At 61.1% G+C, this 83,685-nt stretch carries 63 protein-coding genes, 1 tRNA gene and 2 pseudogenes; 42 read left to right on the forward strand and 24 right to left on the reverse strand.

Annotated elements, in window-relative coordinates; translation table 11 throughout:
• From CIC12_RS10440 to CIC12_RS10470, 7 genes are all read right to left on the reverse strand, one after another.
• The coding region (locus CIC12_RS10440; protein WP_168664047.1) for a sensor histidine kinase at positions 1-843 on the reverse strand (843 nt) is incomplete at its 3' end.
• A gap of 441 nt (positions 844-1,284) precedes the next feature.
• Positions 1,285-2,055 carry a ferredoxin--NADP reductase gene (locus tag CIC12_RS10445; protein ID WP_168664048.1) on the reverse strand — a complete coding sequence of 257 codons (771 nt, stop codon included), beginning with the start codon at positions 2,053-2,055 and terminating at the stop codon, positions 1,285-1,287.
• 663 nt (positions 2,056-2,718) lie between these two features.
• Positions 2,719-3,678 (reverse strand): ABC transporter permease, encoded by a 960-nt coding sequence (locus CIC12_RS10450; RefSeq protein ID WP_168664049.1) that lies wholly within the window; start codon positions 3,676-3,678, stop codon positions 2,719-2,721.
• A gap of 38 nt (positions 3,679-3,716) precedes the next feature.
• A complete protein-coding gene (locus CIC12_RS10455) occupies positions 3,717-4,688 on the reverse strand; it encodes an ABC transporter permease (RefSeq protein WP_168664099.1) in 972 nt (323 codons plus the stop codon).
• Between the two features lie 58 nt (positions 4,689-4,746).
• Positions 4,747-6,312, reverse strand: a complete 1,566-nt coding sequence (locus CIC12_RS10460) for a sugar ABC transporter ATP-binding protein (RefSeq protein WP_168664100.1) — start codon at positions 6,310-6,312, stop codon at positions 4,747-4,749.
• Between the two features lie 314 nt (positions 6,313-6,626).
• Positions 6,627-7,646: an ABC transporter substrate-binding protein gene (locus CIC12_RS10465; RefSeq protein ID WP_168664050.1), complete on the reverse strand. Its 1,020-nt coding sequence runs from the start codon at positions 7,644-7,646 to the stop codon at positions 6,627-6,629.
• A 119-nt stretch (positions 7,647-7,765) separates the two neighbouring features.
• Positions 7,766-8,818 carry a LacI family DNA-binding transcriptional regulator gene (locus CIC12_RS10470; RefSeq protein ID WP_168664101.1) on the reverse strand — a complete coding sequence of 351 codons (1,053 nt, stop codon included), beginning with the start codon at positions 8,816-8,818 and terminating at the stop codon, positions 7,766-7,768.
• 339 nt (positions 8,819-9,157) lie between these two features.
• Here CIC12_RS10470 and CIC12_RS10475 point away from each other — a divergent pair, with 339 nt between their 5' ends.
• Positions 9,158-10,141 carry an aldose 1-epimerase gene (locus CIC12_RS10475; RefSeq protein ID WP_168664051.1) on the forward strand — a complete coding sequence of 328 codons (984 nt, stop codon included), beginning with the start codon at positions 9,158-9,160 and terminating at the stop codon, positions 10,139-10,141.
• Between the two features lie 97 nt (positions 10,142-10,238).
• Here CIC12_RS10475 and CIC12_RS10480 read toward each other — a convergent pair whose 3' ends face one another.
• Positions 10,239-11,036, reverse strand: a complete 798-nt coding sequence (locus CIC12_RS10480; RefSeq protein WP_168664052.1) for an endonuclease/exonuclease/phosphatase family protein — start codon at positions 11,034-11,036, stop codon at positions 10,239-10,241.
• Positions 11,037-11,092: 56 nt separating this feature from the next.
• Positions 11,093-11,596: a hypothetical protein gene (locus tag CIC12_RS10485; RefSeq protein WP_168664053.1), complete on the reverse strand. Its 504-nt coding sequence runs from the start codon at positions 11,594-11,596 to the stop codon at positions 11,093-11,095.
• A gap of 293 nt (positions 11,597-11,889) precedes the next feature.
• Between CIC12_RS10485 and CIC12_RS10490 the strand changes: the two genes are divergently transcribed.
• The 4 genes and pseudogenes from CIC12_RS10490 to CIC12_RS33035 all read left to right on the forward strand — a co-directional run.
• Positions 11,890-12,867 carry an AAA family ATPase gene (locus CIC12_RS10490; RefSeq protein WP_168664054.1) on the forward strand — a complete coding sequence of 326 codons (978 nt, stop codon included), beginning with the start codon at positions 11,890-11,892 and terminating at the stop codon, positions 12,865-12,867.
• A 990-nt stretch (positions 12,868-13,857) separates the two neighbouring features.
• A pseudogene (locus tag CIC12_RS10495) lies at positions 13,858-14,970 on the forward strand (NAD(P)/FAD-dependent oxidoreductase); the annotation flags it as partial.
• 217 nt (positions 14,971-15,187) lie between these two features.
• Positions 15,188-15,499 (forward strand): high-potential iron-sulfur protein, encoded by a 312-nt coding sequence (locus tag CIC12_RS10500; protein ID WP_168664056.1) that lies wholly within the window; start codon positions 15,188-15,190, stop codon positions 15,497-15,499.
• A 313-nt stretch (positions 15,500-15,812) separates the two neighbouring features.
• Positions 15,813-16,069 (forward strand): annotated as a pseudogene (locus tag CIC12_RS33035) (MFS transporter); the annotation flags it as partial.
• Here the strand turns inward: CIC12_RS33035 and CIC12_RS10510 are convergent.
• Positions 16,049-17,566, reverse strand: coding sequence for an amidase family protein (locus CIC12_RS10510; RefSeq protein WP_168664057.1), 1,518 nt, complete (start codon positions 17,564-17,566; stop codon positions 16,049-16,051). The pseudogene CIC12_RS33035 and the gene CIC12_RS10510 overlap by 21 nt on opposite strands.
• Before the next feature lie 247 nt (positions 17,567-17,813).
• Positions 17,814-18,515 carry a dienelactone hydrolase family protein gene (locus CIC12_RS10515; RefSeq protein WP_168664058.1) on the reverse strand — a complete coding sequence of 234 codons (702 nt, stop codon included), beginning with the start codon at positions 18,513-18,515 and terminating at the stop codon, positions 17,814-17,816.
• 272 nt (positions 18,516-18,787) lie between these two features.
• On the opposite strand from CIC12_RS10515, the gene CIC12_RS10520 reads away from it, so the two are divergent.
• From CIC12_RS10520 to CIC12_RS10530, 3 genes are all read left to right on the forward strand, one after another.
• The gene (locus CIC12_RS10520; RefSeq protein ID WP_168664059.1) at positions 18,788-19,888 is read left to right on the forward strand and encodes an NAD(P)H-dependent flavin oxidoreductase; all 1,101 of its coding nucleotides are present in this window, start codon (positions 18,788-18,790) and stop codon (positions 19,886-19,888) included.
• A gap of 439 nt (positions 19,889-20,327) precedes the next feature.
• Positions 20,328-21,473, forward strand: a complete 1,146-nt coding sequence (locus CIC12_RS10525) for a branched-chain amino acid ABC transporter substrate-binding protein (RefSeq protein ID WP_168664060.1) — start codon at positions 20,328-20,330, stop codon at positions 21,471-21,473.
• A 141-nt stretch (positions 21,474-21,614) separates the two neighbouring features.
• A complete protein-coding gene (locus CIC12_RS10530; protein WP_238812509.1) occupies positions 21,615-21,986 on the forward strand; it encodes a hypothetical protein in 372 nt (123 codons plus the stop codon).
• A gap of 88 nt (positions 21,987-22,074) precedes the next feature.
• Here the strand turns inward: CIC12_RS10530 and CIC12_RS10535 are convergent, their stop codons facing one another.
• Entirely contained in the window at positions 22,075-23,289 is a 1,215-nt protein-coding gene (locus CIC12_RS10535) for an MFS transporter (protein WP_168664061.1), read from the reverse strand.
• 232 nt (positions 23,290-23,521) lie between these two features.
• On the opposite strand from CIC12_RS10535, the gene CIC12_RS10540 reads away from it, so the two are divergent.
• The 3 genes from CIC12_RS10540 (at position 23,522) to CIC12_RS10550 (ending at position 26,375) form a co-directional block, all read left to right on the forward strand.
• Positions 23,522-24,184 carry a HugZ family pyridoxamine 5'-phosphate oxidase gene (locus tag CIC12_RS10540; protein ID WP_168664062.1) on the forward strand — a complete coding sequence of 221 codons (663 nt, stop codon included), beginning with the start codon at positions 23,522-23,524 and terminating at the stop codon, positions 24,182-24,184.
• Positions 24,185-24,574: 390 nt separating this feature from the next.
• Positions 24,575-24,877, forward strand: coding sequence for an H-NS histone family protein (locus CIC12_RS10545; RefSeq protein WP_007179626.1), 303 nt, complete (start codon positions 24,575-24,577; stop codon positions 24,875-24,877).
• A 295-nt stretch (positions 24,878-25,172) separates the two neighbouring features.
• Positions 25,173-26,375 carry a cation diffusion facilitator family transporter gene (locus CIC12_RS10550; protein ID WP_168664063.1) on the forward strand — a complete coding sequence of 401 codons (1,203 nt, stop codon included), beginning with the start codon at positions 25,173-25,175 and terminating at the stop codon, positions 26,373-26,375.
• A 97-nt stretch (positions 26,376-26,472) separates the two neighbouring features.
• Here CIC12_RS10550 and CIC12_RS10555 read toward each other — a convergent pair whose 3' ends face one another.
• The 3 genes from CIC12_RS10555 to CIC12_RS10565 all read right to left on the reverse strand — a co-directional run bounded on the left by CIC12_RS10555 (position 26,473) and on the right by CIC12_RS10565 (position 28,292).
• Positions 26,473-26,931 (reverse strand): Lrp/AsnC family transcriptional regulator, encoded by a 459-nt coding sequence (locus CIC12_RS10555; protein ID WP_012431468.1) that lies wholly within the window; start codon positions 26,929-26,931, stop codon positions 26,473-26,475.
• Between the two features lie 90 nt (positions 26,932-27,021).
• A complete protein-coding gene (locus CIC12_RS10560; protein WP_168664064.1) occupies positions 27,022-27,651 on the reverse strand; it encodes an exonuclease in 630 nt (209 codons plus the stop codon).
• Entirely contained in the window at positions 27,648-28,292 is a 645-nt protein-coding gene (locus tag CIC12_RS10565) for an MBL fold metallo-hydrolase (RefSeq protein WP_168664065.1), read from the reverse strand. The genes CIC12_RS10560 and CIC12_RS10565 overlap by 4 nt, the downstream gene beginning before the upstream one ends.
• A gap of 633 nt (positions 28,293-28,925) precedes the next feature.
• On the opposite strand from CIC12_RS10565, the gene CIC12_RS10570 reads away from it, so the two are divergent.
• Entirely contained in the window at positions 28,926-29,528 is a 603-nt protein-coding gene (locus CIC12_RS10570) for a septal ring lytic transglycosylase RlpA family protein (RefSeq protein ID WP_446727996.1), read from the forward strand.
• 129 nt (positions 29,529-29,657) lie between these two features.
• Here the strand turns inward: CIC12_RS10570 and rsmI are convergent, their stop codons facing one another.
• Complete coding sequence (rsmI, locus tag CIC12_RS10575) at positions 29,658-30,536, reverse strand: 16S rRNA (cytidine(1402)-2'-O)-methyltransferase (protein WP_168664067.1); 879 nt, start codon at positions 30,534-30,536, stop codon at positions 29,658-29,660.
• Positions 30,537-30,573: 37 nt separating this feature from the next.
• Here rsmI and CIC12_RS10580 point away from each other — a divergent pair, with 37 nt between their 5' ends.
• The 6 genes from CIC12_RS10580 (at position 30,574) to CIC12_RS10605 (ending at position 34,603) form a co-directional block, all read left to right on the forward strand.
• Entirely contained in the window at positions 30,574-31,131 is a 558-nt protein-coding gene (locus CIC12_RS10580; protein ID WP_446727997.1) for a YraN family protein, read from the forward strand.
• A 218-nt stretch (positions 31,132-31,349) separates the two neighbouring features.
• Positions 31,350-31,937 (forward strand): phosphoheptose isomerase, encoded by a 588-nt coding sequence (locus CIC12_RS10585; RefSeq protein ID WP_121316327.1) that lies wholly within the window; start codon positions 31,350-31,352, stop codon positions 31,935-31,937.
• A 26-nt stretch (positions 31,938-31,963) separates the two neighbouring features.
• The gene (locus tag CIC12_RS10590; protein ID WP_121316328.1) at positions 31,964-32,755 is read left to right on the forward strand and encodes a BON domain-containing protein; all 792 of its coding nucleotides are present in this window, start codon (positions 31,964-31,966) and stop codon (positions 32,753-32,755) included.
• Positions 32,752-33,105: a c-type cytochrome gene (locus tag CIC12_RS10595; RefSeq protein ID WP_168664069.1), complete on the forward strand. Its 354-nt coding sequence runs from the start codon at positions 32,752-32,754 to the stop codon at positions 33,103-33,105. The genes CIC12_RS10590 and CIC12_RS10595 overlap by 4 nt, the downstream gene beginning before the upstream one ends.
• Before the next feature lie 74 nt (positions 33,106-33,179).
• Positions 33,180-33,255 (forward strand) — tRNA-Ala (locus CIC12_RS10600).
• Positions 33,256-33,418: 163 nt separating this feature from the next.
• Positions 33,419-34,603, forward strand: coding sequence for a tyrosine-type recombinase/integrase (locus tag CIC12_RS10605; protein ID WP_168664070.1), 1,185 nt, complete (start codon positions 33,419-33,421; stop codon positions 34,601-34,603).
• A 331-nt stretch (positions 34,604-34,934) separates the two neighbouring features.
• Here CIC12_RS10605 and CIC12_RS10610 read toward each other — a convergent pair whose 3' ends face one another.
• Positions 34,935-35,792 (reverse strand): hypothetical protein, encoded by an 858-nt coding sequence (locus CIC12_RS10610; RefSeq protein WP_168664071.1) that lies wholly within the window; start codon positions 35,790-35,792, stop codon positions 34,935-34,937.
• Between the two features lie 95 nt (positions 35,793-35,887).
• On the opposite strand from CIC12_RS10610, the gene CIC12_RS10615 reads away from it, so the two are divergent.
• From CIC12_RS10615 to CIC12_RS10630, 4 genes are all read left to right on the forward strand, one after another.
• On the forward strand, positions 35,888-36,112 hold the full coding sequence (locus tag CIC12_RS10615) for a helix-turn-helix transcriptional regulator (RefSeq protein WP_168664072.1): 225 nt from the start codon (positions 35,888-35,890) through the stop codon (positions 36,110-36,112).
• A 12-nt stretch (positions 36,113-36,124) separates the two neighbouring features.
• Positions 36,125-37,876: a DUF3987 domain-containing protein gene (locus CIC12_RS10620; RefSeq protein ID WP_168664073.1), complete on the forward strand. Its 1,752-nt coding sequence runs from the start codon at positions 36,125-36,127 to the stop codon at positions 37,874-37,876.
• 155 nt (positions 37,877-38,031) lie between these two features.
• Positions 38,032-39,102 (forward strand): hypothetical protein, encoded by a 1,071-nt coding sequence (locus tag CIC12_RS10625; RefSeq protein WP_168664074.1) that lies wholly within the window; start codon positions 38,032-38,034, stop codon positions 39,100-39,102.
• Positions 39,102-40,301 (forward strand): YagK/YfjJ domain-containing protein, encoded by a 1,200-nt coding sequence (locus CIC12_RS10630; protein ID WP_238812511.1) that lies wholly within the window; start codon positions 39,102-39,104, stop codon positions 40,299-40,301. Before CIC12_RS10625 ends, CIC12_RS10630 begins: the two co-directional genes overlap by 1 nt.
• A 1,151-nt stretch (positions 40,302-41,452) precedes the next feature.
• On the opposite strand, the gene CIC12_RS10635 is transcribed toward CIC12_RS10630, so the two are convergent.
• A complete protein-coding gene (locus tag CIC12_RS10635; protein WP_168664075.1) occupies positions 41,453-45,256 on the reverse strand; it encodes an AAA family ATPase in 3,804 nt (1,267 codons plus the stop codon).
• 351 nt (positions 45,257-45,607) lie between these two features.
• On the opposite strand from CIC12_RS10635, the gene CIC12_RS10640 reads away from it, so the two are divergent.
• The 10 genes from CIC12_RS10640 (at position 45,608) to CIC12_RS10685 (ending at position 59,942) form a co-directional block, all read left to right on the forward strand.
• On the forward strand, positions 45,608-46,003 hold the full coding sequence (locus CIC12_RS10640; RefSeq protein WP_168664076.1) for a hypothetical protein: 396 nt from the start codon (positions 45,608-45,610) through the stop codon (positions 46,001-46,003).
• A gap of 194 nt (positions 46,004-46,197) precedes the next feature.
• Positions 46,198-47,562 (forward strand): sigma-54 interaction domain-containing protein, encoded by a 1,365-nt coding sequence (locus CIC12_RS10645; RefSeq protein WP_342030520.1) that lies wholly within the window; start codon positions 46,198-46,200, stop codon positions 47,560-47,562.
• Between the two features lie 43 nt (positions 47,563-47,605).
• The gene (locus tag CIC12_RS10650; protein ID WP_238812513.1) at positions 47,606-48,010 is read left to right on the forward strand and encodes a DUF4258 domain-containing protein; all 405 of its coding nucleotides are present in this window, start codon (positions 47,606-47,608) and stop codon (positions 48,008-48,010) included.
• A 27-nt stretch (positions 48,011-48,037) separates the two neighbouring features.
• Positions 48,038-48,859 carry a vWA domain-containing protein gene (locus CIC12_RS10655; RefSeq protein WP_238812516.1) on the forward strand — a complete coding sequence of 274 codons (822 nt, stop codon included), beginning with the start codon at positions 48,038-48,040 and terminating at the stop codon, positions 48,857-48,859.
• Entirely contained in the window at positions 48,860-49,558 is a 699-nt protein-coding gene (locus CIC12_RS10660) for a PP2C family serine/threonine-protein phosphatase (protein ID WP_168664079.1), read from the forward strand.
• A complete protein-coding gene (locus tag CIC12_RS10665) occupies positions 49,555-50,949 on the forward strand; it encodes a protein kinase domain-containing protein (protein ID WP_168664080.1) in 1,395 nt (464 codons plus the stop codon). The genes CIC12_RS10660 and CIC12_RS10665 overlap by 4 nt, the downstream gene beginning before the upstream one ends.
• Positions 50,950-50,956: 7 nt before the next feature.
• Positions 50,957-54,244 carry a DEAD/DEAH box helicase gene (locus CIC12_RS10670; protein WP_168664081.1) on the forward strand — a complete coding sequence of 1,096 codons (3,288 nt, stop codon included), beginning with the start codon at positions 50,957-50,959 and terminating at the stop codon, positions 54,242-54,244.
• On the forward strand, positions 54,234-55,700 hold the full coding sequence (locus CIC12_RS10675; RefSeq protein WP_168664082.1) for a hypothetical protein: 1,467 nt from the start codon (positions 54,234-54,236) through the stop codon (positions 55,698-55,700). Before CIC12_RS10670 ends, CIC12_RS10675 begins: the two co-directional genes overlap by 11 nt.
• Positions 55,636-58,101 (forward strand): AAA family ATPase, encoded by a 2,466-nt coding sequence (locus CIC12_RS10680; protein ID WP_168664083.1) that lies wholly within the window; start codon positions 55,636-55,638, stop codon positions 58,099-58,101. The genes CIC12_RS10675 and CIC12_RS10680 overlap by 65 nt, the downstream gene beginning before the upstream one ends.
• Positions 58,102-58,373: 272 nt before the next feature.
• Positions 58,374-59,942 carry a hypothetical protein gene (locus CIC12_RS10685; protein WP_168664084.1) on the forward strand — a complete coding sequence of 523 codons (1,569 nt, stop codon included), beginning with the start codon at positions 58,374-58,376 and terminating at the stop codon, positions 59,940-59,942.
• A 673-nt stretch (positions 59,943-60,615) separates the two neighbouring features.
• Here CIC12_RS10685 and CIC12_RS33040 read toward each other — a convergent pair.
• From CIC12_RS33040 to CIC12_RS10715, 6 genes are all read right to left on the reverse strand, one after another.
• Positions 60,616-61,119, reverse strand: coding sequence for a hypothetical protein (locus CIC12_RS33040; protein ID WP_238812518.1), 504 nt, complete (start codon positions 61,117-61,119; stop codon positions 60,616-60,618).
• 102 nt (positions 61,120-61,221) lie between these two features.
• Entirely contained in the window at positions 61,222-62,157 is a 936-nt protein-coding gene (locus tag CIC12_RS10695; RefSeq protein ID WP_168664085.1) for a hypothetical protein, read from the reverse strand.
• On the reverse strand, positions 62,154-63,080 hold the full coding sequence (locus CIC12_RS10700) for a recombination directionality factor (RefSeq protein WP_168664086.1): 927 nt from the start codon (positions 63,078-63,080) through the stop codon (positions 62,154-62,156). The genes CIC12_RS10695 and CIC12_RS10700 overlap by 4 nt, the downstream gene beginning before the upstream one ends.
• 68 nt (positions 63,081-63,148) lie before the next feature.
• Entirely contained in the window at positions 63,149-64,144 is a 996-nt protein-coding gene (locus CIC12_RS10705) for a YqaJ viral recombinase family nuclease (protein WP_168664087.1), read from the reverse strand.
• A 72-nt stretch (positions 64,145-64,216) separates the two neighbouring features.
• Positions 64,217-65,182, reverse strand: coding sequence for a DUF932 domain-containing protein (locus CIC12_RS10710; protein ID WP_168664088.1), 966 nt, complete (start codon positions 65,180-65,182; stop codon positions 64,217-64,219).
• Positions 65,183-65,286: 104 nt separating this feature from the next.
• Positions 65,287-65,820 (reverse strand): hypothetical protein, encoded by a 534-nt coding sequence (locus CIC12_RS10715; protein ID WP_342030521.1) that lies wholly within the window; start codon positions 65,818-65,820, stop codon positions 65,287-65,289.
• A gap of 349 nt (positions 65,821-66,169) precedes the next feature.
• Between CIC12_RS10715 and CIC12_RS10720 the strand changes: the two genes are divergently transcribed.
• The 10 genes from CIC12_RS10720 (at position 66,170) to CIC12_RS10765 (ending at position 83,321) form a co-directional block, all read left to right on the forward strand.
• A complete protein-coding gene (locus tag CIC12_RS10720; RefSeq protein ID WP_168664089.1) occupies positions 66,170-67,069 on the forward strand; it encodes a WYL domain-containing protein in 900 nt (299 codons plus the stop codon).
• The gene (locus tag CIC12_RS10725) at positions 67,066-68,367 is read left to right on the forward strand and encodes a toll/interleukin-1 receptor domain-containing protein (protein WP_168664090.1); all 1,302 of its coding nucleotides are present in this window, start codon (positions 67,066-67,068) and stop codon (positions 68,365-68,367) included. Before CIC12_RS10720 ends, CIC12_RS10725 begins: the two co-directional genes overlap by 4 nt.
• A 136-nt stretch (positions 68,368-68,503) precedes the next feature.
• The gene (locus CIC12_RS10730; RefSeq protein WP_168664091.1) at positions 68,504-71,230 is read left to right on the forward strand and encodes a DUF499 domain-containing protein; all 2,727 of its coding nucleotides are present in this window, start codon (positions 68,504-68,506) and stop codon (positions 71,228-71,230) included.
• A complete protein-coding gene (locus CIC12_RS10735) occupies positions 71,230-72,225 on the forward strand; it encodes an alkaline phosphatase (protein WP_168664092.1) in 996 nt (331 codons plus the stop codon). Before CIC12_RS10730 ends, CIC12_RS10735 begins: the two co-directional genes overlap by 1 nt.
• A gap of 8 nt (positions 72,226-72,233) precedes the next feature.
• Positions 72,234-75,485 carry a DUF1156 domain-containing protein gene (locus CIC12_RS10740; RefSeq protein WP_168664093.1) on the forward strand — a complete coding sequence of 1,084 codons (3,252 nt, stop codon included), beginning with the start codon at positions 72,234-72,236 and terminating at the stop codon, positions 75,483-75,485.
• Positions 75,482-76,006, forward strand: coding sequence for a hypothetical protein (locus CIC12_RS10745; protein WP_168664094.1), 525 nt, complete (start codon positions 75,482-75,484; stop codon positions 76,004-76,006). The genes CIC12_RS10740 and CIC12_RS10745 overlap by 4 nt, the downstream gene beginning before the upstream one ends.
• Complete coding sequence (locus tag CIC12_RS10750; protein WP_168664095.1) at positions 76,006-78,786, forward strand: DEAD/DEAH box helicase; 2,781 nt, start codon at positions 76,006-76,008, stop codon at positions 78,784-78,786. Before CIC12_RS10745 ends, CIC12_RS10750 begins: the two co-directional genes overlap by 1 nt.
• Positions 78,787-78,906: 120 nt before the next feature.
• Positions 78,907-81,564 (forward strand): TrlF family AAA-like ATPase, encoded by a 2,658-nt coding sequence (locus CIC12_RS10755; RefSeq protein ID WP_168664096.1) that lies wholly within the window; start codon positions 78,907-78,909, stop codon positions 81,562-81,564.
• Between the two features lie 11 nt (positions 81,565-81,575).
• Positions 81,576-82,826 (forward strand): RNA-binding domain-containing protein, encoded by a 1,251-nt coding sequence (locus CIC12_RS10760; RefSeq protein ID WP_168664097.1) that lies wholly within the window; start codon positions 81,576-81,578, stop codon positions 82,824-82,826.
• A 330-nt stretch (positions 82,827-83,156) separates the two neighbouring features.
• Positions 83,157-83,321 (forward strand): hypothetical protein, encoded by a 165-nt coding sequence (locus CIC12_RS10765; RefSeq protein WP_168664098.1) that lies wholly within the window; start codon positions 83,157-83,159, stop codon positions 83,319-83,321.
• Positions 83,322-83,685: the final 364 nt, after the last annotated feature.

Below are 83,685 nucleotides of genomic sequence, written 5' to 3' on the forward strand. Positions count from 1 at the left end.
CCCGGCGCTAGGCGTGGGCGCGAGCATCGCGTCCCACGCAAAACGCGCCTGCACCCGCGTGCCGCGCGGCGCGCTGGCGTCGGCGGCGCGGTGCGGGCCGCTGCGCCGGGCGCTGACGCGCAGCGTGCCGTCGAACGCGGCGCAACGCGCCTGCATGCCGCTTAGGCCGAAATGACCGCTAGGACCGGCACGGCCGCGGCGTTGCCGGGCGTTGCGCGTGAGCCCGATCCCGTCATCGCTGATGAGCAGCGTCAGGTGACGACGGCTCGTCTCGATGCGTACGTCGGCGGAATCGGCGCGGGCGTGCTTGACAATGTTGTTCAGGGCTTCCTGGGCGACGCGGAACACGGCCAGCGCCGCGTCGGCGGGCAGGCGCGCGAGACGCGCGTCGGCGGCGCACACGAAGCTCGTGCGCAGTTGCGTGCGGCTGGCGAAGTCGCTGGTCCAATGCGCGAGCGCCCCGACGATGCCGGCTTCCAGCGACGGCGCGTGCAACTCCGCGACGGCCTGGCGGCTCGCGGCGCACACCGCGTCGAGCGAACGGTTGACGACGGCGAGCGCGGCGGCGCATTGCGACGGCGCGTGGGCGGGCAGCCAGGTTTCGACGCCGGCCAGCGCAAAGCGCGCCGCGGTCAATTCGGCGCCCACGCCGTCGTGCAGTTCGCGCGCCACATGATGGCAGGCGGCTTCGTGTGCCTGAACCAGTTCGGCCGATAGTTCGCGCACCCGCGCTCGCAATTGCGCGAGCTCGCGCTCGACTGCCGTGGACGGCGCGACGAACCCGTCACGGGCCGCTGACGGGGAAAGCTGGGCGTTAAACGGGACGACAGTCGACGTATCCATGAGTTTCCTGCTCAGGAAGCCGTACGGACAGCGAAGCGAGTGCGCGTCGGCGCCGCGAAGACGAAAGAACGCATGCGAATCTCGAGCCTCCAGGTGTGGCCGTTACGCGTAGCATGTGACGGGCAAAACGCCATGGTGCTAAGTAACGAAAGTTACATTCAGTAACATCTAGATCGGATCACGAAAAGTCTGTGGAATTGACTCGTCGTGCGCCGGGATGATATCTCAAAAAAAGATAAAATGCAGTCCCAGCAAGGGTTAGCGCTTATATCTCATGCAGTGCTTGAGATTGGTCAAGCGTCGATCACGCATTTATGTAGGAATAATACCGACGCCAAATGTCAAATGTACGGCGTGAATTTGTAACTGGCAACAAAAAAGGAGCCCGAAGGCTCCTTTCTGTTGGATCTGCGGCGCAAGCCGCGAAAAGCACTGTGCGGCTTAGCCGACGAACGCCTTTTCGACCACGTAGTGACCCGGCGCGTTGTTGCTGCCTTCCTGGAAGCCCAGGTCGTCGAGCAGCTTGCGCGTGTCGCGCAACATGTGCGGGCTGCCGCACAGCATGATGCGGTCGTTTTCGAGCGAGAAGCCCGGCACGCCCAGGTCGGCGAACAGCTTTTCGGTTTCGATCAGCTCGGTGATGCGGCCGCGGTTCTGGAACGCTTCGCGCGTGACCGTCGGGTAGTACAGCAGCTTTTCCTGCACCAGTTCGCCCAGGTGCTCATGTGCCGGCAGATGGTCGGTGATGTATTCCTTGTACGCCAGTTCGTCGACGAAACGGCAGGTGTGCGTGAGCACGACGCGTTCGTAACGGTCGTAAATGTCCGGATCTTTAATGATCGACATGAATGGCGCGAGGCCCGTGCCGGTGGACAGCAGCCACAACGTCTTGCCCGGCAGCAGGTTGTCGGCCATCAGCGTGCCGACCGGCTTCTTGCCGATCAGCACTTCGTCGCCGACTTTCAGATGCTGCAAACGCGACGTGAGCGGGCCGTCCTGCACCTTGATGCTCAGGAATTCGAGATGTTCTTCGTAGTTCGCACTCGCGAGGCTATAGGCGCGGATCAGCGGCTTGCCATCGACTTCGAGGCCCACCATCGTGAACTGGCCGTTTTCGAAACGGAACGACGGATCGCGCGTGCAAGTGAAGCTGAAAAGCGTATCAGTCCAGTGATGGACGCTCAGGACGGTTTGTGGATTCAGGTTGCTCATGGCTTCTTGGATAGTGCGAAAACAAAGGCGGCCAGTCGTTTGAGCCGGCCGGCACGGCAAGGGCGATGCTGCGCTCACCCGTGGACGGGAGTCACGCGCAATCCGCTATTTTACCGCGCCCGCTGCTGAAGGGCGGCGGCGCGGCGGTTGAGCGTGGTGATGCGGGTTGCCGAACCTGGGAAGCGGCGGCGCCGGCTGTCGACACAATCGGGCGCCGCGAACGACGTGGGCATGAGTGCGGCCGCGCTTCAACTGGGGTACGGCGATGGGCGAAAAGTCGCGCTGGGCAACTGCCATCGGCTGTCCGGCATGCACCGGATAGGCGCGCCGCACGGGCAACATGGTCAGGATCATACCGAAACGTGACGTGCGCTGCAGCATTGACCCTGCTGAGAAAACTGGCAAATGGGGCGCCGGCAGGGGAAATCAGGTGGCCGGTGGATGGCAGGGCGGGAGTGCGGATACCTTTCAACCTGCATGGCCCGGTGCGCGATTTGTTGGTACACGAGCGCGGGGTCGGCGCGTCACGACTTGACTCAGACGTAGATCAGGTAGGGATCTGTTTATTTTCCAGTGCGATGACGCCGAGCAAGGTGAGCGTCCGGACCGAAGCGCGTGAAATCGCCCAAGGCCTCACCTTGAAGTTGCCAACTCACCGGGAGCCTACGCTGGCGCCGCCACCCGCTTTTTCCCGCGCTGTTTCAGCACTCGCGCCTGCAACACGATCACCAGCAACAGGAACACGCCACGAATCACCGACTGCCAGTAAGCCGACAAACTGATGAATCCCAGCCCGTTTTCAAAGTTCAGCAGGTTGAAGACGAGGCCGAGCAGCAGCACGCCGGCAATCGTCATCGCGACCGAGCCTTCGCCGCCGGTGAGTAGCGTGCCGCCGAGCACCACTGCCGAAATCGCGAACAGCTCCCAGCCGACGCCTTCGTTCGGCTGTCCCGCGCCGAACTGCGCGGCGAGGATCACGCCCGCCATGCCGGCGAGCAGCCCGCTCACCGCATAGGCCATCACCAGTGTGCGGTCGACGTTCAGCCCCATCAGCCGCGCGGCTTCCTCGCTGCCGCCGATCGCCAGCGAATGCCGCCCGAAGCGCGTGCTGCGCAACGCGAGCCAGCCGACCAAGGCGGCGACCGCCGCGACGATCCCCGGAATCGGCAAGCCGAACAGATCGCCTTGTCCGAAGTTGCCGAAGTTCGATTCGGACGCAATCGATACCGCATCGTTCCTGCCGAGCAGCAGCGCGACGCCATGTGCGCCGAGGCTCGTCGCGAGCGTCACGATGAAAGGCAGGATTTTCAGCCGCGTGATGATCAGTCCGTTCAGCACGCCGAGCGCGAGCCCCGCCGCGCAGCCCGCCAGCACCGCGACCCAGCCGCCGAACACGCTGGTCAGCGCGGCAACGACGCTCGCGAGCGCGGCCACCGTGCCCACCGACAAGTCGATGCCGCCGGTGATGATCACGAAGGCCATGCCGATCGAGATAAGCGCGAACATCGAGTTGTAGCGCCAGAACGACGTGATGTTGTACGCCGAGCCGAAATGCTCGTAGCGCACGAGGCCGAAGACGACGAGAGCGGCCAGCGCGAGCAGGATAGGGAGATTTTTTTTCATCGCATGAGTCCGGGAGTGTCCGTAAGCTGCGTCAGGCGTTAGCGCGAGCGCCGTTGCACATAAACGGCCGCGACGATAATACCGGCCTTCACCACCAGCGCCGCCGCGTCGGGAATGCCGTGCGCGAGCAGCGTATAGCGCAGCAACTGGATGATCAGCGCGCCGATCAGCGTGCCACCGATGTACGCCTTGCCACCCGTCAGCGCGGTGCCACCGACGGCGACCGCGGCGATCGCATCGAGCTCCACACCGAGCCCGACCACGTTCGCATCCGAAGATGAATTCACCGAGATCGAGATCAGCCCGGCGAGACCCGCGAGCGCCGCGCACAACGTGTAGGCGATCAGTTTGATGCTGGCGGTCGGCACGCCGCACAGGTACGCGGCTTTTTCGTTGCCGCCGGTGATCAGCAGGTACTGCCCGAACAGCGTCTTGCGCACGACCCACACGAACAGCGCGACCAGCGCCAGCATCAGCAGCACCTGGAACGGCACGCCCGCCACCTTGCCGAGCGCGATCCACTGGAAAGCCGGCGTGTTGAACGCCTGCAGACTGCCATCGGTGACGACCTGCGCGATGCCGCGTCCGGCGATGAACAGCACGAGCGTCGCGACAATTGGCTGTACGGATAGCCTCGTCACCAGCAAGCCGTTGAACACGCCGCACAACGCGGCGGCGAGCACCGGCAGCACGAACGCGAGCGCAATGCCGCCGGGCCCCGGTATGTTGAGGAACAGCATCGGCGCAAGCGCGCCGGAGATTGCCATCGACGCGCCCACCGACAGATCGATGCCCCCCGTCGCCACCACCAGCGTCATGCCGATGCCGACGATCACGATCGTGACCACTTGGGTCATGTTCACGTTGAAGGTTTGCAGCGACCAGAAGTGCGGCGTAAAGATCAGATTGAACAGCACCATCGCGAGCAGCACGATGACTTCGCGTTGCATCGCGAGATGCCGCCATTTCTGCACGGTGCTCGCCGGTTTGGCGCGTGGCGTGGCGGCCATGCTCGATGCGGCGTCGGCGGGTCGCGCCGGTTCGGCTTGCAATGATTCGGTGTGCAGCTTAAGTGCCATGACGGTCGCCCTCCAACGCGTCTTCGATATGGGCGGCGTGGGCCGCTTCCACCAGTTGCGAATGTCCTTCGCTGCCGTAGGCGATGGCGTCCATGATCGCGGTCTCGCTCATTTCGGCGCCGGTCAGCTCGGCGACCGTGCGGCCGTCGCGGATCACCACCGCGCGGTCGGCCACGGCGGTCAGCTCTTCCAGTTCCGATGCGGACAGCAGCACCGCCAGTCCCGCGTCGCGCAACTCGCGCACGACCTTCGCGACGTCGGCTTTGGCGCCGACGTCGATGCCGCGCGTCGGTTCGTCGAGCAGCAGCAGCGACGGCTCGGCGGCGAGCCAGCGCGCGAGCAGCACCTTCTGCTGATTGCCGCCGGACAGCTCGCGGATCGGCTGATCGGCTGAGCGCAGCTTGATGCCGAGCGACGCGATGAAGCGGTCCACGATCGCCTGCTGTTTCTTCACGTCGACCACGCCGTTCTTCGCGAGCGTGCGCAGGCAGACCAGCGTGAGGTTGTCGCGCACCGACAGTTCGGGGACGATGCCTTCGCCCTTGCGGTCTTCGGTGAGGTACGCGAGGCCGCGCGCGATCGCGTCCTGCGGCGACTTCAATGTAACCGCCGCGCCGCCGATCGACAGCGAGCCGCGCTCGAGCGGGTCGGCGCCGAACATCAGCCGCATGGTCTCGGTGCGGCCGGAGCCGAGCAGGCCCGCGAGACCCACCGCTTCGCCCGCATGCACTTCGAGCGACACGTCGCTCACCTTCGGATGCGCGCTCAACTGCGACGCGGCGATCGCCTGCTTGCCGCGCCGCGCGAGGTTCGCTTCGCGCGAGGCGGTGTCTTCCTGAACGACGGCGGCCAGTGTGCGGCCGAGCATCGTCGTGACGAGTTGCAGCTTGTCCATCTCGGCCATCGTGCTTTGCGCGACTGTCTGGCCATCGCGCATCACGGTGACGCGGTCGCACAGCGCATAAAGCTCGTCGAGCCGGTGCGACACGAAGATCACCGCGCGGCCGTCGTCGCGCAGTTTGCGCACCACGGTGAAGAGCAGTTCCACTTCGCGCTCGTCGAGCGACGAGGTGGATTCGTCCATGATCACCATCTTTGCGTCGGACGAAACCGCGCGCGCGAGCGCCACCATCTGCTGGATAGCGGTCGAATAGCGGCCGACCGGTTTCTTCACGTCGATCTGCAGGCCGAACGATTCGAGCAATGCGCTGGCGCGCTGCTGCACCGCGCGCCAGTCGATCAGACCGAAGCGGCGCGGCTCGCGGCCGAGGAAAATATTTTCCGCGACCGAGCGGAACGGCACCAGGTTGATCTCCTGATAGATCGTGCTGATGCCCGCTTCGCGCGCCTGCTTGGGCGTGCGGAAATCGACTTCGCGGCCTTCGAAGCGCACGCTGCCCGCAGCGCGCCGATAGGCGCCGGTCAGGATCTTGATCATCGTCGATTTGCCGGCGCCGTTCTGGCCGATCAGCGCATGCACTTCGCCCGCGGCGACGCTCAGATTCGCGCTTCGTAACGCGGGTACGCCGCCGAAGCTGATGCCGATGTCCTGCATCTCGAGCAGCGGCGCGGGGATAAGGGGGGCGTGGGGTGTCTCTTTGCCGGATTCCGTCACGGGGAGTCCTCCTGATGCGGGTGCTGCCTAGGCTGCACGGCGAAGCGCCGTGCGCGTGCGGACTTGATGCACAGGCGCGGTCGAATCGATGCGTCGAATCATGTTACGCCGCATAAAAGCGAAGCGACGGTCCGTGCAATCACGGGCGCGTCGCTTCGAACCCTTCCCGTCACCCGCCCACCGCGCAAGTATCTTGCATCGAGAGGAGACTTCTCAAAGGCGGGTGACTTGCTGCTGCAACGCTAGCTGCTCTGTCAATAGCCGTACTGCATGCTCTGCTGCACGTTGCTCTTGTCGTAGAAACGGTCGGAGACCTTGACCCACGTCGGGATCTTTTCGCCCTTTGCGTAACGCTGCGCGACGTCGCAGGCGAGCGGGCCGAAGAACGGGCTCGACTGCACGCTCGCGCCGAGTTCGCCGGCGGCGATCGCGTCGAGGCCACCCTTGGTGCCGTCGATCGTGACGATCTGGATGTCCTTGCCCGGCTGCTTGCCGGCGGCCTTGATCGCGGCGATCGCGCCAAGCGCCATTTCGTCGTTGTGCGCGTAGACCGCGGTGACGTCCGGATGCGCCTGCAACAGCGTTTCCATCACCTGGCGACCCTTGTCGCGGGCGAAGTCGCCGCTTTGCGACGCGATGATCGTCATGCCCGGATTCTTCGCGACGATTTCGTCGAAACCCTTCTTGCGATCGTTCGCGGCGGACGCGCCGGTCGTGCCTTCGAGTTCGATGATCTTTGCCTTGCCGCCCGTTGCCTTGACGAGCCAGTCGGCGGCGCGGTGACCCTGATCGATGAAGTCCGAGCCGATGAACGTGATGTAGTCGCGGCCCGCCTTGGCGACTGACTGATCGACGTCGCGGTCGACCAGGATCACCGGAATGCCGGCCTTCTTGGCCTGCAGCACGATCGGTGCGAGTGGCTTTTCCTCACGCGGTGGGAACACCAGCAGATCGACGTGCTGCGCGATCATGCCCTGGATGTCGGAGACCTGTTTGGAGTTGGAGCCGTTGGCGTCGGTCATCACGACCTGCCAGCCGCATTTCGCGGCGACGTCCTTAAAGCTCTTGGTTTCCGCGAGACGCCACGGGTTGTTGCTTTCGGTCTGCGCGAAACCGACCTTCAGCGGAGTCTTGGTGGACAACTTCGGCAATGCATCGTCGGCGTGCGCGGTGGCGAAGCCGAAACCGATTGCCAGTGCCAGCAGCGAACCTGCCAGCGGACGAATCTGCTGCTTGCGCGCGAGTTCGCGCGACTGCGTGTTGTGCGACGCCATGTCTTCCTCCAGTACCTGGTGAGGTAGGTTGTATTTGCTTTTTGTGTTGCTCTTGATCGCTCGGCGCTATTTTTGCCCCGACCGGTTGTGCCGATTATTCCACCTGGAATTATTATCGGTCAATCACTAATAATATTAATTATTGGCTTTTTTGCCTCGGTAATTACCCTGACCGAGGCGCGTTCGACGAGCGGCCCATCGAGCTTCACCATGCGATGCCGCACCGGTGCGCCGGCGGCGCGGTTGTGCTCTTCCTGCAGCAGCGTTTCGACGGCCCAGCGTCCCAGTTCGTAGTTCGGCAGCACCACGGTCGAGAGCGGCGGGTGAGTATGGCGGGCGATTTCCTGGTCGTCGTAGCCGAGCACCGAGACGTCTTCCGGCACGCGCAGACCGAGTTGCTTCAATGCTTCGATGGCGCCGATCGCGGTGAGGTCGTTCGCGCAGAAAATCGCGGACGGCGGATTGGCTTCGCGCATCAGTGAGAGCGTCAGTTCGAAGCCGAGGCCCGAGCTCCAGTCACCATCGCGCACGAGTTCCGGCGCGAACGGCAGGTCGGCGGTGGCGAGTGCGGTTCGGTAGCCCTTCAGGCGGTCTTTCGACGCGTCCTGCCACGGCTCGCCGTTGATATAGCCGATTCGCCGGTGGCCCGCTTGCAGCAGGTAGTCGGTAGCCAGATGGCCGCCCGCGACTTCCGCCGGCACCACCGACGAAAACCCGCCCTCGCTCGTGTAGCAGTTCAGCAGCACGGTCGGCACCTGCGAGAGCGCTGCCGGCGGCGTCACCTTGCGCGTGTAGACGGTCGCGTAGATGACGCCGAACACATGCGGGTTCGCGAGGACCGTGTCGAGCACCTGCTTTTCGATATCGGCGTTGCCGTGTGTCGAATAGACCGCCAGCATCTTGCCGCTCGCATAGGCCGCGTCGCGCGCGCCGTCTGCGTTGACGACCGGGTGCGGGCTGGTGGAGATTTCGTCGGCCAGATAAACGATCAGATTGCGCTCGTCGGTCGAGGCCGCGACCGGCTCGCGCAGCGACAGCCGGTAGCCGAGATCGTGGGCGGCCTTGAGCACCTTGTTGCGGGTGGCTTCGGAGAATTTCGCGCCGGTCGCGTTGTTCAGGACGAGCGAAACAGTCGATTGCGACACGCCAGTGAGCTTGGCGATGTCGGTCATGGTCGGACGGCGTTGAGTCGATTTTTTCATTGGGCGGGCCGCGCGGTTGCGGCGCAAAAGCTAAGGCATGCCGTGGGCATTGTGGTGCTGACGGTACCACTAATAATATGCGCACGGCAACGCGCGCTAACCCGCCATTTGGGAGCGCCGCATGAACGTCCGGCACGTATCCTTACGATAAATTTATTACTAATAATATTGACTGACGCGCTTTGTCGTGCGATTCTCGGTCGCGCGGGCTTCGACGGTCCGCCGGTCGCGCGCTGTGCGCGGCACGTCACAGGAGACATTGATGCGCGTTTTTGCCGTCATCCGCCCGAGGCCCTGCCTTTTCTGACCATGCGCGACGACGTTTCCCTGAATCCGATCCGGCCGCTTTCCACGGAGCTTGCATGGCTCGATGATCCCGCGCTTGCCGCTTCGCTGGTCACGTTGAGGGCAGGCACGCTGCGGGCGGTGATCGCGCCGGCCGTGGGCGGCGCCCTGGCGGCCTTCTACGAGGCTACGCCCGAGGGCCCGCTGCACTGGCTGCGGCCCGCTGTGTCCGCGGCGTTCGAACAACGCGATCCGCTTCGGATGGCAAGTTTCCCACTGTTGCCCTACTGCAACCGGATTCGCGACGCGCGTTTCGAATTTGACGGCGGCACCATCGATTTGTCCGGCAACGACGAGCGCTTCGCGCATGCGTTGCATGGCAACGCATGGCGGCGTCCGTGGCAAGTAAGAGCGCGCACGGACAGTTCGGTCGAGCTGCACTTCGAACATGAGCCCGACGCACAGGTGGCCGGCGACTGGCCGTTTCGCTATCGGGCGCAGCAACGCATCGAGTTGAGCGGGAGCGAACTGCGCATCACGCTGTCCGCGCAAAATCTGGCCGAGCGGCCGATGCCGTTCGGCATGGGCCATCACCCCTACTATCCGCGTACCGCGCAGACCCGTGTGTACGCCGATGTGCAGGCCATGTGGCATGCCGACGCCGACGTACTGCCGACGCATCTCGGCCCGCACCCCGCAGTCGACGCGCTGCGTGAGGGCATGTCGCCCGATGCGTTCGACCTCGACAACAACTTCGCCAACTGGACGCGCGAGGCGACCATCGCATGGCCCGACGAACAGCGCCGCCTGACGATGACCGCCGACGCGCCGTTCGATCACATGGTGGTGTTCGCACCGGCCAACGATGCGCAACTGTGCGTGGAGCCAGTGACCAACACCACCGACTGCTTCAACGCGGTCGGTATGCGTGAACAGGTGGGCGGGTGTGTGTTGCTGCCAGGTGAGGAGATTGCCGCGACGCTGAAGTGGACGCCGCTACGCGGGTAGTGTCGCGTCGCGTAGTGCGCGCGCCGGCAGGCAGGAGCGTTCAGCAAAACAGAAGGGCGGCCCGGACCGCCCTTTTTCACATGAGCCCGTCGCGCACTCATTCAACCCGCAAGCGAGCCATATACGGCAAGTGATCCGACAGCCACGCGGTTTCCTGCGTCGGCTGAATCCATTCGATCGGTTGCATGCCGCGCACGAACATCTTGTCGAGTGCGAGCGCCGGCGAGAAGGCCGGGAAGGTGCGGCCCGATTCGCCGAGCAGCGTCGCCACTTCGTGCAGTCCGTGTTCGCGAAACAGCGGCACCGAGTCGTTGCGCCAGTCGTTGAAGTCGCCGGCCAGCACCAGCGGACCATCGGGCGCTTCCTTCGCGATCCAGTGCGCGATCCAGTTCATCTGCCGCAAGCGCGCCGGGCGAGTGAGCGCGAGGTGCGCGCACAGCAGCGTAACCGAGTGCCCGCCGAAGGTCGCCCGCGCCACCAGCAAGCCCCGCTTTTCGAAGCGATGCGCGGAGATGTCCCAGCGTCCGCCGAGATCGAGCGGGTGCGGCGACAGGATTGCGTTGCCGTGCCGCCACGACGGCTTGAACACGTTCGGGCCGAGCGCCACTTCGAGTTCCAGCGCGCGCGCGATTTCAGTGGCCTGGCAATGCCAGACATCATTCAGAGGATCGCCGATCGGCGCGCCGAAACTGCTCGCGAGCACGGGCGACGGCATGCGCCGCGCCATCGCTTCCTGCAAAAAATAGGCGTCCGCGTGAGTCGACTGGACCCAGCGTTGCATCGCCTGCCAGGCCTGAAAGCCGAGCGGCGTGCGGCCCTTGTGCAGGTTCCAGCTCACCGCGATGAAATCGTTCGGCGCGAGGTTCTCGCGGATCAATTCTTCTGGGTTTCGCATGCCGCGTTATCCACGTGTTCTGATTGAAGGCGGGGTTTGGTTGCGCGTTGTCTGCATCACTTTCCATTGCTGGCGCTGTCCGCGAGACTTGCACGCACGCGGTACACCAGGTTCGGATTGGCGTTGACGATAGTCCAGCTCGCCCACTGACCCGGCGTCACCATCAGACCCGGATGGCTCGCGTTCACCTGGCGCGGCTGCGGCGGGAGCTTGCAGCCGATGTCGGTTTGCCGGGCGGTGGGATCTTCGAGCGTTTCCTGCGCGTCGATCGACAGCATGATCTCGTTCGCGTCCGCCCGTAACGGCGAGATAGTCAGCGTGCGCGACAGATCGAGGTTGCCGGCGGGCTGGTCTTTGCAGCCGACGTTATGCTGCACCATTCTGTGATGCGTGTCCGTGCGCGCCTGGCCGACCGTCGTGGTGCCGTCGAAGGCGTCGATCTGCTGACCGTCGCTCATCACCTGCAACTGCCATTGCACGACCTGCTGCGCGGGCGGTTGTTGTGCATTCGCAAGCAACGAAGTCCCAAGCAGCACGGCGACGATACTGGTTTTCCACATAGAAGGAATCTCCGGCTCAAGCTCGGCCTGTCTGGTCAGGGAGCCATCTTACCTCTGATAGCTGCAACGGTTTTCTGACACGTCAGCGGGAGGCGGGTTCAGCAACAATACATTGCGGACACCGTTGGCAATTGCAAGGGTGCCTTTGTCCGGGCCGTGGCCGGAGGAAGCGCATCGTTAGCAGCAGAGCAGCAGGACTGCTGGCTTGCACGCGAATATGTCGTCGTTACACTGGACTTGAAACGGTGCCCGCGAGGCACCGCCGCAGCAGGACCAGCCAGACGGGGTGAGCGATGACAACAGCAATGGTCAAACAGGAAATCGCCGTAGCGTCTTTCAGCCGGGTGTACGACCTCGATCAGGTCGAGACCGCGTTGAACGATCTCGGCGACGGCGCGAACGAGGCGCTGCGCGCAACGTACGAAAAGATGCTGAAGACCGGCAATCTGCGCTTCTGCGTCAAGCCGAACCGGATGCCGTCGATCGACGATCTGATCGCCGCGCTGCCCAATTTTTCGGCGCCGCTCGACGATATCCGCAAGCAGGTCGCGCTGTGTCTCGAAACCGAAGACCGGCTCGAACTGATGCCGATCTTGCTGCTCGGCGACCCCGGCATCGGCAAGACGCACTTTGCGAAACAGTTGGCGCGGCTGCTTGGCACCGCTTATCAGTACGTGGCGATGAGTTCGTTGACGGCGGGCTGGATTCTGTCGGGCGCGTCGTCGCAATGGAAGAACGCGAAGCCGGGCAAGGTGTTCGATGCACTCGTGAACGGCAGCTACGCGAACCCGGTGATCGCCGTCGACGAAATCGACAAGGCCACCGGCGATTCGCAATACGATCCGCTCGGCGCGCTTTACGCGCTGCTCGAACACGACACCGCGCAGAGTTTCATCGACGAGTTCGCGGAGATTCCGATCAACGCGGGCAACGTGATCTGGATCGCCACGGCTAACGACGAGCGCTCGATTCCCGAGCCGATCCTGAACCGGATGAACGTGTATGAGATTCCGCCGCCGGATCACGACGGCGCACGGCGCATCGCGCAAGCGATCTATGACGAGATCCGCTCGGCGCACAACTGGGGACTGCGTTTTCCCGAAGCACTGGGCGAAGGCGCGCTCGATGCACTGAAGCTCGCGTCGCCGCGTGAAATGCGCCGCGCGATTCTGAACGGCTTCGGCGCGGCGCGAATTGACGGGCGCGATCGGATCGAAGCGGGCGATATTCGTCTCGACTACGGAAACCGACGAAAACCGATCGGTTTTTGAGAATTTTGCCCTTTTGCCTGCTAAAGCTGCCTCCGGGCGGCTTTTTCTCGACACCAAAGGGAATATTTTCTCGAAACGGATGGAATGGTGCGGCAATTGTTGCTATTTTTGAGGTCCCAAGTTGAATTCAAACGGCCCGGTTTTGCGATGCTCAGGGAATACACAGAGGCCTAACGAGATGGCGCTGCGCAACGAATCCAGACGTCAGCGCGCAACGCACAGAATCCACCATCACGACTATGGGAAACCATCGTGAGAACCGCTTGTTCGCTTTGCTTTCTCTGCTGCTATCGCCGCACCTGCTTTCCCGAGCGGCTATGGTCCGGCGGCACGGTGTCGGTCGGAGCGCGCCACGTACGCGGAACCCGAGCGGCGTGACCCGTGCGCAGGGAAAGGCTGAAGTGGCGCGCGCGCTGCTGGCGAAGTGAACCAGAATCCGTACGCGCCGATGTCGGCCGGCAGCGTGAGCGCCACGCTCGGCAACGGTGGCCACAGCGTGCCGAAGCAAAGGCCGAGTTGGCTGAAGCACGCGCGAGCGGTCTGCTGAATCTGAATCCGAATGCGCCGGTCTACATGCAGCAAGCCGCACGACAGCTATACCGCACCGCGCGCGCAAGTGACGAGCGACCTCGTCGCTGCGTCGCATCGGCCGGTGAACGCACAGAACGGAGCGCTGTTGCGGCCTGCCGCTGTCCCGCGCATGGGTCGAGTTCATCGTGTTCGTCAGACACAAGAAGCGAGCGCCATGCGCTTCGACGGCGTACACTGAATCAGTCCGGCCGGTACGTTTGAGACGCGCTCAATACCGAATGCCCGCAGTCGCTCCGACTCGCGGGCATTTCTGTCTGTACGGCGTCGTACAATTTTGCGTAGCGGTTGCGAAAGGGCAGGTGCGTTCGACAGCGAGCGGTGAGCGGCGCGCGATCTTTGCATCCTGTCTTCCTCTCTATCGGATGAACGAGGCAGTGCGCGGCGAAGCCGGCCGCGTCAAGGGACATGGACCAAATCGAATGTGTAGTGATCGGCGCGGGCGTGATCGGTCTTGCCGTGGCGCGCGCGCTGGCAGCGCGCGGGTGCGAGGTAATCGTGCTGGAAGCGGCCGAGGCGATCGGGGTGGGCACCAGTTCGCGCAATAGCGAAGTGATTCATGCGGGCATCTACTATCCGCGCGGTTCGCTGAAAGCGGCGCTCTGCGTGCGCGGCCGCGAGATGCTCTACGACTATTGCGCCGAGCGCAACGTCCCGCATTCGCGCTGCGGCAAGTTGCTGGTCGCCACTTCGCGCAACCAGATTCCTCAGCTCGAAAGCATCATGGCGAAGGGGCGCGACAACGGCGTGCTCGATCTGTTGCGGATCAGCGGCGATCAGGCGCAAGCCCTCGAGCCGGCGCTCGAATGTGTCGAGGCGGTGTTCTCTCCGCAGACGGGTATCGTCGATAGTCATCAGTTGATGCTGGCGCTGCAGGGCGATGCCGAACGCGACGGCGCGGTGTGCGCGTTTCATGCGCCGGTGACCGCGATCGAGGCTAACAATGGGCGCTTCGTCATCACCGTCGGCGGCGACGCGCCGACCACGATCAGCGCCGGCTGTGTGATCAACAGCGCCGGCCTGCATGCGAATGCGCTGGCGCGCAAGATCCGCGGACTCGACGCGCGGCACGTGCCGCCGCTCTATCTGGCGCGCGGCAACTACTTCAGTATCTCGGGGCGCGCGCCGTTCAGCCGGCTCATTTATCCGATGCCGAACGAGGCCGGGCTGGGCGTGCATCTGACCATCGACCTCGGCGGCCAGGCGCGCTTCGGTCCCGACGTCGAATGGGTCGATACAATCAATTACGACGTCGATCCACGTCGCGCGGAATCGTTCTACGCGGCGATTCGCGCGTACTGGCCCGCGCTTCCCGACAATGCCTTGCAACCCGCGTACGCGGGTATTCGTCCGAAGCTCTCGGGCCCAGGCGAACCTGCTGCCGACTTCGTGATTCAGGGGCCCGCCGCCCACGGCGTGCGTGGACTCGTCAATCTGTTCGGCATCGAGTCGCCGGGATTAACGGCGTCGCTCGCGATTGCGCAGCGCGTGTGCGAGTTGAGCGGGCGCGCCTGAGCGGCTCGCGCTCACGCGATGTCGCGGCGCGCGGGCGTGGGTTTGCCCAAGCCATCTTTGTTCCTTGCCGCATCGCCTCGCCCGGTCATCGAGCGAGGCGTAGTAGCAATTCGGTTATCTCTATCATTTGGGCCATCACGCGCGACGGCTTCATTGCTATGCTTGGGGACCGCTGTCACTAGAACGGCGATCAGTTCATAAAACGGAGTAAGTCCCCATGAAATCTTCCCGTCGTACGTTTTTGATCACCAGCCTCGGTGTGGCCTCCACCTTCGCTTTGTCGCGCCAGGCTTTGGCGGATGCACCGAAGGTCGCCGAAACCGACCCGACCGCCCAGGCGCTCGGCTATAAAGAAGACGCGAGCAAAGTCGATAAGGCGAAGTTCGCCAAATATGCCGCGGGCCAGGACTGTGGCAACTGCAGTTTCTTCCAGGGCAAGGCCACCGATGCCTACGCCGGGTGCCCGATGTTCGCGGGCAAGCAGGTCGCGAGCAAGGGTTGGTGCAGCGCATACAACAAGAAAGCGTAGGCACGCCGGAACGTGGCACTGGGTCGGTGTCACGCAAGATGCGCCGCAACATCGCGGCGCTCGATCGCAGCCCGCTTGTCGAGGCGTCTTCCGTCATTGCGGCAGCCGCCTTTTTGCCGCTTGAAAACAGCGTGTGCGCTCTTGACACGCCAAGGCCATCACACCAAAGCAAGCGCGGTTTTTGCTCTCGCGCCTTGACGCGTCCTCACGCGCGACGGCGTTCGCCACGATCTAAGTCCAGCACTTTTCGCAGGCTGGAGATTCGCATGGCACGCGCGTCCAGAAGCCTCAATATACGTGCAGTCGTCGCAGCGGTCATGCGCTCGAATGGCAGGACTCAACCGTGTTCGAATTCCTCACGGTGAGCAACGCGACCTTCGGCGTCGCTTTCGCAATGCGGCCATCGGCGGCGTCGTGCTGGGACTTTACGCGGATCGCGCGGGACGCAGGGCGGCGTTGTCGCTCGTGATCGGGCTGATGATGCCCGGCATTCTGCTGCTCTCGATTGCGCCGCCATATTCGGCGATCAGCATCGGCGCGCTACTTTCTCTAACTCCGCGCCTTCATCAGCGGCGGTCGCTTGTCGAACCACGGCCTGGCTGCTTCGAGCTGTGCCGCGAGCCGCAACAGAGTTGCTTCGCCGCCAGTGCGCGCAGCGAATTGCACGCCCACCGGCAAGCCGCGCGCATTCCAGTAAAGCGGCACCGACATCGCCGGCTGGCCGCTCAGGTTGAACACCTCCGTGCACCCCGCCCACGCGAAGGCCTTGTTCGACGCTTCCTGCAGCAGCCGTTTCAGCAGCGCTTCGAGCGGCATCGCAGTGACGGCGCGCATCTGTATCCGTTCGGCGGGAGTCGGCTGCATTTCACCGATCTTGATCGGCGGCGCGGCAAGCGTCGCGCACAGGATCGCGTCGTAACGGTGCAGCAGATCGGTGAGGCGCTCGGTGATGCGGCGCTGTTCTTCGAGCGCGCCGGGCAAACCGCGCTCACCGAGCTTGCGGCCGACATGGGCCATTGCCCACGTCGAGATTTCGAACTCCGCGCGAAGCGGCTTGTGGCCGCTGATGCGCTCGGCGTTCAGCACGAGGTCTTCCGCCGTCACGGACCACAGCATGAGAAATGCATGACGGACCGTCGCGAAATCGATGCCGAGCGAAACCGGCTCGATGTTATGGCCGAGCGAGTGGGCCAGTTGCGCGGCGTCTTCGAGTGCGGCGCGCGAATCGGCGGACAGCGTCGGCGCCAGCATCGGGTCGGTGACGTAAGCGATGTTCAGCGGCTTGCACGGCTCGCGGCTTGCGCCCAGAAAGGTGCCCGGCGCGCCGAGCGGCCGGTCCGCGTTGCCCCCCAGCAGGTCGAGCAGCAACGCGCTGTCGCGCACGCTGCGCGAAATCCCGAGATCGATGCCGAGTTCGCCCGCGCCCGCAGGGGCTGCGCGCGGCACGCGTCCGCGCGAAGGCTTCAAGCCGAACAGTCCGCAGCACGAAGCCGGAATGCGGATCGAGCCACCACCGTCCGATGCATGCGCGAGCGGCACGATGCCGGCGGCAACCGCTGCTGCTGCGCCGCCGCTCGAACCGCCCGGCGTATGGTCGAGATTCCACGGATTGCGGCACGCGCCGAATAGTTCGGGCTCCGTATAAGGCATCTGGCCGAGTTCGGAGGTGCTGGTCTTGGCGAAGATGTTGAGGCCGGCCGCTTTCGCGAGCGCGACCACCGGTGCATCCTGCTCCGGAATGAAGTGCCGGTAATGGCGGCTGCCCATCGCCATGCGCAGTCCAGCGACCGGCGCGCCCAGGTCCTTGATCAGAAAGGGCACGCCGGCCAGTGCGATCTGCGCGTTCGTGCTCTCTGGAGCCTGCGCGCCGTTGGTTCTGTTCGCGTCGTCGCGTGACGCGCGTTGGCGGGCTGCATCGTAGTCTTTCAGGACGATCGCATTGATCGCGGGATTGACGGCTTCGGTGCGCGAAATCGCGATGTCGATCAATTCGCGCGCGCTGAGCTGGCGATTGCGCACCAGTTCGGCGAGGCCGATGGCGTCATGGGCGAGATAGTCTGATTGCACGGCGGATGGGTCCTCGCGATCGAGTATGAATTCTGCCGGTTGCCTATGTATGGGATGAATCCGTTTTGCTGGGCTTGCCGTTGCCCTGGTTGATCGTCACACATGAAAAAGACGGCGTGTCGCCGACACGCCGTCTTTCGGAGAGTACCCGAGTTCGAGTGACTCGCGAGCGTTTGTCACGCGGATTCGACAGCGCGCATCACGTGCGCGAATCCAATGCGCGATTCGGAATCGCGCGGTGCCGACATCAGTACAGACGCTCACCGAGGAACGTCAGCGTGCGGCCATGCGCCAACGCCGACGCGCGCTGGTTATACGACGCGCGCTCGGAACAGTTGAAGCCATGATCGGCGTTCGGATAAATGTAGAACTCGACGTCGCTGCGGCCGGCGAAGCGTTCCTGAATCTGGCCGACATCCGACAGCGGAATATGCGCGTCGAGTTCTCCGTAGTGGAACTGCATCGGCACCCTGATGTTCGGCACCTGGTCGAGCTGGTTCTGGATGCCGCCGCCGTAGTAGGCGACTGCGCCGTCAACCGAGCCTTGCGCCGCGGCGAGATACGCGAGGCGGCCGCCGAAGCAGTAGCCAATTGCCGCAACGTTGCCGGTGACTTCCGGCATCGCCCGCAATGCCGCTGCGGCTGCGCCGATGTCGGTCACGGCCTGGTCGAGGTTAGTCTTCTGCATCAGTTCGATGCCCTTCTCGCGGTCCGCGCCGTCATATGTCAATTCGACGCGCGGTTGCACGCGCCAGAACACGTCCGGCGCGAGCGCCACGTAGCCGTCCTGCGCGTACTGATCCGCGACCGAGCGGATATGGCCGTTCACGCCGAAGATTTCCTGAATGATGATGACGGCCGGACCTTTGCCGCCTTTAGGCAGCGCAAGGTAGCCGCCGAAACTGTCGTTGCCGGCGGGGATGTCGATCCATCGGGAAGTCGTGCTCATGCTGTTCTCCATTGGCCCGCGCGAGATTGCACGAGGCCCGTCTTAACGAAAATGCCAGAGGCCCGAATGCCTGAAGCGGCAGTTAGTGTGCCATCAAAAGAACGGCCTTGCAGCACGGCTTGGCGCGGGTTGACGAGCCGCGCCGCGCGGCGCTGTTCTCGAAAGGCGAATGAAACATTCTTGATAATTCATTTTTCCGTCGTGCTTCGCATCGGTAGAGTCGGCGTATCGGCTCGCCCGTCGCGAGCGTATTGCCGGAAAAGGAATAGATCATGAGTGAAGGCAGTTTGGTGAGCTCGTTTGCGCAGCGTTTTGAAATGCGGGTGCCGGTGGTGCAGGCGCCGATGGCCGGCGGCGCGACCACGCCGGCGATGGTGGCGGCCGTGTCCAACGCGGGCGGCCTCGGCTTTCTCGCGGGCGCGGCGTTGTCGCCCGAGAAGATCGCGAGCGAAGTCGCGGCGATTCGCGCGCTGACCGATCGTCCGTTCGGCGCAAATCTGTTCGTGCTTGAACCCGCCGCGCCCGACGATGCCACCGTGCGGCGCGCGCTCGCAGTGATCGATCCGTTGCGCGCCGATCTCGGCTTGCCGCCGGGCCAGCCGCTCGAACGCTACGCGCCGGACTTCCGCGCGCAACTGGACATGCTGATCGAATTGCGCGTGCCGGTGGCGAGTTTCACCTTCGGCCTGCTTTCCGCCGACGACGTCACACGACTGCATGCGAATGACCTCTATGTAATAGGCACTGCGACGCACGTTGCCGAAGGCGTGGCCTGGCGCGATGCCGGCGCGGACGCGATCGCCGCGCAAGGCGCGGAGGCCGGCGCGCATCGCGGCACCTTCATCGGCGCATTCGAGGATGCGCTGATCGGTACCATGGCGCTCGTGCCGCAACTCGTCGACGCGACCGCACTGCCGGTGCTGGCCGCGGGCGGCATCATGGACGGACGCGGCATCGTTGCCGCCCTCGCGCTCGGCGCGCAAGCCGCGATGATGGGCACCGCGTTCCTCACCTGTCACGAAAGCGCGATACCGCAGGCATGGAAAACCCGCGTACGCACGATGTCCGATACGTCGACGTCGGTCACGCGTGCGATCACCGGACGCCATGCGCGCGGCATACGCAATCCGTTGATGCAACGCTTGAGCGAAACGATCGAGAGGATCGCGCCGTATCCCGTGCAAAACGCTTTGACGCAGGAACTGCGTCAAAGCGCGGGCAGCGCGCAAAACGCCGATTATCTTTCGCTCTGGTCGGGCCAGGGTGCACCCTTGGTCAGGGCTCGCCGTGAAGACCTTGGCGCCGCCGAATTGGTAACACAACTCGAGCAGGAATGGCGTGCCGCGACGGCACGGATCGCCGCATTCAAATAATGATTTGGCTACAGTGCCGGTGCGCTTCGCAATCGATTGCGAAGCGCTTAATTTTTAAGCACAAAAGCGGTTCGAATCACTAACGGTTTTAGCCGCGGAAAGTGTCCAACCGCACCTTTTAGAATAAAGCCTCACCTGGCGGAAACCCGCACGGGTCGGCGCTCTCCAGCTAGTCAAGCCAGCCCGCACGGGCTTCTGTGGGATAAACGCTATTAGTGTTCATCCCACTTTCTCAAAAAAGCCCCACAAATTAATTTGATCACCTACACTTGCGCGCAAGTACGGTTTGCCGCCTGCCACAAACAGTCCGGCAAACGTGCTGGCCAAGTGCATGAACGATGCAACCGGCGTGATCGTCCACGGGACTGAGCGACACGTGTTGGGGAAGCGGGGGCACAGGGCGATTACGTTGTTTTTGGGACCGAAACTGGAGACTTACATGAACATCAAGATTCAAAAGCTGTTGCCGATCAGCGCTGCGGCGATGCTGTTCGCGACGTTGGCAACATCGGCTGCAGCCGACACGGTCGTCAAGATCGGTCACGTTGCGCCGTTGACCGGCGGTATCGCTCACCTGGGTAAAGACAACGAAAACGGCGCGCGCCTGGCAGTTGAGGAAATCAACGCCAAGGGCCTGACGATCGGTGGCCAGAAAATCACACTGCAACTCGATCCGCAAGACGATGCGGCCGACCCGCGCACGGCAACTCAAGTCGCACAGAAACTGGTCGACGATAAGGTCGTCGCAGTGGTCGGTCACTTGAACTCGGGCACGTCGATTCCTGCGTCGAAGATCTATAGCGATGCGGGCATCGTGCAGATTTCGCCGTCGGCCACCAACCCGGCCTACACACAACAAGGCTTCAAGACGACGTACCGCGTCGTCGCGACCGATGCGCAGCAAGGTCCGGCACTGGCCAACTACGCAGCGAAGGGTTTGAAGGTGAAGAGCGTCGCGATCGTCGACGACTCGACCGCTTACGGCCAGGGTCTCGCGAACGAATTCGAAAAGACCGCCAAGTCGCTCGGCCTGAACGTGATGTCGCATGACGCGACGAACGACAAGGCCGTCGACTTCCGCGCGATTCTGACGAAGATCAAGGGCGAAAACCCGGATGCGATCATGTACGGCGGCATGGACGCCACCGGCGGGCCGTTCGCGAAGCAAGCCAAGCAGCTCGGCCTGCGCGCGAAGGTGCTGGCAGGTGACGGCGTCTGTACCGACAAGCTGTCGGATCTGGCTGGCGACGCAACCGACAACATCGTCTGCTCGGAAGCCGGTATGGCGCTCGAAAAGATGGCTGGCGGACCGGCGTTCCTCGCCAAATATCAGAAGCGTTTCGGTCAGCCGATCCAGATCTACGCTCCGTTCACGTATGACGCGGTGTACATCATCGTCGACGCGATGAAGCGTGCGAACTCGACCGATCCGGCGAAGATCCTCGCAGCGATGCCGACCACCGACTACAAGGGTGTGATCGGTGAAACCACGTTCGACTCGAAGGGCGACCTTCAACACGGCGTGATCTCGCTGTACAACTACAAGTCGGGCAAGAAGACGTTGCTTGACGTCGTGAAGATGTAAATCCGCGCGACTGAGGACGGCTTATTGGCTGTCTTCGGTCAACTGGTTAAAAGGCACGCAGGCCGTCAGGCTTCGCGTGCCTTTTTTCTGGGGCGTTGGCATAAGAGACTCACGTTTGCGCACACCGTATGAGGAAAAGCCGTGACCACGGTGGCTACCGTGAGCGGTTTCGCACTGGCCGACGCCACGCGCGAAATCGACGCAGTGCTCGCGAGTCGTTATGTCCATGGGACCGCACGCTTGCGCAATCGTTTGCGCAAGCGCGAGTGGATGTGGTCGGTGTATGGTGCGCTCGACACCATGCACGCGGCAAGCGGCGTGATCGAGCGGCGCGAGCGTTTATCGAACGATAAATTCTTCGAGCGGCGCTGCTTTCAGAACCGGCCGGTCGTCATCACCGGCGCATTCTATTTTTGGCCCGCGTGCGGCCAGTGCGCCGGTATGTTCCCCGACACGTCGGCTGCCCAAGGCTGCATTGCACACTCGACCTGTCTCGTCGTGAGTCGAATATGACGGATGACGGTGTTTCGAAGCGAATGCCTGAACGCCGAAATGGGTGAGCGCATCGCCACCGACGAACGTGACGTGAGCCGCTTCGGCGTCAGACCTTCAGGCGCCGCAGCACCTTCGGACCGGCAACCGCGATCGCCGCGGAACACAGGGCGACGACCGCCAAGCCGATCGTCAGATTGGTCAGTTGCGTCACCGCGCCGATGATCACCGGCCCGAGCAGCAACCCGAAGTACGCGAGCCCCGCGACGTGCGCGAGCCCTTCGGCCGCGTGCACGCCCTTCACGTTTGCCGCCGCCGCGAACAGCACCGGCATCATGTTCGCGAGGCCAAGGCCGATCAGCGCGAAGCCGATGAGCGCCGCGATCGAATTCGGCAGCAGCAGCGCGTCGACCATGCCGGCGCAGGCGAGCGTCGCACTCAACATCACCAGTTGCGGCGCGCCGAAGCGGGCGCGCACCGCGTCGCCGGCAAATCGTGCTGCCGCCATGCCGCCCGAGAAAGCCGCGTACGCCGCGCTCGCGAGCGCGGGCGTAGCCAGCACGACGTCGCGCATATAGACGGTGGCCCAGTCGTACATCGCGCCTTCTGCGATGAGCGCGACCAGCGCAATCGCGCCGAGCGCCCACAGCGCCGGCGAGCGCCAGCGGCTCGCGCGCGGCGTGGCAGAGTCCGGGTGCTCGGCGTGCGGCACGTGCGGCAACACGGACGGACAGGCGCTCACGAGGACCAGCGCGCTGACCGCGGCGGCCAGCGCCAGATGCAGCGCCGGCGCCATGCCGCGCGACAGCAACGCGCCACCCACAGCCGCGCCGAACATCCCGCCGACACTGAACATGCCGTGCAGCGCCGACATGATCGGCTTGCCGAGCGCTTTCTCGACGGCACTGGCTTCGGCGTTCATCGCGACGTCGAGGGTCGCCATGCCCGCGCCGAAGATGGCCAGCACGGCCAGCAGCATCCAGTAAGCCGGTACGACCAGGATCAGCGCGGCGCATACCGCCATCACGAGGCCGCCGGCGAGGCAGGCGCGGCGCGTGCCGACCCGCGCGATCCACGAAGCATTCGCGGCCATCGCGCCGATCGAACCCCCGGCTACGCCCAGCAGCGCGAACGAGAGCAGTGCCGCGTTCAGATGGAAGCGGTCGCGCACCGTGGGCACATGCACCCCCCACGACGCGTACATCATGCCGGCGATGAAGAACACCGCCATCGTGGCGTAGCGGGCCCGTTGCCGGGCGGTGTCGGACAGGTCGCGGTGAGCGGCGGGGAGTGCGGCGAATTCGGCGGATTGGTGGTCGGGCACTGAGGTCTCGTGGAAGGCTGCCGCGTGCCGAAAAGCACGCGCGGGAAAGCGCGTTGAAAGCGGATTTCCGATTCTATCGAAGCGGGCTGTCTTATGCTTGGAAGGCAGGCGTCCGATACTCGCGATTATTCGGCGTCAACGTGACTGGCCGTGCGCGCGGTTCGTCCCCCTCGTTGCTTGGGTCCGTCCCGGCGATTCGCCATCCATCCACCCTCCACCGAGGTATGCGCTCTTGAACATCCCCGCTCATGCTCCGCTGCATCTGCTGCACACGGCCTCTGTTGGCACGCTCGCCACGCACGCGCGCCAGCCGCAAGGGTTTCCGTATCCGTCGGTGCTGCCGTTCGCTCCCGACGCGCGTCACCGTCCGACGATTCTGGTGAGCCGGCTCGCCGAGCATACTCACAACCTGCACGCCGACCCGCGCGCCGGGTTTCTGGTCATCGACGCCCCGGACGGCGACGTGCTGAGCGCACAGCGCGTGACGCTGCTTGGCACCTTCGAACCCGTCGATTCGACCCCGGAAGTCGTGCAGCGCTATTTGCGCTATCACCCGGATGCGGAGCGCTATCTCGTCCTTGGGGATTTCACCTTCTGGACGATGAAGCTCGAACGGCTGCGCTACATCGGCGGCTTCGGTGCGATGGGATGGCTGAGCGCCGCCGAACTCGACTCGCTGCCGCCACTCGGCTTCGATGAGGAGAATGCGCTCATCGAGGAATTCAACCAGGCTTATGGTGGCGTTGGAGCGTTTGAACTGCTCGGCGTCGACCGATACGGCGCGGATCTGAAACTCGCTGGCGCGCGCAAGCGCCTTGCCTTCGACGACGCCAGACTAAATCCCCAAACCTTGCATGCGGCGCTTGAGGCTTGCATTCAACGCCAAACAAACTAGTTGAGTGTATTTTTGGGAAACATTCATGCGTCATCGAGCGGTCCGACGTCTCAAAAAAATGCACTTCGGATGCTCATATCAAAGTTCTCATCGCATGAAATGTTGGCGCTGGAATCGCGATCTAAAATTTCATATTTTGATAAATAATCGCGTAAATACGATGGACGATTGCCGTTTCAGTGACGTCTGAAATCGTCTGTTAGAAGAAAGTGTAGGGAAACAGTGTTGCGCGGAAACTTTTTGAAACGAATTTGGATTAATTTTGCATGCCCGCTTTTGTGAGCTTTCTATTTTGTGTTAATCTCGCCAACAAATTCCGAGGCATGAACACTTTCAAAGGGCTAGCCGGCTTAAGACCGGCAGTCATTTATCCAAACTACAAGGGAACCTATGTCTTCCTACAAAGAACTACTCGCACAGCGCGAGAAGCTTGAAAAGCAGATCGAAGAAGCGAAGTCGCGTGAATACGCAGAAGTATTGAATGAGATCAAGCAGAAAATGGCCGACTACGGCATCTCGCTGACCGAACTCGGCGGTGGCCGCGCAGCGAAGGGCGCTAAAGCCGCTCGTCCGCGCGCGGGCGTCGCGCCGAAGTATCGCGACCCGGACAGCGGCAGCACGTGGTCCGGTCGTGGCAAGCCGCCGCGCTGGATCGCAGGTCTGGACCGTGAGAAATTCCTGATCCAGAAGTAATACCTTGGCGGACGAAGTACTGCCTGCGTCCTGCCGGTAATACGAACAGATTCAGACAGTTGCGCTTAGTGCGCGTTGATCTGGCCAAAGAAAGCCGCGTACCGTTCAGGGCGCGGTTTTTTGTTTTGCGCGGCGTATTTGTGTGGTTTTTGTCGCATGCACTTCGGACGTTGAACGCGAATGCTTTTCGTTTAGATAAGCATATGATTTAAAAGGAAATTTTGCGATTTTCACCGTGCGCTTCGAAGTACCGCGGGTAGAATAGGGGGAGCGTACGTTTTTTACCCATTCCACGATGCCTTCCGCCGCCACCGCCCAATCCACCGAGAAACATAGCGTTGCGCGCAAAAGCACGTTTGTGAGTATCGCGCTCAATGCGGTGTTGATGACACTGCAAATCGTCGTCGGGATGTTTGCGCATTCTCAGGCTCTCGTTGCCGATGGTGTCCATTCCCTCGCCGATCTCATTTCCGATTTTGTCGTGCTGTTTGCCAATCGGCACAGTGGCGCGAAGCCCGATGCCGATCACAATTACGGACATAGCCGTTATGAAACGGTGGCTTCATTATTTTTGGGCGCGTCATTGATAGCGGTGGGCGTCGGCATGTTATGGCGCGCCGGCACGCGTCTCGCCGATTTGCAAAGCATTCCCGCCGTGCACGCAAGCGCGCTTGCGGTGGCGGTGCTGGTACTGATTTCCAAAGAGAGCCTGTTTCGCTACATGCTGCGCGAAGCGCAGCGCGTGCGCTCGGCCATGTTGATCGCAAACGCATGGCATGCGCGCTCGGACGCGGCGTCGTCGCTGGTGGTCGCGCTCGGCATTGTTGGTAGCCTTGCCGGTGTGCGTTTGCTCGATCCGATCGCGGCGGCGATCGTCGGCTTCATGGTGGCGCGCATGGGCTGGATGTTCGGCTGGGACGCGCTTCAGGATCTGTCCGACCGGGCGCTCGACGAAGCCGCGTCCGCCGACGTCCGCGCGCTTCTGCTCGCGACGCCCGGCGTGCGCGAAGTGCACGAAATGCGCACACGCAAGATGGGCGACTTCGCGCTCGTCGATGCACACATCCTGGTCGATCCGCTGATCTCCGTCTCCGAGGGACATTACATTGCCGAATCGGCGCGCCTGCGCGTGCTCAGCGACAACCGGGTACTCGACGCACTGATCCACGTCGACCCGGAGAACGATGCGGTGACGCATCCGCCTGTCGATCTGCCGGCGCGGGAGCGGGTGATCGCGGAGGTCAACGCGGCGTTGGCAGTGGGCGGTATGCACGCCGCCGCAGTCAATATTCACTACCTGAGCACGGGGCTCGACGTGGAGGTGGTGCTGCCGGCGGCGCCGTCGCGCACTGCGGACGGTAGAAGCGGCGCGTCGACGCTCGGCCAGATCGACCTGGGAGAACTCAAGCGTCGTTTGGGCGCCCGTACGCTGGAGGTGTTCCAGGAGTTGGAAGTGCTCCCGGCAAAAACCGGCGGCGCGGCAGCCAATCATGTCTAAGCGGCGGAGTCACACCGCACCGTCTGGTTACCGGACCGACGAGCGTCGATAAAACAGCCGCCGCCCACGCGACTGGCAGCGTCCCCCGCTCGGGCGATCACAGCGGCAATTGCGTATCGAACTTGATTTCGCGCAGCACGACGCTCGTGCGCACTTGCGCAACGGCCGGAATCTTGAAGATGCGCTCGTGCAGAAAGCTGTCGTACGCTTTGATGTCGGGCGCGACGATCTTGAGGATGTAATCGGATTCGCCGGTCGTGCTGTAGCACTCGGTGACTTCTGGACAAGTGGCGATTTCCCGCTCGAACTGCTCGACGCCGCCTTCGGTATGTCGCGTCAGGTGGATATGCGCAAGAGCGCACACATGCAGTCCGAGCTTTTCCCGGTCGAGCAACGCCGTGTAGCGCTGGATGACACCCGATTGTTCCATGTCCTTGATGCGCCGCCAGCAAGGCGTGCTCGACAGGCCGACCTGGTCGGAAATCTCTTGCACCGAACGGCGGGCGTCCAGCTGCAGCAAGCGCAGGATTTTTTGTGAGAACGTATCGAGTGTCAACTGCGCCTCCGTTTGCGTCGCCGTATCAACGCATGGTAGAGGGCGCGAAAACGAAACGCAATGTAAAACGGCCGCGACGAGGGAGATCGTCTAATTTGCTGGTTCCTCAGCGGCGTTTTGTCCTGAGCCGTCCCCATCTTTAGCCGCACCGAGCAAGGCGGCCTGATTTGCACGCAGGTCTTTCAGCATGTTGCAGAAAAGCGCGCCCTGTTCGATCGCGTCGTCCAGCGCGACGTGCGTGTGCGGATGGTCGTCGAACCAGTGTTTCGGGAAGCGCGGCTTGATGTTCTTGCGATAGGGCAGGCCGGTCATCGCGAACGCGAGGGTCTTGATATCGAGCGCCGACCACGAAAACGGGCAGCGGCCGACGAACCGCATCATGTACCAGAACATGTAGGTGAAATCGAAGCCGGCCGGCATCGCCACGAACACCGGCTTGCCCGGCAACGCCTCGACCCAGTCCACGTAAGCCGTCAGCGCTGCCTCGGGCGTCTGCAGATTCTTGCGGCAGGCCGCCCAGGCGTCGGGCTGGGTCTTCCACCACGCTTCCTGCACAGGATGCGGCGCGGCGCCTTCGAGCAATTCGAGATTCGCCGAGAATGTGGTGATCAGTTGCTTGTCTTCCGTGTACGCGGCAGACGCGAAGCTGAGCATCGAATGCGGACCGGGGATCGGGCCGTCTGCTTCAACATCGGTGCTGACGTAGATTTCGCTGCTCATGCCTGCACCCCGTCGGCAACATACGGATTGGTGCGCCGTTCCGCGCCAAATGTGGAAGTGGGACCGTGGCCCGGCACGAAGGTGACGTCGTCGCCGAGCGGCCAGAGTTTTTCGCGGATCGAGCGCACCAGGTCCGCATGATTGCCGCGCGGAAAATCCGTGCGGCCGATCGAGCCGGCGAACAGCACGTCGCCTACCAGGGCAAGCCGGTGCGCGCGGCTGAAGAACACTACGTGGCCGGGCGTGTGCCCTTGGCAGTGATACACCTCGAGTGTCTCCTTGCCGAACTGCACGGTGTCGCCGTTGTCCAGCCAGCGGTCCGGTTCGAATGCGTCGGCGGCGGGGAAGCCGAACCGCGCGCTTTGATCCGGTAGCTTGTCGAGCCAGAAGCGCTCGTCGGAATGCGGGCCTTCGATCGGTACGCCGTAGTGCGCGGCGAGTGTTTTCGCGCCGGCGCAATGATCGATATGGCCGTGGGTCAGGAAAATTTTCTCGACCGTCACGTTCTGACGCGCGATTTCGCCCTGGATGACGTCGAGGTCGCCACCTGGATCGACGACGGCCGCGCGTCCGGTCGCCTCGCAAACGAGCAGCGAGCTGTTCTGCTGGAACGGCGTGACGGGGATCAGGGTGACTTTCATAAAGGACGGCGCCACTGGAAAAACGTTGATTGTACCGGCGTCTCGCTTGGGCTCGCCGAGCCGTCGAAGCCCACTGGGACGGACTTTTGTCTGCTCATTTTTGCGGCAACTGTGAAAATTCATCAAGGTTTTCAGGTGCTTGCCATCTCAAAATTTTGTTTTAGGTATAATGGACTTCATGCACAGGTCACTGTGTTGTCACACGGCGATGCGTCCCCATCAAAAATGGGCACGCGGATCGCCATTCAAGTATGGGCCGTCGCGTTTGTCGACGGCCATCAAGTATCGATGCGTTCGATGCACACGTCTTGCCCAGCCAGGCGCCACGCGCCTGCAACGGACTTAACTGCCGTGACGCTGGGTGGGGCCTACGCCGCCGTTCCTGCGCGCTGAGTTGCGCGCGCAAGAACGTGTTTGCCACGTTCGATGGCGGCATGTGGGGTCTGGTCAGGCTGCCGGGGACAGGTTGCGCCAGACGTGAAAATTAACCGTGCGGTAGCGGCTGAACGAGCCGCATCCGGGCTTTGACGTACTGCGCTCGTCTGCGCGGCGCGTTGTCGTCCTTTGCCGCCGGAGTCGCAGGCAACACGCACAACATTTCGCGTGATGCGGCTCGACAATTTGATACGTCTTATGAAAACTCGGTTAACCCGCAGTCTGGGGACTCTTTTTGCCTTTTTCGTGCTGGCCGGCTGTGCCACGCCGCCAGGCGCCAGTGACACGTCCGCAAACGACGTGCCGCGCAGCACGAAACATGCGCAATCAAGCACCTTTGGACCGCAATCCTACGGTAGCGCGCCCGCGTCCGGTACGGCTGTCCAAGGCACGCCGTTGGCCGACGCAAAGCCGCTGACGGACGACGGCACGAACGTGTCTGATTTCCATCAGACGGGTCGCGCGTCGTGGTACGGTCGTTTGTTTCACGGCCGCCGTACCGCTAACGGCGAACGTTACGACATGCACGCGCTGACGGCCGCCCATCGTACGCTGCCGCTCGGCTCGTATGTGCGCGTGACCAATCCGGCCACCTCGCGCTCGGTCATCGTGCGTATCAACGATCGTGGTCCGTACGCACGCGGTCGCGTGATCGACCTGTCGGCGGCCGCTGCCGCTGCACTCGACATGCGTCACGCAGGGACGGCGAGCGTGCGAATCGAAGGTTTGACGCAGCAGGAAGCTCGCGCCGAACTCAACGAAACGCTGGCGTCAACGTCGGGTTCGAACGCTGACAAATGATGGAGGCGCGTCCGACACGCCCGTAGCGTCGCGCAGCACGGCGGCCCTCCACGCAGTCGCCTTCTCCGCAGAAAAAACAAAGGGCCGCCAGCTCAGAACTGCGCGGCCCTTTTCTTTTGCCCGTTCGTTTTACTCGTCGTCGGCCTTCAGCGCCAACGCACGCGTGTACAGCGCGTTGCGCGACGCGCCGGTGATCGCAGCCGCCACCTTCGCCGCGCTGCTTACCGTCAACTCTTCCAGCAGGATGCGCAGGAGCGCCTCGTGATCGTGTTCGCCGGCGGCTTCCGGCGATGCGCCTTCCACCACCAGCACGAACTCGCCGCGTTGCCGATTCGGGTCGGCGGCGAGCCACGTTGGCCCTTCAGCCAGGGTGCCGCGATGCAGCGCTTCATGTAACTTCGTCAGTTCGCGCGCGATCAGCAGTTTGCGCTCGCCGCCGAACGCGTCCGCCAGTGCCTGCACCGTTTCGACAATCCGGTGCGGCGCTTCGTAAAACACCATCGCGTGCGGATGCTGCGCGAGCGTCTGCAACGTCGCGGCGCGGGCCTTCGCTTTCGGCGGCAGGAAGCCGAGGAACGAGAACGTCGCGACCCAGTCGCCGGCTGCGCTTAGCGCCGTCGCGAGCGCGTTTGCGCCCGGCAGGGGAATGACCGGAAAGCCGGCGTCACGGACCGCATCGACGAGTTTTGCGCCGGGGTCGGAAATGCCGGGCGTGCCTGCGTCGGACACGTAGGCCACTCGCTCGCCCGCTTGCAGATGCTCGATGAGACGCAGTGACGCGGCCCGTTCGTTGTGTTGATGCACGGCGACGAGCGGCTTCGAGATGCCGTAGCGCGCGAGCAGTTGGCCCGTGTTGCGGGTGTCTTCGGCGGCGATGCGGTCCACCAGTCCGAGCACATGCAACGCGCGCAGGGTGACGTCGGCGATGTTGCCGATCGGCGTGGCCACCACATACAGCGCAGCGGCGGGGTACTGCTGCGCTTGTGCAAGTTCGGAGAGAGGAGTCATGAGGCAGAAGACGCAAACAGACGGAATGAGGCCGCCATTGTGCCACGCGGGGTTGCGCGGCTTAGGTGGGGAAGGCGATCGGCGCGGCGGTCGGACGGCGAGTGGGCCGGCGAGTGCGGCGACAGGGGCCAAGGCGCAAAGGACCGAAGCGTCGGCGTCCGTGATGACCACTGTCACGCCGACAGCGACATCCCGCGCAGCACCTACGCCCTACAACTTTTCTAAACTCAGTGGGTCCAAGCTCGTCGGCGCGGCTTTCGAGGCGCGTGCGCGAGAATTCCTGCAACGGCAGCGCTTACGGTTCGTCGCACGCAACGTGTCATGCAGGAGCGGCGAGATCGATCTCGTGATGCGCGATCGCGACGGCGTGCTGGTGTTCGTCGAAGTCCGCGCGCGCGCGCAGCGTCGCTACGGCGGCGCGGTGGCCAGTATCGGTTGGCACAAGAAGCAGCGCATCGTGCGCGCGGCGCAGCACTACCTGGCGATGCGCAGTCACGGTTTGCAGGATCAGCCCGCCTGCCGTTTCGACGTGATTGCTTTCGACAGCGGCCGGCTCGTCTGGCTGCGCGATGCGTTTCGCGCCGACGAAGTCTGACGCCTTGCGCGGAGAACGCGTGTGAGTGCGATAAACTTGCGCTCGCGTGCGGGCGGTGAGGCTACGCCGGCAACACGGCAAACAGCACATTGCGCGATGCTTTTTGCGCTCACGTACGGTGTTGCCGGTGAGGTTCACCGGCGTGGCGCGACTTCGCAAGACGACTTCACAATACGGCCGCGCAGTGCGGTCCATTCGCGGTAGAAGATAGAGACTCGATGTCAGTCGAACGCATTCAACAACACTTCCGCGACAGCGCGGCAGTCAAGCTCGAAGCCCTCGAAACCCTGTCGATGCCGATCGCCGCTGCGATCGACACGATGTTCGGCGCGCTAGCCAATGGCAATCGCATTCTCGCGTGCGGCAACGGCGGCTCGGCGGCCGACGCGCAACATTTCGCAGCGGAACTGATCGGCCGGTTCGAGCGCGAGCGGCCTGGCTTGCCGGCGATCGCGCTGAGCACCGATACGTCGGTGCTGACCGCCATCGCCAACGACTATTCGTTCGAACAGATTTACTCGAAGCAGGTCTGGGCGCTTGGCCAACCGGGCGACGTGCTGCTCGCGATCACCACGTCCGGCAACTCGGCGAACGTGCTTGCCGCGATCGAAGCCGCGCACGAGCGCGAAATGATCGTGGTCGCGCTGACCGGCAAGGGCGGCGGGCGCATGCAGGAAGTTTTGAGCGATACGGACATTCATGTGTGCGTGCCGTCCGACCGGACCGCGCGCGTTCAGGAAGTGCACTTGCTGACCATCCATTGTCTATGCGACGGCATCGATGCCATGTTGCTGGGCGAAGACTGAGACTGATTCCGAAGGAGAGCTAGTTGATGAGCGTATTCCGCATCAAGAAGACACTGGTGAGAACCGTGCTGGTGGTTGGGTTCGCGGCGGGGCTGTCGGCAACCTTGCAGGGCTGCTTTCTCGCTGTCGCCGGCGCGGCGGGCGGCGGCGCTCTGGTGGCGACCGACCGGCGCACGCTCGGCGCGCAGACCGAAGATCGCGAGTTGCAGGTGAAGGCGCTGTCGCAGATCAGCCAGAATTTGCCTGATAGCGCGCACGTCAACGTGGCGGTGTTCAACCGCCGTGTGTTGCTGACCGGCGAGGTGGCGGGCGACGCGTCGAAGCAGCGCGCCGAGAGCATCGTGCGCGGCTTGAACAATGTCAATACGATCGTCAACGAACTGGCGATCATGCCGGCCAGCTCGTTCTCTTCGCGCACCAACGACACGTATCTTGAAACGCGCGTGAAGACCGCGCTGATCGCCGAGAAGAATATTTCGGCGAACAACTTCAAGGTGGTGGCCGAGCGCGGCTCGGTGTATCTGATGGGGCTCGTCACGATGGATGAAGGCAATCGCGGCGCCGACGTCGCGAGCCGCGTGCCGGGCGTCGTTCAGGTCGTGAAGGTGTTCCAGTACATTCAGCCGCAGGAAGCTGCCGCGGCGGCCACTGCGGCAGCCACGGCACCAGTTGCTGCTTCGCAGCCGGATGCGGGCGAGCCGACGGTCGGCGCGATTCCTGATTCGTCGGTGAGCGCGCGTCCGCTGGAACAGCAGGCGCCTGCGCCGGTCAGCAATTCGAACTCGGTCCGTCCGGGTAATCCGAAGGCTGCGCCATGAGGCGTGGTGTTGTTGTTGTCGTCACCGCGCTGATAGTCGGCGCGGCGGCGGGTCTCGTTGCGACGTCGGCATGGGCTGCTGCCGATGCGCAGCGCGGCCGGACGGTCGCCAATGCGAATGCCTGCATGGGTTGCCACGCGGTGGATCGCAAATTGGTTGGTCCGTCGTTTCAGCAGATCGCCGCGAAGTACAAGGGCGATGCGCAGGCGCCGGTGAAATTGACTCGCAAGGTGAAAGAGGGGGGCGCCGGCGTGTGGGGCATGATTCCGATGCCGGCACATCAATCAATGAGCGATGTGGATATACGTGCGGTGGTGGATTGGGTGCTGGCGGGGGCGCCGGAGAAGTGATTTGGAAGGGTTACATGCCAGTCGTTGGGGCTTGGTAAAAGACAAAATGGCTGTGCTAGAATTGTTCGCACGTTGGGGGGGTAGCTCAGCTGGGAGAGCGTCGCGTTCGCAATGCGAAGGTCGGGAGTTCGATCCTCCTCCTCTCCACCAACAACGTATGCAATAAAGTTCAAAGGAATCTTGGAACCCGCACCGCTGCAAGGCTGTGCGGGTTTTTTATTTCCATTGATGTCCAAGGGGATTCATTGACATCCGGGGGCAACAGGGGGCAAATTTCGGGGCAACACATGATGACAAAATGGAGTTGCCCCCGATGCCGCTTACCGACGTTGCAGTCCGTTCCGCCAAGCCCGCAGACAAGCCTATCAGGCTGTTTGATGCAGACGGCCTCTACGTGGAAGTTGCCCCGGCGGGGGGCAAGTGGTGGAGGTTCAAATACCGGTTCGGGGGCAAGGAAAAGCGCCTTTCTTTAGGCGTGTATCCCGATGTCGGGCTGAGGGATGCGCGTGAGCGTCGGGACCATGCTCGAAAGCTGCTCGCGAACGGTGTCGATCCCGGTGTCGAGCGGAAAGTACAGAAAGCCGCCACTGTTGAGCGCGCGGCGAATAGCTTCGAGACGGTTGCCAGGGAGTGGTTTGCGCGGTACGCGCCGGGCTGGGCGAAGTCGCATGCCGACAAAATCATGGCTCGCCTTGAAAAGGACGTGTTCCCGTGGCTAGGTTCACGTCCGATCGCGGAAATCAAGGCGCCTGAGCTTCTCGGTGCGTTGCGCCGGGTCGAAGGACGCGGCGCAGTCGATACGGCGCACCGAGTTCAGCAGAACTGCGGTCAGGTTTTTCGATATGCAGTTGCGACTGGACGGGCTGAACGCGACATCAGCGCGGATCTGAGAGGTGCGTTGCCGCCGGCACGCCATACGCACTTCGCGTCGGTGACGAACCCGGATGAAGTCGCCGCTTTGCTGCGTGCTCTGGATGGCTTCCAGGGGACGTTCGTCGTGCAATGTGCATTGCGGCTGGCTCCGCTATTTTTCGTTCGGCCAGGGGAGCTGCGTACCGCAGAATGGTCACATTTTGACCTTGATAAGGCAGAATGGCGTTACACCGTCAGCAAAACTCGGACGCAACATCTGGTGCCGCTCGCAAGCCAGGCGGTAACGATACTTCAAGAGCTCCATGCACTTACGGGGCACCGGCGGTACGTGTTTCCCGGGCGAGATGTCAAGAAGCCAATGAGCGGCGCGGCGATCAACGCTGCATTGCGGCGCCTCGGCTTTGATACTAAGACCGAAATTACGGGGCATGGCTTCCGGGCAATGGCTCGCACGATTTTGCACGAACAGCTGCGATTCCCTAGCGAGGTTATCGAGCATCAGCTAGCGCACAAGGTTTCTGATTCGCTCGGTACGGCATACAACCGGACGAAATTCATTGATGACCGCGTGGCGATGATGCAGAAGTGGGCGGATTATCTTGATGAGCTAAAAGCGGGGGCCTAGGTCATCCAACTCGAGCATGCGTAACCCGCATATTCAGGCGCTTTATAATCCTTGGGCGACGATTCGGGCAGGTGGACAGAAGCGGCTTATTATTTCTGCCCGGAGTTGTGGACTCGTTGGCGGGCGACACGTGTAGGGCCATCCGCGAGAGGCGAGAAGATTGCGTTCGGCGAGACTTTGCCTCCCTAATTTTGTCCAGACGACCGCATGTAAAAAAAGACCCGCCTTCCGCCGGGCTCTCCAACCTCGCGTTCTGCCACGATTGTCGTGAGTGTCGGTAACGGCCCTCGCGCTGAATCGCGGCTTAAGGTACGGTGCGCGAAATCTTGAGCTAGCTCACCGTTTTTTTGCTCTTCGGCCGACCGGTTTTGGCGGGCGGAAATAATTGGCCTCTATCCGGCATCTCTGCGAACCAATCCCTAAGTCGTCTTTCAATGGTTGCGGTTTTCGGGATCACGACAAGCTTTTTCGCCTGCCCTCTGGGAAGCGTTTTGTTTCTCTCCTCGCGTCTCGCATTCGCAGAGGCAACGGCTTCGACGAACTGCAGAAACGGTTTCCGGATAGTTTCTGCCGCGTGACGCACACTTTGCCAACCGCGTTGTTGAGGGCGCTTTTGCCTCACGAGACGCCACGCCATACGTCTGTAGATGTTGTAGGCACGGTTGCGCCCGTCATTGCCAAGTTTTGCGCTGTCTACGCGTGTGCTTGCGCGGGTTTGCTCGATAACCTCGCCAATTCCCTTATCCGCGATTGCAGCGCCGCTCCAGAACCGGGCGTCTGCCATATAGGACCAGGCGATTTCGACGTCGCCATGCCTTTGCGCCCGAGAAGCTCTAAGGGCATACGCGCATGACACGATGATGGTTCCTATTGGCGACGTCGCTATCCACTCATCACCTTTCTGTAGGTCGTATTCCGACGCGACTAGCTTCAATATCCCTACCGGGTCGTCGATCCCAGGATGGTCGCATGCGTTCACCCTTTCAAGGATTTCAGCGACAAATCGTTGTTGCGTCGCATCGGGAACCACTTTGGCGAAGCACGTATATAAGTTCTCTATCGTGATGTTGAACAGGGCTTGAACGTCAAGTTTGTGGCGAAGCGGGCGGCGTTGGCTGTTGTGTTGCATCTTTATCGAGGGAAGTACGTGGGCCTCGGTTTGTTCGGGAGCTGAAATTGTATCTGCCATTTACGCGCAAACGGTCTATTTCCGACGGTGTCGGCGTGGCCAAATAACGCTCATTGGGCCCAATGCAATCCAACTCCAACTGAACGAGGTTTCCGATGAAGCAAACTAGCCAGATGCTCGACAAAGTGCTGCGTATGAAGGCGTTGAATGAGACGACGGGTGTCTCGCGAAGCGCGGCATATAACAAGCTCGATCCGGCAAGCAAGTATTTCGATCCCACTTTCCCGAAGCCCATCCGTTTGGGCGCGCGCACTGTCGGCTGGCGCGAGTCGGAGGTTGAAGCGTGGATCGCTTCGCGCGCTCTGGCGCGCAACGCATAAGTGGGGGCATCGATGATGAATGTTCTCGCCCAGAATCCGCTCGTGGCCGAGTGCCGTAAGCTTCGACCGTTTATCTACCGAGACGAACCCATCGAGCAGCCGTCGACTCCGGCTGGTCACGTGCGTTTCTTGAAAGGCACGATCGCCACGCGTGGCGCGCGCATGGGGTTGTGCCTTACGCGGCTTACGGCGCTTGCGGAGATCGCGGCGGCGTATCTCGGCTACGTGGTCGTGATTGACGAACAGGGCCAAGCGCACGACCTGGTGTTCAATCTCATCGCGCAGGTGCCGGTTGCGACTGCCACCATGCTTTCGCGTCGCTGGTTCCATATGTTGGACGAAATTCAGGTGGAGCTCGAAGGAGCATTCGCCACGGCAGAGCTTGTGCACCAGATGGAGACCTGGTCGTGGGCCGAGCAGACTAAGACGCTCAAAAAGGACATCAAAACTGCCGCCAGGTGTGCGGCTCGCTGGTCGACCTTGACGATCGCCCGCACTAATCACGAGCTAGCCAAGCCGATGCAGCAACAGTTCGTTGACGTGCCGCAGAAGCAAGCGGACAGGGAGGCTCGTATCGTATCGCTCAAGGCGGCTCATACGGAGGCAAAGGCTGCGGGCAATACCACGCTCGCAGATCTGTACGGCAAGCAGCTGCGTGATGCTCGTCGCGAACAGATCGTTGAATACGCAACGGCACATGCTCGGTGGAACTCGCAGCTCGGCGTCATCGATGGCGAACGGGCTCGCTTCGCGGGCGCTCCGGAACGCGAGGTCGCGGTGCGCAAACAGTTGGCAGCGCATCTTGCTGCAGAACCGAAGGCGCCGGTCCCGCCGCGGCTGCGGTATGGCGAGCCCTTCGCTAAGGTCGAGAAATCGCACGCCCAAGCTGACTTGTCTGCGACCGTGCTTACACTAGGTACCGATCTCCTGCGTCATTTGCGTAAGGAACGCGACAGCATCGTCCGGGTGCTCCAGCCGAATGATCGCGGCCCCCGCGCGGGGCGTTTCCCGATCTCCGTTCTGGGCGCGACGCCGATGTCTGGCAGCGGCAAAATGGTCGTGTTCGACGAGGCTGACGCTGAGTGGCTGTCGTTTTTCCACTTCGTTGCCGATGCGCCGAATTTCACAGATGTGCCCGACCACACGTCGTCCGATGCAGACGCAGAGCGCCAATTCGAGCATTCGCTGAAAGATGTGATGCGCGAGAAGCTCGCATACGGCGCGACGGTGAAACAGCTCGCCCTTGGTCCCGACGCTGCGCAAAGAAAGGTGATTTTCTGCGAAGACCTGCGCGCTGCGCGCCTGCGCAACCCGCCACATCCTATCCTTGACGCGTATCTGGCTCGCGTGCCGACCACTGTCTGCGTGGTGGCTGCACTGCTGCATCTGGCGATGGGGGAAACGGGGCCCATTTCGTCGACTGTTATGGACGAAGCGATCGACGTGTGTAACACGCTGATCAGCGAGTTCGAGCGCGCAGTCGTACCGATCGCCGAAATGTCCGTGGCTGAGAAGACCGTCTTGTCGGTGCGCGATGCCTTGCGCGGCTACGTCGACAAGCAGATAACGGTTGAAGCAATGCAACCGTTCCGTATCGCAATCGGAACGTTGTGCAAAAAGTCGGGCAGCATCGGGCTGCCGAAGGCACAGATTCGCCGAGCGATCCATGCGATGCGTGATCTTGGGTGGGTTCGCATCATCACCGATGGCCTCGACCAGGTGATTGAGCTCAATCCGTTCATCTTCGACCCGATGCACCGCTAACAGTCTGATGTCCGCCCGCGCTTCGTCGGCGAGCCTTCTTTTCCCTTATCTATCTCGCATTCGCGTCGCGTGCGCAGCCGGTATCGGCGCGCGCGTGGCCCGGTGCGTCCTCAACATCTGTGTTCGCGTCACAGGGCGCGAAAAAGGAACAAAAAATGAAAGAATCGATCCGTAATGCGACGGGCGTCGGCACGGTTTCCAACCTCCGACTTGTCTTGCTCAGGGGGATGGCGATTGCGGCCGCGGCGCTGCCGACGGCCGTCTCATTCTGTGTCGCGGCGTATGCCGGCTGGTCGCGTGGGGCTACACCGGTGCAGCGGATGATGAGCGTAGCGATGGCCGGTGTCGCTGTGCTGTACGTGCATTGGGCGTTGACGGCCCAGCGCAGTTTTTCTGTTCCTATTCGCGTCGCCGGCGCGGCGCTCTGGTGTGCTGGCCTTATGGTTTTGATGTTCGGGCAAGTGACGTTTTTCATTGAGTCGCGACACGACGCTGGGAATCGGCGGGCCGCATTGGTGCAGGCTGTCGTAGCTACGCGTCGCGTTGATGTGCTGAGCGGGCGCAGTCTCGCAGAAATCGCGGAAGACCGTATTCAAGTCGTCACGGATCTCGCGCGGACTGAGGCACGCCGCTGCATAGGAAGCTGCCCGGCTATCGCTGTACGCAAAGCGAAGCTGGGCGCGCAACTGGCCGCACTGGATGCTGAGATGGACGGGGTGAAACGCCGCGAAGTCGAAGACGATCACCTCGCCGCACAAGCCGAACGAGCCGACGCATTGCGCGAGAGCCAGCGAGCCGATCCGGTCGTGTCGCAGGTCGCAGCGTGGGTCGGCACGACCGAACCGCGATTAGAACTGGCGCAGGCCGCCGTATTCGCGGTCGTGCTCGAAGGGGCGGCCATTATGGGCTGGCTGTGGGTGGCCCAAGTCTGTTCGCGGACATCCGCTCGCGAGCCAGTCGCGCCGAAGCTGGTGGAGGGTACGGCACCGGTCGCGTGCGACGAACCGGCGATTTTCGCGACCGGGACGGTCGAAGCCGCGACACCGGCAGTCGTTTCGGCCGGGTCGGACGACGATTGCGTGCTGGGCGACATCCACGCGGCCGTGACGGCTGGACGGCTAAAGCCGACGCAGGCGGCGATCCGGGAATTTTTGGAATGCGGGCAGGCGACGGCGGGCCGGTTCGCGCGGTTGTATCGCACCCGCATCGACGGCGCGGAGGTGTGATGGAATCCATGGCACTCAGTGAGCAGATTGGACGCAGCTCCCCGTTCATTGCGCCGGGCGCGCGTTACATCTGGTTCAACAACGATCATCACCGCCGCAGCGAGACAATCCATGCGGACATTGCGGCGGCCCATCAACTGATCCGCAATACGGTCGTGGACATGCGCGATGGTGAGGCGGATGGCACCGCATGGCATCTTTTGGCGAGCCGGGCTATTGAGGCCGAGAATTTCGTCAGGGAAATTCTCGCGTCCGACGATGGCGGCTTCGAGGATCGGCGCGATGAGCAAGGCCTTCTCACCGAGCTCACGCGCTTGCCGTTGGGCGAGTATTTCGGCAAGACCCTGATGGCCGGTAAGTATCTGACGGACATCGAGACGGTGGAGCCGTACCGATTCCGTCCGCTGGCGCAGGTATTTTTTGACGTTCGCCACAGCGAGCAGTTTGATCAGTACAGTTTTCAGGACTTCAAGTCGCCGCCGTGGCTGCGGTCGAACGAGGCGGAGCCGTTTGCGTTCGAGAAATTTAACAAACTACTCGGCGCGGTTCGTACCGTGGCTAGGGCGCGGAAACTCGATCAGCTCGAAAAGTGGAACACGTCACAAGCGAAGCAGCGTTTCAAGGCGATGATGCGCCACGTTCACAAGTACTTCCGTAAGCGGCGCCGCATTTTCGTGATCCGCATGGATCTGTATTATCGCGAGGAGCTCGCAGTCGGGGTGTCGATCGATCTGGCGAAAGCCCACCACGCGCTGTTGGTGAACCGCCTGCGCGCGCTAACGCATGTCCGGACCGATCTCGTTGGCGGAATCTGGAAGCTCGAATGGACGCAGCGCAAGGGGCACCATTTCCATTGGGTGTTCATGTTCGACGGCTCACGTGTTCAGGACGCCCAGACGTGGTTTGAACGGATCGATGCGCAATGGTGCAACGTCGTGCCGGAAGATGCTGGATATACTCACTGCGGGAATTATGACAAGCACAGGCAGATCGGCACCGGCATGATCCACCTCGACAACGACCCGGAGACGCTTGAAATTTTTGAAGAAAAAGTCATCGGCTACCTCGCTAAAAAGGATCAGGCGTTGTGCGTGAAGGCCGCGGGCGGCTCGGATACTTGGGGAACCTTCACCCCCGCCGGCAAACGCACGAGCAATGCGGGCCGGCCACCGAAGCCGCGCATGTGCACGCCCGCGTAACTTCTGCGGACAGCAAGTCGTGCATCGCGGCGTCGCGGGACGGGATTCAAACTCCCGTCCCGTTTTTTATTCCGGCGATCGCGACAAACTCGCCAGACTCCTCTTCCATGGCGACGGCGGACTGCTTCTAGGCGGCTGTTTCGTCTTGAGTGCGAGCGCGGTTGGACGAGCGAATCGGGTGCCCGCAACGACCACGAATCCTCAGCTCACCAGATAGCGCGTGGCCGATAAAAATTCCCCTTGGAATGCGATGGGGTGACGAGACGAATCCGTAGCAAAACGCGCTACGAAACGTGTGACACGTTCGCCTGGCATGGCTTTTCGGCCGTCGAACGGCTCCGTTGATTAATGAATTGCTTGATGGTTTTCTACGCAGTTTGGGCATCGTTCATATGCGTGGCTACGATCACTTGCGAAACAATTCGTAGCGCGGCGCTTATCACCAGCGGTAGAGAATCCGCCGTCGCTTCGATGGAATTTGCCTGATTTTCAGCGGTCCCACGCCATTGTGAATTTCGGTTATAGAGTCCTATAGGTTATGTATTCAATGGTTTGTTGGCTAGGTGATGTCTCTGCATCGAGATTATCCGTGCCCTAGACAAGGATGGCTAAGCACCGACTTGTCATAGAAGACGACATTGAATGTCGAACATGAACGACGAGAGCGGTCCGATTTCGTATAGCGAAATCGCGAACGCATGATTTTTTACGCTATCGGTATATTGATTGAAACGACCACAGTGCGGTCCGTTGCTGCAGGCATAACAGCGGTAGGCGACCTATGGGACGAGGTCTGATCTTTCCGTTGTGACCGGATGCATTGTCCACGGCTTCGTGAGCGGAGCCTTGACCAGTGCAAATTGCGGCTTCAGGCCAGTAAGGGACGCAGCGATCCGCTGCACATTTGAGGGTTGGGTGTCGGCTTCGTATTCGAAGCTTGTGAGGCACATGCCAGCCAAAACGCGAATTTCGTTTAATAAGTCGCGCGGAACTTCACGTGTCAGATCAACTCGGCAAACGGTCGTTGGTCATCTGCCGACGATCGCCCAACCCAAGTCAAGTGCTTGTTGGATTGGACACATTGTAGCCATCCGGCCAAGTAACAAGGCAGCGGGGGGCGATGCGAGATCGGTAATTTGCTGTCTTGGACGCTATGCCGGACGGATGCCCTTTTGGAGTAGCGTGATCGTGGCCGAAATCTGCTCGCTCAGATTCGTTACAACGCCGTCTTCAATCGTGGTAAGCAACACACCACTGGATTTACCGGGCACATAATCCTCAAGCGGCACGATGCCTTCCGATCGATAGGCGAGCGCTTTGCTCGCCCAATTGTCCCGATAACGCTTCAGATCCATCCGGCCCAGGTGCTCCCAGTACCATGTCACGTTTCGCTTGTCACGAATGACAAAATCCGGCCAGCGCAACTTACCGGCGAGCGTGACATCCGGTTCATAGGCGTAGTCGATGCCCGCGGCGTGAAGCTTGTCAGCAATGATCCATTCGCTTTTCGAGCGCACCAGTTCGTTCTTCGCGGTCCGGTAGATCAGCCGATCGTCGAGCTGAACCTGCCGATGCCCCAGCGCAATGGTGACGGGACGCGACGTTTCGAACAGGTTGGTCAGACGTCTCTTGGTTTCGGAGGCGGAGTCATGTGTGTAGGCAAATAGCTCCCGCAAGGCGCCCTGCACGAGCAGCACGACTTTTCGCTTATGGCGCGTGAGCGCCGTATAGAGCATTTCCCGCGTCAATGTCCGGCATTTGTGCGGAATCACGAGGAAGGTAGTGCCGAATTCGCTGCCTTGTGTCTTGTGCACTGTCAATGCATAGGCCAGTTCCAGAGGAGGCGTCGCGTCTGCGCCGAATTCCCAGGATTTGAACGTGAAAGCGATGCCCGGCTGCGTCGCCATTTCAACTTCAAGCTGCTCGAAGAATTGCTTCGACTCTCTTCTTTTAAAGAAGCCGGTCGCGACGCCGACTTCGCCGTTTGCGACGTAAGATTTTTCGAGCTTAGGCCAGGACGGTCGATCCGACTTGTTCTGTACGTTGATTACCTTGTCGCCCCAGAGCAGTCTATGCGGGCCCAATGGCCGCGGAATGCGACGGTACTGACTCTTGCCGCTGAGTTCAAGGGCCCGGCTGCGGAACCGTCCTTGCAGTTGCCGATTGAGGGCGTCTGACCCGGCCAGTGACTGGCGCAACGGAGAGAGGATCTGCCAGTCTTCCGCTTTCGAGGCCGCACCGCCTTCGGTTTCCGCCTTTTTTCTTGGCCAGAAATACACGCGTCCTTCGAATTCGGTTCCGCCGTAGCTTTCCTCGAACCGCTTCGAGTCGTCGACGGAAGAGAGCGATAGCTCTTTCCTGAGCGATTCACTCAAGGATCGGTCGAGTTCTTCGGGCGTATTCCAATTAACCGCTTCGATCTGTTTTGCGCCACCTTCTGCAACGAGATCCCATAGGTCGTTCGGCATTTCGTCATGACCGGCGTCAGAAAACAGGTTGGCGAAGGCGAGGTCGAGGCGCCGTTCGCCCGCCGCATGACGTCGCGTCACACGCAATTCGGCGTAACCCTTCGCGACACAGGGAGTCATCGACTTGACGCCTTCAGGCTCCAGTCTTCGGCAAATATCCACGAAGGGCCTGCCCGCACCGATAGGTGGCAACTGTTTGGGGTCACCTACGAGAATAAGCCGATCGACGTTCTGCAGTGCGTCGAGTGTGGCTGCGAACTGATCTTCGGTCAGCATCGAGCACTCGTCGATGACCACGGTGCGATGATCCCCGCAGCGCTCCGCGTCTGGGCGCATCGCGTAGCGGCCCGTGGCGCCATCGTATCGCTGGTAAGCGTTCAGGAACTGAGCGATCGTCTTGCCTTGTCCGGCCATGCCGCTTGCCTGTTCGAGCCGCACGCGCGCCTTGCCGGTTGGCGCCAGGAGCAGCATGCCCTGACGCCTGACCGCCGGGATCAGGGACAAAGCCTTGATGAGCGTGCTCTTGCCGGTTCCCGCCGCGCCCATCAACAAGCTGATCTGCGATTGATAAATCATTCGCAGCGCCGCCGCTTTCTCCGTGCGTGCGGCTTGTTCCTGCTCATCCCATTCGGAAGCCGGGTTGGATTGCTCAATGGCGTCGTTGACAAGTCTGAGCCAGTCGTGCTCTTCTTCGAGACTCGGCTGGTTGTGGCGCGCAGCAATTTCGTCAGCGATGCACGAACGGGCTTGCGCATACCGGCTGAGCTGATAGAAGCGGCTGTCTTCGCTCTCGACGAGCGCTAGCGCTGGCGCGAGCGTATTGTCGAGTAACGGAAGAAGTTCACTATCCAGAATGCATGGCGGTTCGATCGGCAGTTCCAGAACCCGGTCGATGATCCAATCGGCGGGTAGAATCGTGTGCCCCTCTTCGACAGCGGCGTGTTCCAGCCGATCCACGATCAGCGCCCTCACCCGGCGAAGGTCCGCGCTCTCGTAGACGCGGCTTTCGGGCGGCAACTCGTGGGAGCCTTCGAGTTCCCGCGCATTGAAAAGGCCGCGATCTACCGCGCCGAACGGCAAAGAATGCTCCGCGCGCGTCTCGAACAACAGGTAGGGGTTCTGGCGAAGCTGAGCGTCGGTGACATTGAGCCCGTCCGTGTTGCGACCTTTTCCGTACCAGTAGAAAGCTTGATCGTTGCTGAGTTCGAACCGGCTGAGCAACTTCAGCAGATCTTTGCGTCCATCGTCCAGACGACGCCACTTTTCGGCAAGCGTAGGTCCGACACACACCTGCAAGTGTTTTGGCAAAGTGTGCGGCGCGTCGAGAACATCCTCGAAAACGTCCCATGCGGAGCGAGCATTGTCTTGTTCGATGCGCGAGACCAGATGCCACGCGAGCAGGTTGCCCCGTTCTACGCCTAGCGCCACCAGCGCAGCGCCGAAACCTGGGTAGGGACCGCGCAGCTTCCAGAGCCGGTTGAGTTCGGTATCGATCCACCTACGGTATTCGTTCCACGGGCCATCCGTGAGCTTGGCGATCTCCTGCAAGGCGTGCTCAATCGATAACAGCGATGCAATCGCGTTGTCCTGACTCAGAAGCTCAGACCCAAAAGAATATTGTTCGAACGCTTCGTCCGGGGCAAACGCGACGAAGCGCTCGAGCTCGAGCGATACGTCTTCTTTTGCGATGTCGAGCAGAGCTCGGTACGGCAGCAGGAACCCGTCGACGGGCGCCTTCGCATCGACGCGGATCGAATGCGCAATCGAGCGTTCCCAGAGGAAACCCGAGATGGCATTGGCGGGACGCTTGCCGGCTGCGTACCGGTACTCGGCGGGTTCCCCTTTACCCTTGACCCGTCCGACGCCAACGATGACTCGCTTGGGCGAATCGGACAACGGCGTGCGTTTGGCGTAGAAGAAAACGAGCGATTCATCTTTTCGGATGGCGCTGAAGAACGTATCGAGCATCACCAGTTGGTTCGTTCCTTCCTGAATCCAGGTATCAGGAATATGACTGGCCATTTCGGGTTCACGTGCCGGATCGTAGCCCAGCTGTAGCTCCCTCGCGAGTCCTGCGGTCTTGTCCTTTCTCGATCCCTGCACTGTCTCTTTGAGCATCCAGCGAAATGGAATCGCTGCGGCGGCGAAAGGCTCGAACGTGAGCGGAGTCTCCGAGAAGTGTGCATGAGAGGCCACGAACTGATAGGGGTGTTTCTTCAACTTCTCGACGGGAAAGCGCGCCATGAATGTGCCGTGTTCGTCAACACACGGCGGCAAGTCCTGCTCCGAAAATCCCTGAATGGATTTGCCGGCAAGCACTGTCTCGCCGGCATCGGACCGTCCTGTCCCGATGCGAGGCAAGACCATGCAGGACGTGTTTTCGCAGGGGAGCTTGCAAATAGAGCCGTTCCAGTCGCTGTCATGCCATGGAACGCGGACCGTCAGGTGTTGTGAGGGAAGTTCCCGTGCCCCGGCAATCATCGACATAGTTTTTATTCCTGTCTCTATAGTTGAACCTAAAAATGCTGACCGCCTGTTTTCTGTGCCACGTCGGCACGCGACGCAATGATATCGGCAAGCCGGACGCGTTCTTGCTGGGAAATGAGCGACTTTCTCATGCTTGCAACAGAAAGCGCGTAACCTTGCAAGCTACACGACGGGAATGTTGACAAGATTAAAAAGTCGTTACAAATTAGCGATCAAACGGATTTCAAGAAATGATGAAAGACGGGCCGAAATACGGGCTCGCTATCAAAGACCAATGTTGCGCTGCCGCGCAGAGGAAAAAACCGAAAATAGTGCGCGGCAAAAACAAGCGAAGGATCGGGGGGAACACAGTTGGATTTCGCGTCTTGGCTTCAGCGCTTTCTTGAAGCGCGGCGGTCGCAGCATCCCAGTGGAGACAGGCTGTTTTCCTATCGGGTGTCGAAAGAAGAGTATCTGAAGCTGCGGACGCTCTTCGCGCAATCACGCAAACAGCTGCGCGACGTGTCCCGGCGAACAGGTGCACCGGCCGAATGCGCGTGCTTCGTCCTGTACGCCGCGGAATGGCGGCGGCGCGAGTACGCGGGCGGTCATGGGTGCTGGCAGGATATTTTCGACTCCCTGCAACACGACATCGCGCTCAATGACTTCGAGCGGGCGCTCGCGGTCGAGCGCGGGCTGGGCTATTGGGGCCGCAAGGTAAGCGATTCCCGCGAGACCGTCCCGCTCCAACCGACCCGAATGGCATGAAGACCGAGTCTTGGCTCGTCTCATGGATCGGCATGACCGACCTCCAATGCGCGGAAGCAGACAGCGGCGATGCGGGTCCGGTGGCTTCGGCGGTCGGCGCGGGCGGTCGGTTCGATCGCATCCTGTTGCTGACCAGTCATCCGTTTCAGCGCAGCCGCGCTTACTGCGAATGGCTTGAGCGAAAGACCGGTTGCGTGGAACCGCAACTGCACGAGGTCGAACTCGTCAGCCCGATCAACTACGCGGAGATTTACGAGAAGGTCAGCGACGAGCTGGGGCAGGCGCGGCTGCCGCGCCACGGCGTCGAGCTGACCTTCCATTTGAGTCCCGGGACGCCCGCGATGGCGGCGATCTGGATCATGCTCGCTAAGACGCGCTTTCCCGCCCATCTGATTCAGACGTCTAGGCAGCACGGACTTGAAACCGTCGATTTCTCATTCGACCTCGCCAGCGACTTTCTTCCCGAATATCTGCAGCGCAGCGATGCCCGCATCCAACGGCTCGCCAATGCGCGTGTACCCGTGCCCGGCTTCGAGAAGATTATCCATGCGGATCAGGGCATCGCCACGCAGATTGAGCGGGCGCGGCGCATCGCGGCCTTCGACGTGCCGGTGCTGATTCTCGGCGAGACGGGCACTGGAAAGGAACTGTTCGCCGAAGCCATCCACTCATCGAGCAGGCGCGCCGCGCAGCCGTTTCTCGCAGTGAACTGCGGGGCCATTTCGAAGGAACTCGCAAATTCGGAGCTTTTCGGTCACCGGAAAGGTGCGTTCACCGGAGCGATGGCCGACCGGCCCGGACACTTCCGGGAAGCAGACGGCGGCACGCTCTTTCTCGATGAAATCGGCGATCTGCCGTTGGATGCTCAAGTGCGACTGCTGCGCGCGCTTCAGGAAAAGGAGATCACGCCGTTGGGCGAGTCGCGCCCGGTCAAGGTAAATGTACGGATCATCGCGGCGACACATCGTGATCTGCAATCCGATGTCGCATCCGGACGCTTTCGCGAAGACCTTTTTCACCGGCTTGCCGTCGGCGTGCTGTCGTTGCCGTCACTGCGCGAACGGGGCGCTGACTTGGGGCTGCTCGTCGATCATTTTCTGGGAAAGATCAATGCAGAAGGGGGGCTCGGCCCGGAAGCGCCGCACAAGGACATCTCGCCGCAGGCTCGCGACGTTTTCCTGAGCCATGCGTGGCCCGGCAACGTGCGCGAGCTTTATCACACGCTCGTGCGCGCCGCCATCTGGTCGCAGGACCGGACCATCACCGACTGCGATGCTCGCGCCGCTTTGCTAATTACCGCGAAACCGGACGAGCCGGTAATGGGGCGCGCACTCGGCGGCGGCTTCGATCTGCAGGATGTGCTGGACGAAGTGACGCGTCATTATCTTGCCCGCGCGATGACCGCGAGCGGCCAGCGCAAGAAGCGAGCAGCGGAGCTACTCGGGTTCGGAAACTATCAGACATTTTCCTACTGGCTGCGCAAGCACGGCATGGAGTCTGAAGGACTGGAGTCCGATGAAGCACAAAAAAATCTCTCCAAAACAAAAGATTTTCTGTGAACGGTATGGCGGCGAGACCACGCTTGAACATGCAAGGCCTTGAATGGACGCTGGAAATCAGCGGCGGTACGACGGGCATGCCTCTCGCATTATCGAAGGCATTCCCGACAAGGACTTCACCATGCACATCGAGATCGACCGGCCAAACGACACACGCCTCCACTGGGTCACCGCTCACGCGGCCCTGCGCATGCAGCAACGCGGCATTACTGCTCAATTGCTCGAACTGGTCCTCCGCTATGGCCGCACGCTGCACGAGCGCGGACTGTCGTTCCGGGTCATCGGGCATAAGGAAGTCGAGCGTCACGCGCGCCGTGGCTTGGATTTGCAGCGCGCGGCGGGCATTCACGTGTTGGTCGAAGCGGACGGCGCCGTGGTCACGACCTACCGCAACCACGACTTGCGCCGAATCCGGCCGGGCAAGCGCCGCCACACGGCGCGTCATTGAGTCACTGAAACTCGAGAAGGGATAGAGATGGGTTTCGCCAAATACCTCGAAGACAACTACAGCCGCTTCTACGGCACGAGCATCGTCCGAAGACGAGAGCATGACCGATTTTTTACCGGCGGCGCGCAGGCGCCCCTCGAAAACGAAGGCAACAACACAAAGATGAACACTTCGAAGCTCAAGGATTTCACGGTCGCCGAGGCGCGGCCTCTTCCGGTGATCGTGCTGGCGGACGTGAGCGGCAGTATGTCCGAAGACGGCAAGATTGAAGCGCTGAATCAGTCGCTGCAGGACATGATCGCGGCTTTCGCAGTCGAGTCCCGCATGCGAGCGGAGATTCAGGTGGGACTGATCACCTTCGGCGGCAGCCGCGCGGACGTGCATCTGCCGCTCGCGCCGGCGCACCAGATTTCGTCGATGGAGACGCTGTGCGCCGAGGGACGCACGCCCATGGGCGCGGCGTTCAACGAGGCGCGCCTACTCATCGAGGATCGCGATCTGATCTCGTCGCGAGCTTATCGGCCGGTGCTCGTGCTCGTCTCCGACGGCCAGCCTACCGACGATTGGGAGCCGGCGTTCGAGGCGCTGTGCCGCGCCGAACGCGCCCAGAAAGCGACGCGCTTCGCCATGGCGATCGGCGCGGATGCTGACACCGACATGCTCAAACGCTTTGCCAACGATGTCGAATCGCCGCTCTTCGAAGCGCATGAGGCAACGGATATTCCACGCTTCTTCCGCGCAGTGACTATGTCCGTCACCACTCGCTCACGCAGCACCACGCCGAATACGCCGGTGTCGCTCTCGCTGGCCGATCGTCCCAGCGACGACGACCTGGATCTGGACTTCTGAATGTTGCGGGCAACGGGCGCGACGGTGATCGGACCGGGACATCGTCTTGATGCGACGTCCAATCAGGATGCTGTACGGATTCGCGGAGAGCGCGGCGGCTGGTTCGCCGCGGTGGCCGACGGCCTCGGTTCGCGCGCCCGCAGTCGGGTCGGCTCGCGACTCGCCGTTCGGCTCGCGCAACGCGCGTGGCGCGCCGATGACGCCGCGCCCGACGCACGCGCGTCGATCCAGCATTTTTACCAAAGCTGGCTGCGCACGCTGCCATCGTCACCAGGCGACTTCGCGACCACTGTGCTCGCGGCCCGCTGCGGTGCGGATGGCGTATGTCATTTGATCCAACTCGGGGACGGGCTCGCGCTCTATCGAGCGGCGGGCGTGTTTGGCGTGCTGAGCGGCGCGCGCGCGGGCTTCGGCAACGAGACGGAGGCGCTCGGCGTAACGAAGTCGTTCTCCGCGTGGAGGACGGCGCGTATCGCGCTGTCGGAACCCGGCGATGGCGTGATGCTGATGACCGACGGCATTGCCGACGATTTGCGTCCCGAACGGCTCGGAGCCTTCTTCGATCATCTGCATGCGCAGGCACGCGCGCGTAGCCGCCGCGCGGGCCGGCGCTGGCTGGAGCGGCAACTGGAAGCATGGCCCACGGCATTGCACAACGATGACAAATCGATCGCCCTGATTTTTCGAGACAGCAGATGAATGCTACACATGAGGCAGCAAACAACAAGAAGCCGCGAGGCAAACGCGAGGTGGAAGACGAGCGCGGGAGCCGCTATCTCCTGATCGATTCGCTGTCGGAAGGCGGCCAGGGCCTTGTCTGTCTGACGGACACGCCGGGCGTGCTGGTCAAGGTCAGCCGGTTGCCGATTAGCGATGCCCGGTCCGCGCGCTGGTTCCAGCAGGTACAGCGCGTCAAGCGTTTGCCGCTGGATGGCCTGAAGGTTGCGCGGCCACAGGCGATGATCGTCAGTCCGCGTCACGGTTACGTGATGGAATTGATGGACGGGCTCGAACCACTCCAGCGCCTGCTGGACGCGCCGCTGCAAAGCGGCATGCCGGGTTTCCTGGAGAGCGGCGGCTTGTCGCGGCGTCTGCGTCTGCTCGCGGGGCTCGCCGGGACGCTTGCCGAATTGCACGGGCGCGGACTGGCGTACGGCGATCTCTCGCCGGCGAATGTCTTTGTGTCGCGCTCGATCGAGCATTCGGAAGTGTGGCTGATCGACTGCGACAACATCAGCGCGCTGTCGAAGACGAGCGTCGATTCGATCTACACGCCCGGGTACGGTGCGCCGGAAGTCGTGCGGGGTGTATCGGGAATTGATAGCGTGACCGATGCTTGGAGCTTCGCCGTCATCGCCTATCAGTTGCTGAGGATGCAGCATCCTCTGAAGGGTGATCAGGTGAACGATGGTGACGAGGATGAAGAGCAGCGCGCGCTGCGCGGCGAACTGCCGTGGATCGACGACTCCGTCGACGAGAGCAATCGCGCCTCGTCCGGCATTCCGCGCGATTCGGTGATCTCGAAGCGCCTCGGTGAACTCTTCCAGCAATGCTTCGACTCCGGACGGACCGCGCCGCTCGAACGTCCCTCAATGCAGCAATGGCGCGCGGCGCTGGACTTCGCGCTGCACATGCTGGTGCAGTGCGACGATTGCGGCAGCATGTTCTATTTCAATCGCAATTTACAGTGCAGTTTCTGCGATCACAAAGAAGTGCCGGAGCGCCATCTGCTGCTGCGTCACTGCCTGCGTGCGCCGGAACTGAAGGACGAGCCGGGCATCGGCGATGACAATCTCCTGCGCACGGGTTTCCATCAAATTTTGAACCACACGACCGTGCAGCTGCGCACTTCGCCGCCTGGAACCTTCAGCTACGCGCTCAGCGATCTCTGGTGCACGCTGTTGCTGACCGACGACGGGTTGTGCATCGATCCGGTTCGAGGAATGAACACTTTCCTGCAGGCCGGCGCCGGCGCGACGCTCAGACGGCTGAAGCGTCGCGAGGTCATTCCGTTCACGAACAGGAATGAGCAGTATTTCCTTTGTCTCGGTGAAGAAGAGCGTTGCCATGTCTGGCAATTCCAGTGGTGAGGCGCCCATGCAATTCGCTGATTTCCCCCTGCTCGAATCCGACGTCCATTTTGTCCGCGCCACCGGCGGTCTGGCCGCCGTGCCGCTGCGCCGCAATGTCGAAGTTTCTGTCTCGCGCGATGCGGACGGCGTGCTCTGGCTCGGTTACGAAAGCAACCTTATCGAACTGGATCCAGACAGTTGTTCGAAGAGCTTCGTATTGCTCGCCGACCGGCGTGATCTCGCTTGGCTGTTGCTCAAACAACTGGACGACACGTTCCACCTCCAGACCATCCTGCCGTCGGGCTGGACGCTGCTCGACGAACCCGTGCAGATCGCGGTGGATGAACAGAACATCGCTACGCTCGTGCAACGCAACGCCATCGATCTCTACGATGCGGCCGAGGCGCTCGCCTGGCTGAAGAAAGAGTTCGTCGTCGAAGGCCACAAGTCGTGGGTGGCAGTTTTGCGAGAATCCGGGTCGCGTACCGGCGACTGGACGCTGATCGGCCAGTCGTGGCGCATGTATCTGCAAGGCGAGGCCGGTGGACGTGTGGTCGTACGCCGGCTGTGGCGGCAGCGCGCGACAGGACTCGAATGGACGCGGATGGACGGCGCGTTCGAATTCGTGGAAGCCACCGCCGCCAGTCGGTTGTTGACCCCGGCGGCGCGGGCGAGCTTTGATCAGTCGGTGCAGAACAACGGCAGCTATCTTGCGCTGTGGAAAAAATACAGCGAACAGGAATGGCAGCGCAGCCAGCGGCAGGCGGCATCGCTGGGCGTGCTGGAGTATTGCGGCGCCGAAGAGGCGAGCGATGAAGGCGGCGTCTGGCGCTTCGACGTTGCACCGGAGGAACTGCGCCGTTTCCTGGATGCTTGGCGCGCGCTCGAAGCCGACGGCAGTCTTGAACTCGAAGCGAGCGCGCAACATCCTGATTGGCGCATTGAACTGGACAAGGTCGCGCAGTCGCGCCGTTTTCGCGGGACGCCGGAGATGGGCCGGGCCGGGTTGCTGCTTATCCGGTCGTGGCGCAGGCCGCCGGAGCAGGGCTATCTGTCGCTGTCGCTGGCAGGTGACCGTTCGGTGCAGGAGCGCCGCGGCAAGGCGCGGGCCGAAATCGATGGCGGCCGGCGGATGCCACAGTTGCGCTATCTGCTACAGAACGTATCGATGCCGCCCGCGCGCAAAACACCGTATACACCGCTTTCACCTGCGGCGCGCGCCTGCTTCAGAAATGGCAAGCCGACGCCGCGTCAGGAAGAAGCCATCAAGGTTGCGCTGGAGACGCCGGACATCGCGCTGATCATCGGGCCGCCGGGAACCGGCAAGACGCAGGTGATCGCGGCACTGGAGCGGCGCATCGCGGAACTGGGCGAGCATGAGAACGTGCGGCACCAGGTGCTGATTTCGAGCTTTCAGCATGACGCGGTCGAAAATGCGCTGCATCGGACCGAGGTGTTTGGCTTGCCAGGCATCAAGGTAGGCGGACGCAAATCGGCGGAGGGACATGATCGCATCGAGCATTGGTGCAGGAAAACACGCGCCACGGTCGAGGAGAATCTCGCGGCCTGCGAATCCGGCGAACCGCATCTTGCGACGCTGCATCGGCTGCGCGAAGCGCTCGCAACGCTGCGTCTCACGGCGCTCGACCCGGAACGCCGATGTGCGGAACTTGGGCATTTGACGGAATGTCTCGAAGCGCTCGCGGCATCGCGCAGTGGCTTGCGTATCTCATCGAATCTGCTGGAAGACTGGCGGGTGTACGTCGCACAAACACCGGTAGCCGCCCCCCTCAGCCGGCAGAACACGACGCTGCTGTCGCGCAAGGTGCGCGGCCTGCGCGTGACGCCGGCCGCTTTCGCCGATGACGGCCGCGAGCGTCTGCTCGATCTAACTGCCACATGCGATTGGCTGGGCGGCGTGCCAGAGCCTCTGCTTGCAAGGTTGCGCGCGCTCGGGGCGCAACAGCAGGGGGACGACATGCCATGGGAGGCGGTGCAGGCGCTGAGAGGCGCGCTGCTTGACGCGGTCACCGACTATCGTCCACGGAGCGTCAAGCACCGGCTCGACGCGCGCGGCCTGAGTCTGCTGAACGCGATCGAAGCGGGCATCGAAGACCGACTGAAGGTGTCGCGCCTCGGCAAGGCCGGAGTACTGATGCGCTATCGCGACGCGCTCGCCTTCGACTCGGTGCGCGCCGCAGACACAGTGCGCGAATACGCCATGATTGTCGGTGCGACCTGTCAGCAGGCTGCGAGCATGCACATGGCCAGCCTGAAGGGCCTGAGCGGGATCGGCGCGACGGGCATCACCTTCAACTCCGTGATTGTCGACGAGGCGGCACGCGCCAATCCACTCGACTTGTTCATTCCGATGTCGATGGCGCAGCGCCGCATCGTGCTGGTCGGAGATCATCGTCAGTTGCCTCACTTGCTCGAACCAGAGGTGGAAGACGAGGTCGCCCGTGCGCACGATCTCAGCGACGAGCAGCGCGAAGCGTACAGGACGAGCCTGTTCGAGCGGCTGAGAGATCAGCTAAAAGAGCGTGAACAACAGGACACCGTGCCGCGCGTGGTGATGCTGGACGTGCAGTTCCGCATGCACGAAATGCTTGGCGATTTCGTGAGCCGCGAGTTCTACGAGAAGGAAGGGCTGGATCCGGTGAAGTCGGGCCGTCCGGCGTCAGCGTTCCTCTCGGACGTGCCAGGCCACGAAAACTGCGTGTGCGGCTGGATCGACGTGCCTGCCGGTGGCGGCGCGAACAAGGAAACGCGCGCCAATCTGCCGAGTTGGCGCAGAAGCGCCGAAGCCATCCGCACAGCGCAGGAAGCCGCGCGCCTGCTCGAGGCATGCGGCGACGAAGTCAGCGTTGGTGTCATCACGTTCTACAGCGCACAGCGCGATGAAATCTTTAGTGAACTGATGCGCAGCGGACACGCGTGCCGCGACGATGAAACCCGCGAATGGGTGATCGACGAAAAGTATCGTACGACTCGCAACGGCGAAGAGCGGTTTCGCGTAGGCACTGTGGACGCGTTTCAGGGCAAGGAGTTCGATATCGTCTTACTGTCCATCGTTCGTTCGAACGTGCACCCGCTCGGGACAAGCGGCGAGGCGTTCGAAAAAAGCGCGAACAAAAAATACGGGCACTTGCGCTTGAGCAATCGCATGAACGTCGCGATGAGCCGGCAGCGCTCGCTGCTGATCGCGGTCGGCGACCGCGCCATGGCCGAATGGGAGGGTGCAGGCGAGGCCGTGCCCGCGCTGAGCGCGTTCCTTCAACTGTGCAAGGGCGAGCATGGTCATGTTCTCTGAACGTTACTGCCATGTGCCGGGCGTGAACCCAACGGCGCGCAATCGACAAGATCTGCTCTGGCCGGTGTATGCGTGGAAAGTTCTATATCCCGATGAACGGCGGCGTTCGACGCTCAATCTGTTTCAGGAAACCTTGCTCGGACTGGCGCGAGCGGGAGTGCACGACCCACTGCAGCTTGCTGCGCTGACGGGCTTGGATCCGGAACTCGTGCGGTTCATCATCGGAGTCGAGCTGCTGCCCGGCGGCTGGGTCGACAACCTTAACCGGGTGACGAAAAAAGGCCTTCAACTGCTTGACGGCGAAGAAGAGGTTCGTGCCTCGCTCCAGGCGGGCTACGCGTTCCAAGATGCGGTGAGTGGCGAATGGCTGCCCCGTTTCAGCACGCAGCTGTCCGAGATCGCGCCATCCGGCCATAACGATCGAAACCGTCCTTTCTTCGTGCTGGACCGCGACTCAGGACACAAGCGTCAGCCGTTTTTGTTACACCAAAAAGTGCACGCTTCGCTCGATCCTGATCGCATGATGCGCGCGCATCGCCTGTATCGGCGCGATGTCGGTACGGCGGGTGGCGAGAGGGGCGACACGCAGGCGGAAGTCGTGTTCGATACCATCGAGTGCATCGGGGATACGCCGGAGCAGGTCTATCTCTGGTGCGAATTGTACCGGGACGAGAGCGGCCTCGACCGCTGGCTGGTCAGCGATCCCTTTCGCATCAAGCGCGCGGTGCCGTGGCTGAGAAAGCCGTTCTTGGAACTGGCCAAAGCCAATGAAAATATCGTGCGCCTCATGCAACGGCTGCTGCCAGAAGTAGTGCCAAACGCTCAGTCTGCCGAAGAATGGATGGAGCGAATCGAGGAAATGGTGGCCGTGGAGATCGACGCGAGCCATCCGTATATCGCTCATCATGAGTTGATCCGCCATCACCTCGCTCGCCTGTTGCGGCTGACCGAACGCGTGGAAGGACAGAAGCGCTCGCATCCCGAAGAACTGGGCGCATTGATGAGCGAAGCAGCCAGCCTGCTTGAGGCGGTCCTGCAATGGCTCTTGCGCAAATGGACTTCGTCTTCGCCTGACTGGCCGAACACGAACTGGTCGCGTCAGGAGGCCAAAGTGGAACTCGCGGCGCTTCGCATCGGCGGTGCGGGCATCGATTCCCGTCTCGTCGACGCGCTGGCCGGGCAGAAGCGAAGTGTCATCAAGGCCGCGCTCAGGTCACAGGAACAGCCGCTCAAAGGGCTGCTGGCGGCCACGCTTTTCGTGGCAAACGCAGAAGACAGGCATCCCTATCACGAAGTCGGCGCCGATGCCTTGCAGCTGGTTCGCCTGACCGAGCTGACAAATTATCGCAACAAGGTGGGCGGACATGCGTCGGGTCAGCAGGCCGATCGCGATGAATCCCTCGGACATGCTCGCTTCGCCGTCCAGTGGATGGCGCTCTTCAAACGACTTTACTGACATGGCAAAAAAGAACCATAAGCCCAATCGCGGCGGTCCACCCGCGCTCAACAACGGAATCGGTGCTCACGGGCACCAAGGTCATCATGGGCACGGTAGCGCCGGTGCAAAGACGCAGACGTCGCCTCTGTTGAACACGCTATGGGGCGCGGCGAAGATCCCCCAGGAAGAAAGTAAGACAGAGACGACCGATGGCATGCTTGCGGCAAGCCCGTCGCCCGTCTCCGCGAGCTTGCCGGAAAGTGGGCGCCTTGATGCAATCGCCGCAACCCTGCGCAACCAGCAGGCAAGGCTGGACGAGGAGCGCCACACCGCCGATGCGATCTCGGCCGGTTTCGAAGCACGCGAAGCCGCGCTCGCGAAGCGAGAGGGCGAATACGGACAGCGCGAGGCTTTGCAGAGTGAGCGCGAGGAGAGCCTTAGTGCGCGAGATGCTGCGCTTACGCACCGCGAACGGGAGATCGAGGACCGTGAACGCGATGCCCGCCATGGCTTCGCGCGGCAGAATCAGCGCTCGCTGCACGAACTCAGAGATGAGAACGCGCGTCTGGAGGCGCGCCGGGCGAGCCTTGCCGTCGAAATCGAAGAAAGACTGACGCTAAGCCAAAATGCCTTCCAGACGGAGAGCGATGCCGTGCGCCGCCGTCTGGCCGAGCGCGCGGACCGGATTGCCGGGCGGGAAGCGGAACTGGACGCACGCGAGGAAGGCCTTGAGGAGAGCCGGCGGCAGTTCGATGCGCACAGACGCACGCGCGAGCAGATGGAGAGCATGTCGCGCGAGCGGGTACGCAGCGAGTTCGAAGGCGAATTGGCGCAACGAGATCAGGAGATTGACAGGTTGCGCAAGAAGAACGAGTCGCTGGCGCGCCAGCTCGACGAAGCAAACGACACACTCGACGGCTACGACGACCTGCGCGACACGCTGGGCGATCGCGCTCCCGCGGAGTTATTGCAAGAACTCGAAAAACTCGAGGACAAGAACAAGGCGCTCAAACGCCAGGTAGGAGAACTCGAGGCGCAGGCCACTATCGACGAGTTCAACGCGGCCTGCAAGGAGCGTGACCGCGCGGTGGAAGAAGTGAACCAGTTGCGCATCGAATTGGCAGGCTACAAGCAGATCGCGCATACGAAGAGCATGGAGGCACTCCAGCGGCAGCGTGCAGCCGACGAGCTTCACATCATGCAGGTCCGCAATCAGGCCATGAAGCTGCATCTAGACGAGTTGGAAACGACCATCGGAAAAATGACTGACGGCCGAAAGTCCGCTTCCGCGTTCGTGGAACTGTCCAGAATGGATGTGGATGCGGCGTATCAAATCGAGCGTCCGGTCAACCCGGTGGACGACCTGAAGACATTCACGGACGAACTTAGGATCCGGCTGGCCTGCGTGCAGCCGGACAATCCGCTGTACTTCCGCGCCGAAGACCTGCAACTGTTTCTCGGTGGTCTCGCCATGAGTCAATTGCACGTGTTCCAAGGTATCAGCGGCACGGGCAAGACCAGTCTGGCAAAAGCTTTCGCGAAGGTCGTTGGCGGCGAATGTCAGGATATCGCTGTGCAGGCGGGGTGGCGCGATCGCAGTGACTTGCTGGGCCACTACAACACATTCGAGCGGCGCTTCGCGGAGAAGGAATGTCTGCAGGCGATGTATCGCGCGGCGACGCCGTCGGCGAAAAACAGGGTAAACATAATTCTGCTGGACGAAATGAATTTGTCGCGTCCGGAGCAGTATTTCGCCGACTTCTTGTCCGCACTCGAAAAGGAAGGCGACGACCGCCTGATCCGTCTGGTGGAAACGAGCCCGGCTAATCCGCCGCAGCAGTTGCGTGACGGTCGCGAGATTCTGGTGCCGGAAAATCTCTGGTTCATCGGCACGGCCAATCAGGACGAGACCACCAACGAACTCGCGGACAAGACTCACGACCGCGCCTTCGTCCTCGAACTGCCGCGTCATGAAGGGCGCTTCGAGATCGCGCAGCGCCTGCGCCCGAGGACCATTGCCTTTGAGTCGCTCGACAAGGCTTTCAAGGCAACGCAGAAGTCAGCGCGAGAGGCTATCGATGAGCGTCTGGACATCATCGGCGACAGCGATCTCACGAGCGTGCTGGCGCAACACTTCGGCATCGGCTGGGGCAACCGCTTCGAGCGGCAAGCACGCAAGTTTCTGCCGGTGGTGGCAGCGGCGGGCGGCAGTATCGCGCAGGGGCTGGATCATCTGCTGGCGATTCGGGTGTTCCGCAGCGGCAAGGTGACCGGACGTTACGACACCAGTGCCGAAACGCTGGAGCGCGTGCAACAGGCGCTGCTTGATGTCTTCGCCAGAGTTACGGACGGCGCGTTCCCCGAGCGTTGCCTCGACGCGATCGAGGCCGATCTCAAGCGTCTGGAGCGCGGCGCGTGAAAGTTTTCGACCGCTACCTCGGCGAGTCCGTCACGTTGCCGGACATGGTCGAGCCTGGGCGCTACCGGCTACTGCGACGTGCCACGCTCAACGGCAGGATTGTGCTCGAAGACCACGCGCTCCTGATGAGCGACGGTTACGACCGTTGCATGCTCGATGGCAAACCGCATTACTTCAACGAGAGCGTGCGCCGAGCCGACGGCGATGCGGTTGCATCGCTGATTCTGCGTTCGGTACGCACACTGGCTGCGCAGTATCGCGCGACGCCCTCGATGCCGCCATCGCCGCTGTTTTCGGGCGAACTGGCGCATTCGGTGCGGCTTGATGACCGGGACCGCACGCTCAAACGTGTGATCGACGAAGGTCATCTCGCCGAGATCGCGCACCGGCCGCGCTACGCAATGAAATACGAGGCGGAACTGAGCCAGATTCACCGCGTGCGGCGCATGGCTCCGAGGGCCGTCGAACATCTCGCTGCACACTCAGAGAACTGGCACAGCCAGAGCCTGTTCGGCGTGTCGCCCAAACGGCTGCTCGCGCTGCTCAGCGAGGACGATTGGTCTATCTACGAGAACAAAGTCTACGCGCGCTTGCTCGATGAACTCGACGACTATCTGCGCTGGCGTCTCGCCGAGACCCGGCGGATCACGGAGCAGTACGAGGAGAGGCGCAAGCTCGAGCAGGCCGAGTACATTCATCATCGGCTACGCGAGCGTCTCTTCGAACTCTGGGGCGAAGCGATGGACCCGGCCGAGACGAAGCGTGGGCTGGATGATTCGCACGATGCCCTAGCGGTTCTGCAAGACGCCAAGTTACATATCGGCATGCTCAGGCAGAGCGAGCTCTATCGGAACGTGCCGCGCGTGGCGCGCGTGCCCGCACAATTGCGCCACACCAATATCCTCATGCACGACTCGCACTACCAGCATCTGCGCACGCTGTGGGGCAAGTATCGAACGCGGTCGAAGCAACAGGCCAGACCGGAGCAAGTTTTTGCGCACAACGTGGAGGCGCTCGGCGACTACGCACATTACTTGCGCATGATGGTGCATCGCGTGCTGTCGAACATGGCGCTGGTCGACGCGCGGCCGGACGCGGACACCATCGGCTTCACGTTCGGGCAGGCGCGGGGACGCGTATCGTTTGTCAATGCCGAAATCACGATCAATCTTGATGAACGCGCTCTGGTCATCGTTCCTACACTGACGGAACCGATTACACCCGCGGGCTTGATGAAGCCGGATGCGACCGGCCGGCTAGTCATCGCGTGTTTGCCTTCGAACTCACGGACCGACGTGCTGGAATACGTGCGTCCCAGTGCGGACAGTTGTGTGATCAACCCGTTCGACTTTTACGGGGAAGAGCGGATTACTTGGATTATCGAGCGATTCGTGTGGTTTCCCGTATTCGAGGCTTATGGACGGTTTCTCAGGCGAATTCCGCAAGAAGCGCTGAAGTGGTTTGCGCAAAAGGGATTGGGCACAGTACAGAACAATCAATGGAGAGTCGATGCTCCGTCTCGTGCCGGGGAACAAGAGGAACTGCTCAGGTGGCTGAACAATTCTTCGCTCAACGCGGAGAACAAGACGATGATTTCAAGAGCTGTGGCCCGCACCAACCTGCTTGGCTTATGCCGCCATTGCGGTGTGTCGGCGAAGTTCAAGCCTCGCAGCGGCGACTTCACCGCGCAATGTGAATCATGCGGAACGCATTGGGGCATATATCGCCGCCGCGGACTGCGGATCGGTGAAATGGGTCTGGCATCCTGGCAGAACGAGCAATTTGAACGCGTTGGTTCATGGTCGAGTCAGTTCGACGTGGGACCGATTCACGAACCGTAGGCCCCACGTCTCGAACAGATTCCTGCTGAAGTGGGAGCGTCTCGTCATTAACATTTGCCGTGGGCCACCTGCTGTGCCGGAGAAGCCAGTTTAATGACCGGACCGCTCAGCTAACGGCCTTTCGATCGCGAGCGATGCGACCGTTTGGGAATCGGTCGAACTCGGCCAAACGTCTCTGTCGCGTCAATCAATGTTGACAACGACGAGCCTCGCGCTTTGTGCAATTCGACAAAAAAATATGGGCGCTACCAAGGGGCGGCAATTACTTCAACGAAAGTGGTTGCCGCCCTCACGCGCTGTATCTTCAGCGCAAACGCTCACGAGTATGTACCGGCCCGGTTCTGTCCGGATTTCGCCTCATGCTCCGGGAGCCGCCTCGCATTGCTTTTGCCATTGTGCCGTCTGTTCCAGCGTTGGCGAGTTGGTGAAGGTCCCCGTCTCCTTATGAAATTCATCGTGGTGGCGTTGAACGCACGCTGAGACTGCGGCGGAACGCGCCTTGGGCGTCTGAGTTGGCCTGAAGTTGTGCGTTTGCATGCGCATTGAGTTCCGCCTGTGCGGCAAACTCGTCTGCCGTCTGCCGTCCGCTGACGGACGCCGTGGTCGTAGGTAGCCACCGCTCGCATTCGACATCGAGATCAGGCTGCCCGTCCGGTCACCGTTCAGGTCGCTGTCAACGGCATCGCCAGCCGGATTGGTAATCCAGTTGCTCGTCGTCGCAATCCAGGCTTCCTGGCTCACGGTCAGCGTCGAACCCGACAGCTAGTGGTTGCGGATGGGACAGCCCGAGTAGTCGGGATAACCCGCGTCGCCTAAGATCACGCCATTGCCCTGGATAACAGGCATGAACAGTCACAGGCGGGCACTGCGGTGCATTGCGGGAAACCAGCTGCTCGATCAGCTCGATGGTGGTGTGCGAGCGATTCCATTCGGTAACCACGACGATGCGCGAGCCGTCCGGCATCGGGTAGACCGACAGCAGGCGTAGTCCGGCCGCGATCGACAGGTCGTTCTGCGCCCCGTCGTCGTCGGACAAGATGCCCCAGTCGCCAGCAATATGTCGCAGCATGACGCTGATGACGGGAATCTGGTTGGCGCGCAGTCGCTTCAGGGCTTCGGGCGTGACCAGCATCCGGCCTAGATGAAACAACGGTTTGAGACGGTTGGTGTTGCTCATGGGGATGACTCCGGAATCAGGACGAGTACGGGCCTCCGGAAAAACCGGATGCGTGATCGCAGAATGTGAAGGAAGGGAGAACGGGCGCAGGACGCGCCCGGTTTATGCCGTCGGGTCGATAAGCAGCTTGCGCAGGGCAGCCGCCTTGGCCTGGGAGCAGCCAAGGCGCTTACGAATACTCGTGACGGTGGGACGCAGGAGACCGGCCTCGATGTCGCGACGCAGCTTCGTGACTTCGGTTTCGGGTTCGGTCACGGCAGGAACGATAGCCACGATAGAAACGTCAGCCATAGTCACGTCGGGCACATCGGTCGTGACTACGGGTACCGGGTCGCGACGATCCGTGTCGGGAGACCTGCCGTGCGTCAGCAGCGCGATGCACCACAGCAGGCAGGCCATGCCTTCGAGAACGGCCGCGAACACGAGACTCGTGAGCAGTTCGAGCCGGGCATCCACGACGCCTCGCAGCACGGCCATCCGTGCCGTGACTGGGTCGTTACGGGCGGCGTCACGATGCGAGGCGTTACTGTCTTCAATGGCCTTATACCGCCGCACGTCGGTCACTTCCGCGTCGAGTGCATCGAGCCGGGCAGCCAGCGAGGTTCGTCGTACTCGTAGCGTCGGGCAGTCACGGATGCAGTGCTGCGCATCGGCGACGGCCAGACCGGCCGCAACGGATGCGCGCTCCGCCATGACGGCCGTCAGTGACCGGTGAGGCGGCGCCCTGGCGATGGATACGGCCGACATCCGCATCTCGCCCGCATGCGACTGCGACAGCAGGAAGAACGTCGCATGTCCCCACGATGCGGCAGCCATGCAGCCGAGCCACAGCAGCGTACCGATACCGCGCACCGCGAACGGCGCGGACCGGCATAGCGCGGGCAGCAGGTGAGCGCCGCCGATCAGCACGACGCTCACTGCGACCCACACCAGCCGCTCCGACAGCCACCCGCCGCGCTGCCAGCCGGCGATGACCGACATGCAGACGGCGGTGGAGGTTGCCGCGACAGCCAGAGCGAATGCCGGACGGTGGGTCATGCGGCCTTCCCGCCGAGGAATGCGGCGCGCTGATCCAGCCGGTCTTTCAGACTGGATGCCGCGGGCTTTCCGCCAGCATTGGTATTGACGTTGTCATCACCGCAGCCATGATCGTCACGGGACGGGGCCGGATAGAACTCGTCCGAGACTGCCGCGCCGTCCTCGATTCTGTCCTCGAACGCGCCGTTACCGAAGCCGGCCCGCGCGGCGGTATCGAGAGCGACTTGGTCGAATCCGGCCGCACGACGTCGCGCATCAAGCTCACGCGCTTCGCTGATTGCTGTTTCGAGCGAACCGCCGGCGCGCACGCCGAGATCGACGTAATAGATGGCCGAACGGTAGCTCTGCGTCGTGGACTTGCCACGCAGCTTCAGTTCGAGCGGCATACAGGCGAGCAGGTTGCCCGATACGGCAGCGAAGTAATGCAGGCGCGCGGCGAGCGTGCGGATCGAGTTGTACGAGGTGGTGCGGAAGATGAACGAGCCAAGTTCGTCTTCGTTGCCGATCAACACATTGAGTCGGCCGTAGGGCTTGCAGGCGCCGCCCTGGCCGAACGCGCAGCCGTCCGGCGACGGGCACGGCAGTGCCTCGATGCCGGCGTCCGTGGCGCGCCGGCAGGTTTCGCCGTTACCGACGCAGACAGGCCGCCCCGTCTCGCGGTCGAAACACGAATATTCGGCGCGCAGGTTCAGGTCCGGGTCGGCAAAGAGGAACCGTACGGGGAGCGCCCGCAGCTTGCCGGTGGTGGCCTTGCGCAGCGTCTCATTGAGCGGATGCAGCAGCCAGCCGTCGCGGCTCTGGATCTGGGTCGTGAGAGTGAACTGGTCATCGCGCTCGGGCAGCCGCTTGCCATTCTTCTCGGTGACGCGCCCAATAGAAATCCGCCCGATGACGGGCGGGGTGATGCTCAGGCCTTTCAACATGGACTTCTCCTGTATATGTAAGCAGCTGGAAATGAAGCGAGAGAGGGTGAAGCAGCACCGTCAGGAATTCAGGTGTTCACGAGAAACCGGCGCGAACCCGGTTTTGTGATGGCGTACTGCGCGGCAAGCGCGGGGTGGTCGGCCAGCAGCCGTTGCAGATCGATGGCAGCGCCGTCCCGGCTCCGTCTGAACGACACCGCACCCGTCTCGAACTCGGCCCGGTCGGCCTCGCCCATCGCCTGCTGGATGGTCTGCTTCAGCTTCGATTCGACGACCTGCCGGTTCTCGATCTCGGCGCGCACGGCGACCAGATCGGAGAACGTGGCCGAGAGCGACCTGTCGCCCGTGAAATCGACCGTGCCGCCTGCGCCCGGATACAGGCAGCGCAGCGCGCGATCCGCCGAGTCCGAGCCGTCGGCGGGCGGCGGCGTACCGGTTTCGACGTGACGCCAGAAGGCCGCTTCGAGTTCGATCAGCCGTGCGATCAGTGCGTCGTCGCGCATCACCCGATGCACTTCGAGCTTCTGGCCGCAAAGCAGCACGGCTACATCGGCCGCCTGTCTGCCCGTGACCGCGAGCTGGTGCTGGACCTGCAATTGCACGTACTCGGGCACACCGTCACGCCAGAGTCGCGCGCCGAACTCGCCCGCCGTCTTGCATTCGAGAAGTTGCACGTCGCAGTTCCCCACGACTTCACGATCGATATTGGCGAGCATGAACGGTATCGTCGGATGCTGGAGCACGGCATTGACCTTCCGTATGCGGTGGCCGGTTTGACGGGTGTAGGACGCGGCAACGATGGGCTCGAGCAGCGTGCCCCAGTACACGGGCTCGGTCGTATCGTTCGCGTCGGGCTTCGGCAGGTTCGCATCGAGGCCCACTTTGATCATCCACAGTTCGATCGGGCTCATGTACGGCGACAGTCCCACGGCTGCGGCTGCATCCGAGCCACCGATCCCGTTCTTTCTCGCCGATAACCAGTCCTCGCGCGAAAGCGATTTCGTTTCCACGAGCCGCAACGCGGGCCGGGGCCGGCTGCGCCGGGAAGATTCAGGCAAAGCCATTTGCAACCTCCGGAAAGCAGAAGGCCCGGCGGGAAGATCCCGCCCGGGCCGTATGACGTCATGGACATGGGTTCAGGCAACCAGCTTTATCGCCTCGTCCCACGCGCGCTGCTTGATTACATTGCCAGCGCCGAACCAGGCGGCGTCGCGCCGGTTATCGTCGTTGCGTGCACGGCGGTGATGGTCCACGTATTCGGTAATCGAATTCACCAAACCCCATGCCGTGTTCGATGCAGACTCCAACGTAGCGCCCTTGCCGCGACCGGCATACAGGGACTGCACCGCTCTGATTGCGCTGTCGTTGGTGGCTGGCATCGGCACTCCTGAACTGGCGTGGGACGTCAGCACGCGGCGGAAGAACGCCTCGGCAGTTGTGTCGCTCACCTTGCGATCTGCCAGGGCTTTCATGCGCACCATGAAGCCGTCCCATGACGAAATCGCGATGCCGAGTTGACGCTTGACGGCTTGAGCGTCGAACTGCGAGCGGTGTGGGACCTTCACCGCACCAGCCGAATCACCGAGGGCGATCTGCAGTGTGTTGTTGCACACGACGCGAACGGACGTAAATTGGGCGGTGGTCGCGAGCGTGCCGTCGCAGGCGGTGGCAAGCAGCAGGTAGGCGTTTACCTCGTCGCGGCCCTTGAGCGAGACGGACTGGCCTGTACGGGCGAGTGCCCACAGTTTTTTGCCGTTTTTGAGCGTACCAGCGGTCTGTAGTTCGAAGCCGCCGACTTCGGTGAGGTCGCGATAGAACTCCAGGATTTCGCGCGGCTGCACCACGGCATAGCGCGATGAAACGACGCTCAGGGGAGCTTTTGTGTCGGAGCGGTATAGCACGCGCTGTTCGGGAAACGCGTGGATCGAGCCGAGGCTTGAACCGGCTTGTCCAGCGACAAAACGAACGTCGGCCGACTCGATCGTCCAGTCCATGCCGGCCTGTTTCTGCCATATCTCAATCGGCTGTTTCGGCGAAAGGGGATTGCCGAGGCCATGCCACGGCGTGTCGCCAACATAGGCCATTGATTGAACCAGGTGCATTTGAAACCTCCAGAGAAGTGCATAAAGCCCAGCACACGGCCGGGCATCAGGGGAAACAGCAGGGAAAGATCGGGAAAATCGGAGAGGGGGAAATGGAAACCGGATCAGTCCGGCTGGATCGAGAATGTGTGTCCGCAGGCGCGGCAGCGCCAGTTGTCGAGCACGTTCCGGTCGATGGTTTCGCCAAGTGCTGCGCCCGTCGCGCAGCCCGCAGCTGCGCCGGCCAGGCCCGCGATGATTGCGCCGGCAATGCTGCCGCACAGAACGCCGAAGGGGCCGCCGAGCGTGCCGGCCGCCGCGCCAATCTCTGCGCCGGACAGGGCTGCAGCGGCCGCGCTGGTGCCGCCGGCGGTGGCGCCGATTGCACCACCGATGCGTCGCGCAATGTGGCGCGGCTCCGTACGGAATGACTCACACGCCGAACAGACGTAGATCATCTCGCCTGTATCGGGGCGATAGCGGGGGAGTTCACGGCCGAACGGTACTGGCGACTCGTCGGGAAACTCCGGGCTGCGCAGGCGCATTTGTTCCAGAAGCCATTCGTCTTCGTCGTCCTCGTCGTGTGGAGGGTAGGGCGGGCGGCGATCAGGCACGGCAGGTCGACTTTCGCCGGACGTGGCCGGCGTAGCAACCGACACACATCGTCCATAGCGCGCCGAGGGCGAAGCATGTCACGAAGGCGATCAGATATTCGAGGGGAGGAGTGGGAAGCATCACTAGACTCCATGAAGGAGGTGCGCCGGAGCGAAATCGCAGGGGCGGAGCGGCAAGTTGCTGCCATGCTCGGAGCGGTGATATAGGTTTCAGATTTCTTTGAGTGTGACCTAGGGATACATGCACGCCTCAAAGTGTGACCGTTATTAGCGCAAACTGGAATTCGTTTGGGATAGTGGATACCGTATCAAAATGATAGCCATGGTATCCTTTCTCAAAATTCGCGCAAAACGTCCGTTACTTATGGGCGTCGAGCCCAAATTGAGAGGGACCATGATCGAAGCCTCCGGGGTGTCGCAAACGCAGCGCGAGCGACTGGCATTTCTAGAATTGCGGGCCTTTTTCACCGGAGAGCTCCGGCGAAGTGATATTGAAGCGCGTTTTGGTATCAAGCCCGCTGCCGCATCTCGCGATCTGAGCGTCTACCGAGGAGTCGCCGCGGACAACTTGGCTTACGACGCAGTCGCCCGCTGTTACCGGCCCACAGATCGGTTCAAGCCTGTCTATGAATTTCGTACGGAACGTGTGCTGGCTTGGCTGCTAAACGGCTTCGGGGATGGGCTCGAATTGGGTCTAAGGCAAGCCGCACCATGCGAGGGGCCGGGGCAACTTATACGACCGGACATGGGAGTCCTTGCGACCATCACGCGAGCCCTGTGCGCGAAGCGTCCGGTCCGTATTAACTACCTGTCTTTATCGTCCGGAGCGAAGCGCCGCGACATCGTGCCCGTCGCATTGGCTGACAATGGTTTGCGCTGGCACGTTCGCTCGTTTGACCGCGAGTGCCAGCGGTTTTCCGATTTCGTGCTAACTCGCATCACCAAGGCGCAAGAGTTGAGCTCTGAGGCCGAACCGCGTGAGCTCTTGGCGGCTGACGAACAATGGACGCGGATCGTGGATATGGAGCTAGTGCCGCATCCTGGGGCCCAATGGCCTAAGGCGATTGAGGCCGACTATGCCATGAGCGACGGCGTGTTGCGTATTAAGACGCGCGCGGCTCTGGCGGGGTACTTGCTGCGTCGTTGGTCCATAGATTCGAGCCCGGACCATCAGATGGACCCGGCATCTCACCATCTGTGGCTTCGTAATACTCCCACGCTCTATGGCGTTGAAAGCGCGGCTATGGCGCCAGGCGTTGCAGTTGTGTCGGAAGTGAAAGGTGCGCTCGTATGAAAGAGACGATCTTCATCGCTCACGCAACCCCTGAACATAACGCTTTCACACGATGGCTCGGCTCGAAGCTCGAGCTTGCCGGCTGTAGGGTCTGGCATGACTTGGCGCGTCTGAAAGGCGGCGACATCTTCTGCGAGAAGATCGAGAGCGCGATTCGGAACGACTCATTCAGGTTCCTCGCGGTCGTATCGACCGTCGCGGTAGGTAAGTCGGGCGTGAAGGATCAATGGGCCGTGGCTGCCACGATCGAAAAATCGCTGCTGGGGTTTGTCATCCCGCTACGCATCGATCACTTCGACTTCCAACTTTTCCCGATCGCAATCCACCCAAAGAATGCCATGGATTTCGCCAGTGGCTGGCACAAGGGCTTGGCGTCGCTGTTGGGTACGTTGGAGGAAGTAAAGGTACCCAAAGTCTCCGCGCCCGATCCTGCCTTGGCGCGCTATTGGTTGGCCGAAATGAAGGAGGGGGCGATTCTTCGAACCGAGCATCCCGAGAAGCTTGAGTCTAGCTGGCTCCCCATGCTGTCGCTGCCGCCCTCGCTTGAGACCGCCCGTTTCTTGGGAAGCGAGCGCAAGATCAGGCTTACGCAGGAGAACGTTGGGCTGCCGTGGTCTGAGCACGAAGACTGGATTGTTGGCTTCGCGAAAGGAGCCGACCTCGTGACGTTGATGGCCAAGTCCGCCATGCTCAAAACGGCCGGGACCATCGACACGAAAACATTCATTGAGGAGGGTTGTGTCCTTGGCGACAAGCCGGTCTCTAAACGGGAAGCGCGCAAGCGTGCCGCCAATCTGGTTCGTCAGGCGTGGGAGCTGGCGATGGAGGCTAAGGACTTCGGGATGCACGAGCAGTCCGGTGGACGTAAGGTTTTCTATGTCACACCTGAGTTGACTAAGGACGAGCGGACTGCCTTCGTTGATGTCGATGGGCGCACTCGTAAGAAGGCGTTGCACGGGCGAAGTGAGAAGCGCAAGGCTAATTGGTCTTATGCCGTTGGTATGGTTCCGGCGTTTGATGATCCTTGGCGAATCGAACTCCGCTCGACTATTGTCTTCACCGACGAACAAGGCAAGCCCATGGAAGCTCCCGCGAAGGCCCATCACCATGGAAGGCATTCCTGTGGACCAAGGGGTTCGTGCCGCGATTGCAAACCTACGCCGGGCGCGAGGTGCCAAACCCCTTGTCGATCGAAATCAGCAAGGGCGTGGCCGACATCAAGCAGGTCATGGCAGATGTCTTGGCGCTTACCAAGCTCAATTACGACGGATGCATCTACGGGGACGGGGTCCCCGTGACGCTGCGTATTGCCGACTCGGTTAGAGAAATACTCACGGCGGCGCCTCTGAAAAGCGAACTGCCGCCATTGCCGTCCCGCTACTACATCTGAGTATCGGCAGGGCACAGAACATAGAAAACCCAAAAGGGAAAAACATGCTTGGATTGCAACTGCGCGATGAGTTCAAGGGAGCCAGGCTCCGTGGGACGACCATTGACTTTACCAACGACGCCAAGACCGGCGCGTTGGACATGACCGCCCAAGATTTCTTGCGCATCACATATCCGTCTGTTGATCTGATCAAGACGATCAAGGCGGCGGCCCCTGACTCGAACCGAGCGGTAGTCCTCATCGGTGATAAGGGCCAAGGCAAATCCCATCTGATGGCAGCTCTCTGTCATTTGCTGCGCGACCCCGAGGCGGGCGAGGCTTGGCTCAAGGACTGGTCCGATAAGCTGGGCCGTCCTGAGCTCGCACAGCTTGGGCTTCACAGCGCGCGCCATGTCATAGCCGAGCCGCTGCACGATCGGCGCTTCGCCTACCTATGGGATTTGCTGTTTGCGCGCCATCCCAACGGCGAATATGCCCGAGGCGTCTGGGCAGGCCAAAACACCGAGGTTCCAGGGAAGGACATTTTGGTGGCGATGTTCAAAAGCAAGCCCTGCGCGCTGCTGCTCGACGAGTTCCAAACCTGGTTCGATGGCCTCAGCGACGCCCAGGAGCCTCGCCAAGTGTGGGCCTTCAATTTCATCCAGCTCTTGTCGGAGATCGCAGAGAACAACCCCGAACTCTTGACGCTCGTGGTGTCTGTTCGCGAAGGCAGCTCTAACGCCGCCCAGCAGCTCTTCCGCGTCAATCCCGTGCGCGTCGATTTCAAGGGCGAGCAGGCCCAGCACGACCGTCGTCGTTTGTTGCTGTATCGGATTTTCGAGAACCGCATCAACATCTCTGAGGCCCAGATTGCCCCGCTGATCGAGCCTCATCTATCCGAGTTCATCCGGCTGGGTCAGCGCCCCGCGAGCGAGGTCGACAAGCATCGGGCTCGCTTCGTCGAGGCCTGGCCGTTCTCGCCGGAGCTGCTTCAACTGCTGGACGACGAGATCATCTTCGCCATCAAGGCACAAGGCACGCGCGATTTGGTGCGCATCTTGGTCGAACTGTTCAAGACAGCAGGCGACACTATTCCGGTGATCACACCGGCCGACTTCGAGCTGTCTGGCGATGACCGTGGCAGCGCGGCGGCTCTGATCGACAACGTCGGCATCGACCATCACAAGCAGCTTCGCGACCGCGCGCTGCGCAACCTTACGGCAGTCCAAGAGGCCTTGGGCGGCGATCTGACGGGCGTTCCGCACTTACGCGAGATTCTCACGTCGCTGTGGCTGCGCTCTTTGTCGCTGGACAATCAGCGCGTCGGCGCCGATCCCGAGACGCTGCAAATCGATGTCACGCGTGGCGCGAGGCTCGACGACAACGCTTTCCAAGCCGAGCTCGCCTCTATCGAGAGCAACAGCTATAACATCCACAAGACCGGCTCGCGCCTTGTGTTCAAGCTCGAGGAGAACGCCCGCACGCGGCTGATGGCTCACGCCAGAAACGACAAGCTGTTCCAAAACGGCGAGGACGTCGATTTCCTGGCCAGCGAGATTCGCCACGCCATCGGCGGCGACGCGCAGGTCAGCGGCATGTATCGGACCATTGTGCTCAAGCGTGAATGGAACAATTCGCCGTGGGATGAGGTAGAAGAGTCGCTGCGCCCAAACGTGTGGGACAACAAGATTCCTTTGATTGTCCTGCCGGCGTATCCGGTCGAGCTCAATGCGGCGTTGGGCGCGTGGCTCAAAAAATTCTTAGGCTCTAATCGCAATACGGTGCGTTTTCTGTTGCCCAAGAAGGGCAGCGATGGCGCGTCGGCCATCTACCAGGACAAAGAGCTGATCTTGGCGGCCAGGGCCGCGAGTCTCGCCAAGGGATGGGCCAAGGACGAGCCTGCCTACAAGGCACTGTCCACCGAGTTTCTTGGCACGTTGAAGACGCGCATCGCCGAGCGGTTCGATCGTTTCGCCATCTTGTCGGTCTGGAACCATGAGGACTCGTCCAAGTGCGTGTTCAGCGTCGAGCCTCACGGAACCAAAGGCGACAAGATACCGGCGGCCATCCAAGAGAAGATCAAGCAGAACTTGTTCGTCGATGAGGATTTCGATGAGCTGGTGGTCAGCTTCGCCGAAAAGAACATGTCTATGGCCAAGCTGTTGGCCGAGCTTCGCGAGCCGCGGGGCGGCGGTCTCGACTGCATTCCTTGGTTAGGTGAGGCTGAGGCGAAAGACTCGGTATTGGCCGTTTGCGCCGCTGGCCAGATCACTATCCATGCACGTGGGCTCAACAGCCTGCAGGTGGTTCCCGGTGAGCCCAGCGATGTCGCTCTTCGACGCATGAAGCGCGACTTCAACGTCACCGGCAAACAGCTCGAAGACACCACGCTCTCCAAGCCTGGCTCGGCCCCGTCGAGCTCTGGCCAGACGCCCATTGTTCTGCCCGTGGGAGGCATTGGCAGTTTGCCTGGCATCGTGCCAGTCCCAGGCGCTCCCGGCGCGCCTGCTCCGGGCGACGCGCCGCCCCAAAATCCGTTCGGCGATCCGCCGACAGTAGGAGGTGGCGCCGGAACTCACACGCCGATCACCACCAAACTTGAAAGCGCGCCTACCTCGGGACTCAATCTGCTCAGCCGAGTCGTGGACACCTGGCATGTGGGACCGGCGACGACGGTGCGCAACGTCTCGATCAAAGTCGAGAAGCTCACCGGTGCGCAATTGCAGCAGTTGATCCGCAATCTGCCTGATGGCCTCTCGTATGGGCTCGACGCGGATAAGGAGGAATTCTGATGGCTATGACCGCCGAATCTTTGCAATCGCTGCTTGTCCAGGAGCCAAGCGTCGTGTGGACGGGCGTTTTCTCCGATGTGTGGGAGCGCATGTCGCAGCCTGTCAGCGGCGATGTTGCCTCCGAAATGGTGCGTCGAGACAAGGACATCGAAGGCCTCGACCTGGTGCTGTCGAGTGCCGCCTGGGATCTTTGGCCGCACTTTGAGGTCTGCGCGCCCAAGACCTCCAAGGCCTTGCAGGATTTCTGGTCCGCTTCTCCTGGCTCGAAGGCTGTCCTGGTTCTGGATGCGTTGTCCTTGCGCGAGGCGCCTTGGATTTTGCAGGAGGCTCCAAAGCGCGGCTTCAAAGTTCATGGGGGACGGGCGACGGGGTCGGCGCTCCCCAGCGACACCACCAGCTTTGCAAAAGAGCTCGGCATGTCGCAGCGCTCCGTATTGACTTCTGGCCAAGTCGGCTCATTGAAGCTGGCGGGCGCGGCCACGGCTCTGTTTGCTCAACCGTGGCTCGAATGCGCCAACACGTTGCCTAATCATCCAGATCTGTTTGTATGGCATGACTGGCCTGACAGTCTTATGCATGATCTTTCCGGCCCTGGGCCTGGGTTGCGGCAGCTGGCGGAGGATGCGAAGACTGTTTTGACTGGCGATGAATTTTGGACCTTCGTCGAACGGCTAGCCACAGGTCGCCGTCTAATCATCACGGCCGATCATGGATACGCCGCCTCCGGCCAATTTAGCGATGTCCTCGACCAAGAGCAAAAGGAATATTTTCAAAAAACCTTCGGGGCCGAGCGTTTTGCGTCGAATGCCGATAATGCTGCGTCCCATTGGCTTCCGCCTGTTGATCTTCCATTGACTACCGTTCGCGGGGACTATCGCTTTGCTTTGGGTCGCAGGGCATGGAGCGTCCAGGGTGGACGAAAAAATTTATCTCACGGTGGTATCTCGTTGTTGGAAGTCGCCGTGCCATTCATCGAACTCTCGCGGGTGCTCTGAAAGAACAGATGGCTACTACGAAAAAAAATAAGGCGGAGCTGCTAGGTGAACAGGTCGCCGCCCTGGTTGGCGCGGGGAGAGCAGTCGCTCTTGAAACAGTTGATTTCTCAGATCCCAATCGCCCCAAGACTTGCTTGGAAGTCGATTTTCCGATTCTGCCTGTCAATCAGGTGGCCGCAATCGAAGGCAACTCCGGCAAGCCGGTCTATCAGATGTCCAAGTGGTGGGCGCGCCGTCGTTCAAGCGTGTTCCGTTCGATGCTGATTGCAGCCGCGACCAAGGCACCCGATGATGAGCAGCATGCCGCCAAGGCGGTGTGGGACACCTACTACGCAAATCACCAGAAGAAGGGCGCCTTCAAGTCGATAAAGGTCGCGGAGATTTTTATGGGTGGTGGCACGACCGTAGTGGAGGGGGCTCGGCTTGGCATGCAGATGGTTGGCAACGATCTAAACCCAGTGGCGTGGTTCGTTGTCAAGAATGAGATCACAAGAACCGATCGCGCAGAGGTCCGCAAGCTTATCGCGGCGGTGGAAGAGCGGGTCAAACCTCTAATCATTCCAAGCTATTCGACCACTTGTCCCCACGGGCACAAAGGCCGCTGGTTCAGCAGTCTCACAGGAGAGCAGGCGCCTGCTGATTTCAACGGGCTTGGAGTTGAGCCCGATGAGCGAGCCAAGTACCGTTACGAAGGACCAGAGGTCATTTACACCTTCTGGGTCAAGCACGGCCCTTGCAGCGCTCCTGGCTGCGGACATCGAACTCCTATACTGGGATCGCCCGTCATCTCGATTAAGGAGTTGACGGTCAAGCATTGGTCGGATTTCAATTGCGAATGCGGAAGTGTTTTCGATGTTGAGCAGCAGCCCGCCCGCATGGCTTCCGACGCTCCGCTCGTTGTAAGCCCAAGCGAGAAGCTCTTCTCGGCGATGGATGAGCAAGGCCGTTTTCTATGCCCTACTTGCGGGAAGGTGCATGTCGACTACAAGGCTCGGATCGACGGTTCGTCTATAAATCTTGGGAAGGGCAAGAGCAAGAGGGTTGCGTTGACTCTCTTGGTCCATCCCGATTGGATGAAAGGTGTTGAAGGCGTTGACTCCCAAGGAGTGTTCGGAGGCAGCGTGACCGATGACGCCGCGTCCACCGAGCGCTGGTTGCGAGCCCGGGCAACGACACTGCGATACGTTGAAGTTCGCGGTGTTTTGCCAGATGAAGTTGTGTGCCCGGATACTGGGGTGCGGTTCAGCACCGCTGCTTCGAACATACCAAGGCAAGCAAGATTTGCATGCCAGGAGGCGACCTGCGGTCGAGAGCAAGCATTGGTTCAAAGTGTCGGGTCGTCGGGAAAGACTGCCGCTGTTGCGCCAATTGCTCAGCAGTGTTATTGCCCTCAGTGCGACAAAGAAGGGCGCCTCTACGGAGGGCGATATTTCGCGAAACCAAATATTGAGGCGATCAGTGATAGCCTCTTTGAGTGGGAGCGTCGAAAGGATGTCGACTTGGCTCAGCTATGGCCAAGGAGTGAAATTCCTTTTGGCCATATGACTCATCAACGCCAGCCATTGCCTCAGCATGGCTATCTGCGTTGGTCGGACATGTTCAATCCGAGACAAATGCTCGTCTTGACTCAATTGGAGAAGGCGATCCTTGAGGTGTTGCCAGAAATCGGTTGGGCAGCAAGGGAAGCATTGTTGGGAGCGTTTCAGCAGTACCTCCGCAATCAAAACATGTTCTGCTTTTGGGACATCAGCAGAGATTGCATGGCTCCGCACATGAGCAACAACAACTACCACCCAAAGAGTACAGTTGTTGAGAATTGCGTTTTCTCAGACTTGGGACGAGGCAATTGGGCTTCGTGTGTCGAAGGGGTCTTGCAAGGGCTCGATTGGTGCGATACGCCGTGGGAAGCGCTTCCCAATGCCGCTATTGCGGCACACGATCCTGCCTTGGCGAAATCGCTGTCAGGTAAGAGCGAAAAAGTCTACTGCGGCGATCCTGTTCTGCCAGGAGCTCAAATCCTTTGCGGGTCGTCCACTGATCTCGCTGCAGTGTCTACAAGCGCTGTCGATTTGATCATTACAGACCCCCCGTTCGGAGGGCTGCTTCACTACTCTGAGCTGGCTGACTTCTTCTATGTCTGGATGCGTTTGTGTTTGAAGGACAAATATCCAGAAGTCTTTGCGGGCGAATACACACCGAAGACACTGGAGGCTGTTTCGAACAAAGCGCGACATCCCGATGATCCTGATGCTTTTTACGAACGCCTACTGACGGCCTGTTGGAAAGAGGCGCACAGGATGTTGAAGCCCGGTGGCATTTTGTCGTTCACGTTCCACCACAGTGAAGATGAACCGTGGGTTGGCGTCTTGAAGAGCCTGTTTGACGCGGGCTTCTATCTGGAAGCCACCTATCCGATCCGCAGCGACGAGACAAAGGGCGAAGGAGAATTCGGGTCCAAGACCATCGAATACGACATCATCCACGTTTGCCGCAAGCGCGTGGACGATCCGACCCCGATCAGTTGGGCCAAACTGCGCCGCAAGATCGTCGATGACGTGCGCGACCTCAAAGGGCTTTTGGAGCAGCACCAGGCCAGCGGCTTGCCTCGGGCCGACTTGGAGGTTATCCGTCGCGGCAAGGCGCTGGAATACTACTCGCGCCACTACGGCCATGTGTATGTTGAGAAGGGCCGTGAATTCACGCTACTCGAAGCGCTCGCCGGGATCCATCAACTCCTGGACGACGAGCGCGATGACGCTGGCGTCGCCCCGCCCGTGCTTGCCGAGGTCCTTACTCGGCAGTTTCTGCGGATCTACGACAAATCGGTGGCGGTAGATCGCAACGACATGGTCAAGTATTTGCGCGGCACCGGCACTGCGCCGTCGCTCTTTGAGGGATACGGCTGGTGCTCGGAGGAGAAGAAGATCTATCGGCTGTGCGATCCGCTTGAATTCGCCAAGGGCTGGCGCGGAAAGCACCGCAAGGGAATGTCGCGCGATTTGGACCAGACGCTTTTCCTAGTCGGCGCTTGCTTCAAGGACAGCGGGTTGCGGGTCGATGAAACTCTCAACAACCCCAATTTCGATCCGCATCCGGCCGTGCCTGACTTGCTCGATTGGATGGCGAATCGTGGCGGGTCTAGCGAGATCCAAGCTGCCGCCCGCATAGCCAAACAGCTTTACGCTAGATGGCTTGGAGAGAACAAGGCGAAGGTCAGAGCGGCGCAGGAGCAATTTGACATGTTCGGGGAGACGGCATGAAGAACGCGCCGATGGAAATCGACACGTGGACGCGCCAAGGTCACAGCATTCTGTGGGATGTGCCTAGGCTCGCGTCGTTTTGTAAACCCGAGGAGGCGGTCAGCCTGCGGCAGTTCTGTATGCTTGGTGCCTCAGGTTGGAAGGGGGTGGATGCCCTGTTGGTGAAGGACCGCGCGTTGGTGGTCGCCGGCCTCGAAGGCAGCCTTGATCCGCTCGACCCAGACGCCGCCGTCGCATGGCTTGAAGCCCATATCTACCCAATGATTTCCTCGTTTCAGCGGGAGGTGGCCTTTGGAGGTGGCGAGGCGGCGTTGATTTTCTGGTTCGCCGATGCTCGGCGCTTTGAATATCGCCAGGCGGAGCAGGCGGCCTACTGGAAATGCAGTGCCGCCCATGGCAAGCGCGAAATTCCGATCGGCCGCTGTCTTTGGAACGGCTCCGAGCCCAACAGCCAAGAGATTCGGACGAAGGTCGACGGCGTCGCCCGCTTCGCTGGCTACTACCTTCAGCGGATCTCCTGATGTCGGCATTGGCGGGCGCTTCAGAGCTGGTCATCCAACCTGGCCAGCGCGTAAGGCATAACCAATTTGGCGAGGGCGTCGTCGTATCCGCGGCCTCCGACGGCTATGCGCGTGTGTTCTTCCAAGGCGGCGAGCGCCAGGTTGCGGTGGATTCGCTCCTGCCCGCGTTTGGCAAGGCCCAGCGGGCCGTCGTTAACGTCGGCCAAGGCCGCGACAAGGCTCGCAGGGCATGGCTGGCATGGCAGGCCCATGTCCTGCCGTTGATGGAGAGCGCGGCTTCTCTCACCTCGGCTAAGATCGACCTGCTTCCTCATCAGGTCGTCCTCACTCACCGCGTGACCACCACGGCGCCACGCCGCTTTCTAGTGGCCGACGAAGTGGGATTGGGCAAGACCATCGAGACCGCGCTGGTTCTGCGCGAGCTGGCCAGCCGTGGCGAGCTCAAACGGGCCTTGATGGTGGTCCCCGCAGGCCTGGTCAACAACTGGCACCGCGAACTCAATGAGGTGTTCAACCTCAATTTCGAGGTGTTCGGCTCCGAAGGCGACGTGACCGACCGCAAGTCCAACGCGTTCGCGAAGCATGACCGCCTCATCGCCAGCATCGACACGTTGAAGCGCAAGGCCCGGGTGAAGAAGCTCGAAGAGGCACCTAAGTGGGATTTGGTGGTGTTCGACGAAGCCCATCACCTGACGGCGTTCAAGTCCGGCGGTAAGGTCAAAAAGACGGAGAACTACAAGCTGGCCGAGTCCTTGCGCGACCATAGCCGCGACATGCTTTTGCTGTCGGCAACGCCCCACCAGGGCGACCACTTTCGATTCTGGATGCTGATTCAGCTTTTGGATTCCACCTTGTTCGACTCCCCCGAGGAGATGGTGCGTGAGCGCCACCGCCTCAATTCGGTCGTGGTACGTCGGACCAAGGCCGACGCGTGCAAGCCCGATAGCACGGCATTGTTCGCTAGGCGCTGGGTCCACACTGAGTCGTTCTTGATGAGCGACCGCGAACGTCTCTTCTACGCGGGACTCAATGAATATTTGCAGGACGGCTTCGCGCTGGCGAAGAGGCAGGGCAACAAGGGGATGGCCTTAGGCTTCGTGATGACGATCTTCCAGAAGATCGCCGCGTCGAGCTTCGCGGCGGTGGCGCGCACGCTGCGCCGCCGGCTCATTGCATTGACGGTCCACGAGGCGTTGATGCACGACGAAAGCCGGGACATCGATCGCCGCGACGAATCCTTGCGCGAGGCCAAGGACTTGATCCGCTCGGAGCTGCGCCTTGGGAATGACCGCCTAGCCGATATCGAGGTCGATCAGGCTCTTGGCGACGTCCAACGCAGGATTTTGAAGAAGCTCGACGAGGAGGCCATGGATATGGCCTCCAGCGTGTCCGACGAGGTCGCGTTGGCGGCGACCGAGGATTCGGCTGTGGCTTCGGTAGCCCTAGCTTTGCCGGAGGAGCGACTGCGCATTAAGGACTTGCTGCGCAGGCTTCCCGAGGAGCCCGAGACCAAGGTCCAAAAGCTGTTGTTGGCATTGGGAGCGCTCTGGCGACAAGACGCGGGCGAGCGCGTTGTGATCTTTGCGACCTACCTAGGCAGCGTCGAGATGCTGGGCCAGATGATTGAGCGCGAGTATCCGGGCCAAGGTGTGGTGGTCCTCAAAGGCGGCGACCATGGCAGCAAATCGGCGGCCGAAAAGCGCTTCAAGCAGGCAGATGGGCCACGCGTGATGATCTGTACCGCCGCAGGTCGCGAGGGGCTCAACATGCAGCACGCCCGCGTGCTATTCAATTTCGATCTGCCGTGGAACCCGATGGACATGGAGCAGCGAATCGGGCGTATCCACCGCTACGGCCAAAAGCACACCGCCCAAGTGTATAACCTGGTGTTGTCTGACACGATCGAGGGCAAGATTTTCCTGCTGCTCGACGAGAAACTCACCGAGATCGCCAAGACGCTGGGCAAGGTCGATGAGCGCGGCGAGATGGCCGAGGACCTGCGCTCCCAAATCTTGGGTCAGCTCTCCGAGCGTCTGAGCTACGAGAAGCTTTACGCCGAGGCGCTTGGCGATCCAGAGCTCAAACGCACGCGCGTCGAGTTGGAGGCCGCGATGACCAACGCGAGCCAGGCGCAGGCTGTGGTCTTTGAATTGTTCCAAGACCTCGGAGGCTTCAACATCGACGAATATAAGCCGCTGTCGGACACGTCGGCAGGCATGGGAGCGTTGGAGCGATTCATCCAAGCGGCCGTCGAATTGGATGGCAAGAAGTTCGTGCCTGCCGGTCCCGGTGCGTGGCAAGTCGTGGGCGCCGATGGAGCCACTGTCGAAGCCAGCTTCGTGACTGACCGCGACCGGGCCTTGGCCGACGAGCGTCTATCGTTGCTCGGCCTCGACCATCCGCTGATCGCTGGCTACCTTGATGCCCTTAGGGCGACGGCGGCTGAGGACTTGGGCTTGTCCGTGAAAGGCTCGACAGGACGCCTCGGCGTGCTGTCGCTTTGGCATGTGGTTGCTACCGACGAGAAGCACCGCCAGCGCTCGCTCGTCATACCGCTGGCGGTCGATGCGGAGGGTAAGCGTTCACCGTCCATGGAGAAATTTGCCGATCAATTGTTCCACGCCGAGCCATCCGCGCCAGCAATGAGACGCGAGCAGGCTTTGGATAGGCTCGCAACAGTCATAGAGCCCATGTTGCATCGGGATTTGGTTCACAGGGGACTTGTGAAAACTGGCCAAGCTTACGAAGCTGATTTGGTCGGATGGATTGAGACTGTCTAGCAGGGGCGCGCACCTGGAACCGATTACCCGTGCAGTTCAGTTAGTGTGTGACGTCAATTGAGGTTGTCGTTCCGCGTTCAAGGCCTCGTTGCCACATTCGACGGTATTACCGAGGGGAAAATGATCGATCAATATACCTATGCCCGTTTCTGGCGTTGCGCCTTGCAAGTGAATCCGGTTGGCTACAACAGTGCTTACCGGGGCAACGAGCATGGAATGAGCGAGGCTGACTACAACCAGGCACTGTTGGCAAAGTGCCAGGAGCTAGATATCAAGGTTGTTGGTTTGGCCGATCATGGCAGCGTTGACAGTGTTGATGCGCTACGCAACGTGCTGACACCGCACGGCATCGTCGTCTTTCCCGGTTTTGAGATCGCATCAACCGAGAAAATTCACATGGTCTGTCTATTCCCCGAAGGTACGACCAAGGATCAATTGAACCGTTATCTTGGAAGCCTGCATCTGACGGACCCCGAGGAGAAGGTGCGTCCCTCAACGCTTGGTTGCATTAAACTGGCCGAGACGATCAAAGAGCTGGGTGGATTCTGGTATGCAGCGCATGCGACACAGGCAAGTGGAATTTTGGTTCAAAAGTCACTTCATACTTGGCAGCGCAGCGATCTGGTCAAGGCTGCACAGATTCCTGGCTCTGTTGATGATCTGCCACCAGAGTTCAAGAGCATCGTTCTGAACACAGATCCCAATTGGAAGCGCGAGCGTCCGATTGCGGTCATCAACGCCAAGGATGTTGCCAAACCTTCTGACCTTGATGATCCAAGTGCCTCCTGCTGGATCAAGATGACGAAGCCGACCTTTGATGCGTTCAAAGTCGCTTTCCTCGACCCAGAGTCACGTATACGTCTGAACTCGCAAAAGCCAGAGGTGACGGCTGGCGAGATCGTGTCTATGACCATTTCGGGCGGCTATCTTGATGGTGTGGAGATCGCCTTCTCCCGCCACTTGAACACTGTGATTGGTGGGCGTGGCACGGGTAAATCTACCTTACTGGAGTGCCTGCGTTACGTGTTGGATATCCCGCCAAAAGGCAAGCAAGCGCATAAACTGCACCTGGAGATCATCAAAGAGAACTTGGGTAGGGCATCAGGCCGGATAGAAGTAGAGATTGTTTCCTCCTCGCAGCATGGCAAGCGCTATCGTGTTTCTCGACGCTATGGTGAAATGCCAATCGTGCGTGAGGTCGTACCTGACGGGAGCGGCAATGTCTCGACTTTACAGCCGCGCGACCTGTTGCCAGGTATCGATATTTATGGCCAGAATGAAATTTATGAACTTGCGCAGGACGAGCAGAGCCGTATTCAATTGCTGGATCGCTTCCTGCCTGGCGATGGCGACTACGCTCAGAAAAACGCTGTTCTCAAAAGGCGCTTACAAGAGAATCAGCAGAAACTAGTCAAGAACTTGGGTGAGGTCGATGACCTGCAAGCCCAGATTGCGCGCTTGCCCAAGCTGGTTGAGCAATTGCAAGGTTTTCAGGTGTTAGGGATACAGGAAAAACTTGCCAGGACACCGCTTTTTGCTCGCGAGAGGCAGATTGTCGAACGTACCCACGACGAAATTCGCCGCTTGCATGATAGTGTTGTGAGCCTTCGGGACAATATGCCCGATCTGACCTTCATCAGCGATAAAGCTTTGGAGGATTTGCCGAATGCAGCGCTGCTCAGTCCGGTGCGCACTATTTTGGACAGACTGCGAGAGAGTTTCGAACAACACTGCATAGAGTTGACAACTGAGTTGGCAAACGGCGAGCAGCAATTGGCCGCACAACTAGCTTTGTGGACGCAGTCAATCACACAAGGTGAGCAAGAGCTTGAAAGAGCTCTGCGCAGCCTTCCCTCTACGGCTGGGAAAAGTGGGCCGGAGGTCGGAACGGCTTATCAGCGATTGTTACAGGACATCGAGCGTATCAGGCCGCTAGAAACTCGGGTGGCTAATCACGCGAAGTTACTTGAATCCCAACAGCAGGAGCGTCGAAATCTGCTTGCTGAATTGTCTGATCTTCGAGAGCAGCGAACCCGGAGTTTGCAGGGTGCCGCCAAGAAATTGAATCGGCGTCTCGAAGGAAAACTGAAGGTTGAAGTTGTGCCTGGTGCTGATCGAACACCGTTGAAAAGCTTCCTGTTGCTCAGCAAACTTGAAGGCATAGGTGAAAAGCGGCTGTCCTGGATCGACGAGCGGGATGTCATCAGCCCTTCAGCACTCGCGCAGGCAATCCGTAGCGGTTCTGCAGAGCTTCAAGTTGATTGGGGGCTGACGCCCTTGGTTGCGGACGCATTGACAAAGCTGCCTGCGTCTCGCCTCATGGAACTTGAGGCACTGGAGCTTGACCACCGGGTAGATATTTCCCTAAACGTGTCGCATGGTCAGGTGCCGGCGGTTTTTCGGCCATTGGACAAGCTATCGACTGGCCAACAATGCACGGCGATCTTGCACATGCTGCTACTGGAAAATGTCGATCCGCTCATAATGGATCAACCCGAAGACAATCTGGACAACGCTTTTATTGCCGATCGCATCGTGCACGAATTACGCGCGGCGAAAATCAATCGTCAATTTCTGTTCGCCACACACAACGCCAATATCCCAGTCTTTGGTGACGCCGAGTGGATCGGCGTATTCACGGCGGTCGAAAACCATGGGGCATTGAGTTTCGATGCTCAGGGTTCGATTGACGTTCCCGTCATTCGCGATCAGGTAGCCAATATCCTCGAAGGCGGAAGAGATGCGTTCATCCAACGCAAAGAGAAGTATGAGTTTTGAGGTGATGTCTTATGCTGAAATCTGAATTGCTGGAAATAATCGCCAATGGCGAGAACTCAGGTGTTGAGTTCAAACGGGACGACCTGCGTCCAGAGCAGTTAGCGAAAGAGATTGTCGCTCTGCTAAATTTTCAGGGTGGCAAATTGCTGTTGGGTGTGGAGGACGATGGCACCATCAGCGGTATTCAGCGTGGTGACTTGGAATTGTGGGTTATGGACACCGTATTTGGACGATACGTGCATCCGCTGGCGTTACCATTTTACGAAGAGGTGGCGTTCGACGACGGCAAGCGTGTGGCCCTTATTTCGGTTACTCAGGGTACAGCTAAGCCCTATGTGGTCCGTAACAATAATCGAGAAGAAATCTTTATCCGTGTCGGCAGCACATCACGACTAGCAACTAGGGAGCAGCAGGCTAGATTGTTTGAAAGCGGTGGAATGCTGCATGCTGAGGTGTTGCCGGTATCTGGTAGCAACTTGGATGATCTGGATCAGGGCCGCCTTGGCGATTACCTAGTCAATGTCGCAGGCGACCGATTGGCGCCGCAATCTGTCGAAGATTGGGTGCTGCGGCTGACAGGCTTAGGATTTATGGTTGGACGCCCTGACGGCCCGGCTGTATGCACAATAGCCGGATTGGTGTTGTTCGGCCGTAGCCCGCGTCGTTGCCTGCGTTACGCTGGGATACGCTGGATGTCTTTCGCCGGTGACACAAAAGACTATCAGGCACAGGACGACACCGTACTGGATGGTCCACTTGTTGCCCTTTGGGAGGGCGCGCCAGGTGCCGGAAGACACATCGTCGAAGACGGGTTGCTTGAACGCTTGATTGATCGGATGCGTCCGTTTATTTCCGAGGAGGGGAGGGAGATTAATGATGGGCTGCGTCGGGAATCCACCTATCGCTACCCATCCGACGCGGTTCGCGAGGCGATTCTCAATGCACTTGTTCATCGCGACTGGACTCGTTCGATGGAGGTTGAGGTGGTCAACTACTCGGACCGGCTCGAAGTAACAAGTCCGGGGGCTCTACAAAATTCGATGACGATCGAGAAGATGTTGGCGGGGCAGAGATCACCGCGGAATCCGATCATCGTCGAAATTATGCGCGATTATGGTTACGTGGATGCTCGTGGTATGGGCGTGCGCCGCAAGATTATGCCTCTCACAAGGGGCTACGCCGGAAGGGATGCAGAGTTCGTACTGACTGACGACTACCTCAATCTGTCGATCCCTGCTCGGCGCGAACAAGGGGTAAAGTAAGGCTGTGTCGCCGGTCAAACTCGATGAGCTGAAGGCTAGCACCCCTGGACGTAGAGCCGAACGTCCATCCGCGTCCAACGCCGTCCGTAGAAGACCAGCCTCAGGTAAAATTCAGGACATAGGTGTCTTGTCCAACGGTCTGGCGTAAGAAAGAGCGGCTTCGAACCAGAGTTTCGAAGGGTTTTTGGGGCATTTTGGGGGCATGGTGACTAACCGTGTTTCCGCTTCGCCAGAAATGGCAATGGATTTGAGAACTTCTTGTACTCTCGCAGCCGCTTACCTCGCAAGTTGTCCTCACGCACCGCGTGATCACCGCGGCGGCGCGCGGTTATGGGGCTGACGAAGTGGAGCTGGCAAGCCATCGGCACCGCACTGATTCTGCGCGAGCTGACAAGCCGCCGCGAGCTCGAAGGCGCCTTCGAGGTGTCGGGCTCCAAAGGCGACGTGCGCGACCGCAAATTTAAGGAGTTTGCGAACGTAACCGCCTCGTTCTGAACATCGAGACGTTGGAGCACAAAGGGCGGGTGTGAGTGGTTGAAGAGCAAACCACGCTCACTACCCGACGGCGTTCAAGTCCGGCGGGAGTCCCTGCGTGCGAGTCACTATTGCGAACCGATCGCGCAACGGCGCCTGTTTGAAGGTTTAGAAGCTTGTCTGAGGGAATCCAACGGCTTCTTATAGCAGTTCGGCGACGCTGGGGGCAACTTTGGGGGCAACTCCCACGTGGGTTTTTCAATTCTCGCGCTTTATCAGGGGCCTTCTCGGTTAGTTTGGTAGTCCTCCTCCCAACCAGATCTGATCAAACGCAAAAACCGGCTTTTAGCCGGTTTTTGCGTTTCTACACAAGCTAGCAAAGCTA

This window comes from Paraburkholderia sp. SG-MS1, from assembly GCF_012275575.1.
In the GTDB taxonomy this organism is placed as follows: domain Bacteria; phylum Pseudomonadota; class Gammaproteobacteria; order Burkholderiales; family Burkholderiaceae; genus Paraburkholderia.

Excerpts from the sequence above, each read along its gene's own strand:
- CIC12_RS10520 (WP_168664059.1), top strand. The coding sequence starts at position 18,788 with ATGAGTGAAGGCAGTTTGGTGAGCTCGTTTGCGCAGCGTTTTGAAATG.
- CIC12_RS10700 (WP_168664086.1), bottom strand. The coding sequence starts at position 63,080 with ATGTTGAAAGGCCTGAGCATCACCCCGCCCGTCATCGGGCGGATTTCT.
- CIC12_RS10755 (WP_168664096.1), top strand. The coding sequence starts at position 78,907 with ATGATCGATCAATATACCTATGCCCGTTTCTGGCGTTGCGCCTTGCAA.
- CIC12_RS10615 (WP_168664072.1), top strand. The coding sequence starts at position 35,888 with ATGAAGCAAACTAGCCAGATGCTCGACAAAGTGCTGCGTATGAAGGCG.
- CIC12_RS10680 (WP_168664083.1), top strand. The coding sequence starts at position 55,636 with ATGAATCCCTCGGACATGCTCGCTTCGCCGTCCAGTGGATGGCGCTCT.
- CIC12_RS10590 (WP_121316328.1), top strand. The coding sequence starts at position 31,964 with ATGAGCGTATTCCGCATCAAGAAGACACTGGTGAGAACCGTGCTGGTG.
- CIC12_RS10460 (WP_168664100.1), bottom strand. The coding sequence starts at position 6,312 with ATGCAGGACATCGGCATCAGCTTCGGCGGCGTACCCGCGTTACGAAGC.
- CIC12_RS10515 (WP_168664058.1), bottom strand. The coding sequence starts at position 18,515 with ATGAGCACGACTTCCCGATGGATCGACATCCCCGCCGGCAACGACAGT.
- CIC12_RS10445 (WP_168664048.1), bottom strand. The coding sequence starts at position 2,055 with ATGAGCAACCTGAATCCACAAACCGTCCTGAGCGTCCATCACTGGACT.
- CIC12_RS10750 (WP_168664095.1), top strand. The coding sequence starts at position 76,006 with ATGTCGGCATTGGCGGGCGCTTCAGAGCTGGTCATCCAACCTGGCCAG.
- CIC12_RS10760 (WP_168664097.1), top strand. The coding sequence starts at position 81,576 with ATGCTGAAATCTGAATTGCTGGAAATAATCGCCAATGGCGAGAACTCA.
- CIC12_RS10605 (WP_168664070.1), top strand. The coding sequence starts at position 33,419 with ATGCCGCTTACCGACGTTGCAGTCCGTTCCGCCAAGCCCGCAGACAAG.
- CIC12_RS10475 (WP_168664051.1), top strand. The coding sequence starts at position 9,158 with ATGCGCGACGACGTTTCCCTGAATCCGATCCGGCCGCTTTCCACGGAG.
- CIC12_RS10585 (WP_121316327.1), top strand. The coding sequence starts at position 31,350 with ATGTCAGTCGAACGCATTCAACAACACTTCCGCGACAGCGCGGCAGTC.
- CIC12_RS10480 (WP_168664052.1), bottom strand. The coding sequence starts at position 11,036 with ATGCGAAACCCAGAAGAATTGATCCGCGAGAACCTCGCGCCGAACGAT.
- CIC12_RS10740 (WP_168664093.1), top strand. The coding sequence starts at position 72,234 with ATGGCTACTACGAAAAAAAATAAGGCGGAGCTGCTAGGTGAACAGGTC.
- CIC12_RS10660 (WP_168664079.1), top strand. The coding sequence starts at position 48,860 with ATGTTGCGGGCAACGGGCGCGACGGTGATCGGACCGGGACATCGTCTT.
- CIC12_RS10735 (WP_168664092.1), top strand. The coding sequence starts at position 71,230 with ATGGCTATGACCGCCGAATCTTTGCAATCGCTGCTTGTCCAGGAGCCA.
- CIC12_RS10670 (WP_168664081.1), top strand. The coding sequence starts at position 50,957 with ATGCAATTCGCTGATTTCCCCCTGCTCGAATCCGACGTCCATTTTGTC.
- CIC12_RS10610 (WP_168664071.1), bottom strand. The coding sequence starts at position 35,792 with ATGGCAGATACAATTTCAGCTCCCGAACAAACCGAGGCCCACGTACTT.
- CIC12_RS10485 (WP_168664053.1), bottom strand. The coding sequence starts at position 11,596 with ATGTGGAAAACCAGTATCGTCGCCGTGCTGCTTGGGACTTCGTTGCTT.
- CIC12_RS10685 (WP_168664084.1), top strand. The coding sequence starts at position 58,374 with ATGCCGCCATCGCCGCTGTTTTCGGGCGAACTGGCGCATTCGGTGCGG.
- CIC12_RS10765 (WP_168664098.1), top strand. The coding sequence starts at position 83,157 with ATGGGGCTGACGAAGTGGAGCTGGCAAGCCATCGGCACCGCACTGATT.
- CIC12_RS10550 (WP_168664063.1), top strand. The coding sequence starts at position 25,173 with ATGCCTTCCGCCGCCACCGCCCAATCCACCGAGAAACATAGCGTTGCG.
- CIC12_RS33040 (WP_238812518.1), bottom strand. The coding sequence starts at position 61,119 with ATGAGCAACACCAACCGTCTCAAACCGTTGTTTCATCTAGGCCGGATG.
- CIC12_RS10635 (WP_168664075.1), bottom strand. The coding sequence starts at position 45,256 with ATGTCGATGATTGCCGGGGCACGGGAACTTCCCTCACAACACCTGACG.
- CIC12_RS10675 (WP_168664082.1), top strand. The coding sequence starts at position 54,234 with ATGTTCTCTGAACGTTACTGCCATGTGCCGGGCGTGAACCCAACGGCG.
- CIC12_RS10725 (WP_168664090.1), top strand. The coding sequence starts at position 67,066 with ATGAAAGAGACGATCTTCATCGCTCACGCAACCCCTGAACATAACGCT.
- CIC12_RS10455 (WP_168664099.1), bottom strand. The coding sequence starts at position 4,688 with ATGGCCGCCACGCCACGCGCCAAACCGGCGAGCACCGTGCAGAAATGG.
- CIC12_RS10595 (WP_168664069.1), top strand. The coding sequence starts at position 32,752 with ATGAGGCGTGGTGTTGTTGTTGTCGTCACCGCGCTGATAGTCGGCGCG.
- CIC12_RS10465 (WP_168664050.1), bottom strand. The coding sequence starts at position 7,646 with ATGGCGTCGCACAACACGCAGTCGCGCGAACTCGCGCGCAAGCAGCAG.
- CIC12_RS10545 (WP_007179626.1), top strand. The coding sequence starts at position 24,575 with ATGTCTTCCTACAAAGAACTACTCGCACAGCGCGAGAAGCTTGAAAAG.
- CIC12_RS10525 (WP_168664060.1), top strand. The coding sequence starts at position 20,328 with ATGAACATCAAGATTCAAAAGCTGTTGCCGATCAGCGCTGCGGCGATG.
- CIC12_RS10695 (WP_168664085.1), bottom strand. The coding sequence starts at position 62,157 with ATGACCCACCGTCCGGCATTCGCTCTGGCTGTCGCGGCAACCTCCACC.
- rsmI (WP_168664067.1), bottom strand. The coding sequence starts at position 30,536 with ATGACTCCTCTCTCCGAACTTGCACAAGCGCAGCAGTACCCCGCCGCT.
- CIC12_RS10665 (WP_168664080.1), top strand. The coding sequence starts at position 49,555 with ATGAATGCTACACATGAGGCAGCAAACAACAAGAAGCCGCGAGGCAAA.
- CIC12_RS10625 (WP_168664074.1), top strand. The coding sequence starts at position 38,032 with ATGAAAGAATCGATCCGTAATGCGACGGGCGTCGGCACGGTTTCCAAC.
- CIC12_RS10730 (WP_168664091.1), top strand. The coding sequence starts at position 68,504 with ATGCTTGGATTGCAACTGCGCGATGAGTTCAAGGGAGCCAGGCTCCGT.
- CIC12_RS10500 (WP_168664056.1), top strand. The coding sequence starts at position 15,188 with ATGAAATCTTCCCGTCGTACGTTTTTGATCACCAGCCTCGGTGTGGCC.
- CIC12_RS10630 (WP_238812511.1), top strand. The coding sequence starts at position 39,102 with ATGGAATCCATGGCACTCAGTGAGCAGATTGGACGCAGCTCCCCGTTC.
- CIC12_RS10470 (WP_168664101.1), bottom strand. The coding sequence starts at position 8,818 with ATGACCGACATCGCCAAGCTCACTGGCGTGTCGCAATCGACTGTTTCG.
- CIC12_RS10705 (WP_168664087.1), bottom strand. The coding sequence starts at position 64,144 with ATGGCTTTGCCTGAATCTTCCCGGCGCAGCCGGCCCCGGCCCGCGTTG.
- CIC12_RS10450 (WP_168664049.1), bottom strand. The coding sequence starts at position 3,678 with ATGAAAAAAAATCTCCCTATCCTGCTCGCGCTGGCCGCTCTCGTCGTC.
- CIC12_RS10710 (WP_168664088.1), bottom strand. The coding sequence starts at position 65,182 with ATGCACCTGGTTCAATCAATGGCCTATGTTGGCGACACGCCGTGGCAT.
- CIC12_RS10560 (WP_168664064.1), bottom strand. The coding sequence starts at position 27,651 with ATGAGCAGCGAAATCTACGTCAGCACCGATGTTGAAGCAGACGGCCCG.
- CIC12_RS10650 (WP_238812513.1), top strand. The coding sequence starts at position 47,606 with ATGGACGCTGGAAATCAGCGGCGGTACGACGGGCATGCCTCTCGCATT.
- CIC12_RS10655 (WP_238812516.1), top strand. The coding sequence starts at position 48,038 with ATGGGTTTCGCCAAATACCTCGAAGACAACTACAGCCGCTTCTACGGC.
- CIC12_RS10720 (WP_168664089.1), top strand. The coding sequence starts at position 66,170 with ATGATCGAAGCCTCCGGGGTGTCGCAAACGCAGCGCGAGCGACTGGCA.
- CIC12_RS10745 (WP_168664094.1), top strand. The coding sequence starts at position 75,482 with ATGAAGAACGCGCCGATGGAAATCGACACGTGGACGCGCCAAGGTCAC.
- CIC12_RS10490 (WP_168664054.1), top strand. The coding sequence starts at position 11,890 with ATGACAACAGCAATGGTCAAACAGGAAATCGCCGTAGCGTCTTTCAGC.
- CIC12_RS10570 (WP_446727996.1), top strand. The coding sequence starts at position 28,926 with ATGAAAACTCGGTTAACCCGCAGTCTGGGGACTCTTTTTGCCTTTTTC.
- CIC12_RS10620 (WP_168664073.1), top strand. The coding sequence starts at position 36,125 with ATGATGAATGTTCTCGCCCAGAATCCGCTCGTGGCCGAGTGCCGTAAG.
- CIC12_RS10565 (WP_168664065.1), bottom strand. The coding sequence starts at position 28,292 with ATGAAAGTCACCCTGATCCCCGTCACGCCGTTCCAGCAGAACAGCTCG.